This is a genomic window from Microbispora sp. H11081, assembly GCF_012999535.1.
Classification (GTDB): Bacteria; Actinomycetota; Actinomycetes; order Streptosporangiales; family Streptosporangiaceae; genus Microbispora.
Genome location: NZ_JABBWV010000003.1, coordinates 370066 through 482737, shown reverse-complemented (window position 1 = coordinate 482737; position 112672 = coordinate 370066). Strand labels below are relative to the sequence as shown.

At 72.0% G+C, this 112672-nt stretch carries 106 protein-coding genes and 1 pseudogene (2 of these 107 running past the window's edge); 58 read left to right on the top strand and 49 right to left on the bottom strand.

Going from position 1 to position 112672, the window contains the following annotated elements:
• Together HHX31_RS11820 and HHX31_RS11815 are read right to left on the bottom strand one after the other, a co-directional pair.
• Positions 1-6, bottom strand: the start of a protein-coding gene (locus HHX31_RS11820) for a MaoC family dehydratase (RefSeq protein ID WP_169948092.1). It extends 840 nt beyond the left edge of the window; only the first 6 of its 846 coding nucleotides appear in the window; it begins with the start codon at positions 4-6; its stop codon lies off the left edge, out of view.
• A 1-nt stretch (position 7) separates the two neighbouring features.
• Positions 8-931, bottom strand: a complete 924-nt coding sequence (locus tag HHX31_RS11815; protein ID WP_169948090.1) for an SDR family oxidoreductase — start codon at positions 929-931, stop codon at positions 8-10.
• 117 nt (positions 932-1048) lie between these two features.
• Here HHX31_RS11815 and HHX31_RS11810 point away from each other — a divergent pair, with 117 nt between their 5' ends.
• Positions 1049-2512: an MFS transporter gene (locus HHX31_RS11810; protein WP_311931741.1), complete on the top strand. Its 1464-nt coding sequence runs from the start codon at positions 1049-1051 to the stop codon at positions 2510-2512.
• Here HHX31_RS11810 and HHX31_RS11805 read toward each other — a convergent pair.
• Genes HHX31_RS11805 through HHX31_RS11795 form a run of 3 tightly spaced genes read right to left on the bottom strand, consistent with a single transcriptional unit; the run spans position 2505 to position 4631 of the window.
• Positions 2505-3500, bottom strand: a complete 996-nt coding sequence (locus HHX31_RS11805) for a pirin family protein (protein WP_311931740.1) — start codon at positions 3498-3500, stop codon at positions 2505-2507. The two genes, HHX31_RS11810 and HHX31_RS11805, sit on opposite strands and share 8 nt — an antisense overlap.
• Entirely contained in the window at positions 3497-3838 is a 342-nt protein-coding gene (locus tag HHX31_RS11800; RefSeq protein WP_169948086.1) for a GNAT family N-acetyltransferase, read from the bottom strand. Before HHX31_RS11800 ends, HHX31_RS11805 begins: the two co-directional genes overlap by 4 nt.
• A gap of 22 nt (positions 3839-3860) precedes the next feature.
• On the bottom strand, positions 3861-4631 hold the full coding sequence (locus HHX31_RS11795) for a pirin-like bicupin family protein (protein WP_169948084.1): 771 nt from the start codon (positions 4629-4631) through the stop codon (positions 3861-3863).
• Between the two features lie 95 nt (positions 4632-4726).
• Here HHX31_RS11795 and HHX31_RS11790 point away from each other — a divergent pair, with 95 nt between their 5' ends.
• On the top strand, positions 4727-5179 hold the full coding sequence (locus HHX31_RS11790; protein ID WP_169948082.1) for a MarR family winged helix-turn-helix transcriptional regulator: 453 nt from the start codon (positions 4727-4729) through the stop codon (positions 5177-5179).
• Positions 5180-5200: 21 nt separating this feature from the next.
• Here the strand turns inward: HHX31_RS11790 and HHX31_RS11785 are convergent, their stop codons facing one another.
• The 3 genes from HHX31_RS11785 to HHX31_RS11775 all read right to left on the bottom strand — a co-directional run bounded on the left by HHX31_RS11785 (position 5201) and on the right by HHX31_RS11775 (position 7833).
• On the bottom strand, positions 5201-5806 hold the full coding sequence (locus tag HHX31_RS11785; RefSeq protein WP_169948080.1) for a CBS domain-containing protein: 606 nt from the start codon (positions 5804-5806) through the stop codon (positions 5201-5203).
• Between the two features lie 11 nt (positions 5807-5817).
• Positions 5818-6942 carry a CapA family protein gene (locus tag HHX31_RS11780; RefSeq protein WP_169948078.1) on the bottom strand — a complete coding sequence of 375 codons (1125 nt, stop codon included), beginning with the start codon at positions 6940-6942 and terminating at the stop codon, positions 5818-5820.
• 78 nt (positions 6943-7020) lie between these two features.
• Positions 7021-7833 carry a methyltransferase domain-containing protein gene (locus tag HHX31_RS11775; protein WP_169948076.1) on the bottom strand — a complete coding sequence of 271 codons (813 nt, stop codon included), beginning with the start codon at positions 7831-7833 and terminating at the stop codon, positions 7021-7023.
• Between the two features lie 108 nt (positions 7834-7941).
• Here HHX31_RS11775 and HHX31_RS11770 point away from each other — a divergent pair, with 108 nt between their 5' ends.
• The 3 genes from HHX31_RS11770 to HHX31_RS11760 are packed head-to-tail and all read left to right on the top strand — an operon-like array spanning position 7942 to position 11178.
• Positions 7942-8895, top strand: coding sequence for a DNA polymerase domain-containing protein (locus HHX31_RS11770; protein WP_169948074.1), 954 nt, complete (start codon positions 7942-7944; stop codon positions 8893-8895).
• Positions 8896-8931: 36 nt separating this feature from the next.
• Entirely contained in the window at positions 8932-10548 is a 1617-nt protein-coding gene (locus HHX31_RS11765; protein ID WP_169948071.1) for an MFS transporter, read from the top strand.
• Positions 10549-10563: 15 nt separating this feature from the next.
• Positions 10564-11178 carry a TetR/AcrR family transcriptional regulator gene (locus tag HHX31_RS11760; protein WP_169948069.1) on the top strand — a complete coding sequence of 205 codons (615 nt, stop codon included), beginning with the start codon at positions 10564-10566 and terminating at the stop codon, positions 11176-11178.
• Positions 11179-11193: 15 nt separating this feature from the next.
• Here HHX31_RS11760 and HHX31_RS11755 read toward each other — a convergent pair whose 3' ends face one another.
• Positions 11194-12018 (bottom strand): SAM-dependent methyltransferase, encoded by an 825-nt coding sequence (locus tag HHX31_RS11755; RefSeq protein WP_169948067.1) that lies wholly within the window; start codon positions 12016-12018, stop codon positions 11194-11196.
• A gap of 114 nt (positions 12019-12132) precedes the next feature.
• On the opposite strand from HHX31_RS11755, the gene HHX31_RS11750 reads away from it, so the two are divergent.
• Together HHX31_RS11750 and HHX31_RS11745 are read left to right on the top strand one after the other, a co-directional pair.
• Complete coding sequence (locus HHX31_RS11750) at positions 12133-12510, top strand: VOC family protein (RefSeq protein WP_211589574.1); 378 nt, start codon at positions 12133-12135, stop codon at positions 12508-12510.
• A gap of 112 nt (positions 12511-12622) precedes the next feature.
• The gene (locus HHX31_RS11745) at positions 12623-13459 is read left to right on the top strand and encodes a hypothetical protein (RefSeq protein ID WP_169948065.1); all 837 of its coding nucleotides are present in this window, start codon (positions 12623-12625) and stop codon (positions 13457-13459) included.
• A gap of 8 nt (positions 13460-13467) precedes the next feature.
• On the opposite strand, the gene HHX31_RS11740 is transcribed toward HHX31_RS11745, so the two are convergent.
• The gene (locus tag HHX31_RS11740; RefSeq protein WP_169948063.1) at positions 13468-14331 is read right to left on the bottom strand and encodes an aldo/keto reductase; all 864 of its coding nucleotides are present in this window, start codon (positions 14329-14331) and stop codon (positions 13468-13470) included.
• A gap of 232 nt (positions 14332-14563) precedes the next feature.
• On the opposite strand from HHX31_RS11740, the gene HHX31_RS11735 reads away from it, so the two are divergent.
• Entirely contained in the window at positions 14564-14707 is a 144-nt protein-coding gene (locus tag HHX31_RS11735) for a hypothetical protein (RefSeq protein ID WP_169948061.1), read from the top strand.
• Between the two features lie 114 nt (positions 14708-14821).
• Here HHX31_RS11735 and HHX31_RS11730 read toward each other — a convergent pair whose 3' ends face one another.
• The 3 genes from HHX31_RS11730 to HHX31_RS11720 form a co-directional block, all read right to left on the bottom strand.
• Positions 14822-15616 carry an inositol monophosphatase family protein gene (locus HHX31_RS11730; protein ID WP_169948059.1) on the bottom strand — a complete coding sequence of 265 codons (795 nt, stop codon included), beginning with the start codon at positions 15614-15616 and terminating at the stop codon, positions 14822-14824.
• Between the two features lie 350 nt (positions 15617-15966).
• Positions 15967-16608, bottom strand: coding sequence for a protein-L-isoaspartate(D-aspartate) O-methyltransferase (locus HHX31_RS11725; protein WP_169948057.1), 642 nt, complete (start codon positions 16606-16608; stop codon positions 15967-15969).
• A 143-nt stretch (positions 16609-16751) separates the two neighbouring features.
• Positions 16752-17309, bottom strand: a complete 558-nt coding sequence (locus tag HHX31_RS11720; RefSeq protein WP_169948055.1) for a cysteine hydrolase family protein — start codon at positions 17307-17309, stop codon at positions 16752-16754.
• 124 nt (positions 17310-17433) lie between these two features.
• On the opposite strand from HHX31_RS11720, the gene HHX31_RS11715 reads away from it, so the two are divergent.
• Both HHX31_RS11715 and HHX31_RS11710 read left to right on the top strand, forming a co-directional pair.
• Positions 17434-17862: an Rrf2 family transcriptional regulator gene (locus HHX31_RS11715; protein WP_169948053.1), complete on the top strand. Its 429-nt coding sequence runs from the start codon at positions 17434-17436 to the stop codon at positions 17860-17862.
• A 74-nt stretch (positions 17863-17936) separates the two neighbouring features.
• Entirely contained in the window at positions 17937-19109 is a 1173-nt protein-coding gene (locus HHX31_RS11710; RefSeq protein ID WP_169948051.1) for a globin domain-containing protein, read from the top strand.
• A 57-nt stretch (positions 19110-19166) separates the two neighbouring features.
• On the opposite strand, the gene HHX31_RS11705 is transcribed toward HHX31_RS11710, so the two are convergent.
• On the bottom strand, positions 19167-19976 hold the full coding sequence (locus HHX31_RS11705; RefSeq protein WP_169948049.1) for an SAM-dependent methyltransferase: 810 nt from the start codon (positions 19974-19976) through the stop codon (positions 19167-19169).
• Between the two features lie 125 nt (positions 19977-20101).
• Entirely contained in the window at positions 20102-21574 is a 1473-nt protein-coding gene (locus HHX31_RS11700; protein WP_211589570.1) for a GH1 family beta-glucosidase, read from the bottom strand.
• Positions 21575-21975: 401 nt separating this feature from the next.
• Here HHX31_RS11700 and HHX31_RS11695 point away from each other — a divergent pair, with 401 nt between their 5' ends.
• Positions 21976-22989 (top strand): LacI family DNA-binding transcriptional regulator, encoded by a 1014-nt coding sequence (locus tag HHX31_RS11695; RefSeq protein WP_169948047.1) that lies wholly within the window; start codon positions 21976-21978, stop codon positions 22987-22989.
• A 20-nt stretch (positions 22990-23009) separates the two neighbouring features.
• Here the strand turns inward: HHX31_RS11695 and HHX31_RS11690 are convergent, their stop codons facing one another.
• On the bottom strand, positions 23010-23747 hold the full coding sequence (locus tag HHX31_RS11690; protein ID WP_249345870.1) for an aldo/keto reductase: 738 nt from the start codon (positions 23745-23747) through the stop codon (positions 23010-23012).
• On the opposite strand from HHX31_RS11690, the gene HHX31_RS11685 reads away from it, so the two are divergent.
• The 8 genes from HHX31_RS11685 (at position 23746) to HHX31_RS11650 (ending at position 30238) form a co-directional block, all read left to right on the top strand.
• Positions 23746-24663 (top strand): aldo/keto reductase, encoded by a 918-nt coding sequence (locus HHX31_RS11685; protein WP_169948043.1) that lies wholly within the window; start codon positions 23746-23748, stop codon positions 24661-24663. The genes HHX31_RS11690 and HHX31_RS11685 overlap by 2 nt on opposite strands.
• 90 nt (positions 24664-24753) lie before the next feature.
• Complete coding sequence (locus tag HHX31_RS11680) at positions 24754-25179, top strand: nuclear transport factor 2 family protein (RefSeq protein WP_169948041.1); 426 nt, start codon at positions 24754-24756, stop codon at positions 25177-25179.
• Positions 25180-25399: 220 nt separating this feature from the next.
• Positions 25400-26266: a GNAT family N-acetyltransferase gene (locus tag HHX31_RS11675; RefSeq protein WP_169948039.1), complete on the top strand. Its 867-nt coding sequence runs from the start codon at positions 25400-25402 to the stop codon at positions 26264-26266.
• An 88-nt stretch (positions 26267-26354) separates the two neighbouring features.
• On the top strand, positions 26355-27470 hold the full coding sequence (locus HHX31_RS11670) for a sensor histidine kinase (RefSeq protein WP_169948037.1): 1116 nt from the start codon (positions 26355-26357) through the stop codon (positions 27468-27470).
• 5 nt (positions 27471-27475) lie between these two features.
• On the top strand, positions 27476-28162 hold the full coding sequence (locus tag HHX31_RS11665; protein WP_169948035.1) for a response regulator transcription factor: 687 nt from the start codon (positions 27476-27478) through the stop codon (positions 28160-28162).
• 36 nt (positions 28163-28198) lie between these two features.
• Positions 28199-29491 carry a nitrilase-related carbon-nitrogen hydrolase gene (locus HHX31_RS11660; RefSeq protein WP_169948033.1) on the top strand — a complete coding sequence of 431 codons (1293 nt, stop codon included), beginning with the start codon at positions 28199-28201 and terminating at the stop codon, positions 29489-29491.
• Positions 29492-29862: 371 nt separating this feature from the next.
• Positions 29863-30012 (top strand): hypothetical protein, encoded by a 150-nt coding sequence (locus HHX31_RS11655; protein WP_169947340.1) that lies wholly within the window; start codon positions 29863-29865, stop codon positions 30010-30012.
• Positions 30005-30238, top strand: a complete 234-nt coding sequence (locus tag HHX31_RS11650; RefSeq protein WP_211589569.1) for a hypothetical protein — start codon at positions 30005-30007, stop codon at positions 30236-30238. Before HHX31_RS11655 ends, HHX31_RS11650 begins: the two co-directional genes overlap by 8 nt.
• A 428-nt stretch (positions 30239-30666) precedes the next feature.
• Here HHX31_RS11650 and HHX31_RS35930 read toward each other — a convergent pair whose 3' ends face one another.
• The 6 genes from HHX31_RS35930 to HHX31_RS11625 form a co-directional block, all read right to left on the bottom strand.
• A complete protein-coding gene (locus HHX31_RS35930) occupies positions 30667-30798 on the bottom strand; it encodes a tetratricopeptide repeat protein (RefSeq protein ID WP_211589568.1) in 132 nt (43 codons plus the stop codon).
• Entirely contained in the window at positions 30747-31958 is a 1212-nt protein-coding gene (locus HHX31_RS33590) for a hypothetical protein (protein ID WP_211589567.1), read from the bottom strand. Before HHX31_RS33590 ends, HHX31_RS35930 begins: the two co-directional genes overlap by 52 nt.
• 126 nt (positions 31959-32084) lie before the next feature.
• Positions 32085-33242: a lactate 2-monooxygenase gene (locus HHX31_RS11640; protein WP_169948029.1), complete on the bottom strand. Its 1158-nt coding sequence runs from the start codon at positions 33240-33242 to the stop codon at positions 32085-32087.
• 74 nt (positions 33243-33316) lie between these two features.
• On the bottom strand, positions 33317-34366 hold the full coding sequence (locus tag HHX31_RS11635) for an amidohydrolase family protein (RefSeq protein WP_169948027.1): 1050 nt from the start codon (positions 34364-34366) through the stop codon (positions 33317-33319).
• Positions 34367-34528: 162 nt separating this feature from the next.
• The gene (locus HHX31_RS11630; RefSeq protein ID WP_169948025.1) at positions 34529-35272 is read right to left on the bottom strand and encodes an SDR family NAD(P)-dependent oxidoreductase; all 744 of its coding nucleotides are present in this window, start codon (positions 35270-35272) and stop codon (positions 34529-34531) included.
• Positions 35269-36507, bottom strand: a complete 1239-nt coding sequence (locus HHX31_RS11625) for an acyl-CoA dehydrogenase family protein (protein ID WP_169948023.1) — start codon at positions 36505-36507, stop codon at positions 35269-35271. The genes HHX31_RS11630 and HHX31_RS11625 overlap by 4 nt, the downstream gene beginning before the upstream one ends.
• A 97-nt stretch (positions 36508-36604) precedes the next feature.
• On the opposite strand from HHX31_RS11625, the gene HHX31_RS11620 reads away from it, so the two are divergent.
• The 6 genes from HHX31_RS11620 to HHX31_RS11595 all read left to right on the top strand — a co-directional run bounded on the left by HHX31_RS11620 (position 36605) and on the right by HHX31_RS11595 (position 49234).
• The gene (locus HHX31_RS11620; protein WP_169948021.1) at positions 36605-37255 is read left to right on the top strand and encodes a helix-turn-helix domain-containing protein; all 651 of its coding nucleotides are present in this window, start codon (positions 36605-36607) and stop codon (positions 37253-37255) included.
• A 245-nt stretch (positions 37256-37500) separates the two neighbouring features.
• Positions 37501-41592, top strand: coding sequence for a Pls/PosA family non-ribosomal peptide synthetase (locus tag HHX31_RS11615; protein WP_169948019.1), 4092 nt, complete (start codon positions 37501-37503; stop codon positions 41590-41592).
• The gene (locus HHX31_RS11610) at positions 41589-42320 is read left to right on the top strand and encodes a BPL-N domain-containing protein (RefSeq protein ID WP_211589566.1); all 732 of its coding nucleotides are present in this window, start codon (positions 41589-41591) and stop codon (positions 42318-42320) included. The genes HHX31_RS11615 and HHX31_RS11610 overlap by 4 nt, the downstream gene beginning before the upstream one ends.
• Positions 42321-42412: 92 nt before the next feature.
• Positions 42413-43804, top strand: coding sequence for a M1 family metallopeptidase (locus HHX31_RS11605; RefSeq protein ID WP_249345869.1), 1392 nt, complete (start codon positions 42413-42415; stop codon positions 43802-43804).
• A gap of 62 nt (positions 43805-43866) precedes the next feature.
• A complete protein-coding gene (locus HHX31_RS11600; protein WP_311931739.1) occupies positions 43867-44289 on the top strand; it encodes a DUF6098 family protein in 423 nt (140 codons plus the stop codon).
• Between the two features lie 133 nt (positions 44290-44422).
• Positions 44423-49234, top strand: coding sequence for a HAMP domain-containing protein (locus tag HHX31_RS11595; protein ID WP_169948017.1), 4812 nt, complete (start codon positions 44423-44425; stop codon positions 49232-49234).
• A gap of 74 nt (positions 49235-49308) precedes the next feature.
• On the opposite strand, the gene HHX31_RS11590 is transcribed toward HHX31_RS11595, so the two are convergent.
• Complete coding sequence (locus HHX31_RS11590; RefSeq protein WP_169948015.1) at positions 49309-50610, bottom strand: FAD-dependent oxidoreductase; 1302 nt, start codon at positions 50608-50610, stop codon at positions 49309-49311.
• 461 nt (positions 50611-51071) lie between these two features.
• On the opposite strand from HHX31_RS11590, the gene HHX31_RS11585 reads away from it, so the two are divergent.
• Positions 51072-53375 carry a cellulose binding domain-containing protein gene (locus HHX31_RS11585; protein WP_169948013.1) on the top strand — a complete coding sequence of 768 codons (2304 nt, stop codon included), beginning with the start codon at positions 51072-51074 and terminating at the stop codon, positions 53373-53375.
• A gap of 87 nt (positions 53376-53462) precedes the next feature.
• Here HHX31_RS11585 and HHX31_RS11580 read toward each other — a convergent pair whose 3' ends face one another.
• Complete coding sequence (locus HHX31_RS11580) at positions 53463-53897, bottom strand: ester cyclase (RefSeq protein WP_169948011.1); 435 nt, start codon at positions 53895-53897, stop codon at positions 53463-53465.
• Between the two features lie 252 nt (positions 53898-54149).
• Here HHX31_RS11580 and HHX31_RS11575 point away from each other — a divergent pair, with 252 nt between their 5' ends.
• Positions 54150-55397 carry a site-2 protease family protein gene (locus HHX31_RS11575; protein WP_169948009.1) on the top strand — a complete coding sequence of 416 codons (1248 nt, stop codon included), beginning with the start codon at positions 54150-54152 and terminating at the stop codon, positions 55395-55397.
• A gap of 24 nt (positions 55398-55421) precedes the next feature.
• Here the strand turns inward: HHX31_RS11575 and HHX31_RS11570 are convergent, their stop codons facing one another.
• Entirely contained in the window at positions 55422-55586 is a 165-nt protein-coding gene (locus HHX31_RS11570) for a hypothetical protein (RefSeq protein WP_169948007.1), read from the bottom strand.
• 205 nt (positions 55587-55791) lie between these two features.
• Here HHX31_RS11570 and HHX31_RS11565 point away from each other — a divergent pair, with 205 nt between their 5' ends.
• Positions 55792-56400 (top strand): sigma-70 family RNA polymerase sigma factor, encoded by a 609-nt coding sequence (locus tag HHX31_RS11565; RefSeq protein WP_169948005.1) that lies wholly within the window; start codon positions 55792-55794, stop codon positions 56398-56400.
• 9 nt (positions 56401-56409) lie between these two features.
• Here the strand turns inward: HHX31_RS11565 and HHX31_RS11560 are convergent, their stop codons facing one another.
• Positions 56410-56778, bottom strand: a complete 369-nt coding sequence (locus HHX31_RS11560) for a hypothetical protein (protein WP_169948003.1) — start codon at positions 56776-56778, stop codon at positions 56410-56412.
• Between the two features lie 40 nt (positions 56779-56818).
• Positions 56819-57829: a DNA polymerase ligase N-terminal domain-containing protein gene (locus HHX31_RS11555; RefSeq protein WP_169948001.1), complete on the bottom strand. Its 1011-nt coding sequence runs from the start codon at positions 57827-57829 to the stop codon at positions 56819-56821.
• 122 nt (positions 57830-57951) lie between these two features.
• Between HHX31_RS11555 and HHX31_RS11550 the strand changes: the two genes are divergently transcribed.
• From HHX31_RS11550 to HHX31_RS11520, 7 genes are all read left to right on the top strand, one after another.
• Positions 57952-59718 carry a bifunctional UDP-sugar hydrolase/5'-nucleotidase gene (locus HHX31_RS11550; RefSeq protein ID WP_169947999.1) on the top strand — a complete coding sequence of 589 codons (1767 nt, stop codon included), beginning with the start codon at positions 57952-57954 and terminating at the stop codon, positions 59716-59718.
• Between the two features lie 140 nt (positions 59719-59858).
• Positions 59859-60602, top strand: coding sequence for a hypothetical protein (locus HHX31_RS11545; protein WP_211589565.1), 744 nt, complete (start codon positions 59859-59861; stop codon positions 60600-60602).
• A gap of 57 nt (positions 60603-60659) precedes the next feature.
• A complete protein-coding gene (locus HHX31_RS11540; RefSeq protein WP_169947995.1) occupies positions 60660-61154 on the top strand; it encodes an RNA polymerase sigma factor in 495 nt (164 codons plus the stop codon).
• Positions 61151-62155, top strand: coding sequence for a CU044_5270 family protein (locus tag HHX31_RS11535; protein WP_169947993.1), 1005 nt, complete (start codon positions 61151-61153; stop codon positions 62153-62155). Before HHX31_RS11540 ends, HHX31_RS11535 begins: the two co-directional genes overlap by 4 nt.
• 148 nt (positions 62156-62303) lie before the next feature.
• Positions 62304-63383, top strand: a complete 1080-nt coding sequence (locus HHX31_RS35605) for an endonuclease domain-containing protein (protein ID WP_169947991.1) — start codon at positions 62304-62306, stop codon at positions 63381-63383.
• Positions 63376-64113 (top strand): hypothetical protein, encoded by a 738-nt coding sequence (locus HHX31_RS11525; RefSeq protein WP_169947989.1) that lies wholly within the window; start codon positions 63376-63378, stop codon positions 64111-64113. Before HHX31_RS35605 ends, HHX31_RS11525 begins: the two co-directional genes overlap by 8 nt.
• Complete coding sequence (locus HHX31_RS11520) at positions 64110-67397, top strand: ATP-binding protein (RefSeq protein WP_169947987.1); 3288 nt, start codon at positions 64110-64112, stop codon at positions 67395-67397. Before HHX31_RS11525 ends, HHX31_RS11520 begins: the two co-directional genes overlap by 4 nt.
• Positions 67398-67449: 52 nt before the next feature.
• Here HHX31_RS11520 and HHX31_RS11515 read toward each other — a convergent pair whose 3' ends face one another.
• The 3 genes from HHX31_RS11515 to HHX31_RS11505 form a co-directional block, all read right to left on the bottom strand.
• The gene (locus HHX31_RS11515; RefSeq protein WP_169947985.1) at positions 67450-68271 is read right to left on the bottom strand and encodes an SAM-dependent methyltransferase; all 822 of its coding nucleotides are present in this window, start codon (positions 68269-68271) and stop codon (positions 67450-67452) included.
• An 80-nt stretch (positions 68272-68351) separates the two neighbouring features.
• Positions 68352-68933: a hypothetical protein gene (locus tag HHX31_RS11510; RefSeq protein ID WP_169947338.1), complete on the bottom strand. Its 582-nt coding sequence runs from the start codon at positions 68931-68933 to the stop codon at positions 68352-68354.
• Position 68934: 1 nt separating this feature from the next.
• The gene (locus HHX31_RS11505; RefSeq protein WP_169947984.1) at positions 68935-69702 is read right to left on the bottom strand and encodes a DUF4239 domain-containing protein; all 768 of its coding nucleotides are present in this window, start codon (positions 69700-69702) and stop codon (positions 68935-68937) included.
• Between the two features lie 148 nt (positions 69703-69850).
• On the opposite strand from HHX31_RS11505, the gene HHX31_RS11500 reads away from it, so the two are divergent.
• From HHX31_RS11500 to HHX31_RS11480, 5 genes are all read left to right on the top strand, one after another.
• The gene (locus HHX31_RS11500; protein ID WP_169947982.1) at positions 69851-70510 is read left to right on the top strand and encodes an NAD(P)H-binding protein; all 660 of its coding nucleotides are present in this window, start codon (positions 69851-69853) and stop codon (positions 70508-70510) included.
• Positions 70511-70724: 214 nt separating this feature from the next.
• On the top strand, positions 70725-73172 hold the full coding sequence (locus tag HHX31_RS11495; RefSeq protein ID WP_169947980.1) for a M14 family metallopeptidase: 2448 nt from the start codon (positions 70725-70727) through the stop codon (positions 73170-73172).
• A 369-nt stretch (positions 73173-73541) separates the two neighbouring features.
• Positions 73542-73886, top strand: a complete 345-nt coding sequence (locus tag HHX31_RS11490; RefSeq protein WP_169947978.1) for an SPW repeat protein — start codon at positions 73542-73544, stop codon at positions 73884-73886.
• A gap of 187 nt (positions 73887-74073) precedes the next feature.
• A complete protein-coding gene (locus HHX31_RS11485) occupies positions 74074-74421 on the top strand; it encodes a bifunctional 3-phenylpropionate/cinnamic acid dioxygenase ferredoxin subunit (RefSeq protein ID WP_169947976.1) in 348 nt (115 codons plus the stop codon).
• 11 nt (positions 74422-74432) lie between these two features.
• A complete protein-coding gene (locus tag HHX31_RS11480; protein WP_169947974.1) occupies positions 74433-75599 on the top strand; it encodes an NAD(P)/FAD-dependent oxidoreductase in 1167 nt (388 codons plus the stop codon).
• A gap of 24 nt (positions 75600-75623) precedes the next feature.
• Here HHX31_RS11480 and HHX31_RS11475 read toward each other — a convergent pair whose 3' ends face one another.
• A complete protein-coding gene (locus HHX31_RS11475; protein ID WP_169947972.1) occupies positions 75624-76466 on the bottom strand; it encodes an IclR family transcriptional regulator in 843 nt (280 codons plus the stop codon).
• Positions 76467-76495: 29 nt separating this feature from the next.
• On the opposite strand from HHX31_RS11475, the gene betA reads away from it, so the two are divergent.
• The 3 genes from betA to HHX31_RS11460 are packed head-to-tail and all read left to right on the top strand — an operon-like array spanning position 76496 to position 80378.
• The gene (gene betA, locus HHX31_RS11470) at positions 76496-78130 is read left to right on the top strand and encodes a choline dehydrogenase (protein WP_169947969.1); all 1635 of its coding nucleotides are present in this window, start codon (positions 76496-76498) and stop codon (positions 78128-78130) included.
• Between the two features lies 1 nt (position 78131).
• Positions 78132-79589: an aldehyde dehydrogenase family protein gene (locus tag HHX31_RS11465; protein ID WP_169947967.1), complete on the top strand. Its 1458-nt coding sequence runs from the start codon at positions 78132-78134 to the stop codon at positions 79587-79589.
• Positions 79590-79634: 45 nt separating this feature from the next.
• Entirely contained in the window at positions 79635-80378 is a 744-nt protein-coding gene (locus HHX31_RS11460) for a Mut7-C RNAse domain-containing protein (protein WP_169947965.1), read from the top strand.
• Here the strand turns inward: HHX31_RS11460 and HHX31_RS11455 are convergent.
• A pseudogene (locus tag HHX31_RS11455) lies at positions 80332-80640 on the bottom strand (response regulator transcription factor); the annotation flags it as partial. The gene HHX31_RS11460 and the pseudogene HHX31_RS11455 sit on opposite strands and share 47 nt — an antisense overlap.
• A 14-nt stretch (positions 80641-80654) precedes the next feature.
• Between HHX31_RS11455 and HHX31_RS11450 the strand changes: the two are divergent.
• The 5 genes from HHX31_RS11450 to HHX31_RS11430 all read left to right on the top strand — a co-directional run bounded on the left by HHX31_RS11450 (position 80655) and on the right by HHX31_RS11430 (position 84514).
• Complete coding sequence (locus HHX31_RS11450; RefSeq protein ID WP_211589564.1) at positions 80655-80894, top strand: hypothetical protein; 240 nt, start codon at positions 80655-80657, stop codon at positions 80892-80894.
• Positions 80895-80905: 11 nt separating this feature from the next.
• Positions 80906-81124 (top strand): YlcI/YnfO family protein, encoded by a 219-nt coding sequence (locus HHX31_RS11445; RefSeq protein WP_211589563.1) that lies wholly within the window; start codon positions 80906-80908, stop codon positions 81122-81124.
• A 280-nt stretch (positions 81125-81404) separates the two neighbouring features.
• Complete coding sequence (locus tag HHX31_RS11440) at positions 81405-82370, top strand: pirin family protein (protein WP_169947958.1); 966 nt, start codon at positions 81405-81407, stop codon at positions 82368-82370.
• A 40-nt stretch (positions 82371-82410) separates the two neighbouring features.
• A complete protein-coding gene (locus tag HHX31_RS11435) occupies positions 82411-83334 on the top strand; it encodes a MerR family transcriptional regulator (RefSeq protein WP_169947956.1) in 924 nt (307 codons plus the stop codon).
• A 64-nt stretch (positions 83335-83398) separates the two neighbouring features.
• On the top strand, positions 83399-84514 hold the full coding sequence (locus HHX31_RS11430) for a DUF6461 domain-containing protein (RefSeq protein ID WP_169947954.1): 1116 nt from the start codon (positions 83399-83401) through the stop codon (positions 84512-84514).
• Positions 84515-84530: 16 nt separating this feature from the next.
• Here HHX31_RS11430 and HHX31_RS11425 read toward each other — a convergent pair whose 3' ends face one another.
• From HHX31_RS11425 to HHX31_RS11380, 10 genes are all read right to left on the bottom strand, one after another.
• Entirely contained in the window at positions 84531-85136 is a 606-nt protein-coding gene (locus HHX31_RS11425) for a carboxymuconolactone decarboxylase family protein (protein WP_169947952.1), read from the bottom strand.
• Between the two features lie 121 nt (positions 85137-85257).
• Positions 85258-86220 carry a UDP-glucuronic acid decarboxylase family protein gene (locus HHX31_RS11420; protein ID WP_169947950.1) on the bottom strand — a complete coding sequence of 321 codons (963 nt, stop codon included), beginning with the start codon at positions 86218-86220 and terminating at the stop codon, positions 85258-85260.
• Positions 86217-87167: a glycosyltransferase family 9 protein gene (locus HHX31_RS11415; protein WP_169947948.1), complete on the bottom strand. Its 951-nt coding sequence runs from the start codon at positions 87165-87167 to the stop codon at positions 86217-86219. Before HHX31_RS11415 ends, HHX31_RS11420 begins: the two co-directional genes overlap by 4 nt.
• Positions 87158-87838, bottom strand: coding sequence for an SDR family oxidoreductase (locus HHX31_RS11410; RefSeq protein ID WP_169947946.1), 681 nt, complete (start codon positions 87836-87838; stop codon positions 87158-87160). Before HHX31_RS11410 ends, HHX31_RS11415 begins: the two co-directional genes overlap by 10 nt.
• 32 nt (positions 87839-87870) lie before the next feature.
• On the bottom strand, positions 87871-89253 hold the full coding sequence (locus HHX31_RS11405; RefSeq protein ID WP_169947944.1) for a PfkB family carbohydrate kinase: 1383 nt from the start codon (positions 89251-89253) through the stop codon (positions 87871-87873).
• Positions 89250-89801: an SIS domain-containing protein gene (locus HHX31_RS11400; protein ID WP_169947942.1), complete on the bottom strand. Its 552-nt coding sequence runs from the start codon at positions 89799-89801 to the stop codon at positions 89250-89252. The genes HHX31_RS11405 and HHX31_RS11400 overlap by 4 nt, the downstream gene beginning before the upstream one ends.
• A 3-nt stretch (positions 89802-89804) precedes the next feature.
• Complete coding sequence (locus HHX31_RS11395) at positions 89805-90998, bottom strand: glycosyltransferase (protein WP_169947940.1); 1194 nt, start codon at positions 90996-90998, stop codon at positions 89805-89807.
• Positions 90995-92047, bottom strand: a complete 1053-nt coding sequence (locus HHX31_RS11390; RefSeq protein WP_169947938.1) for a glycosyltransferase family 9 protein — start codon at positions 92045-92047, stop codon at positions 90995-90997. Before HHX31_RS11390 ends, HHX31_RS11395 begins: the two co-directional genes overlap by 4 nt.
• On the bottom strand, positions 92044-93060 hold the full coding sequence (locus HHX31_RS11385; RefSeq protein ID WP_249345868.1) for a glycosyltransferase family 2 protein: 1017 nt from the start codon (positions 93058-93060) through the stop codon (positions 92044-92046). The genes HHX31_RS11390 and HHX31_RS11385 overlap by 4 nt, the downstream gene beginning before the upstream one ends.
• A complete protein-coding gene (locus HHX31_RS11380) occupies positions 93057-94697 on the bottom strand; it encodes a carbamoyltransferase C-terminal domain-containing protein (protein WP_169947936.1) in 1641 nt (546 codons plus the stop codon). The genes HHX31_RS11385 and HHX31_RS11380 overlap by 4 nt, the downstream gene beginning before the upstream one ends.
• 186 nt (positions 94698-94883) lie before the next feature.
• Here HHX31_RS11380 and HHX31_RS11375 point away from each other — a divergent pair, with 186 nt between their 5' ends.
• The 4 genes from HHX31_RS11375 to HHX31_RS11360 all read left to right on the top strand — a co-directional run bounded on the left by HHX31_RS11375 (position 94884) and on the right by HHX31_RS11360 (position 97986).
• The gene (locus HHX31_RS11375; protein ID WP_311931738.1) at positions 94884-95444 is read left to right on the top strand and encodes an HAD-IIIA family hydrolase; all 561 of its coding nucleotides are present in this window, start codon (positions 94884-94886) and stop codon (positions 95442-95444) included.
• Between the two features lie 74 nt (positions 95445-95518).
• Positions 95519-96472: a glycosyltransferase gene (locus HHX31_RS11370; RefSeq protein ID WP_169947934.1), complete on the top strand. Its 954-nt coding sequence runs from the start codon at positions 95519-95521 to the stop codon at positions 96470-96472.
• A gap of 99 nt (positions 96473-96571) precedes the next feature.
• Positions 96572-97096 (top strand): DUF6789 family protein, encoded by a 525-nt coding sequence (locus tag HHX31_RS11365; RefSeq protein ID WP_169947932.1) that lies wholly within the window; start codon positions 96572-96574, stop codon positions 97094-97096.
• A 236-nt stretch (positions 97097-97332) separates the two neighbouring features.
• Complete coding sequence (locus tag HHX31_RS11360; RefSeq protein ID WP_169947930.1) at positions 97333-97986, top strand: DedA family protein; 654 nt, start codon at positions 97333-97335, stop codon at positions 97984-97986.
• On the opposite strand, the gene HHX31_RS11355 is transcribed toward HHX31_RS11360, so the two are convergent.
• Positions 97965-98612 carry a response regulator transcription factor gene (locus tag HHX31_RS11355; RefSeq protein ID WP_169947928.1) on the bottom strand — a complete coding sequence of 216 codons (648 nt, stop codon included), beginning with the start codon at positions 98610-98612 and terminating at the stop codon, positions 97965-97967. The genes HHX31_RS11360 and HHX31_RS11355 overlap by 22 nt on opposite strands.
• On the bottom strand, positions 98600-99838 hold the full coding sequence (locus tag HHX31_RS34240; RefSeq protein WP_311931737.1) for a histidine kinase: 1239 nt from the start codon (positions 99836-99838) through the stop codon (positions 98600-98602). The genes HHX31_RS11355 and HHX31_RS34240 overlap by 13 nt, the downstream gene beginning before the upstream one ends.
• A gap of 140 nt (positions 99839-99978) precedes the next feature.
• On the opposite strand from HHX31_RS34240, the gene HHX31_RS11345 reads away from it, so the two are divergent.
• The 3 genes from HHX31_RS11345 (at position 99979) to HHX31_RS11335 (ending at position 104654) form a co-directional block, all read left to right on the top strand.
• Positions 99979-100722: an ABC transporter ATP-binding protein gene (locus HHX31_RS11345; RefSeq protein ID WP_169947926.1), complete on the top strand. Its 744-nt coding sequence runs from the start codon at positions 99979-99981 to the stop codon at positions 100720-100722.
• A complete protein-coding gene (locus HHX31_RS11340; protein ID WP_169947924.1) occupies positions 100716-103094 on the top strand; it encodes an ABC transporter permease in 2379 nt (792 codons plus the stop codon). The genes HHX31_RS11345 and HHX31_RS11340 overlap by 7 nt, the downstream gene beginning before the upstream one ends.
• Before the next feature lie 237 nt (positions 103095-103331).
• Positions 103332-104654, top strand: coding sequence for a HAMP domain-containing sensor histidine kinase (locus HHX31_RS11335; protein WP_169947922.1), 1323 nt, complete (start codon positions 103332-103334; stop codon positions 104652-104654).
• A 262-nt stretch (positions 104655-104916) separates the two neighbouring features.
• On the opposite strand, the gene egtD is transcribed toward HHX31_RS11335, so the two are convergent.
• From egtD to HHX31_RS11310, 5 genes are all read right to left on the bottom strand, one after another.
• Positions 104917-105894, bottom strand: a complete 978-nt coding sequence (egtD, locus tag HHX31_RS11330) for an L-histidine N(alpha)-methyltransferase (protein ID WP_169947920.1) — start codon at positions 105892-105894, stop codon at positions 104917-104919.
• Positions 105895-105903: 9 nt separating this feature from the next.
• Positions 105904-106605 (bottom strand): ergothioneine biosynthesis protein EgtC, encoded by a 702-nt coding sequence (gene egtC, locus HHX31_RS11325; protein WP_169947918.1) that lies wholly within the window; start codon positions 106603-106605, stop codon positions 105904-105906.
• 4 nt (positions 106606-106609) lie between these two features.
• Positions 106610-107920, bottom strand: coding sequence for an ergothioneine biosynthesis protein EgtB (gene egtB / locus HHX31_RS11320; RefSeq protein WP_169947915.1), 1311 nt, complete (start codon positions 107918-107920; stop codon positions 106610-106612).
• Positions 107917-109095, bottom strand: coding sequence for an ergothioneine biosynthesis glutamate--cysteine ligase EgtA (gene egtA / locus HHX31_RS11315; RefSeq protein ID WP_249345866.1), 1179 nt, complete (start codon positions 109093-109095; stop codon positions 107917-107919). Before egtA ends, egtB begins: the two co-directional genes overlap by 4 nt.
• A 107-nt stretch (positions 109096-109202) precedes the next feature.
• Entirely contained in the window at positions 109203-109856 is a 654-nt protein-coding gene (locus HHX31_RS11310; protein WP_169947914.1) for a hypothetical protein, read from the bottom strand.
• A gap of 228 nt (positions 109857-110084) precedes the next feature.
• Here HHX31_RS11310 and HHX31_RS11305 point away from each other — a divergent pair, with 228 nt between their 5' ends.
• The 3 genes from HHX31_RS11305 to HHX31_RS11295 all read left to right on the top strand — a co-directional run.
• Positions 110085-110885 carry a thioesterase family protein gene (locus HHX31_RS11305; RefSeq protein ID WP_169947912.1) on the top strand — a complete coding sequence of 267 codons (801 nt, stop codon included), beginning with the start codon at positions 110085-110087 and terminating at the stop codon, positions 110883-110885.
• An 82-nt stretch (positions 110886-110967) separates the two neighbouring features.
• Positions 110968-112101: a sensor histidine kinase gene (locus HHX31_RS35070; protein ID WP_169947910.1), complete on the top strand. Its 1134-nt coding sequence runs from the start codon at positions 110968-110970 to the stop codon at positions 112099-112101.
• Positions 112098-112672, top strand: the 5' portion of a protein-coding gene (locus tag HHX31_RS11295) for a response regulator transcription factor (RefSeq protein ID WP_311931736.1). The gene runs 88 nt beyond the window's last position; 575 of the gene's 663 nt are visible here — the first part of the coding sequence; it begins with the start codon at positions 112098-112100; the stop codon falls past the right edge of the window. Before HHX31_RS35070 ends, HHX31_RS11295 begins: the two co-directional genes overlap by 4 nt.

The window sequence follows — 112672 nt, the reverse complement described above, 5'->3', positions numbered from 1 at the left end:
CGGCATGTCAGTCCTCCCCTGCCGGGATGCGCCCGCTGGTGAGGGCGTTCGGCGCGGCCTTGCCGACCAGGGCGGGGATCACCTCGCCCAGCTCGGCGGGGTCCCAGCGGGCGTCCTTGTCCACGCCCGGCCCGGCGTGCCAGCCCTCGGCCACGCTGATGTGCCCGCCGCGCACGTTGAAGACCCGGCCGGTGATCCCCCGCGACTGCGCGCTCGCCAGCCATACCACCACAGGTGCGATGTTGTCCGGCGCCGCCGCGTCGAAACCCCCCTCGGCCGGCCGCCTCCCGCCCGGGACGAGGTTCTCGGTCATCCGGGTGAGCGCGGCCGGGGCGACCGCGTTGACCGTCACGCCGTAACGCGCCAGTTCCTTGGCCGCGATGATCGTCAGTGACGCGATGCCCGCCTTGGCCGCGCCGTAGTTGCCCTGCCCGGCGTTGCCGTAGATGCCGGACGACGACGTGGTGTTGATCACCCGGGCGTCCACCGGCTCGCCCGCCTTGGCCCTGGACCTCCAGTAGGCGGCGGCGTGGCGGAGCGGGGCGAAGGTGCCGCGCAGGTGCACCCGGATGACCGCGTCCCACTCGTCCGCGGTCATGTTGACGAGCATCCGGTCGCGCAGGATGCCCGCGTTGTTGACCAGGGCGTGCAGGTCGCCGAAGGTCTCCACGGCCCTCATGATCATGCGGTGCGCGCCGTCGAAGTCGGAGACGTCCTCGCCGTCGACCACGGCCTCGCCGCCCATGGCCCTGATCTCCTCGACCACCTCGCCCGCGGCGCCGGTGGACGAGCCGGTGCCGTCGACCTCGGCGCCCAGGTCGTTGACGACCACCTTGGCGCCCTGGCGCGCGAACTCCAGCGCGTGCCCACGCCCGATGCCCCGCGCGGCGCCGGTGACGATCACGACGCGGCCTTCCATGATTCCGCCCATGCGCGGCTCCCTTGACTCGGCTTGACCCGATCTCATGTGAACGAGATTCTAGTAAGCGAATCTAGAATTGGGTAGGGAGGGGCCGGTCATGATCCAGCTCGCCGTACGATGACGGCCGTGCCGCGGGCCGTCGCCGCGGACCCCGGCGAACGTGAGCGGCTGCGCCGCGCCTGGCGGACGCTGTCGGTCGTGAGCATGGCCAGCGTCCTGACCGCGCTCGGCGGCAGCGCGCTCAACGTGGCGCTCCCCCAGGTCGTACGGCAGACGCACGCGAGTGCCGACGCCGCGAGCTGGATCCTGCTCGCCTTCCAGCTCACGACGACCGTGCTCATGGTGGTGTTCGGCCGGCTCGCCGACCTGTTCGGGCGGCGGGCGATGTACCTCGGCGGGCTGGCCACCTACACCGTCGCCAGCCTCCTTGCCGGGCTCGCGCCGAGCGCGTGGATCATCGTGGCGCTGCGCGTGGCGCAGGCGGCGGGCGGGGCCATGCTGCTGACCAACAGCGCCGCCCTGGTGACCGACGCCTTCCCCAAGTCGCGGCTCGGCGAGGGGATGGGCGTCTACACCGCGTCGTTCTCCATCGCCCAGCTCGCCGGCCCGTCGCTCGGCGGCCTGTTCACCGAGCACCTCGGCTGGCGCTGGGTGTTCTGGTACAACGTGCCGCTCGGATTGGCGTGCCTGGTCTGGGGGGCGATGGCCCTGCGTCCGGGGCCGCCGCAGGGCCGCGACCGGGGCCTCGACCTGCCCGGCAACGCGCTCGTGCTCGCCTGTCTCGGTGGCCTGCTGCTCGCGCTGTCGGAGGTGACCAGGCTCGGCTGGCGACACCCGATGGTGGTGTCGGGCCTCGTCGTGTTCGCGGTGACGCTCCCGCTGTTCGTCGCCCGGGAGTTGCGGGCCCGCCACCCGGTGGTGGACATCCGGATGTTCCGCGACCGCGCGTTCACCCTCGGGACGCTCGCGTCGTTCCTCAACTCGACCGCCAGGGTCGGGGTGGTGCTCCTCGTGTCGCTGTTCTACCAGGCCGTCCGCGGGGAGGACCCGGTGCGCGCGGCGCTGAAGGTGCTGCCGCTCTCGATCGCGGCGATGGCGGCCTCGGTCACGTCGGGTTTCCTGCTGCGCCGCCTCGGCCCGCGCACGGTGGCGGTCGCCGCGACCTCGCTCACGACGGCGGGACTGGCCGTCCTGCTGTGCCTGATCTCCCCCGGCGTCTCGTCCGTGGCGCTCATGGCCGCCCTCGTGCTGATCGGCGTCGGCTCCGGTATGTTCCTACCTTCCAACACCACCGCGATCCTCGACGGGGTGCCGTCGCACCGGCTGGGGATCGTCAACGCCATGCGCCTGATGCTGCAGAACACCGGGGTGGTGGTCGGCACCGCGCTCGTCCTGTCGATCATCACGGTGCCGCTCCCCGCCGACCTGCACGACGCCGTCTTCGCGGGCACGCTGTCCCACGTCTCGGCCACGGCGGTCGAGCGGCTCGTGACCGGCTACCGGTGGGCCCTCGCCTGCATGACCGCCGTCTCCGCGCTGGCCGTGCTGACCTGCTTCACCAGAAGGCGGGCAGGGTCGTCCGTCAGCTGAGCACCCTGCCGTGCCGGTCGCGGGCCTTCAGCCGCACGGTGGGCATCTCGGGGGCGGGCAGCGGAGCCTCCCCGCCGGGGACGACGCCGTAGCGGTCGCCCGGTACCCACTCATCCCGCGCCCAGTCGTCGCGCGCCCGCGCGATCTCCTCGTGCGAGCGGCCGACGAAGTTCCACCACATCACTAGGGGCTCCTCGAACGGCGTGCCGCCCAGCACGAACAGGCGGGCGGGGCCGGCCGCCCCGACAGGGACCTCCGTACGGCCCTGGCCGAGATAGAGCAGCGAGCCCGGGGCCAGCGGCACCCCGGCCACCTCGGCCGTGCCCGACATGGCGAGCACCGCCGTCTCGAAGGCCGGGTCCACCGGCAGCCTGTGCTCCCCCGGCCCCGCGAAGAGCACCTCGGCCCCGAGCAGGGGCGTGTGCACGAGGGCGGGCGAGCGCAGCGGCCCCACCTCGCCCACCACGACGGTCACCGTGACGTCGCCGTCGCGCAGCACGGGCAGCGCGGCGTGGTGCTCGAACCGCGCCTCGCCGTGCCGCGCGTCCTCCGGCAGCGCGACCCACAGTTGCAGCCCGTGCATGCCCGGCGGGCGTTCCGGCGGCGACTGCTCCGAGTGCGCGATGCCGTGGGCGGCGGTCATCAGGTTGAGCTGCCCGGGCACGATCGGCTGGACGTTGCCGAGGCTGTCGCGGTGCAGGATCTCCCCCTCGGCGAGCCACGTGACCGTCTGCAGGCCGGTGTGCGGGTGCGGCGGCACCTGCATCCCCGGCCGGCCGCTCACGTCGTCGGGCCCGAAGTGGTCGACGAAGCACCACGCGCCGACCATGCGGCGCGGGCGCTGCGGGAGCAGCCGCCGTACGGTCGTGTACCGGCCGAGCGGCACGTCGTGGCCGGGCAGGAGCACGCTCTCCGGCTCCGCCCCGGCCTCGCCCGTGCCGCCGTGCACCACGGTGCAGCCGTACAGCGCCGGCTCCCCCTGACTCACTTCGATCCCTCCCCGCCGCCACCGTCGAGGGAGAACCTGGCCCGCTGGTCTTCGGGCACCAGGTCGAGATACTCCGGGTGCCGGGCGATGTACCGCTGCACGAACGGGCAGATCGGCAGGACCGACAGCCCGGCGTCCCCGGCGGCGTCGAGCGCCGCCTTGACCAGCGTCGAGCCGAGGCCCCGGCCCTCGAAGGCCGGGTCGATCTCGGTGTGGGTGAAGGAGATCCTCGGCCCGTTGAGCCGGTAGTCGGCGAAACCGGCGAGCGCGCCGTCCAGGGTGATCTCGAAGCGGCTCGCCTCCGGCTTGTCGGCGACCTGCGGTTCTGACTGCTGCATCGGGGTCTTCCTTCCAGGATCGTCAGGCGGCGATCGTCGCGTGCATCTCCCACACGAGGATCTCGGCGGGCTCCGTCGCGGTGACCTTCTGCCCGCCGGTGGCGGTGAAGCGTACGGCGTCGCCGGTCTCCAGGGTGCCCGCACCCTCCAGGGTGACCCTCCCCCGGGGTACGAACAGGTGCAGGAACGGCGCCTCGGGCAGCTCCACGGTCTGGCCGGGCTGGAGACGGGCGGCGTACAGCGCGGCGTACCGGTTCTTGATCCGGATGGCCGCCTCGCCCGCGTGCTTGTCCATGCCGCTCGCGACCGGCACCAGGCCGCCGGCGAGCAGCTCGTTCTCGATCTCCAGCTGCTCGTAGCCGGGCGCGATGCCGGGCTCGTCCGGCACCACCCACATCTGGACGAAGTGCACGGGCTCGTCGTGCGTGCCGCCGCCGGTGAGCCGCCAGGAGTCGTTCTTCTCCGAGTGCAGGATGCCGGTGCCGGCGCTCATGCGCTGGGCCAGGCCCGGGTAGATGACGCCCGAGTGGCCCTCGGAGTCCTGGTGGACCAGCGAGCCCTGGAGCACCCAGGTGACGATCTCCATGTCGCGATGCGGGTGCGTCTCGAAGCCGGTGCCCGGGTGCACGACGTCGTCGTTGTTGACCAGCAGCAGCCCGTGGTGGGTGTTGCCGGGGTCGTAGTGGCCGCCGAACGAGAACGAGTGCTTGGAATCCAGCCACGAGATGCGGGTGGCGAAGCGCTCGCCCGCCCTGCGGACGTCGACCTGGGGGGCCAGCCTGGTCGTGGTCATGAGTTCCCTCTCCTTGTCGCCATGTAGATGATGCATCATCTACTGGTGCCCCCAACATACATGACGAGTCATTGATTCCGGATAGCCTGAGAGGCATGGACAGCCCACGGTGGCTCGACGCGGACGAGCAACGCGCCTGGCGGGCGTACCTGCGCATGCAGGGCCGCCTCACGGCCCGGCTCAACCGGCAGTTGCAGGCCGACTCCGGCCTTTCCCTGGCGGACTACGAGGTCCTCGTGCACCTCACCGACAGGCCGGAAGGACGGCTGCGGCCGTTCGAGCTGCAGCGCGACCTCCAGTGGGAACAGAGCCGGCTGTCCCACCACCTCACCCGGATGGAGCGCCGGGGGCTCGTCACGCGGGAGGAGTGCGAGGAGGACGGCAGGGGCGCGTTCGTCGTGATCTCCGAGGAGGGCCGCAGGGCCATCCGCGCCGCGGCCCCCGGACACGTGGAGACCGTGCGGCGCCTGTTCTTCGACGGACTCACCCGCCGGCAGGTCGCCGCCCTCGAACGACTGGCAGAGGACGTCCTCGACCGCCTCGGCTGAGGATCGCCGACGGACACCGCATCAGCTGACGAGCCCCTCGGGGAAGACGACGTCGGTGACACCGGGGACGGTCCTGGCGACGAGTTCGGCGATGCGGGCCGACCGTTCGTCTCCCCGGCCGTACAGCTCGACCACGCCGTCGCGCACGGCCGCGCCGAAGGACGACGTGTCGGCGCAGTCGCGCAGCGCCGCGAGCACGTCCTCGCGGATCCGCTCGTCGCCCTGGGCCAGCAGGCCCATCAGGTCGCGCCGGCTGACGATCCCCACGAGCTCCTCGTCGCGCAGGACCGGGACGCTCTTCACCCCCGTGGTGATCATCAGTTCGACCACGTCCATGGTGTCGGCCGCGTCCCCGACCGTGGCGACGCGCGGCGTCATGACCTCCTCGACGAGCGCGGGCGGCCTGCCGGTGGGCAGGGCCTCCGGGCGCAGGAACGCCCGGGGGTTGGTCCCGAACTCGCCGCGCAGCAGGTCCATCTCGCTCACGACGCCGACCATCCGCCCGGACGCGTCGACCACCGGCGCGGCCGTGATGTCCTTCTCGTACAGCAGGCGGACGGCCTGTTTGATCGTCTCGGTGCGCCGGACCGTCATCACCGGCGTCGTCATGATCTCGCGGACCAGCATGTGACCACCTCCTACGCCGCCGGCGCGAGGGCGAGCGTGCCGCCGGGCGCCGGTGCGACCCGCGCGCCGAACTCCCGGCAGATCCCGTCGAGCGTCGCCAGCAGCCACGCGCGGTCCTCGGGGCAGGCGTGCCGCAGCCTCATCCGCACGGCTCGCATCGGCGCCATCCGCAGTTCGATCAGCCGCCCTGTCGCGGCCTCTACCGTCGCGAAGTACAGCAGGCGCAGGTCGTCGCGGTACTCCTCGTACCCCGCGATGCCCTCGTAGTCGTCGACGAGGTCGCCGCAGCCGTAGAGGATCAGCCGCCCCCTGTGCACCTCGACCGGCCGGGGATGGTGGGAGGAGTGGCCGTGGACGAGGTCGACGCCGCCCTCCACCAGCGCGTGCGCGAACTCGGCCTGGTCCTCCTCAACCTCGTAACCCCAGTTCGATCCCCAGTGGACGGAGACGACCGCGATGTCCCCCGGCCGCTTGACCCGCCGTACGTGCCGGAGCGTACGCGCGGCGGCGTCGCGGGTGGGGCCGGGGAGACAGGCGACGCCGGGCCGGTCCGCGGCCGCCGCCCAGGTGGCGGGGACGCCGCTGGACGGCATCGCGACCGCGAAGACCAGGACCCGTCCGCCGCCGGGCAGGGCCACGACCGCGGGCCGCCACGCCTCGTCCTCATCCCGTCCGGCGCCCGCCTGGTCCAGCCCAGCCCCCGCGAGCGCGTCCAGCGTCTCCGTGAGCCCTGGTACGCCGAAGTCGAGCACGTGGTTGTTGGCCAGGACGCACACGTCGGGCCGGACCGCGGCCAGAGCGGGAAGATTCGCCGGGTTCATTCGGTAATGCACGGGCTTGCCCGGCGCGAATTCACGGCTGCGGGTGACACTCGTCTCCAGGTTCAGCACGCGTACGTCGGGGGCGGCCTCGTCCAGCACCTCCAGGGCGTCGCCCCAGGGCCAGGAGTATCCGGCCGGGCGCGGGATCGGGCCGTTGGCGGCCTCCGCCAGCTCGACGTACCGCCGGGCGTCCCGGACGCTCGACTCCTCCAGCGCGGGGTCTCCCGGGCACGGGAGGATCTGGTCGACGCCCCGGCCCAGCATGACGTCGCCGCACAGGAACAGCGTCACGGGGTCCCCCGCGGCCGACCGCATCTCACCCCTCCTCGGGCAGTGCACGGCAGCCAGTCACATCTCCATCCTCCCCCCTGTCCGCCGGAGGACACGGCCGGGTCAGGGCACGCGGCAGAGGATCTCACCGTGCGGGACGCTGAACCAGCCGTCCTCGCTCGCGGCCCACTCCCGCCAGCCGTCGGCGATCCGGCGCAGGTCGTCCCGCGTGGCGTGACCGCCCTCGACGGCACGGGCCGCGTAGGAGGACTCGACCGTGCGGTCGGCCCACAGGCCGCCCCACCAGGCCCGGTCCTCCGGGGTGGCGTAGCACCACGTGGTCGAGGACGAGGTGATCTCGGTGAAGCCCGCCTCCCTGGCCCAGGCGCGCAGCCGGCGCCCGGCGTCCGGCTCGCCGCCGTTGGCGCGGGCCACCCGGTGGTAGAGGTCCAGCCAGTCGTCCAGGGCCGGGACCTGCGGATACCACAGGAACCCGCCGTAGTCGCCGTCGCGGGCCGCGACGATCCCGCCCGGCTTGGTCACCCGCCGCATCTCGCGCAGCGCGCCGACGGGGTCGCCGAGGTGCTGCAGCACCTGGTGGGCGTGCACGACGCAGAAGGACGCGTCGGGGTGGCCCAGCGCGTGCACGTCGGCGGTCGCGAAGCTCACGTTGCCGAGGCCCCGCCGCTCCGCCTCGCGCCGCGCCTGCTCCAGGATGCCCGGGGCTCTGTCTATGCCGATCACCTCGCCCTCCGGGACCAGTTCCGCCAGGTCGGCCGTGATCGTGCCTGGACCGCAGCCGACGTCCAGGATCCGCATGTGGGGTCTCAGCTCGCCCAGCAGGTACGCCGCCGAGTTGGCGGCCGTACGCCAGCGGTGGGAACGCAGAACGGACTCGTGATGGCCGTGGGTGTAAACGGCCGTTTCGTTCGCCATGTCCACTACGGTTCCATATGTCTCGCTATTTGAGCAAATATGTCTCACATGTTGAGCGACGAATCAGGGGTGTTGATTCCGGCGGCCGGGCACGGGCATGGTGATCGGATGACCAGCGATGAGGCTCGCGACGGAGTCACGCTGACCAACCTCGACCAGCCGTTGTTCGACGGCGCGGGCGCGACCAAGCGCGACCTGGTCGACTACCTGGACGCGGTGCGCGACCGCGTCCTGCCGGTGCTGCGCGAGCGCCCGCTGTCCGTGGTGCGCGTGCGGCAGGGACAGGCGCCGTTCATGCAGAAGAACGTGCCCTCATACGCCCCCGACTGGGTGCGGACGGTCACGCTGTGGGCCGAGTCGTCACAGCGGCGGGTGTCGTACGCCCTGTGCGACGACCGGCGCACCCTGCTGTGGCTCGCCAACCAGCGCGCGGTGGAGTATCACCCCGCCCTCGTCCGCGCCGGGGAGTGGGACCGCCCCACGCATCTCGTGCTCGACATCGACCCGCCGTCGGCCGAGGCGTTCCCGCGTGCCGTCGCCACCGCGCGCCTGATCGGCCGGGCGCTGGCCGACGCCGGCCTCGCGGGGGCGGTGAAGACCAGCGGCGCCAAGGGCCTGCACGTGTTCGTGCCGCTGGAGGCGCACACCACGGAGGACGTGGCCGCCGCGACCCGCGCCCTCGGCGTACGCGCGGAGCGCCTCGACCCCGCACTCGCCACGACGGCGTTCATCCGGGAGGACAGGGGCGACCGGGTGTTCGTCGACTCGACCAGGTCCGGCGGCGCGACCGTGGTCGCCGCCTACAGCCCGCGCGTACGGCCCGGCGTCCCGGTGTCGTTCCCGGTCGCGTGGGACGACCTGGACCGGGTCGCGCCCGGCGACTTCACCGTGCGCACGGCGGCGGGCCTGCTGCGCGACGGCGATCCCTGGGCCGCGCTCATGCCGGAGCCCCAGCGGCTGCCCCGCGACCTGATCGAGGAGGGCCACACGATCCCGGTCGCCCGCGTCCAGGCCATGCACGAGGGCAAACGGCGTGCCCGCGCCCGCCGGGCCACTTCCTGAGAGCTTTGGCGACAAGGCGTTGCTATAGTTCGCGACATGTCGTCGCCAAACTCTCGCCAGAGCTGGCTCCCCCTCGTCGTACTCGCCACCGGCGTGTCGTTGGTCGTCGTCGACGCCACGATCGTGAACGTCGCGGTGCCCGCGATCATCGCCGACCTGGGCCTCGGCGCCACCGACGTGGAGTGGGTCAACTCGATCTACTCGCTGATGTTCGCCGCGCTGCTCATCCCGTTCGGCCGGGCCGGCGACCGGTACGGCAGGCGCCGCCTGTTCGCCCTGGGGATCGCGGTCTTCCTGGTGGCGAGCGTGCTGGCGGCGCTGTCGGTGAACGGGCCCATGCTCATCGGCGTCCGGGCCGTGCAGGGGGCAGGGGCCGCGATGGCGGTCCCGATGACCCTCGCGATCATCAACCGCGTCTACGTGGGCCGCATGCGGGTGATCGCCTTCGCCGTGTGGGGCTCCATTATCGGCGGCATGGCCGCGATCGGCCCTCTGGTCGGAGGCTGGCTGGTCACCGACCACGGCTGGCGGGCCGCGTTCTGGATCAACCTGCCCATCGGCGCGCTGCTCCTGCTCGGCTCGCTGCGGGTGCCGGAGTCGCGGGACGGCCACGCGGCGGGCGGCGACCTGGCCGGGCTCGTCCTCGCCGTGCTCGGCACGACCGGCGTCGTCTTCGCCCTGATCGAAGGGCAGAAGTACGGCTGGTGGGAGCCGCGGCGGACCGCCGCCCTGTTCGGCCTGCGGTTCGAGAGCCTCTCCCCCGTTCCCTTCGCCTTCGCCGTCGGCATCCTCGCGCTGGCCGCCCTGCTCGTGCGCGAACGGCGGCGGGAGCGCGCCGGCCGGCCCGTGCTCGTGAACCTCACGCTGTTCGAGCTGCCGAGCTTCCGCTACGGCGCGATGGCCGCGGTGATCGTGGCGCTCGGCGAGTTCGGCCTGATCCTCGTGCTGCCGCTCTTCCTGCAGTCCGCGCTCGGCTACACCGCCTTCCGGGCGGGGCTCGTCATCGCCGCGCTGGCCCTCGGCACCTTCCTCGCGGGCGGGATGGTCCCCCCGCTGTCGAAGAAGTGGTCCCCCCGGGCCATCGTCCGGATCGGCCTCGGCATGGAGGCCGTCGGCGCGGCGGCGATCGGTCTCTCCCTGTCTCCTGACATGGGCCCCTGGCGGCCGGTGCCGTGGCTGCTCCTCTACGGCGCGGGCATCGGCTTCGCCACGGCGCAGCTCACCGGCGTGCTCATGGCCGACGTGCCGGCCCGGCTGTCCGGTGGCGCGTCCGCGCTCCAGAGCACGGTCCGCCAGCTCGGCGCGGCGCTGGGAATCGCCGTCCTCGGCGGGGTGCTGGTGACCGGGCTGGGCTCCGCGGTCGAGCGGGGGCTCGCCGGCCAGCCGGAACAGGTGCGCACGAGCACGGCCCGGATGGTCGAGGAGAGCGCGGGCGCCGCCATCCCCGCGCTGCGCGACCCGGTGGTCCACGCGGCGGCGGTCGAGGCGGCATCCGAGGCCACCCGCAGGGTCACGTTCATCACGGCGCTGGCGCTGCTGGCCGGAGTCGGCATCACCCTCCTGCTCCCCCGCACGCCGGTCGCGCGGGACGAGTCACCGGAGCCGGTCGCGGCCGGCGGGCCGGATACTGGAGGTCGCGACCCGGACCTGTAGGAACCTGGAGGGGAGATGCCGAGGATCAGCGCGGCGACCGTCGCCGATCACCGCGCCAACCAGCACGCCGCCCTGCTGGAGGCGGCGCGGGAGATCCTGGCCGCCGACGGCGTGCACGCGCTCACCCCCGCGGCCGTCGGCGCCCGGATCGGCCTCGCCCGCTCCAGCGTCTACCGCTACTTCGCCTCCACCGCCGACATCCTGGCGCAGCTCGTGGAGGACGCGCTCCCCCGCTGGTCGGCCCGGCTGCGCGACGCCATCGCGTCCGCCGCCGCGCCGGACGGCTCGCTGCCCGCCAGGATTCGCGCGTACGGCAGGGCCGCGCTGGACTTCGTCGGCAGCGCCGACTACGCGCTGATCCCGGCGCTGCAGGCCATCGGGCTGCCGGGAGAGTGCCGGGCCCGCGTCGACGAGTTGCACGGCGAGCTCATGGCGCCGCTCGCCGACGCCCTGCGCGAAGCCGGGATGGACCACCCTTCGCTGCGGGCCGAGCTGGCCTGGGGCGTGCTGCGGGCGGGGAGCCGCCGTCTCGCGCCCGGCATCGCGGGCCACGACCCGGCGACCACGACGGCGGACACCGAAGAGATCATCGAGGTCACCCTCGACGTGCTCACCCGCGCCCTGCGCTGACCTCGGCGAGGTCGTTCAGAGCTTCCGGCCGACGGCTCCCAGGATGCCGGACCTGCCCGGCTGCACGGGCACGTCCCAGGGGACGTCGGGCCGCCACGCCTGGACCGGGACGAGGCCGGGCTCCAGCATCTCCAGACCGTCGAAGTAGGACGAGATCCGCGTCAGCGACCTTCCCGCGAGCCCGCCCGATGACGTGGCCGAGTAGACCCGCTCGCTCGCCTCGACGACCTCCTCCTCGACGTCGCCCTTGTAGATGTGCGACAGCACCAGGTGGCCGCCGGGCACCAGCCGTTCGCGTATGTCCGCCACGATGCGGTCTGCGGCGTCGTCGTCCGTCACGAAGTGCAGCACCGAGACAAGGAGGACGGCGAACGGCCGGGTGAAGTCGATGTGCGCCCGCACCACCGGCTCGTCGAAGACGGCGCCGGGATCGCGGAGATCACCGCTCAGGACCACCGTGTCCGGGTTGTCGGCCAGCAGCGCCCGCGCGTGGACCAGGACGACGGGGTCGTTGTCGACGTACACGACCCGCGATCCGGGGGCGTGCCGCTGCGCGACCTGGTGGACGTTCTCCTGCGTGGGCAGCCCCGCGCCGATGTCGATGAACTGGGTGACGCCCGACTGGGCTAGGTGCCGTACGGCCCTGCCGAGGAAGCCGCGGTTCTCCCTGGCGATCTCCCGCCCGTCGTTGCCCATCTGCCGGCCGATGACGAGCATCTTCTCCGCGGCCTCCCTGTCGGCCGGGAAGTTGTCCTTGCCGCCCAGGTAGTAGTCGTACATCCGGGCGACGCTGGGGACGGAGGGGTCGATGCCCGCCGGCGCGCGTCCGAAGTCGTCCATACGTCACTCCTCCTCGTGGGATCGCTCCCACGAATCGATCACGCCGGAGATCATCTCCTGAGATTCGCCCCCAGGCAACGGGGCAGCAGCACGGTGACCATCCCAGGAGGACAGATGACGCCACGCATGACCCTGTCGGCGGCCGTGCTCGACGCGCCGGACGCCCGCGAGCTCGCCGCCTTCTACCAGCGGCTTCTCGGCTGGGAGATCGACTCCGATGAGCCCGGATGGGTGACGATGCATCCGCCGGGCGGCGGGACCGGCCTGTCCTTCCAGACCGAGAAGGCGTACGTGCGGCCCGTGTGGCCCGCCGGGCGCGGAGAACAGCAGATGATGTTCCACCTGGACATCGAGGTGGACGACCTCGCCACGGCCGGCGCGCACGCGGTCGAGGCGGGCGCGACCCTCGCCGACCACCAGCCGCAGGACGACGTGCGGGTCTACCTCGACCCGGCCGGGCACCCGTTCTGCCTGTGGATCAGGACGGCCTGACCGGCACCCGGATGATCTGGCGGCGACGACCGCTGCCGAGTGAAAGCGGATTAATGCGGGCGACACTCCACGGACCGTGACCATGTAACAACGCGTGGTCAGACTTCCGGGCATGAGCGAACCGAGAAATGCCGCCGACGGGGGCGGGCACGCGTCTCCCGGCCCGCATATCCCGCACGGGGTCCGATCCTGGCGCCGGGAGATCGCGGAGCTTGCCGCGCTCTTCCTCGCCGTCGGCCTCGCCCACGTGATCACCACCCTGCTCGGCCACCGGGACCCCGGCCCCGTGGTCCTCGTCGGCCTCGGCCTCGCGCTGATCGTCGGCTCCGCCGCGCACAGGCGGCTGTCGGCCTCCGGAGTCGTACGGCCGCGCGCCCGCGTCAGGGCGGAGCAGCCCACCAGCCTGTGGCGGGTGCGGGCCAGGGTCGCCGAGCGCCCCGGCCGCCTCGCCGCGCTCGCCGGGGCGTTCGCCCGGCTGCGCTGCAACATCCTCGCCCTGCAGATCGCGCCCGCGGGCAGCGCGGCGATGACGCCGGGAGGCTGCGACGCGCTGGACGAGTTCATCGTCGAGGCCCCGGCCACACTCACGCCCCTCGACCTGTGGCGCGCGGTCGACCGGGCCGGCGGGGTGGACGCCGTCGTCGTGCCCGCCCAGGTCAGGGACCTCATCGACCCCGGCATTCAGGCGCTGCTGCTGGGTCAGCGCGTACGCGACAACCCGGGAGAACTGGTCGCGGCCATGAGCGAACTGCTGCGCACGGCCGAGGTCGGGTGGCAGGAGCCCGGCGAGCCGGTTTCCGGGGATGGCCCGGCCGTGATGACCATCCCCGTGAACGCCGACGCCGCGCTGGTGGCCAGGCGGCCCGATCTGCCGTTCACGCCGACCGAGGCGGCGCGGGCCGCCGCGCTGGCCGCGGCGGCCCGGCACCGTCACTGGGCGGACGAGTGAGGTGATCCTCAGCCCGCCGCGTCGAGCCTGGACAGCTCTACGGGCGACAGCTCCAGGTCCGCCGCCTTGACCGAGTCGAGGATCGTCTCCGGCCGCGACGAGCCCGGGATCGGGATCACCACCGGCGCCTTGGCCAGCATCCAGGCCAGGCACACCTGCTGCGGGCTCACGTTGTGGGCCCGCGCCACCTCCGCGAACGGCGCGAAGCGCGAGCCCAGCTCGCCCGCCTGGGAGATGCCGCCGAGCGGGCTCCAGGGCAGGAACGCGATGCCCATGTCCGCGCACAGCTCCAGCTCCGGCTCGCTGGAGCGGAAGGACGGGGAGAACTGGTTCTGCACGCTGACCAGACGGCCGCCGAGGATGTCGTTGGCCTGGCGGATCTGCTCGGGGTTCGCGTTGGAGATGCCGGCGTAGCGGATCTTGCCCGCGTCCAGCAGGTCGCGGATCGTGCCGACCGACTCCTCGTACGGCACCCGCGGGTCGGGCCGGTGGAACTGGTAGAGGCCGATCGCCTCGACGCCCAGCCGCTTGAGCGAGGCGTCGCAGGCCTGCCTGAGATGGTCGGGCGAGCCGTCGAGCGTCCACGAGCCGTCACCCGGGCGCAGGTGCCCGCCCTTGGTGGCGACCAGCACGTCCGAGGTATCCCCGCCGTAGCTCGCCAGAGCCTTGGCGATCAGCGTCTCGTTGTGGCCCACCTCGTCCGCGTACAGGTGGTAGGCGTCGGCCGTGTCGATCAGCGTCACCCCGGCGTCCAGGGCCGCGTGGATGGTCGCGATGGAGCGCTGCTCGTCCGGCCGCCCCTCGATGGACATCGGCATGCCCCCGAGACCGATCGCGCCGACCTGCACGTCACCGATGTGGCGAGTCCTCATGGAAGATCCCCCTTCTGGCACAGATCAGAGTTCTGTGTCCTATCCCCCGGCTTCGGCATTAAGCCGTGTGAGGGAGGTTACTCCTCCTTCAGATCCCGCCCGCTCCGCCCGTCCGTTACGAACCCGCGACGCGCACACCTTGCCCGAATCGGTCAAAACATTACATAGTTCTCTATACCTGGTGGCGCTCCCGAGCCACTCAAGGATCCCATCGAGGACAAAGGCGGCCCCCATGAGTGTGCACGTTCACGTCCGGCTCACCGACGGCTACGCGGTCACCGAGGACGGACAGCTGCTGGAGCACAGCAGCTGCCACTGCGGCGCCTCCTGGGAGAAGACCTACCGCGTGGACGAGGGCAAGCCCGAAGGCATCTGAACGACCCGGTCCCGGCACCCCACCGGGAGACCTTCGAGCCTCGGACCGGGGACGGCTTCATGGTCTTAGACCTCACGACCGCGGCCACTCCGGCGACGGCCGCGTAAGAACCTCTCACCTGCCGTCGCGGGCGATGATCTCCAGCAACGCGGAGTGCGTCTCCCCGTCGGCCGCCACGACGAGCCCGCCCGCACCGGTGTGCAGTGGCTCGCCGTGGATGCCGGTCACCACGCATCCGGCGGCCCGGCACAGCGCGATCCCGCTCGCGAAGTGCACGCTGTCGCGCAGATGCCCGTCGGTGACGTAGGCGGCCCGGCGACCGGCGGCGACCCACGTCACCGCGAGAGTCGTGGAGACGACCCGGGGGCGGAAACGCTCGGCGAAGCCCGGCTCGGCGAGGAGGCGGGCGGCGTGGAAGGCCGGCGCGTTCGGGAACGGCGGATCGAGGTTGACGTCCACCAGCCGCGATTCGGCCGACGGCGTGAGCCGTTCGTCCACACCTTCGCGACGAACGTACGCGCGGGCGCCGTCCGTCCAGAACACCTCGCCGGCGAACGGGTCGGCACAGGCCGCCGCCGTAATGGCGGATCCCACACGCAGGGCGACGTTCACCGCGACGAGCATGCCGCGCGCGGCGTAGTTCAACGTGCCGCACAGAGGATCGACCAGCCACATGCGCTCCGCGCCGGCCCGCCCGGTGCGTCCGCTCTCCTCCCCCGTCACGGCGTCGCCCGGACGCGCCGTGCGGATGACATCGATGATGGCCCTCTCCGCCTCGATGTCCGCGGCGGTGGCGAAGTCACCCGCGGACTTCGCGAAGCGCGTCAGCGACGTCCCCCACATGGCGCGCACGACGGCGGCTCCGGCTTGCGCCGCCGCCAGGGCCAACTCCTCGTCCGTGATCGACACGGGATCAGGACTACCACGACCCCGGCGGCGCGCGGGCAGCCCCGGGGTCGGCCCTCTCCCCAAGACGATCACTTCTCCGTAGAGCCGATCCAGAAGTTCCTCTGTTTCGGTGTCGGTGCCGCTCATGTCCCCCGCGTCGCCGGATGTCGCCCTCGCCCGCCGCCAGTCGCTCGCGGACCTGCTCAGGCGCTCCGCCCTGCCGGTCGAGGAAGGCCGAGGACAACCGAGGAAGATTCAGCCCTCGGGAAGCACTTCGACCATCTTTCCAGGAACTCCAGGCTCACTTCTCACCACCGCGATGAGCGTTTCCCCTGGCAACCAGTAGGTCGCGACAGCTCAGGGCCAAACGGTCAGGAGGGATAGCCGTAGCGGCCGTGGAGGCGGACGAAGCGGGCCAGCGTGAGGATCTGCCGGGGCTCCAGGCCGATGAGCGTGCGCTCGAAGAGCACGACCTCCTCCCGGCCGCCGGTGCCGATCGGCTGCACCAGACGGCCGCCGAGCCGCAACTGCTCGACCAGCGGCGCGGGGACCGTGGGAAAGGCCGCCGAGACGATGACGGCGTCATAGGGCGCGTGATCGGGCACTCCCTGACCGCCGTCGCCGACGAGCACCTTGGCGTTGCGGATGCCCTGGCGGGCGAGGTTGCGCCGCGCGTCGCGGACGAGGTCGGGCCACAGGTCGACACTGACCACGTCGGCGGCCATGCGGGCGAGCAGCGCGGTCTGGAAGCCGAGGCCGCTGCCGACCTCCAGCACGTGCTCGCGCCCGGTGAGTTCGAGCCCTTCGATCATCCTCGCCGACAGCGACGGCTGGGTGGTCACCTGCCCGTGCGCGATGGGGATCGGCACGTCCTCGTACGCGTGGGCGACGTGTGCCGCGGGGACGAACCCGGCCCTCGGGGTCGAGCGCACGGCCTGAAGCAGGCGCTCGTCACGGACGCCCGCCTCCCGGACGGCCCGGATGAGGTCTTCTGGACATGCGGCTGCGGTCACGTCCACCACGCTCACGTTCGACGGCGAGCGGCGCCGTCCCCGCCGGCGGCCCGCTCATCCCGGTGATGCCCCCTCAGCGGCGCGGGAATCCGAAGAGTCTCCCCGTCTCACGCCGGGGCCTTCTGGCTCGCGGGCGCGTGGGCTCAGCCGGCGGCGAAGGACACCTCCGCCGTGCTGACGGTGCCCGCGCGGCGGCCGGGGGCGGCCTGGTCCTGCCAGTAGAGGTTCGTGTGCGCGATCACCTGCTCGGGGGGCGGCGCGCCGTAGGCGGTGAGGTCCTCGGTGGTGTGCGCGTCGCCCACCAGTGTCACGTCGTATCCCCGGACGAAGGCCCCGTGAATGGTCGAGCGTATGCACATATCGGTCTGGGCGCCGGTGACGACGATCCGGCCCACTCCACGCTCGGCCAGCACCGCCTCCAGATCGGTGTCCTCGAACGAGTCGCCGTAGCTCTTGTGGACGAGCGGCTCCGCGTCGTGGCGGACCAACTCCGCGACGTACTGCCAGTCTTCGGTGCCGCGCTTGAGACCGGCGTCGGAGTGCTGCACCCAGATCACCGGCACGTCCTCCGCGCGCGCCTTTCCGATCAGGGTGTCGATGTTCGCGATCACGGTGTCGCGGTTGGGAGTGCCCGCCACCACGCCGTTCTGGACGTCGATGACCAGCAGCGCGGTGTTCGGACGATCAGCCAGGGTTGTCACGCGGATCTCCGTTCTCGTCATGGATCCTGTCATGGCTCACCCTAGATCTCGGCACCGACAAGTCCCTGCCTCCGATGCACCCCCAAATTGGAGGGGTAGATGCCGATTTGCTAGCGTTCGGGACGTGCGGTTGACGAAGTTCACGGACCTGGCGCTGCGCGTCACGATGCGCCTGGCGGTCCTGGAGCCCGGGGAGTCGCTCACCACCCGGCAGGTGGCCGAGGCGATGGCGATCCCCTACAACCACACGGCCAAGGCCATCGCCCGCCTGCGGCATCTCGGCGTCGTGGAGGCCCGCCGGGGTCGCGGGGGCGGCCTCGGGCTGACCGGGCTCGGCCGTACGGCGTCCATCGGCTGGCTGGTCCGCGAACTGGAGGGAGAGGAGGAGGTCGTCACCTGCGAGGGGGAGACCCCTTGCCCGCTGCGGGCCGCCTGCGGCCTTCGAGGCGCGCTGCGCTCCGCCCAGCAGGCCTTCTACGCCTCTCTCGATCCGATCACCGTGGAGCAGCTGGTCTCCTCGTCGTCGAGGCCGGTGCTGCTCGCTCTCACCTGACCCGCGTGAGCGGGACGACAGAGCCGAACCACGGCTTTTAATTCGCATCTCAGATACCGATTTGGAGGCACATCATGCTCTCCCCTGAGTCGGCCGGAACCGTCCGCGCCACCCTGCCCGTGATCGCCGGCGCGATCCAGGAGATCACCGCCCGTTTCTACGACACGATGTTCGCCGACAACCCCGAACTGCTGCGCGACCTGTTCAACCGGGGCAACCAGGCCAACGGCGAGCAGCGCGTCGCGCTGGCCGGGTCGATCGCGGCGTTCGCGACCGCGCTGGTGGAGCGCCCCGGCGAACCGCCCGCCACGATGCTGTCCAGGATCGCCAACAAGCACGCCTCCCTCGGCGTCACCGAGGACCAGTACGCCGTGGTGCACAAGTATCTGTTCGCCGCCATCGGCGAGGTGCTCGGCGGCGCGGTCACGCCCGAGGTCGCCCGTGCGTGGGACGAGGTCTACTGGCTCATGGCCGGGACGCTGATCGGCCTGGAGCGCGACCTCTATCGTGAGGCGCGCCGCGGCTGGACCAGGGCCACCGTGGTCGAGCGGCGCGACGAGACGCCGGACGTGGCCGCCTTCCTCCTGCGCCCGGACACGCCGATGTCCTTCCGGCCGGGCCAGTACGTCAGCGTACGGGTGACGCTGCCCGACGGGGCGCGGCAGATCCGGCAGTACAGCCTGTCGAACTCCCCCGAACGCGACCACTGGCGGATCACGGTCAAGCGGGTGCGCGGCGAGGGCGCACCCGAGGGCGAGGTCTCCGCCTGGCTGCACGAGCGTGTGCTGGCCGGTGACGTGCTCACGGTCTCCGCGCCCTTCGGCGACCTGACCCTGCCCGAGGGGGACGGCCCGCTGCTGCTCGCCTCGGCGGGGATCGGGCTCACCCCCATGCTGTCGATGCTCGGCCATCTCGCCGCCACCGGGTCGGACCGCCGTGTCGTCGTCGTGCACGCCGACCGCTCCCCTGACGCCCACGTCCACCGCGAGGAGCTCACGGAACTGGTCGCCGCGCTGCCCGGCGCCACCCTGCACCGGTGGTATGAGAACCCAGACCCCGGGCACACGGGGCACACCGGCCTGGCGGACCTGTCGGCGATCGAACTGCCGGAGGGCCTCGTGGCCTGCCTGTGCGGGCCGCTGCCGTTCATGCGGGCCGTACGCGCGCAACTGGCCGAGCGCGGAGTGCCCGCCTCGGGCATCCACTACGAGGTGTTCGGCCCCGACCTGTGGATCGCGGCCGCCTGACCTGGCAGGGACGGCCCGCCGCCCGTCAGCGGCGGGGCGTCCCGCGGCCGGCCCCGGTCAGCGCAGCAGGCCGACGCCGGCGTAGCCGTCCACGCCGGGAAGCCTCGGCAGCTTCGGCTCATCGGGCTCGGGCCGCCACTCCTCCGCCACGACGAGACCCGGCTCGACCAGGTCGAACCCGTCGAAGAACCGCAGCAGTTCCGCGTGGGTCCGCGGGGTGACCGCCCCAGCCGAGGTGTTCTTGTACAGCTCGCGCCCCTCGCGGATCTTCTCCTCGTCGAGGTCGCCGAACGACAGGTGGCTGATGGCCATCCCGCTTCCCGGGGCGAGCCGGTCGCGCAGGGTGCCGACGATGCGCTCGGCCTCCTTGGTCTCCGGGATGAAGTGCAGCACGGCCACCATGAGCAGGCCCACCGGCTTGCCGAAGTCGATGTGCTCGTTGACGCGGGGGTCGGCGAGGATGGCCTCGGGCTCGCGCAGGTCGCCGTCCACGACGATCGTCTGGGCGTTGTCGGCCAGCAGGGCCCGGCCGTGGGCGAGCACGATCGGGTCGTTGTCGACGTAGACGACGCGCGCGTCCGGGGCTTCGCGGAGCGCGACCTGGTGGACGTTCTCCTGGGTCGGCAGGCCGGCGCCGATGTCGAGGAACTGACGGATGCCCTCACGGGCCATGAGCGTCACCGCGCGCCGGAGGAAGCGCCGGTTGGTCTGCACGCCCTCTCGCGCGTTCGGGGTCAGCTCGATGAGCTTCTCGGCCGCCGCCCGGTCGACGGCGAAGTGGTCCTTGCCTCCGAGGAGGTAGTCGTAGATCCGGGCGACACTGGGGATCGTCACGTCGATCCCCGGCGGGCCCTGCTCCTTGGTCATCAGTCCTGCCCCTGATCCGCTTTTCGGTTGATCAAAAGGTAGCCGATTAATCAGGATTTAGCGCATTTAGCGGGGGATTGACCGGCATGTGGCACAGCATGCCGGTCAATCCGGGCCGCGACCCGTCAGTCTCCCGCCGGGCGCTCGCTCCGCGGCGTGCCCGCCACCAGGATGTCGACCGGGCCCGTGGTCGCCGGGCTGACGGTGACGGGTCCAGTGACGACCGGGTCGGCGATGAAGTCGCGCATCCAGTGGAAGCTGGCCTTCGGCGTGCGCGCCTGAGTCTCGTAGTCCACATGGACGATGCCGAACCTGGCGGAGTAGCCCCGGGCCCACTCGAAGTTGTCCATCAGCGACCAGCAGAAGTAGCCCCGCACGTCCGCGCCCGCCTCCATCGCGTCACGGGTCGCGGTGAGGTGGTCGCGCAGGTAGTCGATGCGGCCTTCGTCCTCCAGCACGCCGTCGTCGCCGTACCCGTTCTCCGTGATGTAGACCGGCGGCAGGTCCGGATAGCGGGACGTCAGCCCTACCAGGGTCTCGTACAGCCCTTCTGGCTCCACCACCCAGCCGAGCCCGCTGGTGCGCGCGTGCTCGGGACTCACGGTGCGCGCGCCGAGGTCGAACGCCGTCCGCAGGGCCGGGTCGGCCTCCTCGTACGGCGCGGCCTCCACGTGCAGGCGGTAGTAGTAGTTGACGCCGAGGTAGTCGACCGGCCTGCCGATGATCTCCAGGTCGCCGTCCCTGCGGAAGGCGAAGTCGGTGATCCGGCCGAACGTCTCGGCCATGTCGGCGGCGTAGGCCCCGCCGAAGAGCGGCTCGGTGAACTGCCGGTTGACCAGCAGGTCCATGCGCCGCGCGGCGTCGACGTCCTGCGGCGAGGAGGTCACCGGCACCGTGGGCGACATGTTGAGCGTCACCCCGATCCGCTGACCCGGCCTGGCCATCTCACGCAGGCGGGCGACGGCCAGGCCGTGCCCCAGCAGCAGGTGGTGGGCCGCGGCCAGCGCGCCCTCCCCCTCCTTGGCGCCGGGCGCGTGCCGGCCCTCGCCGTAGCCGACGATTGACGAGCAGTACGGCTCGTTGAGCGTGATCCAGTTCGACACCGACTCGCCGAGGGACTCGTACATCACCTCGGCGTAGTCGGCGAACCGCTCGGCCGTGTCGCGGACCCGCCAGCCCCCGCGGTCCTCAAGCGCCTGTGGCAGGTCCCAGTGGTAGAGAGTGACGTACGGCTCGATGCCGCCCTCGCGCAGGGCGTCCACGAGCCGGCGGTAGAAGTCCAGCCCGCGCCGGTTCACCGGTCCACGGCCGTCGGGCATCACCCGCGGCCAGGCAACGGAGAAACGGTAGGCCCCCGCCCCCAGGTCTTTCATGAGATCGACATCCTCTTGCCAGCGGTGATAGTGGTCGCAGGCGACATCACCCGACTCGCCCCGTGCCACCGCGCCGGGCACCCGGCAGAAGGTGTCCCAGATCGAAGGCCCCCGGCCGTCGTCGTCGACGGCCCCCTCAATCTGGTACGCCGCGGTGGCCGTGCCCCACACGAAGCCGGCGGGAAAAGTCCGCAGCATGGCGGGGCGTTCGTCGGTCGCCGTCATTCCCTGTTCACTCCAGGTTCCGTGCCCGCTGCGGTGAACGGCCCGGGCACGGCGGCAGGCCGTGTGGGCGATGGGACCGTTCCCCCGGCAGCCACGGGACCCGCCGAGCCGTACGGCGGGCACAAACGCGGGCAGACGGAGTTCCGCAGCGGACACCTGAACTCCCTCGCAGGAGGAAGGGAAGCGGCTGCGAGAAGCGACAACGACCGGGCCCGTGGCAACGAGACAGCACCAGCCGATGTCCGCCATCACACATAGAACGGGCCAGCGCTGTCAAGTCACGAAATCGTGACGAGGGGAAATTCTTCTTACTGGTTGACGAGCCGCCCTGTTGTTGCGTACTTTCAGGGAAACCGGTTGCATGAAACCGGTTACAGCGAGATGCGATAGCGTATTGGTCCGTGGCAACGATCAGAGAGCTGGCGCGCCTGTGCGGCGTGTCTCCCGCGACTGTCTCCCGCGTGTTCAACAACCCCAAGGTGGTGAACGCGAAGACGAGGGAACAGGTCCTGCGGACGGCGCGCCAGATCGGCTACCTGCCCAACGAGTCGGCCCGCACGCTGGCCACCAAGAAGTCCTTCATGGTGGGCCTCGTGTGGGACACCGACCACCGCCGCCCCGGCTGGCGGCACCCGTTCTTCCAAGAGATCCTCATCGGCCTCAAGACCGCGCTCAGCGGGCGCGGTTATCACCTGCTCATGCTGGCCACGAGCGAGGAGCCGACCGAGGACTCCTACGTGCGCGCCGTGCGCAGGCACAACCTGGACGGCGTGGTAGTGATCGACAGCGGCACCTGGGACCCGTCGCTGCGGCGGCTGGCCGAATCGGGCATCCCCTGCGTCAGCCTGGACCGTCCCGTGCAGGGTCCCCGCGCCACATATGTCACCTCGGACAACATCGGCGGCGCCCGCCTGGCCGTACGGCACCTGCACGAGCGGGGGCGCCGGGCCATCGCCACGATCACCGGCCCGGCGCACACGCGGCCGGGCGCGGAGCGCCTGCAGGGCTACCATGACGAACTGGCCGCGCTCGGGCTCCCGCGCCGGCCCGAGCTGGTGGTCGAGGGCGACTTCTATCTGTCGGGTGGCCACGCCGCGATGCGCCGCCTGCTGGAGGCCGACGACCGGCCCGACGCCGTGTTCGTCGCCGGTGACGAGATGGCCGTCGGCGCGCTCGTGGCGATCGGCGAGGCCGGCCTGAAGGTGCCGGAGGACATCGCCCTCGTCGGGTTCGACGACATCGAGGTGGCCGCGCTCGTCCCGCCGGGCCTGACGACCGTCGCCCAGGACAAGGACGGCTTCGGCACCGCCGCCGCGGAGGCGGTGGTCTCCATGATCAACGGTGCGGACGCGCCGCCGCCCCGGATCCTGCCTGCCACGCTCGTCGTGCGCGGTTCCAGCACGCCCCCGCTCTGACCCGCCTGATCCCCGACCGCTCACCGGCGGCGGCGAAGCCGGGCGTCCCGCAGCGCGGGCGGCGTGGTGGCGTAGTTGTCCTCGGGGTCGAGGTCCGTTCCCGGCGGCACGATGGCGTCGACGCGGTCCAGGATGTCGTCGGTCAGGTCCACGTCGGCGCCCGGCAGGAGACCGTCGAGCTGGCCGGCGGTGCGCGGCCCGATCAGCACGGACGTGACGGCCGGGTGCGCGCGGGCGAAGGCGACCGCGAGTTGCGGCAGCGTCATCCCGACCTCTCCGGCGAGGGCGGCGAGCTCCGTGAGCGCGGCGGCCTTGAGCCTGCCGGCCGGCGTCGTCGGGTCGTACTGCGACGGCCGCGCCGAGGCCCGGTGACCGGCCGGGAGGTCGGCCCGCCCGGAGAGCCAGCCGCCGTTGAGAGGGCTGAAGGTGAGGACGCCGAGCCCGTGGCGCTGGGCGGTCGGGAACACCGCGCCCTCCGGCTTGCGGGTGAAGACGGAGTACATCGACTGCTCGGTCAGGAACCGGTGCGTCCCCGTGCGCCGCGCCGTCCACTGGGCCTCCGTGATCAGCTCCGCGGGGAACATGGAGGAGCCGAACGCCCGGATCTTCCCGGCGCGGACGAGGTCGGTCAGGGCCGACAGCGTCTCGCCGACGTCCGTCTCGTGGTCGGGGCGGTGCATCTGGTAGAGGTCGATGTGATCGACGTCCAGGCGGCGCAGGCTGTCTTCGACCGCGCGGACGATCCACCTCGGCAGCATGGGAAACCGCGACCACGACGACGCGGTCCGCGTCATCCACCGCGCGCTCGACGCCGGCATCAACGTCATCGACACCGCCGACGTCTACTACCAGGGTGGATGTGAGGAGATCGTCGGGAAGGTGATCAAGGGCCGTCGCGACGACCTCGTCATCGCCACGAAGTTCGGGCTGCCGACAGGCGAGGACCCCAATCGGCGAGGCGGTTCCCGGCAGTACCTCGTCGTGTCGGTGGACCTCCCGGTGATCGGCCAGGCCCTGGAAGCCAGCCCGGACAAGCCGTTCGTCGTCTTCAGCATGTCTCTGCGTCCGGCGGACATCGCGCCGCTGCTGCTGGAGGCGCGCGCGGCCGGCAAGCCCCCGGCGTTCACCGGAATGGCGGTGAGCGACGCCTCACCGGAGTTGCTGGACCCCGTCGTACGTCTGCTGCGCATCGCGGACCGGCCGGACGACCTGCGCGTGCTCGGCCCCGGACTTCAGCGGGAGATCCTCTGGTGGCTCATCAACGGCGACCAGGGTGCGCTCGTACGGCAGATCGGCCTCGTCGACGGCAATCTCGCGCTCATCTCCCGGGGAATCCGCTGGATCCGCGAGCACTACCGGGAGCACCTCTCCGTCACGGATCTGGCGGAACTCTGCGGTATGAGCGCGTCGTCCTTTCACCGGCACTTCCGCGCCGCGACGTCGATGACGCCGGTGCGGTTCCAGAAGCAGATCCGTCTCCAGACGGCCCGCACCCTGCTCATGACCCGGTCGGGGAACGTGGCGGAGATCGGCTATTTCGTCGGTTACGAAAGCCCGTCGCAGTTCAGCAGGGAGTACCGCAAGGTGTTCGAGGCCTCTCCCGGCCGGGACGCCGCGCGACTGTCCGCCATGGCGCACGACGTCACGCGGGAGTTGGTGGACGAGCCGGCGTGATCCGGATCGTCGTCGGCGAGCACCCTCACGCACACGCGACTTCCGAACCGTATGGTGTACGGTAAGGCGTACGCGAGAAGGGTGGAGTGCATGTACGAGCCGAGCGACGAGGAACTGAAGAGCGTCGAGGACTGGTTCGCCCAGTACGACGCGCTCGCCGAACTCGGAGAGATCGAGAAAGTGGCCGACCTCGCGGTCTTCCCGATGAACCTGGTCACCGACGTGCCGGGCGGCTTCGCCGCGGTGCGGCAGTGGACGCGCGAGGAGTACGTCGAGGCGATGAAGGAGGCCATGGGCGGCGGAACGGCGGGGCTCGGGCTTGAGTCGGTTCGGACGCCGCGTTTCCTCAGCCCCAACCTCGTGTTCGTGGAGACCAGGGCGACGATGACGATCGAGGGCCGCAGGGAGAGCATGCACTACGGCGACCTGCTGGTGCGTACAGAGGAAGGGTGGGCGTTCCAGACGATGGCGCAGGGCGGCTGGGGCCACGGGTGGCCGCCCGCCAAGCGCGGCTGACCCCGGTGAAGCGTATTTGAGGCCGGACGGCCACCGCGGCATCGGTGGCACGAGTGCCACCGCAGGTGACCGTTCGGAGCAGCGGCCGGCATCGCTGAGACCTCCGGGCGGCGGTCGGGCCGCTCGGAGGTCTCGTTCTGTCCTGGGCGGCAAAGGAGCCCAACGCCGGCCGGCCGAAATCCAGGTGCGGACCGTCGGTGCGGGTGTGTGTGATCGGTGCGTGGCAATTGTGTTGGGTGAGCCGGGAGCCGGTGGGCTGGGCGAGGTTGTGGGAGTGCTGCGGGATTGGCAGTACGACGGGGCGCTGGTGCAACTGCATCCGGGGGATCTGGGCTGGTTCTGGCGGTTCGGTGCGGAGGCGACGGCCGCGGCGGTCCGGACGTGGAGCCGGGACGGACGGATTCTCGCCGTCGGGCTGCTCGACCATCCCAAGCTGTTGCGGCTGGCGGTCGCGCCAGACGCTCGGCGGGACGAGGAACTGGCGCAGCGACTGGTCGAGGACGTGACCGAGCCGGAGCGCGGCGTACTGACCGAGGGGAAGGCGCACGTCGACGCGTCGATGTGCGCGCTTGTCCAAGATCTGCTGTGCAAGGACGGCTGGAAGGCCGACGAGCCGTGGACGCCGCTGCGCCACGACCTCGCGGAGCCGGCGAAGGATCCGGGCGTGCGGATAGAGGTGATCGGTCCGGAGCGGGCGCACGTGCGGACCGCCGTACAGCGAGCAGCGTTCGACGGGTCCACGTTCACGGACGAGCGCTGGCACGCGATGGCGGCCGGGTTGCCGTACGCCGACGCCCGGTGCCTGGTCGCGTACGACGACCAGGGCGACGCGGTGGCGGCGGTGACGGTGTGGTCGGCCGGTCCGGGTAAGCCTGGGCTGCTCGAGCCGATGGGCGTGCACCGGGAACATCGCGGTCACGGTTACGGCACCGCGATCACCGTCGCCGCAGCGGCCGCTCTTCGGGAGCTGGGCTCGTCGAGTGCGATCGTCTGCACCCCGAGCTCCAATGCCGGCGCCGTCGCCACCTACGAGTCAGCCGGCTTCCAGCGACTTCCCGAGATCCGGGACCAGTACCGGGTCGCCTAGCGCCTCCCCAGCTCCCTGACTGATCACCGCGCCGGCATCACTCCGGAGAGTGAGGCCAAGTGGGCCGATGGGTCCTGATAATGGGCGGATGTTCGCAGCGGGCCGGATCGGCAGGGCGGTTGACGGGGCGCTCGCCGTGGGCGTGGTCCTGGCTACGGTCGGACCGCTACTGCTGCCCGATCCCAGACCGTGGTGGATCATCGGGCTGGGGCTGCTGGCGTCGGTGCCGGTGTGGTGGCGCAGGCGGGCGCCGATGGCGGTGGCGGTGGTGGTCGGGACGGCGATGACGGTGATGGTGACGTGGGAGAAGCCGTTTCTGCCCTTCGGGCCGCTGCTGGCCGTCTACACGATCGCCGACCTGAGTCCCACCTGGAAGAGGCTGGCGGCGATTCCGGGGATCGTGGCGGCTGTGGGTGTCTCGCTGGTGCTGCCCGGAGAGAACGACGAGACCTTCCGGCTGGTGGGGACAGCCTTTGTGGCCGCCTACGCGCTGGGCACCAGTGTCAGGGCAAGTCGCTCGCGAGCCGCCGAACTGGCCGAGCGGGCGCGGCGGCGGGAGCAGGAGCACATCGCGGCGGCGGCAGAGGAGCGCACCCGGATCGCGCGCGACATGCATGACATCGTCACCCATTCCGTCGGCCTGATGGTGGTGCAGGCCGAAGCCGGGCCGGTGGTGCTCCGCAGCGACCCGGACAAGGCCGAAGCGGTCTTTGACGCCATCGCCGGCACGGGAAGGGGTGCGCTGGCCGAGCTCAGGGGGGCGCTCGCCGCCCTGCGGACCCCGGGCGAAGGTGGCGGACCGGCGTTGGGCCATGCCGGCGAGCGCCTGCGCGAGTCGCTGTTTCAGCCGCGTCTGGCCAACCTGCCCGCGCTGATCGAGCGCAGCGGTCTCGATGTGGCGAGCATGACTGTCGGCACCCCGCGCCCGGTCACCGAAAGCGTCGAGGCCGCCGTCTACCGCATCGTTCAGGAGGCGCTCACCAACGTACGCAAGCACGCCGGGATGCGTGCCGTACGCCTCACTCTGACCTGGCGGGAGAGCCTGACGGTGGAGATCGCCGACGACGGGCGGGGGCCGGGTGAGGGCGGCGGGTACGGGTTGGCCGGGATGCGGGAACGGGCGGCGGCATGTGGCGGGACGCTCAGGGTCGGGGCCGGACCAAACGGGGGATTCGTGGTCAAAGCTGAATTCCCGCTTGAATAGCCTGCGTGTTACGGGTGCTCATCGCCGACGACCAGGACCTCTTCCGCGCGGGGTTCGGGCTGATCCTGGACGCGCAGCCGGACATCGAGGTGGTCGGCGAGGCCGCCGACGGCGAGGAGGCGATCGCCGAGGCCAGGCGGCTCCAGCCGGACGTGGTCCTGATGGACGTGCGCATGCCGGGCAAGAACGGCATCGAGGCGACCAGGGAGATCTGCGGCACCACCGCCGCCAAGGTGCTCGTGCTGACCATGTTCGATCTCGACGAGTACGTCTATGACGCGGTCCGGGCGGGGGCGAGCGGTTTCCTGCTGAAAGACATCCGGCGCGACGAACTCGCCCACGCCGTACGCACCGTCGCCTCAGGTGAGGCCCTGCTCGCCCCGGCGGCGACCAGGAGACTGCTCGAGGACCTGGTGCGCAGGCCCGCCCACGGCGTCGCCCCCCGGCTGGCGGCCAGGCTGGAGGCACTGACCGACCGCGAGCGTGAGACGCTGAAGCTGGTCGCGCGCGGCCTGTCGAACGCGGAGATCGCCGCCACGTTCGTGGTCACCGAGCACACGGTCAAGACGCACGTCAGCCGCATGCTCGCCAAGCTGGACCTGCGAGACCGAGTCCAGGCCGTGGTGCTCGCCTACGAGTCCGGGCTGGTGGTCGCCGGTGAGAGTGACAACGGAGATCGCACCCGCGACTGACGCGCCGGCCGGGTGAGAGGAAGCACGCTCGTCGGCGTGCAACGCATCCTCCTCACCCTCGCCTCAGCCGTCCTGATGCATTTCAGCACCGGTCTTCACCCCCTCTGGTGGCTCACCTGGCTCGCGCCGCTGCCCGTCCTGTTCCTTGCTCGCCGGGCGGGCAGAGGCGCGGCTTTCGCCGCCGGGACGCTCGTCTGGCTCGCCGGCCAGGCGCAGATGTGGCCATATTTCACCCGGACCCTGGAGATGCCGCCCGCGCTGGTCGCCGCCCTCATCGCCGGCCCCGCGCTCTGCTACGGCCTGGGCGTGCTGCTCTTCCGCACCCTGCTCGTACGCGGCAGGCCGCTCCTGGCGGCGGCAGCCGTACCGGCCGTCTGGGTCACCGCCGAGTGGGTCATGAACCTCGCCGGACCGCATGGCGCTTGGTGGAGCCTGGCGTACACGCAGGCCGACTTCCTGCCCGTGCTGCAGACCGCCTCCGTCACCGGGATCTGGGGCATCACCTTCCTCCTGCTGTTCGTGCCCGCCTCGATCGCGGTCCTGCGGCCACGCGCGGCGGTGGTCTCGGGCGCGCTGGTCGCGCTCACGCTCGGCCATGGTTTCGTACGACTCGCGACGCCCGCCGACACCGGAGGACGGAAGGTCGCGCTGCTCGCGACCGACGACTCCGAGGATCTTGTCCGCCGGTACGGCGAGGCCGTCGACGCAGCGGTGGCCCGCGGCGCGGAGATCGTGGTGCTGCCCGAGAAGGTTTTCACGACCGCCGACCTGCCGTTCGCCCGCCCGGGCGTGGAGGTGATCGCCGGGATCGCCATGGAGACCAACAGCGCGGTCGGCTACCCCTCTGGGGTGCGCTACGACAAGCACCACATGGTCCCCGGGGTGGAGCGCGAGTTCCGGCCCGGCACGAGCCTGGCCTTCGTGGACGGCAACCGGCTCGGCCTCATCATCTGCAAGGACCTCGACTTCCCCGGCCTGGTCAGGGCGTACGGCAAGGCCGGCGCCGCCGCCCTGCTCGCGCCCGCTTGGGACTTCGACGAGGACGCGTGGCTGCACAGCCGCATGGCGGTGGTGCGCGGTGTGGAGAACGGCCTGGCGGTGGCCCGTGCCGCACGCCAGGGATGGGTGACGGTCAGCGACAGCCGCGGCCGGATCGTGACCGAGCGCTACAGCGACAGAACGGGCATGACCACGGTCACGGCCACCCTGCCTCGACAGGGCTCGGCCACCCTCTACATCGCCCTGGGCGACTGGGCCGCGTGGGCCTCGGCCGGGCTCCTGCTGCTCGCGCTCGGTGCGCTGGCCCTACGAAGTCTTCCAACTCGGTGAACGAGAGCCCCCTCACCGGCGGGCCACAACTCGTTCTGAGGTCGCGCCCTGGACTCCATCTGCTCTCGTGTCGTTCGGGAAACACCGAACCTCCGCCTTGGGCGGAGGACGGGTACGTCGCCTCCACGCACTTGATCTCACCGCTCACCGTGTTCAGGCGAAAGCAATGCGCGACTATCTTGTGGCTCATAGCATCAACGCCATGAGCTGGGGTGCCATGGAGCTTGGATCGCACCCGGTCGCCGGATCGTGCTCCTGACCGTGTTCCGTAAGACGCGGGCACGCGATGATCGGGAGATCGAGCGGGCTCGGCGGGCCATGCGCCGCTGCATCGAGTTGGCGCACACCGTCGACGAGGAAGAAGAAGCGGTATGAGCGAGCAGGGAAACTGGCGGGAGCTCAGGGATCGCCGAATGGCCGAGCCGGGGGCGGCCGAGGCCTATGAAGCCACGCGGATCGCCTATGAGCTGGGCAAGACAGTCAGGGCGATGCGCGAGCGGCGAGAATATCGCGATGGCTGAGGTCTTCCCCTGGGTCCGCCATCTCACCACGAACGAACTGCGGAGGTTCACGTTCGAACTGGTCGAGGCTCTGTCCGACGCTGCGGACCCCGACTTGGACAGCACGGCCGAAGAAGTGATCGCGGGCTGGCGGGCGACGGCTCGGATCAAGGCGGACCCGGCGGAGTACGCGGACGCGCGTAAGCCTACGAGCGGAGACTTCGGGCCAGTCGAGGTCTCTGTGTGAGTCCCGAACGTGGGGATCGTGTCGCCGTTCCCCCTCCTGACGATGAGTGAGCGTTCGCCTCGTTACCAGTGACGCGGCAAGGGGGTGGGAGGAACTGTGCAGGCACGCCCTGGCGAACGCACGGCGCTGTCCTGAAGCTCTGCGCGCCAATCCACGCTCGCGAGCAGATCACGAGCGTCAGCACCGTCTCCGCGGCGACCGTGCAGTCCACCGCCACAACGGCAAGGATCTCGAACAGTGGGAGTTCGAGGTCACAAGTGGGGGCCGCGTCCGGTATGTCATCGACGACGGAATGCGCACCGTATGGTTGATCTACGCTTCGCCTCTCCATCTGAAAGACACCCGATCACAGCCGCAATCGCCGATGGGGTTACAGAGCGTCGCGTCTCTCGACTCGTAATGGCGTTTTACTTGCGGCGCGGCAGCTTTCACCGAGGTGGCTGGTCGGCCTCGGCCTCCTCCAACCGCCCACAAGCCCACAGCAGGCGCGCCAGGTTGCTCCGGCTGGTCAACGTGTCCGGATGCTCCTCACCCAGCACCCGACGGCGCACCTCCAGCACGGCCCGGTGCTCGGCCTCGGCCTCCTCCAACCGCCCACATACCGGGGGGAACCCCCCCATGCCTGGTCCAGCGATTCTGGTTGCAGGCGGTGGCCACCTTTGGCGTCGAGATAAGCGCTGTGCAGGTCTTCCAATAGTTTGCGGGGTGCGGGGCTGGTGTAGCCGGCGCGGCGGCAGTCGATCGCTGCGGACACCAGTGCGGCGCCGCGGGGGTTGGCGCCGATGTCCCAGGCGTTGTCCAGGGCCTGTTGCAGTTCGGGACCGGAGGCGAGGTACTCGGCGATACCGAAGTCATCGGCCTGCTGCACGGCTACGGCGATGCGCGGGTCCCAGGCGCGTGATCGGGCGCGGTCCAGCTCAGCCGGGCTGAACATGCGAGGCAGACGGATCTGGGTGGCCTGTTCCAGCGTCTCGCAGATCTCGCGTACGGCCGACCGGGCGGCTTGGTCCCTGTCGGTGGGCGGGCTGGTCAAGCGGGTCTGTTCGGCGCTGCGAAGAGTCGCCAAGATGATGCGGTGGCCTTTGCCGGCGGTCAGTCGGGCGATGTGCTCGCGGGTCAGCCCGGCGGTGCCCAGGTAGTGCTCCAGATCCGACAACCACAGTACGCAGCGGTCGGCGCGGGCGGCGTGCTCGATGGCGGCCGGCAACGCGGTGCGGTCGTGCGGGGCGATCAGAAGATGGTCGGGCACGGTGGCGCGCATGGCTTCAAAAGCGGTGCGGGACTTGCCCGCGGTGGAGTCGCCGACCACCAGTAGGAATCCCCCGCCGGCCAGTCGTTCGCGCACCTGGTCATCGATGTCACGCGGAACATACGCCGGCGGCTGATCATCGGTACCGGTGCTGAGCACGAGGGCCGGGTGAACGCCAAGCCGCACCGGGTCCTCGATCTGCGCCACTTTGGGCAGACGCCCGTTGGGCAAGACCAGGCACCCGTCTTGCAGCCTCAGCGCGGTGTCGTCCCGGCGGCCCACAAGCCTCTTGTACCGCTCCTGGATCAGCCCCGACAGGACGGTCACCATCGCGACTGCCGCGGCGGCCCCGCTGATCGCCCACGGGTCGGTCACCTTGAAGGCGGCAAGAGCTGCGGTCGCGGTACCCAGACCGGCTAGAGCGACCACGCCCATCAGGAGACGGCGTTCCTGCCACCGGCCACCGCTCACGGTCTAACCTTCCTGTCTTTGACCGTAGAGTCGCATACCGATTTATAGACAAACAGCCATGCAACCGCGTTGACCTCCAAGCGCCACTCGCGAGGCTCGCGACGCCCCGGCTCCCGGGGGGCCGGGTCAGATCCGCGTCAGCAGGGCGGGGGTGAGCGCGGCGACGCCGGCGCAGCCGGACAAGGCAAGGGTGAGATCGGCTTCCGCCAGCACGCAGCGGATCACGTGCTCCACCCCGGCCTGGCCGTCCAGCCCCAGTCCGTACGCGTACGGACGGCCGAGCAGCACGGTCCTGGCGCCGAGCGCGAGCGCCTTGACGACGTCGTCCCCGGTGCGGATGCCGCCGTCGAACAGCACGGTGAGCCGGTCGGCCACGGCGTCGGCGACGGCCGGCAGGGCGTCGGCCGCCCCGATCGAGCCGTTGACCTGGCGTCCCCCGTGGTTGGAGACGACGACGCCGTCCACTCCCGCGTCGGCGGCCAGGCGGGCGTCGTCGGGGTGCAGGACGCCCTTCAGCACGATCGGGCCGTCCCAGTGGTCGCGCAGCAGCGCGAGGTCGGGCCACGTCTTGCCCGGGTCGCCGAACATCGCCACGAAGCGCAGGACGGCGGCGTTCGGGTCCTCGTGCACCGGCCGGGCGAGCCCGGCCTGGAACGCCGGGTCGGTGAAGTAGTTGGCGGTGCCGACACCACGAAGGAACGGCAGGTACGCCTGGTCGAGGTCGCGGGGCCGCCAGGCCAGCATCGGGGTGTCGAGGGTGACGACGAGCACGGTGAACCCCGCCGCCCTGGCCCGGGCGAGGAAGCTGAGGGTGACCTCGCGGTCCTTGCCCCAGTAGAGCTGGAACCACCGCTCGGCGTCCCCCATGGCCGCCGCGACGTCCTCCATCGGCGTGCTGGAGGCCGACGACAGGACGAAGGGCACGCCGAGCGCCGCCGCCGCTCGGGCGGCGGCCCGTTCGGCCTCGGGGTGCATGATCGACAGCACGCCGATCGGCGCCAGTGCCAGCGGCGCGGGCAGCCTCCTGCCGAGCACGGTCACCGACAGGTCGCGTTCGCGCACGTCCCGGAGCATCCGCGGCACGATCCGCCAGTGGTCGAGCGCCTCGCGGTTGGCGCGCTCGGTACGCCCGCTGCCCGCGCTCCCCGCGACGTAGCCGTACGGGCCCGGGCCGAGCCGCCGTTCGGCCATCTCCTCCAGCCGGGTCAGGTCGGTCGGCAACCTGGGCACGGCCCCCGTCATGCCGTTGAGGTAGATCTCGTACTGGAAGTCCGCCCAGCTCATCGCGTTCGCCCTCGCTCCGCTTCCATCCGGCCGTCGCCCCGGCGGCTTCTGGCGAACACATTATCGGGAACCGATCAGCGGGCCCCGCTCCGCAGGTGGGGGCTTGCGGCGCGGGACGTGAGGCGTTCCCAGTTGCGGTGGGCGATGTCGGCCTTCTCCTCATCGTTGAAGGGAGCGTTCTCAAGGAAGGAACGGGCGACGCCGGCGCTGGTGTCCACGAAGGGGAAGCCACCGGGGCGGAACCCGAAGGTGAAGGGGTAGTCGGTGGAGTACAGCATCCGCTCCGTCCCCACGACTTCGGCTGTCCAGCGGAGATAGCGGGGGCTGACGGTGCCGCTGCCGGCGACCCAGAAGTTGTGCGTGAAGTAGTCGGCGAGAGGGCGAGCCAGACCGCCGGCATCGGCGAAGAATCCGGTGTGGTCGAGATAGAAGAGCACGACCTCTCCCCAATGGCCGGCGATCACCTGGAGATCGGGGTGCCGGTCGAAGACGCCGGAGAAGATCATCCGTAGGTACTGCACGCCCAGGTCGTAGTACCAGCCGATCGCCGGCCCCGCCAGCGCGGTCCCGATGGGACCGATGTTCGAGTAGTAGGCGTCCATCACCGCCTGCACAGGCATCTGCGGGTGGAAGTGGAGGGGTACCCGCAACCGCTCCGCGGCGGCGTACAGCTCGTCGTACTCGGGGTCGTCGGCGAGCTTGGATCCGGTGCGCCCGTAGAGCATGGCACCCGGAAAGCCCAGCTCGGTGACCGCCCGCTCCAACTCCGCGGCCGCGGCCGACGGCGACTGGGTCGGGATCGCCGCGAACGCCTGGAACCGGTCGGGGTTGCCAGCCACGATCTCCGCGAGCTGGTCGTTGGTGTCGCGGGCCACGGCGACCGCATCCGCGTCAGGCAGGTTCTGCGCACCCGGCGAAGAGATCGACAGCACGGCCACATCGATTCCCTGGTCGTCCATGTGCGCGAGCCTCGCCTCCGTGGTGTCGCGCAGCCGCCGGGCGACGGGGCTGTCGCCGAACCCCAGGTTCGGCAGCTCCGGCACCCCGGACCGCGACCACGCCTCCATGATCGCGGGCAAAACGACATGTTCTTCCACGGCGATGATCCGCAGTCGGTCGGACATGCGATGCTCCTCAACGTTCTGTTTCCACTGGAATCATCGACAGCGTACCACTGGTAATAACAGTGGAATCACACACGTGTTATCGCCGATATCCCTCACCGTGTCCACCGAGTGGGCGCAGTGCCGCCGGCCGGGTTCGGCTCCTGGCCGGGGGGACGGCGATCAGCGGGGGCCCGGGGCGCCCCGGAAGACGAAGGGCTCGCTGTCCCGGCCCGGCACGACGAACCAGCACTCGCCGGTGCCCTCGCTCGCGAGCAGCGAGAAGAACGCGTCGACGACCGTCTCGACGTCGAGGATCGGAAACCTCGTCTCGTCCAGCAGCGCCCTGACGTCGCCGTCCAGGATCGCGGTGTCCGCGAACGACGGGCACAGTCCCTGCACCCGGATGCCGAAGGACTCAAGCCGCGGGCCGAGCGAGCGGACGAGTCCGACGACCGCGTGCTTGTTGGCCGCGTAGAGGGGATCCTGCGGAATGCCCACGATCCCCGCCATGCTGGCGGTCGCCACGATGACCCCGCCGGCCCGCATGGCCTCCAGCGCGGCCTGTACGCCGAAGACGACCCCGTCGAGGTTGATCCCCATCACGCGCCGGTAGCGGCCGAGGTCGAAGTCGTCGCCGAGCCCGCAGGCCGAGGCGACGCCCGCGTTGAGGAAGGCGAGGTCGAGCCCGCCGTGCCGCTCGACCGCGAACTCGACCGCGACCTGGTTGTCCTCAAGGCTGGACACGTCGGCCCGGACGAACGAGGCGCCGATCTCCTCCGCGGTGCGCGCGCCGGCCTCGGCGTCGACGTCGGCCAGCACGACGTGGGCGCCGTACGCGGCGAGACGGCGGGCCACGCCCGCGCCGATGCCGCCCGCGCCCCCGGTGACGAGCGCGATCTTGCCGGGGATGTCCTCGGCGTTCACAGGGGAAGCCCTCCCGTCGCGGCCCTGGTCGAGCCGGTGGCGCGGTACGCCGCGATCGTCCGCTCGGCGATGCGCATCTGGTGGATCTCGTCGGCGCCGTCGGCGAACCTGGCCCACCGGGCGTGCTGGAACATGTGCGCCAGCGGGGTGTCGGTCGAGTAGCCGAGCGCCCCGTGGATCTGGATGGCGCGGTCGACGATCCGGTTCAGGCTGTTCGCCACGAAGTGCTTGGCCATGGAGACCTCGGTGCGGAAGTCCTCACCCTTGTCGATCTTCGAGGCGGCGTGCAGCACCATGAGCTTGCACTGGTACAGCTCCATGGCCGAGTCGGCGATCATCCACTGCACGCCCTGCTTGTCGGCGAGCGGCGACCCGTGGCTGTACCTGTCCAACGCCCTGCCCACCATCATGTCGAGGGCCGTCTCCGCCTGCGAGATCCACCGCATGCAGTGCGCCAGCCTGGCCGGGCCGAGGCGGTACTGCCCCAGCCGGTGGCCGTTGCCCCGCCCGCCGAGCACCGCGGAGTCGGGCACGCGCAGGTCGGTGATGACGATCTCGCTGTGGCCGGTCGAGCCGTGCATGGTCTCGATCTCGCGTACGTCGTTCCAGCCGTCGGCCGGCAGGTCCACCAGGAAGGCCGTGTTGGCGCCCCGCGCTCCCTCCGGCAGGTCGAACTCGGTCTTGGCGATCAGGATCGCGAAGCTCGCCCTGCGGGCGTTGGAGATGAACCACTTGTGCCCGTTGATCACCCATTCGTCGCCGTCCTTCACGGCGTTCGTACGGATGAGCGTGGGATCGGAGCCGGCCACCTCGGGCTCGGTCATCGCGAAGCACGACATCGTCACACCGTCGAGCAGCGGACGCAGGTAGCGCTCCTTCTGCTCGTCGGTGCCCCAGTGCAGCAGCGTGTGCATGTTGCCCTCGTCGGGCGCCGCGCAGTTGAGCACCCATGGGCCGAGCCTGGTCTTGGCCGCCTCGGCCTGCACCATGGCCAGTTCGACGTGGCCGAGGCCCATGCCACCCCACTCCGCGGGCATGTGCGGGAGCCAGAGCCCTTCCTGCCTGGCCCTGCGGCGCAGGTCGAAGATCGTGCGCAGGTACTCGTCCCTGGCGCGCGTCTTCTCCGCGGGCTCCTCGAACGGCCGCACCGCCGGGACCACGGTCTCCTGGATGAACGTCCGCACCCGCGCGCGGGTCTCCTCGTGCTCCGGGGCGAGCGTGAAGTCGACGGCCATGGTCCTCCCTGGGTCCGCTAAGGCGACTGCCGCACCAAATAATGCGATCGCCTGAATTACCGTATCTATCAGGCGTACGGGCGACAAGGGAGGATCGATGGCGGCGGAGAGCACGGTCCGGCGGCTGGTGGACGCCGCGGAGCGCCTGTTCGCCGAGCGCGGCATCGACGCGGTCTCGCTGCGCGAGATCAACGCCGTCGCCGGGCAGCGCAACTCCACCGCGCTGCAGTACCACTTCGGCGACCGCGCCGGGCTGCTGAAGGCGGTGCTCGCCAAGCACCGGCCGGAGATCGAGGCGCGGCGCCACCAGCTCCTCGACGAGTACGAGGCACGCGGCCCGCTGCCACCGGCTTGTGCGCGCCGCACGCTCGCCGCCGCGCTCGTCCGCCCGGCCGCCGCCAAACTGTCCGACCCGGACGGCGGCCGCGCCTACCTGCGTGTCATGGAGCAACTGGTCCACCGCATGCCGCCCCTCCTCCCCGACGACGGCGTGACCAGCGGCAGCAGCATCGGCCGCTGGCGGGAACTGGTCGCCCCGCTGCTCCCCCGGCCCGCCCTGCGCCTGCATCAGCGCTTCATGGCGATCCGCATGACGTACGTGGAGCTGGCCCGCCGGGCGGGCGCGGCGCAGGCCAGGGACGACCGCCTGTTCACCAGCCACCTGATCGACGTTGTCGCGGCCGTCCTCGCCAGCGAGGTCTCCGACGAGACCGCCCGGCTCATCGCCGAACGCGAGCAGCGCTCCTGAGATCGCCGCGCCCTTCGTCGCCATGTTTTTGCGTTGTCTGGGGAATTCGCTGCCGGACCGCGACGGCATCGGGGGCACACACTCCGTAGGACGACCGCCGCGCGGCGGTGTCATCGGGCGTCAGGGGACCCCGGGGGGCGCACATGAGCGCCCGTCCGCCCCGGGGGTCGCGCCGCACACTCATCGTGTCCTCGTGCGGATCGAGCAACCCGCCCGACTCATACGCGATCGGCCAAAGGGTGATCATGCCGAGTCACGCATCGCGAACAGCACGGGCCGAAAGCGGCTCACGGACCCCGCTCAGGCCTTCGGGCGGACGGCTGCACCACGTCTTCGAGGCACGGTGCGACCTGACGCCGGAGGCCACGGCCCTGGAATGCGGACGGCTGAGGCTGACGTACGCCGCGCTGGACGTCCGGGCGAACCGGCTGGCGCACCTGCTGCGCGCCCTGGGGATCGGACCCGGGTCCCGCGTCGCGATCCTGCTGCCGAGGTCGGTGCACACGTACGTGGCGCTGCTCGCGGTGGGCAAGGCGGGCGCGGCGTTCGTCCCGATCGACCCGCAGTCGCCCCCTGACCGGGTCGGCTACATCCTCGGCGACGCCGGCGTCGACCTCGTGCTCACCACGTCGGACCGGTCGCCCGCCGTCGTCGCGCTCGGGCGCCGCGTGCTCGACCTCGACGCCTCTCCCGGCCTCGCCGCCGCGCCGGTCACCCGCCCGCTCGGCGGCCCGGTCGGCGGCCCGGTCGGCGGCGCGGCGGACGACGACCCGGTCGCGTACGTCATGTACACCTCGGGGTCGAGCGGCAGGCCGAAGGGCGTCGAGGTGGCGCAGTCGAGCATCCGCAACTTCCTGGACGTCGTGCCCGGCCTGTACGGCGTGCGTCCGCACGACCGCGTCTACCAGGGGATGACGATCTCCTTCGACTTCTCCATCGAGGAGATCTGGCCGACGTGGTCGGCCGGCGCCGTCCTCGTCGCGGGCCCGGCCGACGTGCCGCAGCTCGGCCCCGAGCTGGCGGACTTCCTGGACCGGAGCGGAATCACGATGCTCTACTGCGTCCCGACGCTGCTCGCGACGATCCCGCGTGAGCTGCCGTCCGTGCGCACGTTGATCGTCGGGGGTGAGCCCTGCCCGCCCCGGCTGGTGGAGCGGTGGAGCAGGCCCGGCCGCCGGATACTCAACACGTACGGGCCCACCGAGGCGACCGTCACCGCGACCTGCGCCGAGTTACTGCCGGGCCGGCCGGTCACCATCGGCAGGCCGCTGCCGACCTACTCCGTGGTGCTGCTCGACGAGCGGCGCGACCCGGTGCCGGACGGCGAGGTCGGCGAGATCTGCATCGGCGGGCCCGGCGTCGCCCGCGGCTACGTCGGCCGTCCCGACCTGACCGCCGACCGCTTCGTCGAGCATCCGCTGGCCCCTGACGGCGGCAGGTTGTACCGCACCGGGGACCTCGGCCGGGTGACCGCGACCGGGGACATCGAGTTCCTCGGCCGCGCCGACTCCGAGGTGAAGATCCGGGGACACCGGGTGGACCTGGGCGAGATCGAGAACGTGCTGCTGGAGGACGCCGGTGTCGCCGAGGCCGTGGTCGCCCTGGTGCCCGCGCCCGGCACGGGCGCCTCCGGCGCCGAACTCGCCGCCTACGTCGTGCCCACCGCGCACAACGGCGACGGTCCCAGTGACGGTGACGGCGACGGCGACCGGGGCCTCACCGGGCGGCTCCACGGCCGGCTGCGCCGCAGGCTGCCCGCGTACATGCTGCCCTCGTTCCTGGACGTCGTGCCCGCGCTGCCGGCCATGCCGAGCGGCAAGGTGGACCGCGGCAGGCTGCCCCCGCCGACCGGCCGTCGCCTGGTGGGCGCCGGGCCGGTGACGCCCGCCGACGGCGAACTGGAGACGCGCCTGCGCGCGGTGTGGGCGGAGGCGTTCCGCGTCGCCCCCGAGTCGCTGTCGGTCGAGGCGGACTTCTTCACCGACCTCGGTGGTCACTCCCTGCTGGCGGCACGCGTGGTGTCGCTGCTGCGCGCCGACGAGATCGGTGCGGGCCTGGCGGTGCGCGACCTCTACGCCAACCCCACCGTGCGCGGCCTCGCCGCGCATCTGGACGCCCAGGCGGGCCTCGAAGAGCCGGCCGCCCCGCCTCGCCCGGCTCCCCTGCGGCACCGCGGCCGCCGCGTCGCACTGGCCGGGGCCGCGCAGAGCGTGGTCATCTACCTGCTGCTGTTAATGCTCACGCTGCCGATCTCCGTCACGTTGCACGCGTGGACCGGCGCCCGCCCCGCCCCCGGCGGGGTCGACGGGTGGCTGCTGCTGCCCGGCGCCGGCGCCGACCTGCTCTCCTCGCTGGCGCTGGCCGCGACGACCGCCTATCTCTGGGCGCACTGGCTGCTTCCGGTGCTGCTCGCGCGACCGCTGGCGGCGGGGATCCGGCCCGGCCGGTACCCGCTCTGGGGCGCCACCTACCTCCGGCTGTGGGCGCTGCGGCTGCTGCTGTCGCTCTCCCCGCTGCCACTGCTGAGCGGCTCCCCCCTCATGGGGGCGTACCTGCGGCTGCTCGGCGCGCGGGTCGGGCCGGGTGCCGCGGTCGCGACCGGCGACGTCAACCTCCCCGCGATGCTGCGGATCGGCGCGGGCGCCTCGGTCGGGTACCGCTCCTCCCTGCACGCGTGGCGTACGGCGGACGGCTGGGTGGTCGTCTCCCCCGTCGAGGTCGGCCCGCACGCGTTCGTCGGCAACGGCGTCGTGCTCGGGCCCGGCACGCGGGTCGGCGCTCATGCCGGGCTCGGCGACCAGTCGGCGCTGACGCACGGCGAGACGGTGCCGCCAGGAGCGCGGTGGGCGGGGTCGCCGCCGAGCTCGGTGGAGTCGCTGGGGCCCGTGGTCGAGGCGATGCTGCGCGCCCCCGCCGCCGCCGGGTGGCGGGCACGTCACACGACCGCGGCCGTACTGGTCCTCGCCTGCGTCGAGGCGGTCACGGTGGCCTCGATCGTGCCGAGCGTCCTGGTCGTCTGGGCGGCCGTCGCCGCCTGGGGCGTCGCGGCCGCCCCCGCCGCCGTCCTGGTGGCCGGCCCGCTGTACGTGGTCGTCGTCTGCGCCGTGGTGGCCGCGGGCAAGCGCCTCGTCCTGCGGAGGGCGCCGGTCGGCGTCCACCCGGCGCGCTCCTGGCTCGGCGTGCGCAAGTGGGCGGTGGACAAGCTCCTGGAGTTCAGCCTGCGGGCCACCAACTCGCTCTACGGCACGCTCTACACCGCCCCGTGGCTGCGGCTGCTCGGCGCGCGGGTCGGCCGCCGCGCCGAGGTGTCCACGGCGGCGCAACTCGATCCCGATCTCCTCACCCTGTGCGAGGAGAGCTTCGTCGCGGACATGGCGAGCGTGGGAGCCGCGGGCTTCGCCCACGGCCGGGTCGCCTTCCTGCCGACGGAGGTGGGCAGGCGCGCGTTCGTCGGCAACGCCGCCGTCATCCCCGCGGGGACGCGGATGGGCCCGGGGTCCCTGGTGGGCGTGAGCACGGTCCCGCCGGGTGACGGCGTGCCCGAGGGCACCTCGTGGCTGGGCTCTCCCCCGATGCACCTTCCCGTGCGGCAGGACAGCGGCTCGTTCTCCGAGGACCGGACGTTCCGTCCGCCCCGCCGGCTGGTGCTGCACCGCCTGGGCGTCGAGTTCTTCCGCGTCTGCCTGCCCGCGACGCTGTTCGGCTCCGGCTTCTATCTCCACCTGCTCGGCGTGCACGCGCTCTCCCGCGTCCTGCCCCTGCCCGCGGTCGTCGCCGCCGCGCCGCTCGTCGCCTGCGCGGCGGCGCTGGCGGTGATCGGCTGCTGCGTCGCCTTCAAGCGGCGGCTCGTCGGCGCCTACCGGCCGCGTGTGGAGCCGCTGTGGAGCCGGTTCGTCCGGCGTACGGAGTTCGTCACCGGGCTGTACGAGGCCGCCGCGGTTCCGGCCGGGATCGCCTACCTGACCGGGACCCCGTTCCTCCCGCCCGTGCTGCGCTGGTTCGGGGCCCGCGTCGGCAGGCGCACCTGCGTCGCGACCACCTTCCTGACCGAGTTCGACCTGGTCGAGATCGGGGACGACGTCGCGATCGACTCCGGGGTGTCGCTGCAGACCCACCTGTTCGAGGACCGGGTGATGAAGATGTCCGACGTGACCGTGCGGTCCGGCGCGAGCATCGGCGCCCGCGCCGTGGTGCTCTACGACTCGGTGGTGGGCGAGGACGTGTCGCTCGGCGCCCTGTCGCTGCTGATGAAGGGCGAGCGGCTCACGCCGGGGACGAGCTGGCGCGGGATCCCGGCCCAGGCCGCCCCGCCGGCCGGATGTGCGGGGAACACATGAGATTCATGGGCGTACGCGGGGCCCTGCGCCGCCTGTTCCGCTCCGGCGAGGTCCCCGCGCCACGGTCCGGACGGCCGATCGCGCTCGTCTACCGGGGCCCCGCCTCGATCCCGGGCTGCTCGGAGGCGGTCGCGGCGTTGCTGAAGGCCAGCCGCTGGGGCTTCGACGTCCGCTACACCGGCCCGCACGAGGAGATCCCGCTCTCGGCCGAGGCGCTGGCCGATGCGACCGTCTACGCCCAGCCGGGCGGCGGCGACCTGGCGCGCGGCTACCGGCGGCTCAGGCGATTTCGCGGCCCGCTCCGCGACTACGTCGCCCGCGGAGGCCGCTATCTCGGCTTCTGTCTCGGCGGCTATCTCGCCGGAGCCACCCCGGGGTTCGCCCTGCTGCCGGGCGACACCGACCAGTACATCGGCACGCCGGACGCGACCGTGCGGGGCGAGGAGGACACGCTCGTCGACGTGCGGTGGCGCGGCAGGGACAGGACGGTGTTCTTCCAGGACGGGCCCTGCTTCCTGCTCGACCCCGGCAACGCGGCGCACGTCCTCGCCACCTACCCCAACGGCGCCGTCGCCGCCCTCGTCACGCCGTACGGCGCGGGCCGGGTCGGCGTGGTCGGCCCGCATCCCGAGGCCACCGACGACTGGTTCACCGACGCCGGTCTGCCGGTGCGGCACGCCTGGGACCTCGGCCTCGATCTCGTGGACGCGGTGATGATCGGTGACTGATGTGACCGCTGTGACGGACGAGACAAATTATGACAAGAGGTACTAAAAGGAACGAATTACCGCTTTTACCCCAAAATCCTCATTATGGGAGGATGGTGCGTGAATTAGCCGCCCTTGCCGCGGGCCTCATGATGATCGCCTCTTCGGCCGCCCCCGCTCCCGCTCCCGCTCCCGCGGAGCCGGTCACCTTCGTGCCCGGGGCCGCCGGGGTCGGCGACCCCTACTATCCCCTCCAGGGGAACGGCGGCTACGACGTCGGACACTACGACCTGCGTATGCGGTTCGACCCCGACGACCACGAGGTGAACGCCACCACCACGATCACCGCGACCGCCGTGCAGAACCTGTCCCGGTTCAACCTCGACTTCTCCGGGCCGCCGATCAGCGCCGTTACGGTGGACGGCGCCCGGGCCGAGTACCGCCGCGACGGCCAGGAACTGGTCGTCACCCCGTCGAAGGGGCTGAGGTCGGGGAGCACGTTCACGGTCGTGGTCTCCTACGCAGGCACGCCGAAGGCGGTCTCGGACGCGACCGGCCGCCAGGGGTGGATCAGGACCAAGGACGGCGCGTTCGTGGCGTCCCAGCCGGACGGTGCGCGCAGCTGGTTCCCCTCCAACGACAGCCCGGCGGACAAGGCCACCTTCTCCTTCCAGGTGTCGGCGCCCGAGGACCTCACCGTGCTGGCCAACGGCGAGCGTACGGGGACGGACCACGCGGACAGCGACGGCTACCGGACGGTGCGGTGGGAGATGCGGCAGCCGATGGCGCCCTATCTCGCCACCGTCGCGATCGGCCGCTTCGTGGTCGACGAGGGCAAAGTGGACGGCGTGCCCAACGTGACCGCCTACGACCCCTCATTGAAGGACAAGTCGAAGAACCTGCACGACGTCACGGCGAAGGCGGTGGCGTGGGGAACCCGGCTCTTCGGTCCCTACCCGTTCTCCTCCACGGGCGGCATCGCCGACGGCGACGGCTCCGTGACCGCGCTGGAGACGCAGGGCCGGCCCGTCTACAGCGGCGGCCCGACCAACGACTCGGAGATCGTGCACGAACTGGCGCACCAGTGGTTCGGTGACAGCGTCGGCGTGCGGAGCTGGCGCGACATCTGGCTCAACGAGGGCTTCGCGACGTACGCGGAGTGGCTCTACCAGGAGCAGCACGGCGGGCCGGCCGCCCAGGAGATCTTCGACCGGCACTACCGGCAGACCGGCCACTTCTGGCACCTGAAGACCGGCGATCCCGGTCAGGCCCACATGTTCGACGAGCACGCGGTGTACCTGCGGGGCGCGATGACCGTCCACGCCCTGCGCGTGAAGATCGGGGACAAGGTGTTCTTCCCCCTGCTCAAGACCTGGGTGCGGGACCACAGCCACGGCACGGCGACCACGGCCGAATTCATCGCCCTCGCGGAGAAGATGAGCGGGCAGAACCTCCGCCCCTTCTTCGACGCGTGGCTTTACCAGGCCGCCAAGCCCCGGCTCTGACCCGGCTCCGGCCCGGCCGGTGGGGGTTTGCCCCTCCGGCCGTTGGGGAGGGAAGGACGACCGTGAGCGGTATACCCACCATCAAGAGCCTGGACGAGCTGACCGAGCTCGTCGAGCACCGGCCCGGCCTGTACCTGCGGTATTCCAAGGGACCCGAGGCCGACTCGGGCAAGCCGAGCGTCGACTACGAGAGCCGTCTCGAGCTGCCCGGGTTGTCGGCGACCGTGCTCGACGCCGAGCGCTGGTGGACGCTCCCGCTGCGGGACTGGCTGGCCCGCCAGATCTGCAAGTACACCCACCTGGCCGAGAAGGACGAGGAACGGCACGGGTGGGTGCTGACCGGCCGGGTGGTGGGCCGCGGTCCCGACCACGAGCCGCTCGTCGACCAGGTGGAGCCGGTCGCGTGGCTCGACGACGCGGTCGTCGGGCAGGCGCGTGAACACTACGAGCAGGTCTTCGACGCCGGCCGCGACTCCACCGGCTGAGTTCCCGGCCGCTCTCCGTCCGCGACCGCCGTCCCAACCGCCGTCCCAAGTGCCGTCCCAAGTGCCATGGCGTTCCGCGCGGAGCTTTATATGCTTTCTTTATCCTGGTCAAACGGTGATCGTAAGGGTGAACATGGTCGAGAGAGCAGGCGCCGCGAAGCGCGCGAGACCCGCGCGCGCCGCCGGCGGTGACCCGGAACTGGATCTGCGGCAGCTCCTGGCCGGCCTCACCGCCGTACGGGACGGCGACTTCGGCACCCGGCTCCCCGAGGACGGCGACGGCCTGCTGAAGGAGATCGCGACCGTCTTCAACGGGATGGTCGACCAGTTGTCGCTGTTCACCTCCGAGGTGACGCGCGTGGCGCGGGAGGTGGGCACGGAGGGCCAGCTCGGCGGCCAGGCAGAGGTGCCGGGGGTGTCCGGCACCTGGAAGGACCTCACCGACTCGGTGAACGCGATGGCGGGCAACCTCACCAGCCAGGTCCGCTCCATCGCCGAGGTCACCACCGCCGTCGCCAAGGGCGACCTCTCCCAGAAGATCACCGTCGACGCCCGAGGCGAGATCCTCGAACTCAAGAACACCGTCAACACCATGGTCGACCAGCTCTCCTCCTTCGCCGACGAGGTCACCCGCGTCGCCCGCGAAGTCGGCACCGAGGGACAGCTGGGCGGGCAGGCGCAGGTCCCCGGCGTCGCCGGAACCTGGCGCGACCTCACCGACTCCGTCAACTTCATGGCCGGCAACCTCACCAGCCAGGTCCGCTCCATCGCCGAGGTCACCACCGCCGTCGCCAAGGGCGACCTCTCCCAGAAGATCACCGTCGACGCCCGAGGCGAGATCCTCGAACTCAAGAACACCGTCAACACCATGGTCGACCAGCTCTCCTCCTTCGCCGACGAGGTCACCCGCGTCGCCCGCGAAGTCGGCACGGACGGACGGCTGGGCGGGCAGGCGCAGGTCCCCGGCGTCGCCGGAACCTGGCGCGACCTCACCGACTCCGTCAACTTCATGGCCGGCAACCTCACCAGCCAGGTCCGCTCCATCGCCCAGGTGACCACGGCCGTGGCCCGCGGCGACCTCTCCCAGAAGATCACCGTCGACGCCCGAGGCGAGATCCTCGAACTCAAGAACACCGTCAACACCATGGTCGACCAGCTCTCCTCCTTCGCCGACGAGGTCACCCGCGTCGCCCGCGAGGTCGGCACCGAGGGACAGCTCGGCGGCCAGGCGGACGTCAAGGGCGTGTCGGGCACGTGGCGCGACCTCACCGACTCCGTCAACTTCATGGCGGGCAACCTCACCAGCCAGGTCCGCAACATCTCCCAGGTCGCCACGGCCGTCGCGAAGGGCGACCTGTCGCAGAAGATCACCGTCGAGGCCAAGGGCGAGGTCGCCGCGCTCGCCCAGACCATCAACACCATGGTCGACACGCTCAGCGCGTTCGCCGACGAGGTCACCCGCGTCGCCCGCGAGGTCGGCACCGAGGGACGGCTGGGCGGCCAGGCCGACGTCAAGGGCGTCTCCGGCACCTGGAAGGCGCTGACCGAGTCGGTGAACGTCATGGCCGACAACCTCACCGACCAGGTGCGCAGCATCGCCGAGGTGACCACGGCGGTCGCCCGCGGCGACCTGTCGCAGAAGATCCGCGTCGACGCCCGGGGCGAGATCCTGGAGCTGAAGGAGACCATCAACACGATGGTCGACCAGCTCTCCTCGTTCGCCGACGAGGTCACCCGCGTCGCCCGCGAGGTCGGCACCGAGGGACAGCTCGGCGGCCAGGCGACCGTGCGCGGGGTGTCGGGCACGTGGAAGGACCTCACCGACTCCGTCAACTTCATGGCGGGCAACCTCACCAGCCAGGTCCGTTCGATCGCCCAGGTCGCCACGGCCGTCGCGAAGGGCGACCTGTCGCAGAAGATCACCGTCGAGGCCAAGGGCGAGGTCGCCGCGCTCGCCCAGACCATCAACACCATGGTCGACACGCTCAGCGCGTTCGCCGACGAGGTCACCCGCGTCGCCCGCGAGGTCGGCACCGAGGGACAGCTCGGCGGCCAGGCCCGGGTGCCCAACGTGGCGGGCACCTGGAAGGACCTCACCGACAACGTCAACTCGATGGCCGACAACCTGACCAACCAGGTGCGTTCGATCGCCCAGGTCACCACGGCCGTCGCGCGGGGCGACCTGACCAGGAAGATCGACGTCGTCGCCCGCGGCGAGATCCTGGAGCTGAAGACGACCATCAACACGATGGTCGACCAGCTCTCGTCGTTCGCGGCCGAGGTCACCCGCGTCGCCCGCGAGGTCAGCACCGAGGGACGGCTGGGCGGCCAGGCCGAGGTCGAGGGCGTGTCCGGCACCTGGAAGCGGCTGACCGAGAGCGTCAACGAGCTGGCCAGCAACCTCACCCGGCAGGTCCGCGCGATCGCCGAGGTGACCAGCGCGGTGACCTCCGGCGACCTGACGCGGTCCATCACCGTGGACGCCGAGGGCGAGCTGGCCGACCTCAAGGACAACGTCAACTCCATGGTGGAGTCGCTGCGCGAGTCGACCAGGGCCAACCAGGAGCAGGACTGGCTCAAGACCAACCTCGCCCGCATCTCCGGGCTCATGCAGGGCCACCGCGACCTGTCGGCGGTCGCCGAGCTGGTCATGAACGAGCTGGCGCCGCTGGTCAACGCCCAGCACGGCACATTCCTGCTGGCCGAGGAGACGCCGGCGGGCGCGGAGCTGCGGGTGGTCGGCTGCTACGGCCACCTCGAGACCTCGCGCCGGTACGCCTTCGGAGACTCGCTGGTCGGCCAGGCCGCGCAGGCCAGGCGGACGATACTGGTGGAGGACATCCCGGCGGGCTACCTCACGGTGGCGTCCAGCCTCGGCAGGACCGGGCCGGTCAACCTCATCGTGCTGCCGATCGTGGTCGAGGACCAGGTGCTCGGCGTGATCGAGCTGGCCAGCCTCGGGCGGTTCGCCAGCATCCACCGGGATTTCCTCGAGCAGCTCGTCGAGACGATCGGCGTCAACGTCAACACGATCGTGGCCAACGCCCGCACCGACGCGCTGCTCGCCGAGTCGCAGCGGCTCGCCACCGAGCTCCAGGTGCGGCAGGAGGAGCTGCAGCGCTCGAACGCCGAGCTGGAGGAGAAGGCGGAGCTGCTGGCCCAGCAGAACCGCGACATCGAGACCAAGAACAGCGAGATCGAGCAGGCCCGTCAGGAGCTGGAGGACCGGGCGCAGCAGCTGGCCCTGGCGTCGAAGTACAAGAGCGAGTTCCTCGCCAACATGAGCCACGAGCTGCGCACCCCGCTCAACTCGCTGCTCATCCTGGCGCAGCTCCTCGCCCAGAACCCCACCCGCAACCTGACGCCCAAGCAGGTGGAGTACGCCAACGTCATCCACTCGGCCGGCACCGACCTGCTCCAGCTCATCAACGACATCCTCGACCTGTCCAAGATCGAGGCCGGCAAGATGGACATCACGCCGGAGCCGGTCAGCCTGCGTCAGCTGCTCGACTACGTGGACGCCAACTTCCGCCCGCTCACCACGCAGAAGGGCCTGCGGTTCGAGGTGACGGTGGCCCCCGACGTGCCGGCCCAGCTGCTGACCGACGAGCAGCGGCTGCGGCAGGTGTTGCGCAACCTGCTGTCGAACGCGGTCAAGTTCACCGAGGCGGGCTCGGTGGAGCTGCGCATCGAACGGGCGGCCGGGGTGGCCCTGCCGGACGCCGGTGACCAGGAGATCCTGGCCCTCCACGTGGCGGACACCGGCATCGGCATCGCCGCGGAGAACCTCTCGCAGATCTTCGACGCCTTCCAGCAGGCCGACGGCACGACCAGCCGCAAGTACGGCGGCACCGGCCTCGGGCTGTCGATCAGCAGGGAGATCGCGACCCTGCTCGGCGGCGAGATCCGCGCGACCAGCACGCTGGGCGAGGGCAGCACGTTCACCCTCTATCTCCCGCTCGCCCACGTGAACGAGGCGGAGAGGCGGGCGGCGGAGCCGCCGCTGATCGCCTCGCACGCGGCGCCCGCCGCGATGCGGACCCCGGGCGGCAGGCACGACGGCAGTGCGCGGCGCCGCCTGCTGGTCGTCGAGGGCAGGGCCGGCGGCCTGCTGTCCATGCTGGCCCAGAGCGTCGCGGCCGACCTGCACGACACCCACGGCCCTGTCGACGTGTCGACGGCGAGCGACGCGCAGTCCGCGCTGTCGATGCTGCGGCAGGAGAGCGTCCACTGCGTGGTGCTCGACCTCGGCATGCCGCACGACGCCGCGGCCGACTTCCTCAAGGGGCTCGACTCCGATCCCGCGCTGCGCGCGCTCCCGGTCCTCGCGCACCACTCGCGCAAGCTGTCGCGTCCGCAGGAGGACCTGCTGCAGGTGCGCTCCCGCAACCAGCCGCTTGAGCGCCTGCCCAGCCTCGACGAACTGCGCGAGCGGATCACCCTGCACCTGTCCGCCGACGAGCCCGGCGACGTCCTGCCGCTCGTGCAGCCCGCCGGCGAGGGGAGCCCGGCGGAGGAGGGGGCGCAGGAGCTCCGGAAGGCCGACAGCCCGCTCGTCGGCCGCAAGGTGCTGGTCGTGGACGACGACGTGCGCAACGTCTTCGCGCTGACCACGATCCTCGAACTGCACGGAATGCAGGTGCTGTACGCCGAGGACGGGCGCAAGGGCATCGAGGTGCTGACGCGCAACGACGACGTCGACCTCGTGCTGATGGACATCATGATGCCGGAGATGGACGGCTACGCCGCCACCGCCGCCATCCGGTCCATGCCGCGCTTCGCCCAGCTTCCGATCATCGCGGTCACCGCCAAGGCCATGCACGGCGACCGGGAGAAGACCCTGACGTCCGGCGCGAGCGACTACGTCACCAAGCCGGTGGACGCCGAGGAGCTCATCGTCTGCATGCAGCGCTGGCTGGAGCTGCCCGGCGACGGCGACAGGTAGGCCCGGCGCTCAGGCGCGGCGCTCAGGACCTGCGTTCATGACCTGCGTTCATGACCTGCGTTCATGACCTGCGTTCATGACCTGCGGGCCGCCGCGGGCGCGGTGCGGCGACCCCTGGCCTGCGCGGTCCTGCGCAGGTCCGCCAGCACCGCCTGGGCGGCCCGCCGCCCGGAGACCAGCGCGCCCTGCTGGGAGCCGGTGTCCCGGTGGTCGCCGCACACGTAGCGCCGGGCGCCGAGTCCCAGCGCCTCCAGCCGCACCGGGCGGCGCAGCGGCATCGGGGGCGGCATCGCGGGCAGGGCCGCCTCGATCGCGTAGGTGGCGATGTGCTCCCACGACGAGGTGTCGCCGTAGATCTCGGTGAGCCTGGCCCGCACCCATGGCTCGTCCTGGTCGCCCAGGACGCCGAGGACCGAGGTGGCGATGAGGGCGCGGCCGTCGGCGGAGTACTCGGGCGCCGCGTCGGTGACCACGATCGTGTCGGCGATCACGCCCTGTGCGTCCACGATCAGGGTGGGCTCGCACAGGGGCGAGAACGGGGCGGCGTGGTAGAAGGTCGTCACCGGCCGCATCGCGGGCGCCGGCAGCCCGGGCACCAGCCGCGCGGCCGTGGGCGGGTCGACCGCCACCACCACGGCCGCCCCCGCGACCTCGCCTCCGCCGTCGAGGGCAACGCCCTCGGGGGTCAGCGCGCGCACCGGCGTCTCCAGCGAGATCGCGCCCTCGGGCAGGCGGTCGGCGAGCTGCGCGGGAATGCGCTGCATGCCGAGGGCGGGAACGCCGATCCTGCCGCGGGAGAACGACCGCCACAGGAGGTGGAAGATCCGGCTGGAGGTTTCCAGCTCGCGTTCCAGCACGACCCCCGCGAGGAGGGGACGGAACAGGTTCTCGACGATCTCGGGGGACGCGCCCCAGCGCCGCAGCTCGGCGAGGGTGGTGCGCTCTGCCCGGCCGCGCCGCCGTACGAGGGAGCCGGGCAGCAGCAGGTCGCGGGTGGTCAGCGCGACGAGGACCGCCTTGTCCACCGGGGTGCCGACCCGCGCGAGCAGGGCGCTGAGCGCGTGCCGGGGGTGCCGCCACGGCAGCTCGACACGCTCCCGCCGGCCGTCCCGGAAGATCATCGCTCCGTTGGTGAACCGCCGCAGGTCCAGCGCGCCGATGTCGAGGACCCGGGCGGCCTCGGGATAGCTGGTGTTGAAGATCTGGTACCCCCGGTCGAGCCGGAAGCCGTCCACCACGTCGGTGCGGATCCGGCCGCCCACGGCGTCGGACGCCTCCAGGACCCGGACCGCCACGCCCGCCTCGCGCAGGCGCCACGCGCAGGCCAGGCCGGCGAGCCCGGCGCCGACGACGATCACCTCGGCTGGCTGTGGCATCAGCGTTCCCCCTCCGCCGTACGGCTCCTTCAGAGATTTCGCGCCGGACCATGGCCGCGGATGCAGCGGCGCCCATACGAGGGGAAGAGATCAGCCCTGTGATCGTTCACAAATCTGGACGGCATGCGGAGATCTGAAAATTTCAGTGATCGGCTTCATGGCGCCCCGCGCAGGTGGAACACCCGCACCCGCGCTCACCAGCCGGGGATCCGCCTGCCGGCACGCATCCGATGATTGCGCTCACATCGCCGATCAGGAGCTGATTGACCACGTCGCCGGTTTCGCGTTGTGATGGCGCACCCCGGCACCTCCCGCATGACCCCGTGTGAACCGCCGCGGCCGGGCCGACCCCCGGAGGTCCCGCTTCCGACAAGCCCGATCACTCGTCCCCGCGCCCCGCCTCCCGGGCGCAGTCACGGCTCCGCCGTCGGTCCCCCATCGGCACCCCCCTTGGAGTTTGGATGACCACACGACGAAGATCCGCTCTGCTCGCCGGCGTGGCCTCGGCCGCCTCGCTCGCGGCGGCCGCGATCCTGCCCGTCCCGCCCGCCTCGGCGGCGGCCGGCTGCCGGGTCGACTACCAGGTGACCAACCAGTGGCAGGGCGGCTTCGGCACCGCCGTCACCATCACCAACCTCGGTGACGCGGTCAACGGATGGACCCTCACCTGGACGTACACGGCGGGTCAGACCATCACGCAGGCGTGGAACACCACGGTCACCCAGAACGGCGGGCAGGTCAGCGCGAAGGACGCCGGCTACAACGCGGTCATCCCCACGGGCGGCACGACGTCGTTCGGCTTCAACGCCTCGTGGAACGACTCGTCGAACCCCGCGCCCGCGAGCTTCGCGCTCAACGGCACCACCTGCACCGGCGCGGTCACGAGCAGCCCGAGCCCCTCTCCCAGCGCGTCCCCCAGCCCCTCTCCCAGCGCGTCGCCCAGTGTCTCGCCCAGTGCGAGCCCGTCTCCCAGCCCGTCCCCGAGCCCCTCTCCCAGCCCCACGATCATCCCGGCGGGCGCGCGGCAGATGGAGGACCTCGACCGGGGCGTGATCAGCGTGCGGTCGGGCAGCGGCAACCTGGTCTCCTGGCGGCTGCTCGGCACCGAGAACATCGGCACCGGGTTCAACGTCTACCGGGGTTCCACGAGGCTCAACTCCTCGCCGATCACCACCTCCACCAACTACTTCGACTCCGGGGCCGCCGCCGACGCGACGTACACCGTGCGGGCCGTGGTGAACGGCGCCGAGCAGGACGCGTCGGGGACGTCGCTGCGCCTGGCCAACGGTTACCTCGACGTGCCGATCCAGCCGCCGTCCGGCGGCACCACCCCCGACGGGGTCGGCTACACCTACAGCGCCAACGACGCGAGCGTGGGCGACCTCGACGGCGACGGGCAGTACGAGTTCGTGCTGAAGTGGGACCCGTCCAACGCCAAGGACAACTCCCAGTCGGGCTACACCGGCAACGTGTTCGTCGACGCGTACCGGCTCAACGGCACCCGCATGTGGCGGATAGACCTCGGGCGCAACATCCGCGCCGGAGCCCACTACACGCAGTTCCAGGTGTACGACTACGACGGCGACGGCAGGGCCGAGGTGGCCATGAAGACCGCCGACGGCACCAGGGACGGCGCGGGGAGTGTCATCGGCAGTTCCTCGGCCGACTACCGGAACTCCTCCGGCTACGTCCTGTCCGGCCCTGAGTATCTGACGATGTTCAACGGCCAGACCGGCGCGGCCATGTCGACCGTGAACTATGACCCGCCGCGCGGGACGGTCTCCTCCTGGGGCGACAACTACGGCAACCGGGTGGACCGCTTCCTCGCCGCCACGGCCTACCTCGACGGCGCCCGCCCGTCCCTGGTCATGTCCCGCGGCTACTACACCCGTACGGTCATCGCGGCGTGGGACTTCCGCAACGGCTCGCTGACCAAGCGGTGGACGTTCGACTCCAACTCCGCCGGCAGCCAGTACACCGGCCAGGGCAACCACAACCTGGCCGTCGCCGACGTGGACGCCGACGGCAGGGACGAGATCGTCTTCGGCGCGATGGCGATCAACGACAACGGCTCGGCGCTGTGGAACACCCGCAACGGCCACGGCGACGCCATGCACGTCGGCGACCTCGATCCGGCACGCTCGGGCCTGGAGGTGTTCAAGATCTCCGAGGACACCAGCAAGCCCGCGGCGTGGATGGCCGACGCGCGCACCGGCTCGATCATCTGGAGCAACGCCTCCTGCGGCTGCGACAACGGGCGCGGCGTCTCCGGCGACGTCTGGTCCGGCAGCCCGGGCGCCGAGTCGTGGTCGTCGGCCGTCAGCGGCATCTACAACACCAGGGGTCAGAACGTCGGGCGCAAGCCCGGCTCGGCGAACTTCCTCGTGTGGTGGGACGCCGACCCCGTACGCGAACTGCTCGACGGCACCCACATCGACAAGTACGGCACCGGCGGCGACACCCGGCTGCTGACGGCGAGCGGAGTGCACTCCAACAACGGCACCAAGTCCACCCCCTCGCTGTCGGCCGACCTGTTCGGCGACTGGCGCGAGGAGGTCGTCTGGCCGACGAGCGACAACACCGCCCTGCGGATCTACAGCACGACCGCGACGACAAACCGGCAGATCCACACGCTCATGCACGACCCGGTGTACCGCCTCGCGATCGCCTGGCAGAACACCGCCTACAACCAGCCACCCCACACCGGTTTCTTCCTCGGGGACGGCATGGCGACGCCCGCCAGGCCGAACATCTACCTGAGGTGATCCTGGCGGCGGCCGCGGGCGCACCTGGCGGGGCCCGCGGCCGCCGTCACGCCGGTCGAACCGGTCACTCCGGACCCGCCCGGTTCCTCAGCCGACGGGCTCCGCGAGGCGCAGACCGAGCTGGCTGTACACCTCCAGCTGGTCGAAGTACTCCCGATGCGTCTTGATCTTGCCGTCCTCGATGAAGGACGCGCAGGTGCCGCGGAAGGTCACCGGACGACCCGTCGCCGCCAGCTCCCGTCCGTCCGGCAGCAGGAGAGGCCCGAGGTGCGTGCCCGTGACCGTCCACTCCACCATCAAGGGAGTGTGGCACGTGACGGCTTCGTACCACGCCACCAGATGGAAGTCGGGGAAGCTCTTGAAGACCTGCTCGTACATCCACCCGATCTGCTCGTGTCCCTCCGCCACACCGAAGGGCGAGACGAGCACGGCGTCCGGAGCGAACGTCTCCAGCACGGCTTCCAGATCGTGCTCGTTGAGCGCGTCGGTCAGCTGCCGTTTCACCTGCCATGGATCGGACATGACGAACGTCCTTCGATGGTCGGTATTCCACGCAACACCAACGCTAGCCAGTGGCCGGTCAGGCTCCGCCCACGATTGCACCGCCGGAGCACCACGAGCGGGTGCCGGTTCCCACAGGGTCTCGCGGTCTCCGCACGAAGGCCGCGCGGCGTCCCGCTGACCGCGCGCCGAGCCCTCCAGACCCGCGTCAACCGCGTGACCTGCGCCTTTGTGGGTAGGTCAGTCACTACGGAGGGGCGAGGGGGTGGCGGCATGCGATCGTCGATCAGTCTCGGCCGTGTGGGCGGGGTCCCGGTCGGGCTCAACATCAGCGTCATCGTGATTGTCGCGATCCTGGTGGTCGGGCTCGCCTTCGGCCGGTTCCCCATCGCGTTTCCCGGCCTGCCGGTCGTGGCGTACGTGCTGGCCGCCCTGGTGTCGGCCGTGCTCTTCCTGGCCTCGCTGCTCGCGCACGAACTGGCCCACGCGTTCGTCGCCAGGCGGCATGGCGTCGAGGTGTCGGGGATCACCCTGTGGCTGCTCGGCGGGGTGGCCGAACTGCGCGGCGAGCCCCGCTCCCCCGGCGCCGACCTCAAGATCGCCGGGGTGGGGCCGCTGACCAGCGTCGTGTGCGCCGGTGTCTTCGCCTTCCTGGCCTGGGCGCTCTCCCTCGCCGGGGCCCCGCCCCTGGCCGGCGGGATGTTCGGCTACCTGGCCGCGGTGAACGTGCTGCTGGCCGTGTTCAACCTGGTGCCGGCCGCGCCGCTGGACGGCGGCCGGGTGCTGCGCGCCTTCCTGTGGGCCCGCTGGGGCGACCGCATGCGGGCCGCCGTCGCCGCCGCCCGGGCCGGCCGGGTCTTCGGGTACACGCTGATCGCGCTGGGCTTCCTCAACCTCGTCTCCGGGCTCAGCCTCCAGGGCTTCTGGCTCGCCCTGATCGGGCTGTTCCTGGTGAACGCGGCGACCGCGGAGGAGCAGCAGACGCAGATCGACGCCGCGCTCCACGGGCTCACGGTGGGCGAGGTCATGTCGCGCGATCCCGTCGTCGCCCACCCCGGCGAGACGGTGGCCGGTCTGATCGACCGGCTCGTGCTGCGCCACCACCTGTCCACCTATCCGCTGGTCGACGACGAGGGCCGGTTCACGGGGCTGGTCACGCTGGGCCGCATCCGGGGCGTGCCGCCGGACGGCCGGGCGGCCACCCGGTTGCGGGACATCGCGTGCCCGCTCTCGGACGTGCCCTCCGCGCACCCCGGCGACCAGCTCACCGAACTGCTCCAGCGGATGAGCGGCTGCGCGGACGGCCGGGCCGTGGTGCTCGGCGACGACGGCCGCCTCGTCGGCCTGGTGACCCCCACCGACATCAGCCGGACCATCCAGACGGTGGATCTGCGGGCGCGTGAGCCGTACCGGACGCCGCGCGGCGCCGACCTCGCCCCGCCGCCACCTGGAGGCCCCGCTCCCCGCGACCCCGCTCCCGGAGGCGCGGCTCCGACGGCCGGTCGGCGCGACGCGGCCTGAACGCCACGCCCGCACGCCTCCGGGTCAGTCGTCCGCGGGCTCCTCGACGTCGTCGGGCGAGTCCGCGCCGGGGGCGTGCCAGTCGCCGGATCCTCCTCCCGGCTCCGCGCTGGGCTCCGCGTCGGCCGACTGCGCCAGCGGCGGCAGCCGCTCGGGGATCAGGTCCCGCCCCTCGTTGTCGTTCGGCATGGCGTCCTCCTCGTGCCGCGCGCCTCCGTCACGGCCGTACCCCTCCGCCGGGCGGACATTCGGCCGGTCCGCGAGGAACGGCCGCAGTAGCCGAAAACAGACCCCCAAGCCGTGTCGAAAAGGTGACCACGGGTAGGCGGACCGTGCGACCGGATCAGACAAAGCGGTCGTAATAAGTAGAGGCAGGCTCACAAGGGGGTGGGGTATGACGATCGTCGACGACACGGCGGTCGACCGACGGCGACTGCGGTTCGAGCGGGACGCGCTGCCGTACATCGACCAGATATACGCCGGCGCGCTACGGCTCGCCCGCAACCCCGCCGACGCGGAAGACCTGGTGCAGGACGTGTTCATGCGGGCCTTCAGCAACTTCCACCAGTTCCGCGAGGGCACGAACCTGCGGGCATGGCTGTACCGCATCCTGACCAACACCTACATCAACACCTACCGCAGGCAGCAGCGGCAGCCGCATCGGGCCGCCACCGAGGACGTCGAGGACTGGCAACTCGCCGACGCGGCCTCGCACACCTCGTCGGGGCTCAAGTCCGCCGAGGTGGAGGCCCTGGAAGGGCTGCCGGACTCCCGGGTCAAGCAGGCGCTGCAGGAACTGCCCGAGGAGTTCCGGCTGGCTGTCTACCTCGCCGACGTGGAGGGCTTCGCCTACAAGGAGATCGCCCAGATCATGAACGTCCCCATCGGCACGGTGATGTCGCGGCTGCATCGGGGACGCAAGCAGCTACGGGTCAAGCTGCGCGACTACGCCGCCGAACTCGGTCTCACGCCGACGGGCGCCGCGGCGCGCGAGGGGGCCTGAAGACCGGGCTCAGGCGTCCTCGCGCTCGGGATTCTCCAGCCGGAAGAAGTTGCTCGGGCTGCCGTCCCTGCGGTGCTCCTGGTAGATGAAGTTGAGCTTGCGTTCCTCGAACGTCGTGAACCACTCGTCCCAGGAGATCTCCTCCAGGTCGCCGCCGCCGTAGCCCGGGAAGTCGAACCGGAGCACCCCGGGACGGCCCTCGTGCTCGGTGCCGGGGACGGTGGCCGGTTTGGCGCCGCGTTCCTCGGCCCACCGCTTGATGGCCTCGTGGTCGGTCGTGATCAGGCTGCGGCCCGGGCGCTCCTCGTGCTCGTCCGGGGCGCCGATCTCCTGCTCGTACTTGTGCTCGCCGGTGACCGGATGATGCTGCTCGGACATGTCGCCACCTCCCCGGTCCCCTTACCCCGCGCCACCCGCCTTATCCTGCGGCTCCGCCCCGCCCCGTGCCCGGCAGCAGCACCCAGGCGGCGGACTCCTCCCCCGGCGCGTACGCCGAGTCGAGGCGCCTGCCCACGACGCCGGGCAGGCCCTGCTCGGCCGCGGCCCGCCGTACGGCGTGCACCTCTCCCGGCCACGAGGGGGCCGTCTGCCAGCGGGGCCCGTTCACCGCGAGGCTCTCCAGGCCCGCGCGGCGGCGCTCGAACGGCTCGCCGAGCAGCGACCGCCCGTCGTCGTAGAGCAGGTCGTAGGCGACGTAGACGGGAGTGCCCGCGACCGTGACGATCTCGCCGTCGAGGACCACCGCCCTGCTGCCGAACGACTCGGCCATCGGGCGCAGCCAGCGGTGCTCCCCGGTGACGTCCGCGCCGCCGGCGTCCCGCAGGGTGAGCCTGCCGCCCGTCACGTACGCGAGCGCCCGCGCCCCTCCCCACCAGAACTCCCAGGCGTACGCCTCGGGATCGCGTGGCGCGCGGGCGCGCGTCACGGGGGTCATCGGCGCGAGCGAGCCGGGCGGCGGCTCCCACCGCCCGGCCGACGGGTCCATCCGGTGGATCATCCAGTCGCGGCCGCGGGTCCGGAACAGCACGTAGCGGCCCGACACCCGCGAGCCGCTCAGCACGATCTTGACCTCGCGGTCGCTCCACTTCTCCGTCGCGTAGTGACCGCGGTCCCAGATGGTCATCGTGCCGCCGCCGTACTCGCCTCTGGGGATCTCGCCCTCGAACTCGGCGTACTCGATGGGGTGGTCCTCCGTGTGCACGGCGAGGTGGTTGGTCGCCGGGTCGGGCGGAAGTCCCTTGGGGATCGCCCAGGAGACGAGCACCCCGCCCCGCTCCAGGCGCAGGTCCCAGTGCAGGGATCGGGCATGGTGCTCCTGGACGACGAACGTGTCGTCATCACCCCGCGGCAGCGGCCCCTCGGCGGGGACGGGCTCGCTCGTGCGCGACGCGTCGCGCTTGGCCCGGTAGGTCTCGAGTTTGTCCGCCATTCTCGTGCTCCTACCCAGCGGCGCGGCGGACCGTGAGCGACAACCGTGTCACCTTATGGCGACATGTCCGGTTAAGAACTTCGTGACCATGTGGTAATTCCCCCTGACTATCGTCGGTCGGCATGAGTTCAGCGATCAGGCTGACCGCGGGCGCCGGTGTCGTGGCCCTCGGTCTCCTACTGCCCGGCACGCCCGCCACAGCGGCCCCGAGCCACTCGGTCACGATCACCGTCATGGCCAGCTCCGACATCCACGGAAACGCGCTCAACTGGGACTACTACAAGAACGCCGAGTACGACGACAGCGCGCACAACGACGTGGGCCTGGCGAAGATCTCGACGATGGTCTCGCGGATCCGGGCCGACCGCGGCCCGGACCACACCCTGCTGTTCGACTCCGGTGACACCCTCCAGGGCACGCCGCTGGACTACTACTACGCCAAGATCGAGCCGATCACCTCCACCGGCGAGATCCACCCCATGGCGAAGGCCATGAACGCCATCGGGTACGACGCGGTGACGCTCGGCAACCACGAGTTCAACTACGGCCTGCCGCTGCTCGGCGCGTGGGTCAAGCAGATGAAGGCGCCTGTCCTCGGCGCGAACGCCGTCTCGGCCACGACCGGCCTGCCGGCCTACGAGCCGTACGTCATCAAGACCATGAAGGTGAAGGGCGAAAAGCCGATCAAGGTGGGCGTCCTCGGCCTCACCAACCCCGGCGTCGCCATCTGGGACAAGGCGAACGTCGACGGGAAGCTGAAGTTCCTCGACCTCGTCGAGACCGCCGAGAAGTGGGTGCCGGTCATCCGCGGCCTCGGCGCCGACGTGGTCATGGTCACCGCCCACGCCGGGGACAACGGGCTGTCGTCGTACGGCTCCGACCTGCCGGTGGAGAACGCCGCCGCCATGGTCGCCGAGCAGGTGCCGGGCATCGACGCCGTCCTGTTCGGCCACGCGCACAACGACGTGCCGCAGCGCTTCGTCACCAACAAGGTCACCGGGCAGCAGGTGCTGCTGACCGAGCCGGGCAGGTGGGGCCAGCGCCTCAGCGTCGTCGACTTCACGCTCGACAAGCAGCGCGGCAAGTGGGTGGTCACCGGCAAGTCGTCCACCACGCTCAACACCAACACGGTGGCCGAGGACCCGAAGATCGTCACGCTCATGAAGAAGCAGCACGACAAGACCGTCGGCTACGTCAACCAGGTCATCGCCCAGTCGAAGGAGCAGTTGTCGGCGGCCGAGTCGCCGTACAAGGACACCCCGATCCTCGACTACATCCAGAAGGTCCAGACCGACCTGGTGAGCAAGGCCGTCGCCGGCACCCCCGAGGCCTCGCTGCCGGTGCTGTCCATCGCCGCGCCGTTCAGCCGCACCGCCGTCTTCCCCGCCGGCCCGGTCAGCGTCCGCGACATGGCGGGACTGTACGTCTACGACAACACGCTGCTCGGCGTCACGATGACCGGCGCCCAGATCAAGGACTACCTGGAGTACTCGGCGAAGTACTTCACCCAGGTCGCCCCCGGCGCGCCGATCGACCTCGGCACGCTCACCAACGCCGGCGGCACGCCCGACTACAACTACGACCAGTTCTCGGGGGTGTCGTACGACATCGACATCTCCAAGCCGGTCGGGCAGCGCGTCGTCGGCCTGTCCTACCAGGGCACGCCGGTCGCCGCTGACCAGCGGTTCGTCGTGGCGATCAACAACTACCGCCAGTCGGGCGGCGGCGGCTTCCCGCACGTCACGACCGCCCCGGTGGTCTACAACGCCCAGGTGGAGATCCGCCAGGCGCTGATCGAGTACGCCGCCGCGAACGGCACGATCGACCCGGCGACGTTCGCCGAGCCGAACTGGAAGCTCGTCCGCGACGGCGTCCCCGTCTTCGACTGACGAGTGGGGGTGGCCCGCGTCCCGGGCCACCCCCTTCCGCTGAGCGAACGTACTCACCCGAACCGGGTGATCGCGCTCATGCCCGCACGCCGATCCGGAGGCGACACTGACGTGTCACAACGCCGATGGAAAGGATGACCGTGAGCAGAAGCGGGATCGTCTTACTCACGATCGTCACCACGATCGCGGGGATCGTCCTCGTCTACGTGGTGGACGTGCCATTGCCGGTGGTCGTCTCGCTGGGCTTCGGGGCGCTGTGCCTGCTCTGGCTGATCGTGCTCCTGACGGTGCCGTGGAACCTGTACTTCCAGGCCCACTCCCTGATCCACGAGATCCGCGTCAGCCGCGAGCGCGGCGTGGCCGTCTCGCCGGAACGCGAGACGGAGGCCCACCGCATCGCGGTGCGCATGCGCCGGGCCGCCGTCGCCGCCCACCTGGTGTCGGCGGCCCTGCTCGCGGCCGTCACCTACTTCTCCGGTGAGACCGTCGGCTACTACTTCGCCGTCTTCTACCTGCTCGGCACGTTCTTCCGGCCGGCCGGGGCCTGGTTCTCCCACCTGCGCAGCCGGATGACCACGATGCTGGAAGAGGTCCGTTATCCCCGCGAGGACGTCGTCACGCTGGCCGGGCGCGTCGAGGCACTGGAGGCGCGGGCCGAGGAGTCCGAGGCCCGGACCGCCGAACTGGCCGAGCGCCTCGACTCCCTCACAGCGGAGACGCGCGCCGGGTTCCACACGGCCACGGCCACGGGGGACGCCCTCGACCGCCGGCTCGACGCCATGGGCAGGACGTTCGAAGACTCCCTGAGCCGCCTCACCGACAACCAGGAGGTCCTGTCGGGCATCAAGGCGTTCCTCCGCCTGATCAGATCAGAGACGGCGTAGTCGCGAGATTTTCGCGCCGGTCCTGTAATCGGAGACCTCGAACCGGAACTACTGGGCATGGACGACCCCGAAGAACGCTTCACCGAGCTGTACGACCGGCATTACCGGAACGTGCTCGGCTACGCGCTGCTCCGCGCCGAACGGCAGTCGGCCGAGGACATCGCGAGCGAGACGTTCCTGATCGCCTGGCGACGGCTCGCCCAGGTGCCGGAGCACCCTCTGCCATGGCTCCTCGTCGTGGCCCGCAACCTGCTGCGCAAGCAGCGCCATCTGGAACTGCGGCCGCTGCGGCTCACCTTGTCGGCCCCGGAGGGGGACGTGGCCGACCAGGTCGGCGAGCGGCAGGCGGCGCTCGACGCCCTCGCCCGTCTGTCCGGCGCCGACGCGGAGGCCCTGATCCTCACGAGCTGGTACGGTCTCGGCCCGGCCGAGGCCGCGAAGGTCGTCGGATGCTCCGCACGGACGTTCGCCGTCCGTCTCCACCGTGCCCGCCGGCGTCTGGCGGACATGCTCAACTCCTCTCAGACGGTCCTTCAGGAGCAGCTGCGATGAACACCGACGAACTGGTCCGCGCCCTGCGGCCCGACGACCTGCTCGACGACGCCTACCACCGCCGCCGCGGGGCCGACCTCACGCGGATCCTCACCGACCCTCCCTCCCGCCGTCCCTCACCCGTACGGGCCCGGCTGCTGCTCGGGGGCGCGGCGGCCGCCGTGTCCGCCGCGCTGGCGGTCCCGGTCCTCGTGTCCGGTGCCACAGGGCCGATCGTGGCGGGCGGACCGGCCGGCAGCGGCGTCGCGTCCGCCCCGGCGGACCGGGTGGCTCCCGTCGTGACACTCGACGCGCGGTCGTTCCTCCTGGCGGGGGCCGACAACGCCGCCCGCGCGGACGTGAAGGCGGGCCGATACTGGTACAGCCGCGAGCGGTCCTACGAGCCGCAGCCGTCCGGCGAGGTGCTCGTCTCCTCCACCGAGACCTGGTACGACGGCGAGACCGGCCGGGGAAGGACCACGAGCGGCCTGGACGCGGAGGTCGTCGCGGGCGGGGCCACCGCCAAGGCCAAGCCGACGCCCCGCACCCGCGATTTCCGGATCAAGCTGCTGACCGGCGTCGGCGGCGAGAGCCTGTCCCAGGACGACCTCTGGCGGCTGCCCCGGCAGGCCGAGGACCTGCGCCGCTGGCTGGAAGCCCGTCGGCGGGGCGAGCCCTCCGTGGACTTCACGTTCTCGATGACGAGGCTGGTGCTGTCCGGCCCGACCACTCCGGCCACCCGGGCCGCCATGCTGCGCGTCCTCGCGGACCAGCCGGGCCTGCGGCTGGAACGTGGTGTGGCCGACCCGATCGGCCGCCCCGGCGCCGCGGTCGTGTCCGCCGACGGCGCCAACCGGCTGATCGTCGACGAGTCGGGCGCGCGCCTGCTGGCGGAGGAGTACACCGGCCCGGACCGGGAGGAAGAGCGCGTCGGGCGTGGCGTCCGCGTCGGCGCTCGCACTGGCGAGAAGACCGTGTACGAGTCGTCCGGCTGGGTCGAGAAGATCGGCGAACGGCCGTAACCGCTACGGGCCCGTGCCGTCCGCCCATGGGGCACGGGCCCTTGGCGGCGTAAACCGGAAATTTCCAAATTTGTGGACGCTCCGGTCAGTGCCCGATACCCTCTGCCGGGTCGAGATTGTCGGATCTTCAACGACAGGCGAGGACGGCGTGGCGCGCTCGTGGAGAGAGCTTCCCACGGGGCGGGTCGTACACCTGCACGGCGACCCGGACGCCGTCGCGCTGGCGGCCGACCCCCTGCCCGCCGACGCGCCCGCGCTGGTCACGTACGTCCCCCGTCCGGCCTGGACTCCGGCGGCCGTGGTCGCCGACGTGCTGAGCGAACTGGAGTCCGCCGCACTGGCGTTGTTTCCCGCCTGGCTGCCCGGGGCCGAGGGCATCACAGGGCCGGGCGGGGCGGCCGTCCCCGCCATCCGGGCGCTCGCCCTGCGCACGGCGTCGGGCACCCGGCACTTCGCGCCCTACCTCGCCCATCTCGCGGAGCGTGCCCTGCTCGGCGAAACCCCGGGCGGCTTCCCGCCCGAGATCCGCGCCGCCGGGCTGGCGCGGGTACTCCGCACCGGCTACGGGCGGGACGAGACGGCGATCCTCGTCCAGGTGGGCGGGGACCTCTCCCCGGCCGGGGAGGAGGTGCTGGTCGCCGCGCTCGAATGGCTCGCCCACCACGGCGGGTTCGGCGTCTGGCTCACCGGGCCGCCCCTGCGGGCGGTCGATCGCGTCGAGAGCCTGACAGCCCCCATCCCGGACGAGGTGGCGGCCCTCGTACGGGAACTGGCCGGCGCCCGCCACTATGGCTGCGGCGGGCCGGCGGCCGATCGGCCCCCGGTGCTCACCTTTCCGCCCCTCGCCTTTCCACCCCTCGCCGGTCTGCCGCACCCCGGCAGCACCGCCGAGAAACGCCTGGAGACCGCTCTGACGTCCTGCGCGTGGGCGGTCGGACGGGCCTGGAACCAGACGTTCCGGTCCGGTCCGCTCAGCGTTCCCATCCGGTTGGACCTGCTGTGGCGGGCCGAACGATGCGTCGTCGAGATCGACGGGCCCGAACACCTCCACCCGCTCCACCGCGCCACCGACCTGCGCCGCGACCAGCGCCTCCAGCGGGAGGGCTACGCCGTGCGCCGCTTCACCAACGACCAGGTCCTCGGCCACGTAGGCACCGTCCTGGCCGAGATCGAGAACTTCCTCCACACCCGCCGCAATGGAACGTTCGAAGGAACCCCCCGTGTCTGACAGACCCCTCTCCCAGCGCGAGACGGCCATTCTCCTGCTGCTCATGGCCGAGGCCCGTGAGTTCACCAACCCGGAGCTTCTGGAGCAGTACGGCTTCGAGATCAAGAAGCAGGAGCGAGAGCGCCTGCGGCAGTTCGGATTCATCGACGTCGGGAAGCGGAATCGGGCATTCACCCACAAGCTGACCAAAAACGGGTTACTTAAGGCGAACGCGCTTTTCGCTGAGGGCATCCCCATGTCCATCGTTCTCGCAGCACGGATGCTCGAGGCGGTCGTACGGGCGATGGCCTCCGGCCTCAACCGGCACATGCGGCGCAACGGCATCGGTCTCGCCGACATCTTCGGCCGGGAGCCCGGCCCCGTCCCCGCGACCGACGCGCCGGTTGAGGAACCGCCGGCTGCCGAGGTCGCGACGGAACCCAGCGTGATCGTGAACGCGCCTACCGCGAGCGTGCCGGCTCCCTCGTCCGACGACATCGAGACGTCGATCCGCAAGGCGTACGCACAACTGGCCGACAGGCCGAACGCCTGGGTGAGCCTGACCCGGCTGCGCCCGCGGCTGGGCGATGCCCCGAGGGACAAGGTCGACGCCACGCTCCGCCGGATGATCAGCATGCCCGACGTGCGTCTCGTGCCCGAGTCCAACCAGAAGATGCTCACCGACGAGGACAGAGGTGCCGCTGTCGTGATCGGGGACCAGGCCAAGCACCTCATCCTGATCGGAGCATGATGACGAGCGCCGAACTCGACGCCCTTCGGGCCCTACGGTTCAACTACACCCGGGTCGCCGACGACGTGTGGCGCCCGTTGCCGTTCCACGTCGAGGGGATTCACCGGGAGACCGCGCAGGTCATCCTCGACGGGCTGCTGGAGGCGGAGGAGAGCGTCGCCGCGAGTCCCATCGGCGTCGCGATACAGGGCCAGCGGGGAACGGGCAAGACGCATCTGCTCGGCTGGGTGCGCGAGAAGGTTCACGAAGAGGACGCGTACTTCTTCCTCGTCAGCCTGCTCGACGCCAAGGACTTCTGGGAGAGCGTGCTGCTCTCTATGCTCGACAGCCTCTCCCGGCCGATGGCCGGAGACGGCAGTCAGCTGAGGGAGCTCCTGTGGCGCCTCTGCGTGCTCGCCGAGGTGCCACGGGCGGCACGTGGCGCGATCATCGGCGACATCCCCCTGTCACGGGCTGACCTGGATGCCTTCGTCAACGCCCTGCGCCGCTACGACCCTCGCGTCGGCCGTGACGTGCAGGACATCGCACGCGCCCTCACCTTGCGGGCTTCTTGTGACCTCACGGCGCAGGACGTCGGTGACGCCTACCTCATCTCCGCGCCTCAGGGCGAGCCCGGCGAGCGCGCAAAATGGGGGTTCCGGACCGTCGAGAAGACTCCGCAGGAGATCGTCCACGACCTGTCCGGGCTCCTCGCACTCACCGGTCCCTCCATCATCGCCGTCGACCAGGTCGACACGCTGATCGCCCAGTCCGCGACCCTCACCGGGGCCGGATCGGCGGACGACCCGGAGCACCGCCGGGCGATAGAACGCATCGCGGGCGGTCTGATGACCCTTCGTGAGGTCACCCGCCGCACGCTGACGGTCCTGTCCTGTCTCCCCCTCACGTGGACGTTGATCGAAGAGGGCGCCACGGACACCGTTCAGGACCGCTTCAGGACGACTATGCCCCTGAGGGCGATTCCGGATGCGGAGACCGGCCGGGCGCTGGTCGAGAAGCGGTTCGGCGCGCAGTACGACGCGGCGGGGTTCACGCCGCCGTATCCGACGTGGCCGGTGAAGCCGGAGGCGTTCGAGGAGGCGACCCAGTACACGCCCCGCCAGTTGCTCATCCGGATCGACAGGCACGTGCGGTCGTGCCTGGCGAACGGGCAGGTCACGGAGCTGGACCGGCTGACCGGCTCCCAGCCCGAGAAGACCGTCGCCGTCAAGCGGCTCCCAGAACGGGAAGCCGACTTCGACACACTGGACAGGCGCTTCGCGGAGCTGCGGGAGCGGGCGGACGTGGCGGGCGCGCTGAATCCGATCACCGAGGACGCCGTGATGCCGGGCCTGCTGTCGGCCGGGCTGTCCGCCTGGATCACCGAGCAGGGCGACGACGGGCGCCTGTTCACCCAGGACCCGCCGCCGAGCACGAAGCCGCCCCTGCACGCCCGCCTGCGCAGGACGCTGGACGAGGCGACGGAGAACGAGGCCCACTGGTGCTTCCGGGCCATCTCGGCGTCCCATCACACCGCCGCGCTCACCCGGCTGAAGGCCGCCTCCACGGCGGCCGGGCTCGACGAGCGGATCTCCGCGCGCAAACTGTTCGTGCTCAGGAACCAGGGCTGGGCGAAGGGACCGGCGACCCAGGATGCCCTGGCGGCCTTCGAGCAGGCGGGCGGCCGTGTGCTTCAGGCCGAGGAGAACGACCTCCGGATCTTCGCCGCTCTCCGGAACCTTCTCGCCGACGATCCGCCCGATCTCCAGGCGTGGCTCGTCTCCCGGAGACCGACGAGCGAGGTGAAGCTGTTCGCCGAGGCGCTAAGCGACGTGGCCGTACCGCGGGTGTCCGATCCGGCCGCCGGGACGTCCTCGCGAGCGGCGCGGTCGCCGGGCCACCCCCCGCCCACCGCCAATCCCGAGCGGCGAGTGCTTCAGCGGACCCCCGTGCCGCGACCCACGCCGCTGCCGGAGGCGCCGGCCTCGAAGGTGGTGCCCGCGGAGGAACGGGCCACCGCGACTCCGGCCGTTCCCCACCCGCGCAGGCCGCTGTCGCCGGGCGAGGCCCAGGCGGCCGCGTACCTGACGATCGGCACGGCGACCTCGGACACCCGGCCCGTACGGATCCCGCTGGAGCTCCTGCGCAAGCACACGGCGATCTTCGCGGGCTCCGGCTCCGGCAAGACGGTGCTGATCCGCCGTCTCGTGGAGGAGTGCGCCCTGCAGGGGGTCTCGTCGATCGTCCTCGACGCGAACAACGACCTCGCGCGGCTCGGCGACCGGTGGCCGGAACCACCCGCCGAGTGGGGCGAGGGCGACGCGGCCAAGGCCGACGACTACCTGGCGGACACCGACGTGGTGATCTGGACGCCGCGCAAGGAGTCGGGACGCCCGCTGAGCTTCCAGCCGCTGCCCGACTTCGCGAGCATCGCCGACGACGCGGACGAGTTCGGCGAGGCCGTGGACGCGGCGGTCGCCGCACTGGTGCCCCGGGCGAAGCTGGAGACGAGGGCCGCCAAAGCGCACCTCAGCCGGGCGGTGCTCCGCGAGGCCGTCGCCCACTACGGACGGCGCGGCGGCGCGGGGCTGGGCGGCCTGATCGCGCTGCTCGACGACCTGCCGGACGGCGTGAGCAGTCTCGAGGGCGCGGCAAGGCTCGCGACCGAGATGGCCCAGCACCTCAGGGCGGAGACGATCAGCGATCCCCTGTTCGCGGGGACCGGGGCGCCCGTCGATCCCGGCGTCCTGCTGACCCCGCCGGAGGGGAAGCGGGCCCGGGTGTCGGTGATCAGCCTCACCGGCATGGCCTCCGACGCCCAGCGGCAGGGCTTCGTCAACCAGTTGCAGATGGCGTTGTTCTCCTGGATCAAGCGGAATCCCGCCGGAGACCGGCCGCTCGGCGGGCTGTTCGTGATGGACGAGGCCCAGACGTTCGCGCCGTCGGGGGCGGCGACCGTGTGCACCCAGAGCACGCTCGCCCTCGCCGCCCAGGCCCGCAAGTACGGCCTCGGGCTGGTGTTCGCCACCCAGGCGCCGAAGGGCCTGCACAACCGGATCACGGGCAACGCCGCCACCCAGTTCTTCGGCCTGCTCAACGCGCCGGCCCAGATCACGGCGGCGCGGGAGCTGGCCAGGGCCAAGGGCGGCGACGTCCTCGACGTGTCGCGGCTGAAGTCCGGCCAGTTCTACGCGGCGTTCGAAGGCGGGTCCTTCACCAAGGTCCGTACGCCGCTGTGCCTGAGCCACCACCCGAGCAGCCCGCTGACGAGCGAAGAGGTCGTGGCGCGGGCGAACCGGACCTGAACGGAGGACCGCGAAGCCGGCCCCGCCCTCGGGCGCGGCGCCGGCTCCCTCGTCAGGGTTTGCGGCCCACTCCCGCACAGCCCATGCGAGCGGTCTCCTCGTCGGCGAACAGCGAGGTCTCGTCGTCGCCGAACGGCCAGACGTTCTCCGGCCCGGTGCCGCTGGCCAGGCCCGGAGGAATCAGCTCGAAATCGCCGAAGAAGCGGGCGATCTCCGTACGCGATCGGGGGACGAACGGCACGTCGGCCTGGCGATAGAAGTCGGCGATCTTGTCCATCCGCTCCGGGGCGGCGTCGCCGCAGACGTGCGAGAGCGCGAGGTAGCTGCCCGGCGCGAGGGCCTCCCGGTAGGCGGCGACGAACCCCTGCGGGTCGTCCTCGTCCGGCACCAGGTGCACGAAGAACATCATCAGCACCGCGACCGGCCGGTCGAAGTCGATCAGTTCGCGCAGTAGTGGGTTGCCGAGGACCTCCGCGGGTCGGCGCGCGTCGGCCTGGATCATCGCCACCCGGTCGGGGTCGGCGAGCAGCGCCCGGCCGTGCGCGCAGACCACGGGATCGATGTCCACGTAGACCACGCGCGTGTCGGGCGCGAGCCGGTGGGCCACCTCGTGCACGTTGTCCTGCGCCGGAAGTCCCGACCCGAGGTCGACGAACTGCCTGATCCCCTGGTCCACCAGGTAACGCACGATCCGGCCGATCAGCCGGCGGTTCTGCCTGGTGCCCTCCCTGGTCTCGGGCAGCACGCTCAGCACCAGGTTCGCCAGGTCACGATCGGCTTGGAAGTTGTCCTTGCCGCCCAGGAAGTAGTCGTACATGCGGGCCGCGTTAGGGATGCTCGGATCGACTCCACGAGGCGCCTGCTCAGCCGTCATAGGGCTCACGTCCTTCACCGCGCGGGGTGTTTCATGATCTAGATTGCGAGCCCAATGTAACGCCTGATGCCCGTGCTCTCCTACCGGCGGAAGGCGGCGGCGCCGGCGGCGGCGATCGCCACGGACAGGACCACGACCACCACGAGCGTCCCCAGCGGGTTGCGGTGCCGCACCGGCGCGATAGCGCGCATGGCGGGCACGCGGTGGACCGGCGAGCTCGACGGCGTGGGGGTGGTCCGCGGCGACGGACGAGGGCGGGGGGACTGCGCCGGGGCGGGCGGCCGGGGGGCGGCCACCACCCGGGGCGGGGAGGGCTCCTCAGGCGCCCGCGGCGGTGGCGGTGGCGGTGGCGGTGGCGGTGGCGGCGGTGCCGGAGCGGGCGCCGGCGGCGGCGCGCATCCGGGCCGGCCGATGCCGATCTCGGCGTGCAGGCCGATGAGCACGTTCACGTCGACGCACACGCCGACCCGCAGGCCCGGTCCGCCCGGGTCGTCGGCCTTCAGGGATGCGTCCACGGCGGCCCGCACGGGAGCGGGAGCCGCGTCGGCCGGCGCCGGGGCGGCCGACGCGGCGACCGGCATGGCGACCGGCATGGCGCAGGTCAGCGCGGCGCAGGCGATCACGACGGCGAAGGCCGGGCGCGGGCCCGCGGTCCTGCCCATGTCAGCGGCCCTCGGGGATCCGCTGGAACTCGTGGATGGCGCTCACGAACGCGTCGGGCTTGACCGCCAGGCCCCCGCTGAACGGATGGGAGATGTTCCAGGCGAGGTAGACGCCGACGCCCAGCAGGACCGCCATCGCCGTCACCGGGATGAGCGTGACCCCACGTGGGCGGGCCCCGGCCAGGAAGGGGAAGACGACGACAAGGGCGCCGGTGAGGACCGTCAGCGCCATGACGCCGGGGGGCGGCTCGGTGCCCGCGTCGGCGGCGCGCTGCCTGCGGGCGGCGAACAGGTCCGCCATCCGCTCCAGCACGGTGTCCCTGGCGTCGCTCGCCTCGTCCGTCGTGACCGGCAACTCGGTCACGCGGGCGCGCAGCGCCTCCAGACGCGCCGTCCCCTCGGTGCCGAGGCGCCCCTCCGCCATCCCCGGCCACTCGTCCTCGACGACGTACCGCGCGTACTCCCGCAGGCCCTCCCGCACCTGGGCGGCGTCGGGGGCGGGTAACGGCGCGGCGGCCCAGTAGGCCTCCACGAGGGCCTGGGTCTCCGAGTAGGTGTTCTGCCGGGCCGAGTCGGCCGTCGTCCACGGCACGACGATCGCGATGGCGAACACGAGCAGGAACAGCGAGGAGAGCATCGACCCGGCGTGCCCGGCCGACGCGCCGCCGGGATCGCGGTCGTCGGTGCCCCGGCCCAGCGCCCGGAACAGCAGGGCCGCCAACACGACCAGTCCGACGGCCGCCGCGACCGCCAGTACGCCCATGAGCATGGCATCTCCACAGACACTTTGCTGATTACAAGTAGTGACATGACTATCACAACAAGTAATCATTGACCAGCCAAGGCGGGCGGGCCACGGCGCGGCCTGCCCCGGTCGTACGGGTGGCCCGTGGCAGGATCGGCGCGGGGGTGATCGCATGCGCGTGGTGATCGCGGGCGGGCACGGGAAGATCGCACTTCGGCTGGCCCGCCTGCTCGGCGGGCGGGGTGACGCGCCCGTGGGACTGATCCGCGACCCGGACCAGGTCGCGGACGTGGAGGCGGCCGGCGCCGAGGCGGTCGTGTGCGACCTGGAGCGGGCCACGCCCGCCGAGGTGGCCGAGACGCTGCTCGGCGCGGGCGCGGTGGTCTTCGCCGCCGGGGCGGGGCCCGGCAGCGGCGTGGCGCGCAAGTTCACCGTGGACAAGGGCGCCTCGGTGCTGCTCGCAGAGGCGGCGGAGCGAGCCGGTGTGTCCCGCTTCATCCAGATCTCCACCATGGGCGCGGGAGCACCGCCCGCCCCGGGACGCGACGAGGTCTGGGCGGCCTACATCGCGGCCAAGACGGCGGCGGAGGAGGATCTCCGCGCCCGGCCGCTCGACTGGACGATCCTGCGGCCCGGGCGGCTCACCGACGAGCCGGGGACCGGCCTGGTGACGCTCGCCGACCCGCCGCTGCCCCCGGGTGAGGTGCCGCGCGAGGACGTCGCCGCCGTGATCGCCACGCTGATCGACACGCCGCGGACACGCCACCGCGTCTTCGAACTCATCGGCGGAGGCGTGCCCGTCGCCGAGGCCGTACGACTCACGTTGTTGTGATGACGTGCGGAGACGGTCCGGAGACCGTTATCCCGTCCACAAAGCGCTTAATTCACGATCGAGCGCTTAGTCAGCTTGTTACGAAAAATCCCCGTTTTTGGGTCTTCGCGCGCCTTGACGCCGTTTGACAGGAGGCGAAGACTTCCATCGACCTCGCGTGATCCACTCCGGGCCGACCCCCTCCCCGGAGGACACGCACGATGGAGGAAACTCGATGAGTAGCTCTCCCCGGAGGGCGCGGCTCTACACCGCCGCGCTCTCACTCCCCCTGGTGTTCGCCCTGAACGCCCTCCCGGCGCTCGCGGACCCCGCTCCCAGCCCGGTGCCGCCCGACAGGGCGTCCACCACCGCGCAGAACGGCGTCGCGCTCATGCGGGTCGTCGTCGCCGACCAGTCGGGCGTGGACAGGCTCGCCGCCCTCGGCGTCGACCTGGCCGAATACACCAAGCCCGTCGACGGCGGCATCGAGGTGCACGCCGTGCTCAGCCCCGAGGAGGCGCGGAGCCTGCGCGACCAGGGCTTCGACGTCAGGGACGCCATCTCCGACCAGAGCGACCACGCCGCGAACCTCGCGGAACGGCGGCAGGCCCTCGCCACCGCCTCCGCCGACGCGGTGGCGACCGACACGCTGACCTCGTTGCGCGCGGAGTGGTTCACCAGCCTCGACGACCAGCGGTTCCTGTCGGTGGAGGTCAAGACGACCGCGACCGACGCCCAGACCGTGCTCACCGCCACCTGGGACAGCGGTCCCGGCACCGCCCCCGACTCCGGCGGCACGGCGACGATGTCCCGCTTCACCGACGCCGGGCAGTACATGTACCACCGGTTCAGCTCGCCGCTGCCGATCACGGCGACCCCCACCAAGGTCACCGTCACCAGCAACCGGGGCGGCTCGATCACCGTGCCGGTGACGAAGTGGCTGGGCGAGCCGCGCAAGGCGCCGGGCAAGCACTACGTGCAGGACTTCGTCGACCACTACATGGACCCCACCGAGCTCACCGACCGCATCGTGTCGCTGTCCGCGGAGTTCCCGAAGATCTCGGAGATCGTCGACCTCCCGTACAAGACGAACGGCTACCGCCGCCACGCGCAGGCGCAGTTCGGCACGGGCTCGGGCAGCGCGCTCGCGAGCACCTTCTACGTGACGTCCAAGGCGTACGGCAGCGAGGGCGGCAACGACGTCGGCGTCGCGCTGGTGAACCCCGGGACCGCCTCGGCCCCGCTCTCCGTCGCCGTCAACGGCAAGGACGTCGTGGTCGGCCTGGCCACGGACGCCTCCGGCGCGGTCACCAGCACGGCCTCCCAGGTCGTCGCCGCGCTGAACGGCGACTCCGCCGCCTCGGCGCTGCTGACCGCCGCCCTCTACCGGACCAGTACGGGCGCCGGCGTGGTGGCGGCCGCCCCCGCGACGAAGCTGACCGACGGCCTCAAGGCGCCGGCGAGCGTCTCGCGTCAGCCGTTCCAGATGAAGGCGCTGCGCATCGGAAAGGCCAGGAACGGCTCGAAGACCGGCGTCTTCCTCTACTGCCAGGAGCACGCCCGCGAGTGGGTCACCTCCATCACGTGTGTGGAGACCGCCGAGCGGCTGCTGCGCAACTACGCGCACGACGCGGACACCAAGAAGCTGGTCGACGACCTCGACATCTTCATCGTGCCGACCATCAACCCCGACGGCGGCCACTACTCGATGTACGACTACAACATGCAGCGCAGGAACATGGTCAACTACTGCGCGGCCGACGGGTCGGACCCCGGGCGGCGCAACTCCTGGGGCGTCGACCTCAACCGCAACTTCTCGGTGGGCAGCGTCTACGACGGATTCAACGGCGGCTCGACCGCCTGCACCAGCGACACCTTCGCCGGGCCGTCGGAGCTGTCCGAGCCGGAGACGCGCAACGAGGTGTGGCTCACGGAGAAGTTCCCGAACATCAAGTTCGCGATGAACACCCACTCGTACGGCGGCTACTTCATGTGGCCTCCGGGGGCGTACAAGACCGCCGGGCGCGAGACGCTGCCGCGTACGGACCTGGGCACGGAGGAGTACTTCTGGAACGCCTCCAACCACATCCTGTCCGCCGTACAGGGGTGGCGCGGCACGGCCATCTGGCCGGGACGCACCGGCCCGGTGGTCGACGTGCTCTACTCGGCGGCCGGTAACAGCGCCGACGAGTTCTGGTACAACAAGGGCATCATCGGCTGGGACTTCGAGGTCGGCGCCGACATCTACGATCAGGCGACGAAGCAGTACCGCGCCGTCGGCTTCCAGCCCCCGTTCGAGGAGGGCCACGAGGAGGCGATGGAGTTCTCCAACGGGCAGATCGGCATCCTCGAGGTCGCCCGCGCGTACGACAAGGACAAGCAGCGGCCCGGCTCGAAGCTCGTGGTGACCGACAAGTCCGCCGGTTCTGCGACGTTCACCTTCTCGGTGGACGAGCCGGCGAACGTCTACTACACCCTCGACGGCAGCCGTCCGACTCTGACCTCGCCCAAGCTGACCTCGGCGGGCATGCGTGAGGGCGCCGCGAAGATCACTGTCGACAAGACCACCGAGGTGCACTGGTTCGCCATGGACCTCGCGGGCAACATCGAGAAGAACTACAAGCCGGACGGCAACGGCAAGAACTACAACAAGCAAACCATCCAACTCCCCACCCGGCCGTGATCTTGTAGTTAGTCGCACAGAAGGCCGCCACCTGGGCTTTTCCCTGTCGTGATCATGCAGTGATCGGCGACGTGGAAGCCTGACCAGCGGAAACCCGATTCGTGATCTTGCACTTGGCGGTTCGCCCGCCGGTGCAAGATCACGAATTCCGTTTTCCCAGCTCGGAAGGGATATGCGGCCGACAACTGCAAGATCACGGAGGGTTCCGTACCAGCTCAGGGGCCCCGCGTGCGACAAACTACAAGATCACGCGGGTTGGGGGAGGGTGACGCTGGGTTAGGTAATCCTGACTGAGAGGAATGTTGACCGGGCGGTCAATCAGGCACACCGTCGGTTCATAGGTCACCTCTCCCCCGTACGGAGGCACGGATGGATCTCACGAGATCGCTCTCCGACATCGTCGCCCTCGTCGCCGGCCTGGTCGCGGTCCTCGCGCCGTTCTTCTGGGCCGACGCCCAGGCGGCCGCGCAGCCGCTGCTCATCCTCGGCGCACTGCTCGTCGTCTCCGCCCTCTGGTCCGTCCTGGGCGCCGGCGGCGCCGGCTCCTGGGTGACCGCCGCGTTCGGCGCCCTGCTGTTCGTCGCCCCCTGGGCGTTCGGCTTCGACGGCGACTCCGCCTCGGCGTGGACCGCCTGGATCACCGGCGCCGTCACCGTCATCGTCGGCCTGCTCGTCGTCCTGCAGGTGCGCGGCCGCACGACCGTCACCGCCTGACCCGCCTTCCCCGGCACCGCGTACGGCCCCGCCGCCCGTCGCCTCCCGCGACCGGCAGCGGGGCCGTACGTCGTCATGCGGGCCCTACACCTGGCCAGGCGCGCCACCCCTTGACTTTGGTACGATCTCCGCCCACGCTGTTGCGTATAGCGCTGCCTGTTCCACCTTACGAAACCGGGACCTCCGCATGATTCCTGCGTGCCCCCTCGCCGCCCTGCCCAGGGGCGAGGCCCTTCGAATCGAGACAGATCCCCCGATCGCCGTCTTCCACACCGAAGACGGTGAACTGTACGCGGTGGACGACACCTGCACACACCAGGACGCCTCGCTCGCGGACGGGTGGCTGGAAGGGTGCGAGGTGGAGTGCCCCCTGCACGCGTCGCGCTTCGACCTGCGCACGGGCCGGGTGGACGCTCCTCCCGCGAAGCTGCCGGTGCGCACCCACCAGGTGGTGGTCCAGGACGAGACCGTCTACGTCGTGCCGTCGGACCTGCCGCCCAACCTCCCGCCCGGCGTCCGCACCACGTCGGCCTAGGACGGGGCGCCGTGGACTCCGTCGCCGTCGTCGGCGCGTCGCTCGCCGGGCTGTCGGCGGCCCGCGCGCTGCGCGCCCAGGGTTTCGGCGGGCGCCTGACGATCGTCGGGGCCGAACCCCACCGACCCTACGACCGGCCCCCGCTGTCGAAGGAGTTCCTCGCGGGGCAGATGACGACGGCCGACCTCGCCCTGGAGGGCGAAGGCGAGGACCTCGACGCCGAGTGGCGTCTGGGCGTGGCCGCCACCGGGCTGGAACAGGGCCGGTCGCTGCGGATCGCGCTCGCCGACGGCTCCGCGGTCGAGGCCGGCGGCGTGGTGATCGCCACCGGCGCGGTCGCCCGCACCCTCGGGGACGGTCTCGCCGGGGTCCACACGCTGCGCACGATCGAGGACGCGGCGGCCCTGCGGGCCGATCTCGACGGCGCGCGGCGGCTCGTGGTGATCGGGGCGGGCTTCATCGGCGCCGAGGTCGCCTGCGTCGCCCGCGCCCTCGGGCTCGACGTGACGATCGTCGAGGCGGCGCCCGCGCCGTTCGCCCGCGCGCTCGGCCCCGAGATGGGCACCGCGCTCTCCGGGCTGCACGAGGACCACGGAGTGCGCCTGATCTGCGGCGCCGCCGTACGAGGCCTGACGGGCGAGGGCCGCGTCGACGGCGTGCTCCTCGAGGACGGACGCCGCCTGGACGCCGACGTGGTGCTCGCCGGCATCGGCGCGCGGCCGGTGGTCGACTGGCTCGACGGCAGCGGGGTGCTGGTCGGCGACGGCGTCGTCTGCGACACCGGCGGCGCGACGAGCGTGCCGGGAGTCGTCGCGGTCGGCGACTGCGCCGCCTGGTTCGACCCCGCCCTCGGCGCCCACCTGCGGGTGGAGCACTGGACCGGCGCGGCGCGGCGTCCCGCGACCGCCGTGCAGACGCTGCTGTCCGGCGGCGCCGCCGTGCCCGACACCCTCGCGCCGCCCTACCTGTGGTCGGACCAGTACGGCCTGCGCGTGCAGTTCGCCGGGCACACGCTGCCGGGAGACGAGGTGAGCGTGGAGGAGGGCGACCTCGCGTCCCGCCGGTTCCTGGCCGTCTACCGCAGGGAGGGCCGCACGGTGGCGGTGCTCGGCGTCGAACAGCCGCGCTCGTTCACCCGGTGGCGCCGCCGCCTGAACGAGCCCGCCGGCGCGCGATGAGCGCCCGCGCGTCCAGGGGCCCGGTCATCCCGCGTGGCCGAGACGGTGACTGATGTCGCCGGCGCCCGCCACCAGCACGGGCGCGATCTCGCGCATGCGCTCCTCGCTGAACCGGTAGGCCGGGCCGGATGCGCTGACCGCGGCCACCACCTCGCCCTCGTGGGAGCGGATGGGCGCGGCGATGGCGTTCAGCCCGATCTCGTACTCCTCCACGGTGACCGCGTAGCCCCGCCGCACCGCCTCGCCGAGCTGCAGGCGCAACTCGGCGGCGTCGGTCACCGTCGCGGGGGTGTAGCGTTCCAGCCCCGACGCGGTGAGGAGCCGCTCGCGCTGCCGCTCGTCGAGGTGGGCGAGCAGGATCTTGCCGCTCGACGTGGCGTGCAGGGGGGTCGGCTGGCCGACCCAGTTGTGCGCGGTAACGGCCGCGGGCCCGCGCACCTGGTCGAGGTTGATGGCGTAGTGGGACCGCGCGACGGCGATGTTGACGGTCTCGCCGATCTCCTCGGCGAGCCGCCGGCACACCGGCCGGCTCTGCTGGACGAGGTCGAGCCGCGCGGCCACCCCGGCGGCGAGCCTGACGACGCCGAAGCCGAGGCGATACTTGCCGCGGTCCTCCGCCTGCTCCGCCAGCCCGCGGGCCTCCAGCGCGCCCAGCAGCCGGAACGCGGTGGACTTGTGGACGCCGATCTGCGCGGCGACCTCGCTCACGCCGGCCTCGCCCCGCTGGGAGAGGATCTCCAGGATCGTCACGGCACGGTCCACCGACTGGACGCCGCCGCTCCCCTCGGACCGCGCGGTGGCCTCCTCGGTCTCCGCGGGCGCGGGGTCCGACCCATGACGTTGCGAATGCTGCACTCTATTGCGCATATCAATATCATCCTGCCCGGGAGGCGGACATGTATGACTTTGTCATCGTCGGCGGTGGATCAGCGGGGAGCGCGCTAGCGAACCGGCTGTCGGCCGACCCCTCCAACCGCGTCCTCGTGCTGGAGGCGGGCCGTCCCGACTACCTGTGGGACGTGTTCATCCACATGCCCGCCGCGCTGATGTTCCCCATCGGCAGCCGGTTCTACGACTGGAAGTACGAGTCCGAGCCCGAGCCGCACATGCACGGCAGGCGCATCTACCACGCCCGGGGGAAGGTGCTCGGCGGGTCGAGCAGCATCAACGGCATGATCTTCCAGCGCGGCAACCCGCTGGACTACGAGCGCTGGGGCGCCGATCCCGGCATGGAGACCTGGGACTTCGCGCACTGCCTGCCGTACTTCAAGCGCATGGAGAACTGCCTGGCGGCCGACGACGCCGACCCCATGCGCGGTCACGACGGGCCGCTGGTGCTGGAGCGGGGACCGGCCAGGAACCCCCTGTTCAAGGCGTTCTTCGAGGCGGTGCAGCAGGCGGGCTACCCGCTGACCGACGACGTGAACGGCTACCGCCAGGAGGGCTTCGCGCCGTTCGACCGCAACCTGCGCCGCGGACGCCGCCTGTCGGCCGCCAGGGCGTACCTCCACCCGGTGATGAACCGGCCGAACCTCACGGTGAAGACCGGGGCGTTCGTCACGAAGATCCTGTTCGAGGGCAAGCGCGCGGTCGGTGTCGAGTTCGACGGCAAGCGGGTGCGGGCCGGGGAGGTCGTCCTCTGCGGCGGCGCGATCAACTCCCCGCAGCTCCTGCAGCTGTCCGGCGTCGGCGAGGCCGACCACCTGAAGGCGCACGGCGTCGACGTGGTCCACGACCTGCCCGGCGTCGGCGAGAACCTCCAGGACCACCTGGAGGTCTACATCCAGTACGCCTGCAAGCAGCCGGTCTCGATGCAGCCCGCGATGAAGTGGCGCAACCGGCCGATGGTCGGCGCACAGTGGCTGTTCCTGCGCAAGGGCCCCGGCGCGACCAACCACTTCGAGGCCGGCGGCTTCGTCCGCGGCAACGAGGACGTCGACTACCCCAACCTGATGTTCCACTTCCTGCCCGTCGCCGTGCGGTACGACGGCTCCGCCCCGGCCGGCGGGCACGGCTACCAGGTGCACATCGGGCCGATGTACTCCGACGCACGCGGCTCGGTGAAGATCAAGAGCGCCGACCCCCGGGTGAAGCCCGCGCTGCGGTTCAACTACCTGTCCACCGAGCAGGACCGCCGCGAATGGGTCGAGGCCGTACGCGTGGCCCGCGGCATCCTCAACCAGCCGGCCCTGGACGCGTACAACGGCGGGGAGCTGTCCCCCGGCCTGGAGGTCGAGACCGACGAGCAGATCCTCGACTGGGTGGCCAGGGACGGCGAGACCGCGCTGCACCCCTCCTGCACGGCCAAGATGGGCGTGGACGAGATGTCCGTGGTCGACCCGCTGACCATGCGCGTGCACGGCCTTGAGGGCCTGCGCGTCGTGGACGCCTCGGTCATGCCGTACGTCACGAACGGCAACATCTACGCCCCGGTGATGATGGTCGCCGAGAAGGCGGCCGACCTGATCCTCGGGAACACGCCCCTGGCCCCCGAGCCGGTGGAGTTCTACCGGCACCGGAAGGACGCCTGACATGAAGGACCTGTACATCGGCGGGCAGTGGCGCGACGCCGCCGAGGGCGGCCGCCGGGAGATCCGCTGCCCGGCCGACGAGGAGCACGTGGCCACCGTCGCGGAGGCCACCCGCGCCGACACGGAGGCGGCGATCGCCGCGGCCCGCCGGGCCTTCGACGAGGGCCCGTGGCCGCGTACGCCGGAGCGCGAGCGCGGCGCGCTGCTGCTGCGGGTGGCCGGCCTGCTGGAGCGGGACAAGGCCGAGATCGCGCGGGCGGAGTCGCTCGACACCGGCAAGCGCCTGGTGGAGAGCGAGTACGACGTCGACGACGTGGTCGCGAGCTTCCGCTACTTCGGCGGCATCGCCGGGACCGACGCCGGGCGGGTGATCGACACCGGCCGCGCCGACGCGGTGAGCCGGGTGGTGTACGAGCCGGTCGGCGTCTGCGGGCTGATCACGCCGTGGAACTACCCGCTGCTGCAGACCTCCTGGAAGGTCGCCCCCGCGCTGGCGGCGGGGAACACCTTCGTGCTCAAGCCGAGCGAGCTGACCCCGTCGACGGCGATCCTGCTGATGCGGCTGCTGGAGGAGGCGGGGCTGCCGCCGGGCGTCGGCAACCTCGTGCTCGGGGCGGGCGCGGAGGCCGGGGCGCCGCTGGCCGAGCACCCCGACGTCGACCTGGTGTCGTTCACCGGCGGGCTGTCGACCGGGCGGTGGATCATGGCGACCGCCGCGCGCACGGTCAAGCGCGTCGCGCTGGAGCTGGGCGGCAAGAACCCCAACATCGTGTTCGCCGACGCCGACTTCGACACCGCCGTGGACTTCGCGCTGACGGCCGTCTTCCTGCACTCCGGACAGGTCTGCTCGGCCGGGGCCCGGCTGCTGGTGGAGGACTCCGTCCACGACGCGTTCGTGGACGAGGTCGTACGGCGGGCCGAGCGCATCAGGCTGGGCGGGCCGTTCGACCCGGAGGCCGAGACCGGGCCGCTCGTCTCGGCCGGGCACCTGGCCAAGGTCGAGGCGTACGTCGAGGCGGGCGTCGCGGAGGGTGCCAAGCTCCGCTGCGGCGGCCGGCGGGTGGAAGGGAAGGGCTACTTCTACCGGCCGACCGTGCTGGACGAGTGCCACCGCGGCATGCGGGTGGTCCGCGAGGAGTCGTTCGGCCCGGTGCTGACGGTGGAGCGGTTCTCCGGCGAGGACGAGGCCGTCGCGCTGGGCAACGACACCGACTACGGCCTCGCGGGGGCGGTCTGGACGACGGACGCGGGCAGGGCGCAGCGGGTGGCCGCCCGGCTGCGGCACGGCACCGTGTGGATCAACGACTACCACCCCTATGTGCCGCAGGCGGAGTGGGGCGGGTTCAAGCAGTCCGGCGTGGGCCGGGAGCTCGGCCCGACCGGCCTGAACGAGTACCGCGAGATCAAGCACATCTGGCAGAACACCGACCCCCGCCCCCAGCACTGGTTCCGCCCCTGAGACCAGTCGTCCCCGCCGAGCCGGCGCGGGGGCATGCTGGAGGGCATGCGGGTGTACGCGCGCTTCTCACCCGAGCTGTGGATCTTCCTCGCGCCGCGCGACCGGCGGCCCGAGGTGCTCCTGCCGTACGACGGGACGTCCTCGCTCGGCCACGTGATCGAGTCGGCCGGTGTTCCGCTGACGGAGGTCGGCGGCCTCCTGGCGGGAGGCCGCCCGGTCGGCCCCTCGTACCGGCCGGGGCCGGACGAGGTGGTGGAGGTGCCGCCGGTGCGCCGCCCTCAGCGGGTGGCGCGCCCGGCGTTCCTCCTGGACGTCCACCTGGGCACGCTCGCCCGGCGGCTGCGCCTCGTCGGCCTCGACACCGCCTATCACAACGACAGGGACGACGACGCGCTGATCGAGCAGGCCAACGCCGAGGGCCGGGTGCTGCTCACGCAGGACCGGGGCATCCTGCGCCGCCGGTCGCTGCGGCTCGGCGCGTACGTGCGCGGGGCAAGGCCGGACGACCAGATGCTCGACGTGCTCGACCGCTTCCGGCCGCCGCTGGCCCCGTGGACCCGGTGCCCGGCCTGCAACGGACGGCTCGCCCCGGTCGGCAAGGCCGAGGTGGAGGACGCGCTGGAACCCGGCACCCGGCGCAGCTACGACGAGTTCGCCCGCTGCCTCGCCTGCGGCCGGGTCTACTGGCACGGCGCGCACGGCGGCAGCCTGGCGGCCGTCGTCGAGCGCGCCCGCCGCGCGGTCAGTGCCGCGCGTCGTGCGCCAGCAGGGCGAGCTGGATCCGGTTGAGCAGGCCGAGCCTGGCGAGCGCGCTGGACACGTGCGCCTTGACCGCGCCCACCGACATGTACAGCCGCTGGGCTATCTCCGCGTTGGACAACCCGTCCGCGACGGCGTACGCCACCTCGCGCTCCCGGTCCGACAGCACCGAGAGCCGGTCGCGCGCCTGCTGGGCGCGGGTGGCTCCGCCCCCGGTCACGTGGGCGATCAGGCCGCGGGTCACCTCGGGAGACAGCACCGGCTCCCCCGCGGCGGCCCTGCGCACCGCCTCCTCCGCAGCCGGAGTTGCTGCTTTTCAGACATCCCCACCTGGGGATCGACGACATCAAGGACGTCTGGGCGAACGATCCGCTGTTCTATCCGGCCAAGCCACCCGCACACTGGTTGATGTGCGGTGAGGTGTCCGGCCGGGTGCTGATGGTGCCGCTGGCACCAGCCCGCAGCGGCGACCCGCGCCGTTGCCGTCCGATCGGCTGCTATGAGGCCGCTCCGGGCCTCGCGAACCAATACCGGAGGGATCGATGAGCGATACACCGATGACTTCTGACGAGGAGTACGAGTTCTACGCCCAGCCGGAGAACCAGGAACCACAGGGCCCAGCCCGGCGCCGTACTGCCCGGCTCTCAACGATCGTGCCGGTCCGCTTCCCACCCGAGTTGCTGGCCGAGGTACGCCGTCGCGCCGAGGCCGACGACCGGTCGCTGTCCTCATGGATCCGGCGCGCGGTCGAGCACGAGCTACGTGACTCCGCCTGACCAACGCGGATCCCGACCAAGGCCGGCGGCGCGGGCTTCGACGATGGCATGAGATCGGCCGGGCACCTGGACCACCGGCCGGCCATCGCCTCTTCGACCTCGACGCCATTCGTGGAGCAGCATCCGGCCGGCCGTGCCCGGGGAAGACGGCGCCCGGACGCGGCGGCGATGGGCCGGGCCGTTCCCGGGACGTGAGCCGACCCCGCCGTTCCGGGGGAATGCCCGGCGGTCCTCCGTGGTTGCAAGGCGACGCAAGTTGAACTTTCAATCAGGAGGGGCCATGCCCGCCGTCACCGCCGACACCCTGACACTGCCGCGCGTCGCCGTACCCGATCCGGCCCTCGCGGGACCGCGCCCCGTCCGGTCGGTGACGACCGCCCCCAGCGGCTTCGAGGGCGAGGGCTTCCCCGTACGCCGCGCCTTCGCCGGCGTGCCGCAGTCCCTGCTGGACCCGTTCATCCACATGGACCAGATGGGCGAGGTGGAGTACGCCCCGGGCGAGCCGAAGGGCACCCCGTGGCACCCGCACCGCGGCTTCGAGACCGTCACCTACATCATCGACGGCGTCTTCGAGCACCAGGACTCCAACGGAGGCGGCGGCACCATCACCAACGGCGACACCCAGTGGATGACCGCGGGCTCCGGGCTGCTCCACATCGAGAAGCCCCCGGAGCACCTGGTGGTCTCGGGCGGGCTGTTCCACGGCATCCAGCTGTGGGTCAACCTTCCCCGCGCGCACAAGTTCCACCTGCCGCGTTACCAGGACATCCGGGGGCGGGAGGCGGCGCTGCTCGCCTCCGCCGACGGCGGCGCGCTGCTGCGGGTGATCGCCGGTGAGCTCGACGGGCACGCGGGCCCGGGCGTCACGTTCACCCCGATCACGATGGTGCACGCGACGGTCAGCCCCGGCGCACGGCTGGACCTGCCGTGGAACCCGGGCTTCAACGCCCTCGCCTACGTGCTGGCCGGTCAGGGCACCGTGGGCGCCGAGCGGCGGCCCGTGCGCAAGGGACAGCTCGCCGTCTTCGGCCCCGGCGGGTCGCTGACCCTCGCGGCGGACACCGCCCAGCCTCAGGCCGAGCCCGATCTGGAGGTGCTGCTGCTCGGCGGACAGCCGATCCGCGAGCCGATCGCGCACTACGGCCCGTTCGTGATGAACACCCGCGCCGAGATCATCCAGGCCATGGAGGACTACCAGGCGGGACGCCTCGGCGTCATCCCCGCCGAGCGGGTCCCCCACACCTGAGGGTTGAGTCTCCCGTAGGAGGAGACGCGAAGGTGGGGGCATGGACGGCGGCACGCTCTACCCGATCGGGGAACTGGCCCGGCGGACCGGACTGACGGTCAAGGCCGTGCGGTTCTACTCCGACCGCGGGATCGTGCCGCCCACCGGCCGCAGCCCGGCCGGCTACCGCCTCTACGACACCGGCGCCGTCGCCCGCCTCGCCCTCGTACGCACGCTGCGCGACCTGGGGCTCGGCCTGCCCACGATCCGGAAGGTCGTGGACGGGGAGCTCTCCCTGGACCAGGTCGCGGCGGCGCACGCCGAGGCGCTGGCGGTGCAGATCCGGGTGCTGCGCCTGCGGCGCGCGGTGTCGACGGCGGTGGCACGGCGCGGCTCCACCCCCGAGGAGACGGATCTCATGCACAGACTGGCCAGGCTCACCGAGGACGAGCGGCGGCGACTGACCGGCGACTTCCTCGACTCCGTCTTCGGCGGGCTGGACGCGGGCCTGGCGGGAATCAGGCGCACGATGACCCCCGAGCTACCGGACGACCCGGAGGACGAGCAGATCGAGGCATGGATCGAGCTCGCCGAGATGGTCCGCGACCCGGAGTTCGGCCGGCTCACGCGGCGTATGGCGGAGCAGCACCTGGCCGACCGCGCCCACGTGGACGGCCCGCGCCCGGACGCCGTCGCGATCGTCCGCGACCAGGTCGCCCCCGCGCTGGCCGCGGGCGTCGGCAGCGCCTCACCGCGGGCCGATGCGATCATCGCTACCGTCACCGCGCGGTACGCCGCCCTCGTCGGCCGGCCGGACGACACCGCCCTCCGCAGCCGGCTGCTCACCGTGCTGGAGACCGCCGCCGACCCGCGCCGCCAGACTTACCTCCGGCTGCTCGCGGTGGTCAACGGCTGGCCGCCCCCGCACGACCCCACCCCCGCCCTCACCTGGTTCACCGACGCCCTGCGCACACGCACGTCGTGAGACGCGCCCCGGTTCCTCCTGCGAAGATCGCTCCGACATGTCCCCGTGCTCCGGAGTGCCCGCAATGACCGATGGCAGCTCAGTCCCCGCCGAGGTGTTCTCCCACTACCGGGAGCTGCTGCGGGCGGAGCCATGGCTGGAGACGGCCGCCTGCTGGACGGTCGTCGTCCCGCACGACCGCCGGCCGTTCTCCGTCGCCGACATCGGATCCAGGGTCAGTGGTGGAAGGCCGCACGACGTGCACGAGGCCGCCCCGCTGGATGCGCTCCCCTACTACGACGGGGTCCATCCGATGTCGGCGGCGCCCGCGGGCTCGGCCGTGCTGCTGTTCGAGAACAACGGCTTCCTGGGCAGCCTGCCCGAGGTCCTGCGCCGGCTCAGCCGTGACGGGCGGGCGTGCGGCGTCTACTGGAACGTGGAGGGGAACAACCGCCTCAGCTACGCGGCCGACGGACGGGTGCTGGTCTCCCTCGACGCGATGTTCAGCGAGGAATGGGACGACGACGACTTCGCGGTCCTGGAGCCGGAGTTGCGGGTCATGACCGAGTTGGTCGCCGAGAACGAGGACGACTGGCAGGCCGCCGCGATGACCGTGGTCGAGTTGGTGACGGGGGTGCGGCTCACCACGGAATGGCTGTCCGGGGAGCATCCCTACCTCACCTTCCAGTGGCCCGTGGCGACGGAGCCGCCCTCGCCCGAGGAACTCGCCGCACACCGGGACGACCCGGAGACGAAGCTGAGAGCCGCGGTGCGTGCGGCGCCGCAGGCGCGGCAGTTCGCCGCCCTCGCGCACCTGGCGGAGGTGCTCGCCGCCAGGTTCCGCCTGGGCGAGTTCCCCGTCGTACGGCATGTCCTGACCGACCTCGCGTCCGGGCGGCGTGGCGGGGAGCACCGGGCCGGGGAGCTGCGTGAGCGGCTCGTGGCGCCGCTGGCCCAGGAGTTCCACGACTGCGACGACGACAGCGAGGACGACATGGCGTTCGAGCAGGACCCGGCGTGGCAGCGGATGCAGGCGGGAGTCGCCCTGGAGATCGCGGCGCGGGGTCCGGTGGACCCCGCGCTCGAGTTCGAGATCCCGCACGTGTTCGACGCCTACCACCACGCCGGTCTGGCCCTGGGCTGCGACTGGCCCTCGGTGCGAAAGACCGTCAGGGAGATCCTGACCAGCACGGACGACTGAACACCGGCGCCGGTGGCTACGCCTCGTCCCCGGCGTCGTCGATCGGGCGGCCGAACGTGACCGCGTCGCGTACGGCCGCCGGCAAGGTGGAGCGGAGGGGCGCGTCGGGGCGCAGCCCGAGCGCGTCGTTGACGGTCGAGAACGCCATGCGAAGAGCCACGAACGCGGTGATCGTGAAGATCTGCGGATCGTCGAACCCCGCGTCGCGCAACTCCTGCACGTCCGCTGCGGTGGTGCCGTTGGGGTCGCGCGCCACCTTGCGGGCCCACGCGGCCAGCGCCCGTTCGCTCTCGCTCAGGCCGTCGTCGACGCCTGTCAGCACTCCGGCGGCGGTCTGCGCGTCGCTCATCTCGGCCAGCCTGTTTCCCCACATGAGCGAGCAGTAGGAGTCGCCGAACGCCGACGCGCACGCGGTGACGAGGACGGCACGCTGACGCGGGCTGAGGTGATTCCCCGCGTTCACCTGCCGCTGCAGGTCGAACAGCCCGGCCATCGTGGCCGGCTGATAGGCCCACAGGCGTGATGTGCTCATCACGTAGCCCAACTCGGCGACGTCCTCGTCGAAGATCTGCCGCGCCTCGTCGGTGTCATCCGGGACACTGAGAAAACCGATCCTGTCCATGGTCTCTTCTCCACCGCTCGCCGGGTTTTCCGCACCCCCAGCGTCGCCGCTCGCGGCCTCCGGCGCAGCCCTTCGATGAGACGGTGATGAGACGGGAATGAACCGAGCCCGGCGGCGGTGGTCAGGAGGCGGCGGAACAGGACAGGTTCAGCTCCTTCTCGAACCAGTCGATGGTGCGTCGCAGGCCCGTGACGGGGTCGACGCGCGGACGCCAGCCGAGCCGCTCCTCCGCGAGCGTGGTGTCGGGACGCCGCACCGCGGGGTCGTCGACGGGCCGTTCGACGAAACGGACCGGGGACGACGAGCCCGCCAGGTCGCGGATCGTCTCCGCCAGCGCCGCCATCGACATCTCCGCCGGGTTGCCGATGTTCACCGGCCCGGCGAAGTCGCTGTCGGCGAGCGCGAGCACGCCGTCGATCGTGTCGTCCACGTAGCAGATCGACCGCGTCTGGGTGCCGTCGCCGGTCACCGTGATCGGCTCGCCCAGCAGCGCCTGCCGGATGAACGTGGGGATCGCCCGGCCGTCGTAGGGCCGCATCCGCGGGCCGTACGTGTTGAAGATCCGCACGATCGCGGTGTCGGTCCCGCGCGAGTTGCGGTAGGCCGTGGTCAGCGACTCTGCGAAGCGTTTGGCCTCGTCGTAGACGCTGCGCGGGCCGACCGGGTTGACGTTGCCCCAGTACGTCTCCTTCTGCGGGTGCTCCAGCGGGTCGCCGTACACCTCGCTGGTGGAGGCGAGGACGAGCCGCGCGCCCTTCTCGGCGGCGAGTCCGAGGGCGTGCAGCGTGCCCATGCTGCCGACCTTCAGGGTCTCGATCGGATGACGCAGATAGTCGGCGGGCGACGCGGCCGAGGCGAAGTGGAGCACCAGGTCGACCTGACCCGGCACGTGGACGAACCCGGTGAGGTCGCACTCCACGAGCCGGAACGCCGGCCGTCCGATCAGGTGCTCCACGTTGCGCGGCGACCCGGTGAGGAAGTTGTCCAGGCAGACGACCGCCGCACCGCGTCCCAGCAACCGCTCGCACAGGTAGGAGCCGAGGAATCCGGCCCCTCCGGTGACCACGACACGGGACCCCTTCACCGCACCCCCACCCCTCGCACCCTCGCGACCGCGTCGAGCACCTCGGTCACTCCGATTTCGAGCAGTCCCTCCGACGGCCGGTCGCCGTGGGGGTCGCCCCTGCGCCCGGTCCACAGCGCGATGTGCGGGCCGCCCTGCGGCGGTCCCCACAGCGCGGGCGGCACCGGGCCGTACAGGATGACCGCGGGCGTGCCGACCGCGACGGCCAGGTGCGCCACGCCCGTGTCCCCACAGATGACCAGCGCGGCGTGCGCGGTCAGCGCGGCCAGCTCGGCCAGGTTCGTACGGCCGGCCAGCACGGACTCCTCCGGCAGGCCGGCGAGCTGGGCGACGTGCCGTGCGAGCGCGACCTCGGTGACGCCGCCGGTGACGACGACCCGGTGACCCCGCCGGGCCAGCTCGGCCGCGACGTGTGCGAAGCGGTCCGGCGGCCACTGCCGGGACGGGAACGCCGCACCCGGATGGATGACCACCTCGCCGCCCGCGGCGAGCGGGCTGTGCCCGGGGTCGGCGATAGCGAGGTCCAGGGGGTCGGCCGGGATGCCGTACCACTCGAGCAGCGAGCACCACCGCCGCCTCTCGTGCGTCTCCGGCTCCCACGCCGGCCCTTCGGAGCCGGGCACCAGGTGGTGGGTGTGCGTGAGCAGGCGGCCGGGCCGGGTGCGGCGCAGCGCCTGGATGCTCTCCGGGCCGCTGCCGTGCAGGTTGACCGCGACCTCGGGCGACTCGTACGGCACCGGGCCCGGGCCGGACACGTCGAGCACCTCGTCGACGCCGCCGATCAGCGGGAGGAGACCGCCGAGGTAGGCCGGGGTGGCCAGCACGAAGCGGTGCCCCGGATACGCCCGGCGCAGCGCCCGCAGCGCCGGCACCGAGGTCAGCAGGTCGCCGAGCCCGAGCCCGCGCAGGGCGAGCAGGACCGGTCTTCGCGGATCCTCTAGGGCCATGACGTCTCCGTGGAGGCGCACACGACCAGCTCTCTGACCTCGCAGCCCCGCGGCTGGCCGAGCGCGAACAGGATCGCCGAGGCGACGTCCTCCGGCTGGTTGAGGCGGGCGTCGGGGCCGGGCTTGTACTGGTCTGGCCGGTCGTCGAAGAAGTTCGTCCGCATGCCGCCGGGGATCAGCAGGGTCACCCCCACCTGCCCGGCCAGCTCGGCCGCCAGGGCCCGGGTGAAGCCGACGACGCCGAACTTGGACGCGCAGTAGGCCGTCGCGTGGCTGAGCGCGCGCACCCCGAGCGTGGAGGCGACGGTGACGACCTTGCCGCCGGACTCGCGCAGGTGCGGCAGGGCCGCCCTGACGACCGCCGCGGTCCCGAGCAGGTTGACCGCGATCACCCGTTCCCACTGGTCGGCGGGCACGTCCTCCAGCCGGCCGCAGGCGTCGATGCCCGCCGCCGTCACGACACCGTCGAGCCCGCCCGCCCGCTCCGCGAGCTCGCGCACGGCCCGCTCGGCCTGGTCCCTGTCGGCCAGGTCGGCGCGTACGTGGTCGAACCCGCCGTCCGGCTCGTTGACGTCGACGACCAGCGGCCGGCCGCCGGCCTTGGCGACCGCCGTCGCGGTGGCGCGGCCCAGCCCGGACGCACCCCCGGTGATCAGTACGTTTCCCACCATCGAGGTCAATCCCTTTCGATAAGCGGCCGATGTCACGAAGCGGCCTGAGCGGCGGCGATGAGGCCGGTGGTGGAGTAGCCGGGCACGGTCGGCAGGATGACGACCTCCCCGCCGCTCCTGCGCACGGCCTCGGCCTCGGGCATCGACCGCTCGTCGTAGTCGCCGCCCTTCACCCACACGTCCGGGCACAGACGCTCGATGACCCGCGAGGGCGTGTCCTCGTCGAAGACCGTCACAGCGTCCACGCAGCCGAGCGCGCGCAGCACCTCGACCCGGTCGAGTTCGCTCACCAACGGCCTGCCCGGGCCCTTGAGCCGCCGGATGGAGTCGTCGGAGTTCACGCAGACCACCAGTGCGTCGCCTAACGCCCTGGCCCGTCGCAGCAGGCTCACGTGCCCGGCGTGCAGCAGGTCGAAGCACCCGCCGGTCGCGATCAGGCGGCCCCCGGCGGCGCGTACGGCGGCGGCCACCTCGAAGGCGGACGCGCCGGGCGCGAACGGCGCCGGCGACTCGGCGGCCGGGCGCGGCAGCCGAAGCCCGGCGGCCCCGCCCTCCGCGACGAACCTGGTGGCCTCGCCGACCGCGCGGGCGACGGCGTCCTCGGTCGACGCGCCGTCCGCCAGGGCGAGCGCCGCCGCCGCGGCGAAGCGGTCGCCCGCGCCGCAGGCGTCCGTGCCCGGCGCCGTGTGCGGCACCGGGACCGGCCCGAACCTGCCGCCGCGGCGGGCCAGCATCGCGCCGCGCTCCCCCAGCGTGATCGCGACGGCCTCCGCGTCGAGATCGCGCACCAGCCTGCGGGCGGTGCGCTCAGGCGAGACGTACGGCTCCCCGCACATGCCGCGAGCCTCCGCCTCGCTGGGCGTGACCAGCGCGCATCCCGGCACGGGCAGCGACCCCCGGGGATGGGGGTCCCACACAAGGGGCACGTCGAGGCCGCGCAGCGGCTCACGCAGCAGGTCGGCCACGCCGCGCCCGTAGTCGGCGACCAGGACCGCGCTCGCCGAGGCGAGGGCGTCGGCCGCTCGGCCGAACGCGGAGGCATCGGCCGCCCGGCCCGGCCGCCCCATCGCCCGCCCGTCTCCGGTGTCGATCCTGACCAGCGTCTGCCCGCGGGCGCGGACCCGCGTCTTGCGCACGGTCGCGCCCCGCAGCGGCAGCCGCACGATCTCCACGGTGGGCGACAGCAGGCCCGTCAGGCACCGGCCGGAGTGGTCGTCGCCCACGGCGGTGACCAGCACCACCGGGGTGCCGTCGCGGGCGGCCAGCAGCGCCGCGAGACCCGCCCCGCCCGGCCGGTGGTGCTCCGCCTGTCCCTCCACGACCGGGACGGGAGCGTCCGGGCACAGCCGGTCGGCCGTCCCCTCGACGTCGACGTCGAGCAGGGAGTCTCCGACGATGACGAGTGGTCCGCTCACACGACCGCCTTCTCGATCACGTCACAGAGCATGTGGATCACCGTGAGATGCACCTCCTGGATGGTCGCGGTGTCGTCCGCGGGCACGGTCAGGGCCTCGTCGCACACCTCGGCCAGCGGGTTCGGGCCCGGGCCCGTCAGCGCCCAGGTCGTGAGGCCGCACTGGCGCCCCGCCTCGGCCGCCTCGGTCACGTTGCGGCTCGTCCCGCTGGTCGACAGGCACAGCAGCACGTCGCCTGGCCTGCCGTGCGCCCGCACCTGCCGCGCGTACAGCTCCGCCAGGCCGAAGTCGTTGCCGATGGCGGTCAGCGACGAGGTGTCCCCGTGCAGCGGGATCGCGGCGTACGGCCGGCGGTCGGCGCGGTAGCGCCCGACGAGCTCCGCCGTCAGGTGCTGCGCCTCGGCGGCGGAGCCGCCGTTCCCGCACGCGAGCAGCCGCCCGCCGCCGACGAGCACCGCTGCGAGCTTGTAACCCCAGGCGTGGATCTTCGGCGTCTCCGTGTCCACCGCCGTCAGCGCGGTGCTCAGCCGGGCCAGATGAGGATGCATCGCTCAGCCTTCCGCGGCGGCGAGCGCGCCCAGGCGCCCGCCGGCCAGGTTTCGGTAGACGGACTCGGTCTGCTCGGCGATCCCGGGCCAGCCGTAGCGGGCCCTGGCCCACCGGACCCCCGCGGCCGACAGCGCGGCCCGCAGGCCGGGCCTGGTCAGCAGGTCGGCGAGCGCGCGGGACAGCGCGCGCGGCCGCCGGGGCGGCACGAGCACACCGCGTTCCGCGACGGTGTCGAGATGGCCGCCGACCGCCGAGGCGATCACCGGCACCCCGCAGGCCATGGCCTCCACGGGCACGATGCCGAACGGCTCGTACCACGGCACGGTGACCAGCACGTCGGCCGAGCGCATGAGGCCCGGCACCTCCGCCCTGCGCACGCTGCCGATCAGCCGGACCCGGTCGCCCAGGCCGAGATCGCGGGCCAGCGTGCGCAGCCGCACGCTCTCCTCGTCGCCAGGGTCGCCGCCCGCGATGACGAGCTCGGCGCGCGGCACCTGCCGCAGGGCCCTGACGACGGTGTCCACCCCCTTGCGCGGCACCAGGCGGCCGATGCTCAGCACCCTCGGCCGGTCGCCGCGGGGGAACGCGGGACCGTCGGGCCGGAACAGGCCGAGGTCGACGCCGCACGGCACGACCGCGATCCGGTCGCGCGGCACGCCCATCGCGACGAGCTCGCGCACCTCGTCGGAGCAGGTGGCGACGACCGCGACCGCACGGCGGCCGATGTCGCGCTCGATCGCGATCCGGCTCGGCGGGCTGGTGTCGGCCTCGCCCTGCCAGCGCCGCTTCACCGTGCCGAGCGCGTGGTAGGTCTGCACGACCGGAATCCCGAGCGGCTCCGCCGCCGTCAGCGTGGCGAGGCCGCTCATCCAGAAGTGCGCGTGCGCCACGTCGGGCGGCTCGGTCTTCCACGCACGGGCCAGGTGGGCGCCGAACTCCGCCATGTACGGCAGCAGTTCGTCCTTGGGCAGCGGCTCCGCCGGGCCGGCCGGCACGTGCTCGACGGTGACGCCCGGGGCCATGGGCACGGCGCACGGCTGGCCGGGGCAGGTGCGCCGCGTGTGCACGACGACGTCGTTGCCCCGCTCGGCCAGAGCCAGGGCCAGCGCCGCGACGTGCACGTTCTGCCCGCCCGCGTCCACACCGCCGAGGGCCGCCAGCGGGCTGGCGTGCTCGGAGATGAGGGCGATCCTCATGGCACCCCCTCCTTCACCGCCGCGCCCAGCGTCACCCGCGCCGCGGCGAGGCCGCGTACGGCGTCCACGACCTGCTCGCCGCCGACCGCCGTCAGGCACGGATGGCCGGGCACGGGGCAGATCCGCGCCCTGCTCCCCCGGCACGGCGCGTCCTGGTCGCCGAGCACCACCGTGGGCACGCCGTACGGCGCCCACCTGGCGGCGGGCACGACCGGCGCGAACAGGCTGACCACGGGCGTGCCGACCGCGGCCGCGAGGTGGGCGGGCCCGGTGTTGGCGGCCACCACGGCGGACGCCCCGGCCAGCACGGCGGCGAGCTCCCCGAACGTGGTCGCCCCGCCGAGATCGAGGGCGGGGCCGGAGACCAGCGCGGTCAGCGCCCGCTCCCCCGGGCTGCCGGTGACGACGACCCGCTCCCCCGCGGCCAGCAGCGCCTCGACCGCCCCGGCCCACCGCTCGGCGGGCCAGGCCCTGGCCGGCGCGGTCGTGCCGGGGTGCACGACCACGTAGCCGGGCGGGCCGGTGAGGTGCTCCACGTCCGGCAGCGGCCCGCGTACGGCGAGCCGCCCGTCGTCGCCCGGCGGCAGGTCGAAGCCGGCCGCGCGGGCGAGACCGAGCATCCGCTCCGGCTCGGGCACGTCCACGCCCTCGTCCACCACGTGCCGCACGTCGAGCAGGGAGCCGGGGTAGTCCTCGCTGATCGCGGCGATCCGCGGCACCCCGGCCAGCCGCAACAGCAGGGCCGTCGGCAGCGCCGACTGGTGGAAGGACGTGAAGATCACGGCCACGTCCGGGCCGACGGCGCGGACCTGCTCCACCAGGCGGGCCGCGTGGTCGGAGGTCATCGGCGGCCGGTCCGGGTCGATCCACGGGGCGCGCCACTCCAGGACGCGGTCGACGCCGGGCAGCAGTCGCGCCGCGGCCTTGCCGTACGGACCGGCGAGCATGACGACCTCTCGCGCCCCCGCGGCGACGGCGCGCACGGCGGGCCCCGCGAGCAGGACGTCGCCCGCGTTGTCGGGCCGCACCACCAGGGCGGTCCCGATCACGGGCGCCGCCCCGTCCGGACCGCGATCTCGCCCCTGATCCGGTGGGCGCAGGCCATCGGTGGGATGACCACGCTGGTCACGGCCATGCGCAGGATCTCCTCCGGGGTGCGCGGGCCAGGGGCGACGCGCGCCCAGGCGAACTCGGCGGCGAGGCCGAGCCACCCGAGCCCCGCGACGGCGGCGAGCCGCCTCCCGCGGCCCCCGGTGACGGCCAGCGTGAGCGCGAGCAGGCCCATGCCGGTGGTGACGGCGTGCCGCCCGAGCCTGCCGGGGTGGCCGCCGATCGCCGCCCGCCAGTCGCGGCCGTGCGCCCAGCGCATGAGCGCGTCCGACGCGTTGCCGCGCTGGAAACGCACGCTGGACCAGAAGCCGTCGTCGCGCACCGGATGACGGGTCAGCCGCTCCCCCTTGACCAGCGAGAACCCGGCGCGCTCCATCCGCAGCGCGAGGTCGGCGTCCTCGCGGTACGCCCCGGGGAAACGCTCGTCGAACCCGCCGGTCGCCTCCAGGGCGGTCCTGCGGTACGCCATGTCGGCGGTGATCCAGTCCGCGCCGGCCAGGCCGGCGGTGTTGCGCTCGGCGTCGGTGGGGCGGCGGCCCTCGGGCAGCGGCGCCTCCAGCCGCCCCTGGCTGCCGCCGACGTTCCCGGGCAGGCGGGCGAGGTCCTCCGCCAGCGCGCGGGCCCAGCCGGGGCCGGGCACCACGTCGTCGTCGAGGAACACCACCCACGGCGTCGTCGCGGCCCGCCACCCGGCGTTGCGCGCGGCGGCGGGCCCCCGGCCGCCCGACCTGAGCACGCGTACGCGATCGGGGACCGGCAGCGGCTCCCGGCCGCTCCGCCCCGACCTGTCGTCCACCACGATCACCTCGGGTCCCGGCTCCACGGCGGCGACCGTGGCGGCCAGGCTCGGCCGGCCGATCGTGGGGATGACGACCGTCACGGCCGCTCCCGTCTCCCGGTGCGGCTCCCCGGTGGGAGCCGTGTTCTTCTCCCGGGTCATCTCAGCCGTCATCCGGCGAACACCGCCCCCCTGCGTACGACGTATGGACCGAGGACGAGCACGTCCACCGGGGCGGAGCCGAAGCACTCCAGCGCGTCGCGGGGGTCGTCGACCATGGGACGGCCGGCCGTGTTGAGGCTCGTGTTGACCACCACGGGCAGCCCGGTGCGGGCCTCGAACTCCTCGAGCAGCCGGGCCAGCAGCGGGTCTCGCCCGCGTTCGACGCTCTGGATCCTGGCCGTGCCGTCGACGTGCACGACCGCGGGGATCCGGTCGCGCCACTCCGGCCGCACGTCGTGGACGAACAGCATGTAGGGACTCGGCATCGGGCCCCTGCCGAAGATCGAGGAGGCGCGTTCCGCGAGCACCATCGGGGCGATCGGGCGGAACTGCTCGCGGCCCTTCACGTCGTTGAGCCGCTCGGTGTTGCGGGGGTTGCCGGGGTGGGCGAGCAGCGACCGGCGGCCGAGGGCGCGGGGGCCGTACTCGGCGCGTCCCTGGAACCAGGCGATCACGCGGTCGGCGGCGAGTTCGGCGGCGACGGTCGCGGCGAGGTCGGCGGGGCGCTCGTACGGCACCCGCGCCACGTCGAGCCACGCGCCCAGTTCCTCGTCGCTCCAGCCGCGGCCGAGGTCGGCGCCGGGCATCGGGGCGACGGGGTCGCCGCTCGCCTGCGCGAGATGCAGCGCTCCCCCGAGCGCGGTGCCCGAGTCGCCCGCCGCGGGCTGCACCCACACCTCCTCGAACGGGCCCTCCGCGAACAACCGGGTGTTGGCCACGCAGTTGAGCGCCACGCCTCCCGCCATCGTGAGATACCGGGCGCCGGTCCGCTCGTGCAGCCATTTAGCGAGGTCGAGCAGCACCTCCTCCAGGCGGATCTGGACGCTCGCGGCGAGGTCGGCGTGGTCGCGCGTCCACTTCTCGCCCTTGCCGAGCGCCTTGGCGTGGACGTTCCAGTCGATCGGCTCGACCCGGAAGCCCCCGTCGCCCGTCGGGTAGATCAGCTCGCGCATCTCGCGCAGGAAGCGCGGCTCGCCGTAGGAGGCGAGGGCCATCACCTTGTACTCGTCGCTCGACCTGAGGAAGCCGAGGTGCTCGGTGAGGTCCTCGTACATGAGCCCGAGGGAGTGCGGCAGCGCCTGGCTCGCGAGGATGGTCAGCTCGCCGTCCCGGTAGTGCCCGGCGAGGTGCGAGACGGCCTCGCCGCGGCCGTCGCAGACCAGCACCGCCGACTCGCGGTACGGCGCGGCCAGCCCGGCCGACGCGGCGTGCGCGATGTGGTGGGGGACGAACCGCACCTGGGCGGAGTCGAGACCCGGCAGCGCGGTGGCCAGGAAGTGCGGCGCGCGACGGGCGAAACCGGTGCGCAGGTCCTCCCAGCGCTCGTCCTGGCCCGGGCCCCCGGGCACCACGAGCGCGGGATCGTAGGAGTAGGCGACGCCGTCGAGGTCCTCCGGCCGCAGTCCGGCCTGTTCGAGGCACCACGCGGCGGCCAGTTCGGGCAGTTCCCAGGCGGAGAACGGGACGGGACGTTTGCCGTGCTTGCGACGGCTGAAGCGCTCCTCCTCCGCTGCGGCGATCACCTGACCATCCACGACCAGCGCGGCGGCCGGATCATGGAAGATCGCGTTTATCCCCAAGAACCGCATCGGTTTCCCTCCGTTGCGCAGTGGAGGTCTGGTTACCGAGAGAAGCGCTCCTAAACACTGCTTTATGGAGAACTCGACGTGAATGGGTGATGCACTCAATAATTGCTACTCTGTGTAACTAACACCCGGTGTTTGCCTCTTTGTCCCCGGGGTAGCCCGGCGGGCGATTCGCACTGGAGGTCGCCCGTGCACGATCCCGTCCGCAGGCCCGCCGCGGTGCTCTTCGACCGTGACGGAACGCTCATCATCGACGTCCCGTACAACTCCGATCCCGAGCGCGTCGAGCCCGTCCCGGGGGCCGGGGAGGCGCTCGCGCGGCTCCGCGCGGCGGGCATCGCGATCGGGGTCGTGACCAACCAGTCGGGAGTGGCCAAGGGCCTCATCGCCCCGGATGCCCTCCAGGCCGTGAACGACCGGGTGGACGCCCTGCTCGGCCCGTTCGACGTGTGGGAGGTCTGCCCGCACGACGACGGCCACCGCTGCGACTGCCGCAAACCCGCGCCCGGCCTCGTGCTGCGCGCGGCCCGGCGGCTCGGCGTTCCTCCCGAGGACTGCGTGGTGATCGGCGACATCGGCAGGGACATGGCGGCGGCCCGCGCCGCCGGCGCGAGAGGCATCCTCGTGCCGACCCCGGTGACGCTGCCCGAGGAGGTGGCGGCCGCCCCCGAGGTGGCGGCCGACCTCACCGCCGCCGTCGACCTGGTGCTCGGGGGAGTTCAGCTCACAGCTGAGGATGAGGGGGCATGACCGGGGCAGGTGGGTGAGGCGGCAGGAGGCGCGGTGTTGCGAGGTCTGCAGGACGAGGGACGGGGAGCGACGCGATGAAGATCATGGTCTGGCATGTCCACGGCTCGTGGACCACCTCCTTCGTGCACGGGGAGCACGAATATCTGGTGCCGCTGACCCCCGACCGAGGCCCCGACGGGCGCGGCCGGGCCGCCACCTATCCCTGGCCCGCCGGCGCCCGGGAGGTCCCGTACGACCGGTTCGCCGCCGAGGACGTCGACCTGGTCGTCTACCAGCGGCCGCACGAGATCGACCTGGCCCGCGAATGGCTGGGGCGCGAGGTGCCGGGCGTCTACGTCGAGCACAACACCCCGGCGGGGGACGTGCCCAGGACCCGCCACCCGCTGGCCGGCCGGGACGACATCCCGGTCGTCCACGTCACCCACTTCAACGACCTGTTCTGGGACTGCGGCAGCGCGCCGACCCACGTGATCGAGCACGGCGTGGTCGACCCCGGCCACCTGTACACGGGCGAACTGGCCCGCGCCGGCGTGGTCGTCAACGAGCCGATCAGGCGCTGGCGGGTCGCGGGCACCGACCTGCTGCCCACGTTCGCCGCCACGGCCCCGCTCGACGTGTTCGGCATGAAGGTGACGAACCTGCCGTCCAAGCTCGGCCTGGACCGGGAGATGGTCACCTTCGAGGACCTCCCCCAGGCCGCCATGCACGCCGAGCTGGCCAGACGGCGGGTCTACCTGCACCCCTACCGCTGGACCTCGCTCGGCCTGTCGCTCATCGAGGCCATGATGATCGGCATGCCGATCGTCGCGCTCGCCACCACCGAGGCTGTGGAGGCGGTGCCGCCGGAGGCCGGGATCGTCTCCACCAAGCTGCCCACCCTGCTGCGCGCCCTCGACCGGTTCGCCAACGAGCCCGAGCTCGCCGTACAGGCAGGCAAGGCGGCCCGCGCCGCCGCGCTGGCCCGCTACAACCTCGACCGCTTCCTCACAGACTGGGACAACCTGCTCACTACGATCGTCCCGAAATGACCGCTCATGGGCTGGCCGCGCCATACCTGCCTTGATTGTTTACCGAGAACGGGGCACCGCGAGGGCGGGTGATCCAGCGGGGGTGGGAAGAGGCTCCACATGATGCGCAACCTGGTGAACGGCGCCGTCGGCGGCGCGCTCGCGACGGCCGTGTACAGCGCGATGCTGATGGCGGCGGACAGGGCCGGCGTGCTGGAGGAGCCGCCGCCGCGGCGGTTCGCGCGGCTGACCTTTCCCGGGCGTGAGAAGCCCAGGAGGGGCGAGAACGTGCTCGGGACGATCGCGCACTTCGCGTTCGGCTCCTCCTGCGGCTCCGTGCTCGGCCTGCTGTCGGCCGGTCAGCGGGTGCCCGTGCCGATCGGCACGGCGTACGGGTTGCTGGTGTGGTACTTCGGCTGCCAGGGGATGGCGCCGAGCATCGGCGTGCACCCGCCCGTTCCGAAGGACCGCGTGGGACGCCAGGCCGCGCTGCTGGCGGGACACCTGCTCTGGGGCACCGCGCTCGCCCTCGCCCTCAACCGGCTGCGGACCACGGAGAAGGCGCTGACCGCCGAGCTCACGCCCCGCGTACGCGAGCAGGTCCGGCGCGTCATGCCCGCCCCCCAACCGGTCTCCGCACGCTGATCCCGCCCGCGCCTCCCGTCACCAGACCCTGACTTCCGGACAGTTCGGGCGACCAAAGTAGGGGGTGACGCCCGTCGTTCGTCCGATGTGCCGTGATCCGCGCGGCGCCTACCTTCATGGCGTCGGCCCTGATCCCCGTACGGGATCGTTCCGCGTCCGATCCGGGACATCCCGGATGTCCCCGATGCTCCCGGGCCGACACCGTGTACGGGTGTCCAACGATCGGAGTCCTGCTGATGTCGCACGCCGTCCTCGACCTGGTTCAGCAGGTGATGTCGTCGCCCTGGTTGTACGTGGCGCTGTTCGCCCTGGCACTGCTCGACGGGTTCTTCCCTGTCGTGCCGGCGGAGACCTCGGTGATCACCGCCGGGGTGTTCGCCGCGTCGGGCGAGACCAACCTGGCCCTGGTCATCGTGGTGGCGGCTCTCGGCGCGTGCGCGGGTGACCACGTCTCCTACCTGATCGGCTACCGGTCGGGGGGCAGGGTGCGGGAGAAGAAGCCGTTCGTCTGGGCGCGGAACGCGCTGGCCGAGCGGGGCGGCCTCGTCCTGGTCGTGGCCAGGTACATCCCCGGCGGGCGCACCGCGACCACGCTCACCATGGGCGCCGTACGGCATCCGCTGCGCTCGTTCACGCTCTTCGACGTGATCGCGGCGGCCTCGTGGGCGGTGTACTCAGGGCTGATCGGCTTCTTCGGCGGGATGGCGTTCGAGAACGACCCGATCAAGGGCCTGCTCCTCGGCCTCGGCATCGTGTTGTCGATCACCCTGGTCGTCGAGCTGGTGAGATGGATCAGGAAACGAGGCGCAGTCCAGCGACGTCTGCCTGATCCCGCCGTCACGGCTCGCGCCCAGGCGCCGGCCCCCGCTCACGCGGCGGCGCGCAGGTAGGCGAGGACGGCGAGCACCCGCCGGTGGTCGTCGGCGTCCGGAGGCAGGTCGAGCTTGGCGAGGATGCTCGCGATGTGCTTGGCGACTGCCGCGTCTGAGACGAACAGCGCCCGCGCGATCGCGGCGTTGGAGCGGCCCTCCGCGACCAGGGAGAGGACCTCGCGCTCGCGCGGCGTGAGCCGGGCCAGCGGGTCGCCTCGCCCCCGCAGCAGTTGCCGGACCACCTCCGGGTCGATCACCGTGCCGCCGCCCGCGACCGTCGTCACCGCGGCGGCGAACTGCGCGACGTCACCGATCCGGTCCTTCAGCAGGTAGCCGACGCCGCCGGCGCCCGCCTGGTCGAGCAACTCGGCGGCGTAGGTCTGCTCGACGTACTGGCTGAGCACGAGCACCGGCAGGTACGGCCGCGCCGCCCGCAACTCCAGCACGGCCCGCAGCCCCTCGTCACTGAAGCAGGGGGGCATGCGCACATCCGCGATCACGATGTCCGGCGCCTGCTCGGCGACGGCCGCGACCAGCGCGGGCGCGTCGCCCACCGCGGCGGCGACGTCGTGCCCGAAGCGTTCCAGCAGGCCGGCCAGTCCCTCCCGGAGCAGCACCGAGTCCTCGGCGATCACCACGCGCACGGGATCTCCGTCCTGACCTTCGTCGGGCCGCCCCGGGGGCTCTCGACGCCGAGCGTGCCCTCGACGGCCGCCACCCGGTCGGCGAGCCCGGTCAGACCGGTGCCGAGCCCGGGGTCCGCTCCCCCCTGCCCGTCGTCGGCGACCTCCAGCACGAGCATGCCCCGGCGCAGCCGTCCGCGCACCACACAGGATTTCGCGCCGCTGTGCTTGGCCACGTTCGCCAGCGTCTCGCAGACGACGTAGTAGGCCGCCGCCTCCACCCTGGCCGGCAGCCGCCGGTCCAGCGCGATGTCCACCCGCACGGGCACCGGCGACCTTCCGGCGACGTCGCGTACGGCGGCGGGCAGCCCGCGGTCGGCGAGCACCTGCGGATGGACCCCGCGGATCAGCTCGCGCAGCTCCTCGAGCGCCTGCCCGGCCAGCTCACGGGCCTCCTCGATCCGCAGGGCCGCGGGCGAGCCCGGCGGAAGGTCGAGCCCGGCGAGGCCGAGCTTCATCGACAGCGCCACCAGTCGCTGCTGCGCGCCGTCGTGCAGGTCGCGCTCGATGCGGCGGCGCTCGGCCTCATGGGCGTCCACCAGCCGCGCCCGGGACCGTGCGATCTCGCGTGTCTCGGCCTCCTGCGGGACGAGCATCGCCCGCGCCATCGCCGCCCTGGCGCCCGTCCAGGCGCTGATGACGTACGCGGCCACGGGCACCAGCAGCAGTCCGGCCGCCGTGCCGACGAAGGTCTCCCCCAGTGTGGCCTCGCCCTCGGGGCTGATCGGCTGTACGACCGGAGAAAGGATCAGCACGGCCGGCCCGGCGATCGCGACCACCGCCACCAGCAGGTCCACCCAGCCGAGCACGATCAGCGCCACCAGGGCGTGCCCCGCTTCCCGCCACCCCGGCCACCTGCCGCCCCGCGGCCCGCGCACCGGCTGCCGGTCCGCGAGCCGCAGCCGCCAGCGCTCGAACCAGGCCACGGGCACCAGCAGCGCGGAGGCCACCAGGGCGGCCGCCGGCACGGCGGTGATCGCGCCCGCGACGCCGCCCGCCGCGCGCGCCGACGACAGCACGGTGGCGAACGCGAACGCCGGCACGATCCCGGCCAGCAGGAACGCCAGGGAACGCCAGGGCCAGGCCGAGGTCAGGAAACGCCCAGGCGGCCCGGCGAGCGCGTCCAGCGCGGTCCGCGGCGCGAGGGCGGCGGGAGGGACGGCGGGGACGAGGATGGGGGCGGCCACGGCTCCGACGCTAACCGCTGGACGCGCCGGTGTCGGTAGTGCTGGGAATACCTTCGGTCCTCGCCCCAGCGCCAATGCCACGCGGGCCCGCCGCAGGTTGGCTGAACGGCATGACTCCAACCGACATGACGCCAACCGACATGACACGGACGACCGGGCAGGTGGTCATGCTCGACTCGATCCGCATGGTGTACGGCACCGGGCCGGGCGCGGTGACCGCTCTCGACGGCGTGAGCCTCGGCTTCGGCGAGGGGACGTTCACGGCCGTGATGGGGCCGTCGGGCTCCGGCAAGTCCACACTGCTGCACTGCGCCGCCGGGCTCGACCGGCCGGCGTCCGGGACCGTGCTGATCGAAGGCACCGACCTCGGCTCTCTGGACGAGAGGGCGCTCACCCTGCTGCGCCAGAGCCGGGTCGGCTTCGTCTTCCAGGACTACAACCTGGTCGACGCGCTCACCGCCGAGGAGAACGTGACTCTGCCCCTGCGCCTGGCCGGCCGCCGCGCCTCTCCCGCCTCGGTGCGCGACGCGCTGGCAGAGGTCGGCCTCGCGCACCGGGCCGGGCATCGGCCCGCCGAACTGTCCGGCGGCGAACGGCAGCGGGTGGCGATCGCCCGCACACTGATCACCCGTCCCGCCGTGCTCTTCGCCGACGAGCCGACCGGCGCGCTCGACAGTGCCGCGTCCCGCAGGGTCATGGAACTGCTGCGCGGGCTCGTGGACGCCCGCGGACAGACCGTTGTCATGGTCACCCACGACCCCGCCGCCGCGGCGTACGCGGACCGGGTCGTGCTGCTGGCGGACGGCCGGCTCGCCGGGGAGCTGAGCCGGTCGAGCGCCGCCGACATCGCCTCGCGCGTGGCCCTGCTTGAGGAGACATGTTGAGCCTCGCCCTGCTGCGCTCCCTGCTCCGTGGCCGGAGGACGGGACTCGTGGGCGGTTTCGTCGCGCTCTGCCTCGGCACCGTCATCCTCTCCGCCACAGCGCTGCTGCTGACCTCCGCGGGCCCGCGCGTGCCCGAGCGGTACGCCGCCGCGCCCCTGCTCGTACGCGGCCCCGGCACACCCGGCGAGGAGAACGGCTTCAGGGAGAACCGGCCCTGGTCCCCCGAGACCGCCGAGTCGCTGGTCCGCGCGCTGGCCTCCGTGCCCGGTGTCGCGGCGGCCGTACCCGATCGCGCCTTCCACGCCCAGGCCGTCGTCGGCGGCAGGCCCGCGGGCGCGCACGAGGCCCGGAGCTGGAGCGTCGCCGCGCTGGCGGCGCATCGGCTGGTGGCCGGCCGGGAGCCGGTCCGCGCCGGAGAGGTGGTGCTCGACCGCGCGCTCGGGCTCGTGCCGGGCTCGCCCGTCACGCTGCTGACGGCGCGCGGACCGGCGCCGTACACGGTCACCGGCCTCACCGACGGCCCCGGGCCGTACGTGTCGGACGGCGAGGCCGGGCGGCTCGGGGGAGGCGTCCGGGTCATCGGGCTGCTGACCAGGCCGGGAGCCCCTCCCGCCGCGCTGCGGGCCGCCGTGTCGCGTGCCGTACGCGAGGTCGTCGGCGAGGCAGGACAGGTGCTCGCGGGAGCGGGCCGGGCGGCGGCGGAATCCGCCGGCGACGCCCGCACCCGCTGGATCGGAATGCAGGTGCTGACCGCGATGGCGCTGCTCGGCGGCTTCGTGTCCGTGTTCCTGGTGGCGTCCACCTTCGCGTTCCGGGTGCACCAGCGGCGCCGTGAGTTCGCTCTGCTGCGGACGGCCGGCGCCACCCCGCGTCAGGTCGGGCTGATCGTGTACGGCGAGGCCCTCGCCGTCGGCGTGGTCGCGGCCACGGCCGGGACCCTGCTGGGGGCCGCCGTCGCGCCCGGGGTGGGCGAGGTGCTCGTATCGGCGGGCATCGAGCCCTCGTCGTTCGGCGTGCGGTTCACGCCGTGGCCGCTCGCGGGGGCGGTCGCGGCCGGGATCGCGGCGGCCCTGCTCGGCGCGTGGTCGGCGGCACGCCGGGCCGCCCGGGTCCGTCCCCTGGAGGCACTGCGCGAGCACGCCGCGGGCGGCGGGCCCATGACGCGGACCCGGTGGATCACCGGGGCCCTGGCCGTGACCGGCGGCCTGTCCATGGCGGTGGCGAGCGGTTCCGCCCGGGAGGACGCCCTGGTGAACGACGTCCTGCTCGCCGCGATGGCGCTGATAGCCGGGCTCACGCTGCTCGCGCCGGTCGTCCTGCCACCGCTCGTCCGCGCCTTGTCCTGGGCCCTCATGTGGCCGAAGGGCCGATCGGCGGTGGGCATGCTGGCCGCGCGCGGCGCGGCGACGGCCGTGCGGCGCACGGCCGCCACCGCGGCCCCGGTGCTGCTCACGGTCGGTTTCGCCGTGCTCGTCACCGGCATGGTGCGCACGACCGCCGCGGCGTACACCGTGGAGGGAGCCGCGGGCGGCGCGACCGCGGTGCTCGTGCCCGACGCCGCTCCGGGCCTCTCGGACGCGGCGCTGCGGGCGGCCTCGGCCACCACGGCCCCGCTTCCCACCACCGTGTACGGCGACAGCCCGCTCACCGCGCTGGGCGACTCCGGTGGTGAACTGGACGGCGACGCGATGTCGGTCGCCGGGTCGACCGCGCGGGACCACGGCTGGCGGACGGGGGACCGCGTGCCGATCACCTTCGAGGACGGCCGGACCGTGCGCCTGCGGATCGCGGCGATCCTGGCCGATGCTCCGGCGGAGGTGCTGGTCTCCAGGGACATGGTCCGCGCCCACGACCCGTCGGCGCTGACCCCCGAGGCGTACGTGTCCGGGCCGCCCGGACGTGCCTTCCCCGGCCTGGGGGCGAAGACGGTGAGCGTCGCCGACCGCGCGGCCGGCGAGCAGGCGGAGGAGGACCGGCTGGTCTGGCTGTTCACGCTCCTGCTGGTCGGGGTCTCGGCCGGTTACGCCGGCCTCGCCATCGTCAACACGCAGGTCATGGCGGCGTCGGCGCGGGTCCGCGATGTCGTGGTCCTGCGCCTGGCCGGCGCGACACGGCGGCAGGCGATCGCGGCGATCGCCGCCGAGGCGGCTCTCGTCACGGGGACGGGCGCCGTGCTCGGCTTCGCGGTGGCCCTTCCCGCACTGCTGGGAATGCGCGCCGGATTGGCGCAGATGGCCGGGGATTCCGTCCCTCTGCTCGTGCCCTGGCCGGCCGTGGCGGCGATCGTCGGCCTGTGTCTCGTCCTGGCGACCACATCCAGCGCTTTTTTCACAATCGCCACTTTGGCCAATGGATCCAAATCGCGGAGATAAAGAAATCAAGGCGCTCTACCAGGGCGGATGCATGATCAGGCAAAGATACCGCCAACCCTTCACCCCGAAATCGCAACGTTTGTGATCCAAAACGGCTTGGCGACGCCGATTCGGGATATCGCTTATTAACCTTTTTTTCCTGTGCATTGCAATACGGACGGCAAGGGAGGGCTCATGGCGGGTCGGCGCATGCCCAACGCTTTACGCCCAAGCTCGATCCAAGCGCGAACCGCCCTGATGAGCGCGATCATCTCCCTGGTCGTCCTGACCGTCATCGGAGCCGGTATCGACATCGCCATCCGGAACCGCATCCACAGCCACCTCTTCATGGACACCCAGCGGGTGGCCACCGACTGGATCGCCTCGATGGGCCCCAACGGCATCCCCGCGCCGCCGGCCACGCACAAGGATCTCGTGCAACTCGTCGACTCCGGCAACCGGGTGATCACCGCCAGCCGGGCAGGAAGCGGAAAAGCCCCTCTGACCTCCCCCTTTCCCGCCGGCCAGGACCGCCTGCAGTACCGGATCGAGTGCCAGGACAAGGGCAGGTGCGTGGTGCTCACCGCCGTACGGGTCCTGCCGGTGCAGTCCCGCCTGTTCTGGAACGGCGAGCCGCACGCCGTCTACGCGGGGAGGGCCGAGCCCGGCCTCCTGGCCACCCGGCGGCTGGAACTGTTCACCGCGATCGGAGTGCTGTTGATGACGGCGGGATGGACCTGGGCGAGCTGGCGCCTCGCGGGGCGCACGCTGCGTCCGGTCAGAGAGATTCGAGAGAAGGTAACAGAGATCACCGTGCGCGACCTCAGCCTGCGGGTCCCCCAGCCGTCCGGCCGTGACGAGATCGCCGAGCTCGCCCGCGCCTCCAACAACTTCCTCGAACGCCTCGACACGTCCGTGCGCCAGCAGCGGCACTTCGCCTCGATGGTCTCCCACGAGCTGCGGACCCCGCTCGCCGGGCTGCGCACCCAGCTGGAGGAGGCCCTGCTCTACCGCGAGGAGACCGACCCGTACGAGACCATCCGGACGGCAGTGCGTACGACCGAGCGATGCCAGGCGATCATCGACGAGATGCTCACCGTCGCCCGCGTCCGCACGGCCGCGTTGACAGAACCCGAGCGGGTCGACCTCGGGACGCTCGCGCAGGAGGAGGCCGCCGCCCGCACCGGCGGCGTGCCCGTGCGGACCGTGGTCAAGGGCGACGTGACCGTGCTCGGCAACCGGATCCAGCTGTGCGGCGTGCTGACCAACCTGCTGGTGAACGCCCAGCGGCACGCGTACAGCGAGGTGGAGGTCACGGTCGAGCGGTCCGGCGACGAGGCGGTCGTCACCGTGCTCGACGACGGCGACGGCATCGCACCGGAGGATCGCGAGCGGGTCTTCGAGCCGTTCGTCCGGCTGAAGGACGGGCGCCGTCGCGACCCGAAGGGGACGGGGCTGGGCCTCGCCCTCTGCCGCATAACGGCGGACGCCCACCACGGGACCCTGCGGGTAGAGGACTCCCCCCGCGGCGCCCGCTTCGTCCTACGTCTCCCCCTCCCCGCAACCCCCTCACCGCGGTGATCTTGTAGTTTGTCGCAGAGACCACCCCCGAGCAGGCCTTCTCCCCTTCGTGATCTTGCAGAGTCTGCTACGAATCCCGCCCCGACCAGGCAAGACGCCATTCGTGATCATGCACTCCGAGATGACTGCCGAATCCACGACCCGGGACTGCAAGATCACGGAAAGCGACCGCCCAGGTCAGACCCCGTACGCCCGGATTTAGTGCAAGATCACGGACGGTTACGGGCCAGGTCAACCGGCATCCCTGCGACAAACTACAAGATCACGGGGTGTTGGGTGGGGGGATGGCGGCGAGGGTGAGGGCGAAGTCGCCTGCGCTGTCGGTGTACCAGCGGCAGACGGCGAAACCGGCCCTCGACAGCTCGTCCAGCATTCCCTCCCTGCGGAACTTGGCGCTGATCTCCGTCCGCGTCTCCTCGCCCTCGGCGAAGGTCACCGTGAGCCCGAGCGCCCCGATCCCGACCTCCATCGGCCGGGTGGCCCGCAGCCGCATCTCGATCCACTCGTTGTCCTCGTCCCACAGCGCGACGTGCTCGAACGCCTCCGGCTCGAAGTCCGCGTCCAGCTCCCGGTTGAGCACGCGCAGCACGTTGCGGTTGAAGGCCGCCGTCACTCCCCCCGGGTCGTCGTACGCCCTGACCAGCCGGGCGGGGTCCTTCACCAGGTCGGCGCCGAGCAGCACGGTGTCGCCCGGCCGCAGCGTGGCGCGCAACTCCTTGAGGAACATCTCCCTGGCGGCGGGCGGCAGGTTGCCGATCGTGCCGCCGAGGAACGCCACCAGCCGCCTTCCCGTCCTGGGCAGCAGCGCCAGGTGCTGCTCGAAGTCGGCGCGCACCGGCCGCGTGTCCAGGCCCGGATACCGTACGGCGAGCCGCTCGGCCGCGGCGGCCAGCGTCACGGCGTCGACGTCGACCGGCGTGTAGGCCCGCAGCGTCCCTGCGTTGGCCAGCGCGTCGAGCAGGAGCACGGTCTTCTCGCTGGTGCCCGAGCCAAGCTCGACGAGCGTGTCGGCCCGGGTGAGACCGGCGACGTCGACGGCGCGGCGGCGCAGGATCTCCAGCTCGCGCCGGGTGGGGTAGTACTCCGCCAGCCGGGTGATCCGCGAGAACAGCTCGCTGCCCGCCGCGTCGTAGAACCACTTGGGCGGCAGCCACTTGGGTGACGAGGTGAGCCCGGCGCGTACGTCGCTCTCCAGAGCCTGGCGCAGGTAGCCGCCGCCGAGATGATCCGTGACGCTCATGGTCGCCTCTCAATCGATGGGTGTCACAGAAACTCCGTCGGGGGACGCGAGCAGCAGGCTCCTGTCGGGCACGGCCCGCCAGCCCGGCCGGTCGTCCAGCGGCTCGCTCGCGACGAGCACCCCCTCTCCCAGGTGCGTGAACAACGTGTCGCCCCACACGACGGCGGCCAGGTGGGAACCTCCCGTGACGAGCAGGTTGAGGCGGGCCTCCGAGTCCCGCTCGGCGGCCTGGCGGACGACGCCGGGCAGGACGTCGCCGAGCGCCAGGCCGTCCCGCAGCCGGGCGAACACGGCCGCGGCGAGCCACGCCGAGTCGCAGACGCTCTCCGCGTCGGCCGCGAGTGGCCGGACGGCCTCCCGCCGCACCCGGCCGTTGTGGCTGAGCAGCCAGGGCCCGTCGGCGAACGGCGCGGTGGCGCTCTCCTCGATCGGCATGCCGGCCGTGGCCGACCTGACCGCCGCGATGAGGCAGGACGACCGCGCCACCGCGGCGAGGCCCGGCATGTTGGCGTCCGCCCAGATGGGCACCGTACGGCGGTAGCGCACGGGCCGGGGGCCGTCGTACCAGCCGAAGCCGAACCCGTCCGCGTTCACGGTCCCGTGTTTCTGCATGCGGGGCGCGTACGACTGGCGCAGCAGCCCGTGCTCGGGGTCGCTGATCAGCGAGGTCAGGGACCGCGCCGGGCCCAGCCACGCCGCGTGACGGCACATCGCCTCAGTCCTCCGAGCGGGCGCAGCGGAACCCGGCGAAGATCTGCCGCCGGATCGGGTAGTCCCAGTTGCGGAACGTCGTGCGCACGGCGGACGGATGGGTGGCCCACGACCCGCCGCGCAGCACGCGGTAGGTCTCCCCGAAGAAGACCTTGCTGTACTCCTCGTACGGGAAGCAGCGATAGCCGGGATAGGGCTGGAACCAGGAGTCCGTCCATTCCCAGACGTCCCCGATGAGCTGTTCCACCCCGTACGGGCTCGCGCCGTCGGGGAACGCACCGACGGGCGCGGGCCGGGCGGCGCGGTGACCGAGGTTGGCCCAGCGCCCGAGGTGGCCGGGATCGGCCTCGCCCCAGGGGTATCCGCGCCCCCCACAGGCCTTCTCCCACTCGGCCTCGGTCGGCAGCCGCTTGCCCGCCCACCGGGCGTACGCGTCGGCCTCGTACCACGAGACGTGCTGCACCGGCTCGTCCGGCGGCACGGGCTCCTCCCTGCCGAAGCGGATTCGCCACCAGGTGTCGCCGTCCCTGGCCCAGAACAGCGGGGCCTCCACACCGGCCCGCTCGGCCCACTCCCAGCCCTGCGGCAGCCACCAGCGCGGGTCGCGGTAGCCGCCGGCCTCGACGAACTCCATGTACGCGCCGTTGCTGACGGGATGGCGGTCGATCCAGTAGCCCGGCAGGTAGATCCGGTGGGCGGGCCGCTCGTTGTCGTAAGCCCACGCCACGGTGTCGGTGCCCATGGTGAACACCCCGGCGGGGATGTGCACCTCCGGCTCACCGGCGGGCCGGCCGGGCGGCAGTTCCCCGTCGCGGACCAGTCCCGGCCGCCGCGACAGCTGCAGCGTGGCGAGCATCGTCTCGTCGTGCTGGTGCTCGTGCTGCAGCACCAGCCCGAATACGTAGCCGCCGGACCGCAGCGGAGCTGGGTCGGTCAGGTCCACCAGGTCGAGCACGTCGAGCACCCGCCCGCGTACGCCGGAGATGTACTTCCTGGCCTCGGCCGGGCCGAGCAGCGGCAGCGAGGGCCGGTCCTTGCGCGGATACTTGAACGCGTCGTAGAGGTGGTCGATCTCCGGGCGCAGCGGCTCGATGCCGCCCACCTCGCGCAGCACCCACAGCTCCTCGTAGTTCCCGACGTGCGCGAGGTCCCAGACCAGCGGCGACATCAGGGGCGAGTGCTGACGTACGAGCATCTCGTCGTCGGTGTCGGTGTAGGCGAGCGACCGCTCGCGTACGGCCTCCAGCTCGGCCGCGATCCGCTCCTTCAGGCCGGTCGGGCCCGCGTTACCCAGGACGGTGTCGAGATCGGTCACGCTGGCATCTCCTCCATCTGGTCGGCGGCCGGCGATCGGCCTGGTTCGATGTGCCGGGAGGCGAAGGCGCGGACCCGGGCGACCAGCGAGGGCTCGGCCCCGAGGCGGGGCAGGGCCTCGATGGCGGCGCGGAAGCAGACGGAGGCGGCCCGGCGCAGATCGGGGTCGGCGAGACCGAGGCGGGCGGCGTCCGCCCACCGGTGCGCGACCGGCCTGGCCGCTTCGAGCGCGACGGCGGCGGCCCGGTCGTCGGTGACGAGGGCGTGGACGACGGCCGCGCACACGGGCCACTCGGCGGCGCCCTGCGCGTCGATGTAGCGCACCTCCAGCCAGCCGCGGGGCCGTACGGGCGGGAAGAGCGTGGTGGCGTGGTAGGCGAGGTCGGTCTCGCCGGGAGGCCGCCCAGCGACGTGGGCGAAGTCGCGGAACGCCGAGCCGTCGAGCACCGGCAGGAAGCCGCCGTCCTGCCTGACCAGCATGAGACGGGCGTCGAGAAGGTAGCGCGCCCAGTCGCCGGCCGGATCACCGCCGCGCGCGACCGGCGTGGTCCTGCTCGGGTCGAGCCTGCTCCACACGGCCTGGCGGCCCGAGGCCCACCCGCCCGCGGGCGAGTTGGCGAAGGCCGCCACCAGCACGGGGCCGAGCACGTGGGCGCGTTCCCAGCGGGCCCTGGGGTCGTCCCCGAAGTCCAGGTTGATCTGGACGGACGCGGTCGAGCACATCATCGTGAGGCCGTGCGGGCGGCCGAGGAACGCGGCCATCGCGTCGTATCGCGGCTCTCGTAACTGGCGCTGGGACGGACGGAGCGTGTCGAGGCCCCGGCCGCCCAGCCGCAGCCCCGCGCGGGCGAGCGCGAGCCGTACGGCGGCGACGTCGGCGGTGAGCTTCGCGATCGCGGTAGGCAGGACGTCCGGCGGGGCGGACAGTTCGAGCTGCCCGCCCGGTTCGAACGTCACCCGGCTGCCGCCGGGGAGCGCGGGGAGCGCGGCCGCGATCCGGGCGACGGGGACGGGAAGCGCGGGATCCTCGGCGTCGAAGACCAGGAATTCCAGCTCGACGCCCAACCGGTCGGAGGTGACGCCGCGGAAGCAGTCCCGGGCGTACTTCCGGACGCCCATCCGGACGTCCCGCTGCGCGTCGGTCCTCTGCGCGTCGGTCCTCTGCACGTCGGTCATTCGCCCCCCATCGGGCCGATGGACTGCCGACTCGGTGGTGCCGAGTCAGCTTTCCCCGCAATCACCCCTTTCAACCTGAAACCCACTGAAACAGGACCTCACCCAGGTCACCTGGTGGTGGCCCACTCCTCGTCGCGCATCCGGATCATCGCGACGCCGACGACGCCGAAGACCACCAGCAGGATGACGGGCCCGCCGAGGCCCAGGACGAGGTTCCACGCGCGGGCGCCGACCACCCAGACGACGATGCCGACGAGCACGCCGGCCGGGAACCACCATCCGGCCCTGCCCGCCCTGGCGTACGCGACGGCCACGAGCACGAGGCCGAGGAACGACCCGATCATCCCCGGCATCTGCCAGGCGATGATCATCGCGGGCTGCGCCGCGTCCTGCAGGAGCTTCTCCGCCTGGTCCACCGGCAGCATCTGGAACGCCACGATGTCGAAGAAGTCGGAGATCATCAGTGCCGAGAAGTTGATGAGGCCGAGGACCGCGACCACGCCCGCGATGTTGGCGAGCACCACGCCCTTCCCGCGTACGAGATGGACGAGGCCGATCACGCCGGGGACCCACAGGACCCACGCGTAGTGGAGGAGCGTGGCGCTGACGCCCACGATGCCCGGGTTGTTCGCGTACACGAGCGGGTCTTCGACCCCGGGCTCGGACGGATCGGCGGCCATGCCGAGGAGCAGGCACAGCGGGGCGAGGATGAGGCTCGCGCCGGCCGCGACGCGGCGGAAGGAGTTCGCGTTGGTAAGCATGCGCAGGACCGTAAGGAGCCGCACCCCGCGCGGTCGTCAAAGCGCTCTTTGACCCCTCATCCCCCTCCAGGCGGATTTCCGCGCTCCGCGCGTCCCTCGCCGACCGGAGGCCGTTTACCCGCCCGGTCATCGACCCCGGCGGGGGGTGCGCAGGAAAATGACCGGGCATGTTTAAACGATCATTCCTGCTCGCGATGACCTTAAGCACCGCATGACCCGGAGGAGACGATGACCGCGCCGTCCATGTCCGAGTTCGACGCCGACTCGCGCACCGATCTCGTGGCCCCCGACCGATACACGGGCACCGTCACCGATCGCTGGCACGCGCTCGGCGGCGGCCCGAACGGCGGTTACCTGATGGCGATGTGCCTGCGTGCGCTGAAGCAGGAGATGCCGTTCCCCGATGTGCTCGTCGCCTCCGCCTTCTTCCTGCGCCCCGCGGTCGCCGGACCGGCGGAGTTGCGCACCGAGGTCGTCCGGACCGGGCGGCGGGTCGCCACGGGCCAGGTCGTGCTGTCGCAGGAGGGCAAGGAACGACTGCGGGCCACGGCCACCTTCGGCACCCTCGACCAGGCCGACGGGCGCACGCTCGTCACCGGCGAGCCGCCGGCCCTCCCTGACCCGGACGACTGCGTCGATCCGCTCGGCGGCACGTCGCTGGAGGGCGTCAGCATCACAGAACGCATGGAGTTCCGGTTCGCCGAGATGCCCGGCTGGTGGCAGGGGAGGCCCGCCGAGCAGGCCGCGATCGAGTTCTGGATGCGCTTCAGGGACGGCCGCCACGCCGACCTGGACGCCCTGCCCCTGCTGCTGGACGCCGCACCCCCGGCCGTGCTGGCCGTCGGCGAGTTCGCCTCCGCCACGCTCGAACTGACCGCGCACATACGGGCCCGGCCCGCCCCTGGCTGGCTCGCCTGCCGCGCCACCACGCGCCACCTGGTCAACGGCTACCACGAAGAGGACTTCGAGATCTGGGACGCCAAAGGCGTCCTCGTCGCCCAGGGGCGGCAACTCGCCATGCTCCCGTAGTCGGCCACCACCGGGCAGCGTGTCCCTTTTGTCACACAATGGGTCGTGAGTACCTGACCCGGTGGCGGCTACTGTCTCCGTCATGCTCCACCGCCGTCCCCCCACCCTCGTCGACTGGATCGTCGCGGTGGCCGTGGGCCTGTTCTCGATCGCCGAGGAGATCGGCGGGCGCTCGACGGGCCCGTCCCGCGAGCAGCTCCCCCTCTGGATCGCCGCCGGGGTCGTCACCGCCGTGGGCGTGCTGTTCCGGCGCCGCGCCCCCTTCGCGATCCTGTGCGTCTACTCCGCCGTCAACGTCCTGCTGTTCGCCCTCACCCCCCAGATGGCGGCGGCCTGGCAGTTCTACACCGAGCTCGTGCTGCTGTTCACCCTGCTGTCGGAGGTGCGGCCCGGCAGTGCGAAGGCCGTGGCCGGTCTGGCCGCGACCGGCGCGTACGTCGTCTCCATGCTGGCGGCCTCGTCCCCGCGGGCCGGATGGGGCGACGTCGCCGTGGCGGTCGTCATGTCCTCGATCGCGGCCGGCGCCGGCCTGGCCGTGCGCAGGCACCGCGCGCTCGCGGTGCAGGCGGCCGAGCGCGGCGAACTGCTGGCCCGCGAGGCGGTGTCGGAGGAGCGCGCCCGCATCGCCCGCGAACTGCACGACATCGTCGCCCACAGCGTCAGCCTCATGACCATGCAGACCGGCGGCGTACGGCTCATGCTGCGCGAGGACCAGGAACGCGAGCGGCAGGTGCTCGCGTCGATCGAGGAGACGGGCCGCGGCGCGGTGGACGAGTTGCGCCGGATGCTCGGCCTGCTGCGCGGGCCGCAGGCGGACACGGGCCCCCAGGCCGGCCTCGACCGGCTGGACGACCTGCTCGACCAGGTCAGGGCGGCAGGGTTGGAGGTGACCCTGGAGGTGCGGGGGGACCCGGTGCCGCTGCCGGCCGGGCTCGACCTGTCGGCCTACCGGATCGTGCAGGAGGCGCTGACCAACGCGCTCAAGCACGCCGGCCCGACCCGGGCGGCGGTCACCGTGGACTACCGCCCCGGGGAGCTGCGCCTGGAGGTCGTCGACCACGGCCCGCGCCAGGGCAGGGCGCGGGCGCGCGTCGGGCAGGAGGGCGGGCACGGGCTGATCGGCATGCGGGAGCGGGCCGCGCTGTTCCACGGCACGCTCACCGCGGGGCCGCTCGCCTCGGGCGGGTTCGGCGTACGGGCGGTGCTGCCCCTGTGAGCCGGATCGGCATTCTCATCGCCGACGACCAGGCGATGATCCGGGCCGGGCTGCGCCTGGTCATCGGCACCCAGCCGGACCTCGCCGTGCTGGGCGAGGCGTCCGACGGCGAACGCGCCGTGGAACTGGCCCGGAGCCTGCGGCCCGACGTCGTGCTGCTCGACATCGCGATGCCGCGCCTCGACGGCCTGGAGGCGGCCAGGCGGATCCTGTCCGCGCCAGAGCCGCCGCGTGTGATCATGCTGACGACCTATGACACCGACGAGAACCTCGACCACGCCCTGCGCGCCGGGGTCGGCGGCTTCCTGCTCAAGGTCTCGCCGCCCGAGCACCTGTTCGCGGCGATCCGCAGCGCCGCCCGCGGCGAGTTGCCGCTCGACCCCGCCGTCACGGGCAGGGTCGTGGACGCCTACCGCCGCGCGCGGCCCGCCGCGCCACCGCCGGAGACCGGGCTGACGCCGCGCGAGGAGCAGGTGCTGCGCCTGGTCGCGCGGGGGCTGTCGAACGGCGAGATCGCCGGAGCGCTGTCGATCGGCGAGGCGACGGTGAGCACGCACATGAACCGCCTGCT

Coding starts and splice junctions, on each gene's coding strand:
- HHX31_RS11775 (WP_169948076.1), bottom strand. CDS start 7,833: ATGGCGAACGAAACGGCCGTTTACACCCACGGCCATCACGAGTCCGTT.
- HHX31_RS11515 (WP_169947985.1), bottom strand. CDS start 68,271: ATGACGGCTGAGCAGGCGCCTCGTGGAGTCGATCCGAGCATCCCTAAC.
- HHX31_RS11430 (WP_169947954.1), top strand. CDS start 83,399: ATGACCGATGGCAGCTCAGTCCCCGCCGAGGTGTTCTCCCACTACCGG.
- HHX31_RS11500 (WP_169947982.1), top strand. CDS start 69,851: ATGCGCGTGGTGATCGCGGGCGGGCACGGGAAGATCGCACTTCGGCTG.
- HHX31_RS11365 (WP_169947932.1), top strand. CDS start 96,572: ATGATGCGCAACCTGGTGAACGGCGCCGTCGGCGGCGCGCTCGCGACG.
- HHX31_RS11565 (WP_169948005.1), top strand. CDS start 55,792: ATGACGATCGTCGACGACACGGCGGTCGACCGACGGCGACTGCGGTTC.
- HHX31_RS11395 (WP_169947940.1), bottom strand. CDS start 90,998: ATGAGGATCGCCCTCATCTCCGAGCACGCCAGCCCGCTGGCGGCCCTC.
- HHX31_RS11605 (WP_249345869.1), top strand. CDS start 42,413: ATGGTGCGTGAATTAGCCGCCCTTGCCGCGGGCCTCATGATGATCGCC.
- egtD (WP_169947920.1), bottom strand. CDS start 105,894: ATGAGCGTCACGGATCATCTCGGCGGCGGCTACCTGCGCCAGGCTCTG.
- HHX31_RS11760 (WP_169948069.1), top strand. CDS start 10,564: ATGCCGAGGATCAGCGCGGCGACCGTCGCCGATCACCGCGCCAACCAG.
- HHX31_RS11690 (WP_249345870.1), bottom strand. CDS start 23,747: ATGCTGCCGAGGTGGATCGTCCGCGCGGTCGAAGACAGCCTGCGCCGC.
- HHX31_RS11520 (WP_169947987.1), top strand. CDS start 64,110: ATGATGACGAGCGCCGAACTCGACGCCCTTCGGGCCCTACGGTTCAAC.
- HHX31_RS11750 (WP_211589574.1), top strand. CDS start 12,133: ATGACGCCACGCATGACCCTGTCGGCGGCCGTGCTCGACGCGCCGGAC.
- egtA (WP_249345866.1), bottom strand. CDS start 109,095: ATGACCGACGTGCAGAGGACCGACGCGCAGAGGACCGACGCGCAGCGG.
- HHX31_RS11745 (WP_169948065.1), top strand. CDS start 12,623: ATGAGCGAACCGAGAAATGCCGCCGACGGGGGCGGGCACGCGTCTCCC.
- HHX31_RS11475 (WP_169947972.1), bottom strand. CDS start 76,466: ATGCGCAATAGAGTGCAGCATTCGCAACGTCATGGGTCGGACCCCGCG.
- betA (WP_169947969.1), top strand. CDS start 76,496: ATGTATGACTTTGTCATCGTCGGCGGTGGATCAGCGGGGAGCGCGCTA.
- HHX31_RS11590 (WP_169948015.1), bottom strand. CDS start 50,610: ATGCCACAGCCAGCCGAGGTGATCGTCGTCGGCGCCGGGCTCGCCGGC.
- HHX31_RS11345 (WP_169947926.1), top strand. CDS start 99,979: ATGACACGGACGACCGGGCAGGTGGTCATGCTCGACTCGATCCGCATG.
- HHX31_RS11385 (WP_249345868.1), bottom strand. CDS start 93,060: ATGACGGCTGAGATGACCCGGGAGAAGAACACGGCTCCCACCGGGGAG.
- egtC (WP_169947918.1), bottom strand. CDS start 106,605: ATGTGCCGTCACGCGGCGTGGCTGGGCCCGGCGCGGTCCCTGACCTCG.
- HHX31_RS11620 (WP_169948021.1), top strand. CDS start 36,605: ATGGCGGCGGAGAGCACGGTCCGGCGGCTGGTGGACGCCGCGGAGCGC.
- HHX31_RS11380 (WP_169947936.1), bottom strand. CDS start 94,697: ATGCGGTTCTTGGGGATAAACGCGATCTTCCATGATCCGGCCGCCGCG.
- HHX31_RS11340 (WP_169947924.1), top strand. CDS start 100,716: ATGTTGAGCCTCGCCCTGCTGCGCTCCCTGCTCCGTGGCCGGAGGACG.
- HHX31_RS11705 (WP_169948049.1), bottom strand. CDS start 19,976: ATGACCAAGGAGCAGGGCCCGCCGGGGATCGACGTGACGATCCCCAGT.
- HHX31_RS11410 (WP_169947946.1), bottom strand. CDS start 87,838: ATGGTGGGAAACGTACTGATCACCGGGGGTGCGTCCGGGCTGGGCCGC.
- HHX31_RS11785 (WP_169948080.1), bottom strand. CDS start 5,806: ATGCTGGTCCGCGAGATCATGACGACGCCGGTGATGACGGTCCGGCGC.
- HHX31_RS11685 (WP_169948043.1), top strand. CDS start 23,746: ATGGGAAACCGCGACCACGACGACGCGGTCCGCGTCATCCACCGCGCG.
- HHX31_RS11595 (WP_169948017.1), top strand. CDS start 44,423: ATGGTCGAGAGAGCAGGCGCCGCGAAGCGCGCGAGACCCGCGCGCGCC.
- HHX31_RS11370 (WP_169947934.1), top strand. CDS start 95,519: ATGAAGATCATGGTCTGGCATGTCCACGGCTCGTGGACCACCTCCTTC.
- HHX31_RS11680 (WP_169948041.1), top strand. CDS start 24,754: ATGTACGAGCCGAGCGACGAGGAACTGAAGAGCGTCGAGGACTGGTTC.
- HHX31_RS11490 (WP_169947978.1), top strand. CDS start 73,542: ATGGATCTCACGAGATCGCTCTCCGACATCGTCGCCCTCGTCGCCGGC.
- HHX31_RS11580 (WP_169948011.1), bottom strand. CDS start 53,897: ATGTCCGATCCATGGCAGGTGAAACGGCAGCTGACCGACGCGCTCAAC.
- HHX31_RS11360 (WP_169947930.1), top strand. CDS start 97,333: ATGTCGCACGCCGTCCTCGACCTGGTTCAGCAGGTGATGTCGTCGCCC.
- HHX31_RS11740 (WP_169948063.1), bottom strand. CDS start 14,331: ATGAGGACTCGCCACATCGGTGACGTGCAGGTCGGCGCGATCGGTCTC.
- HHX31_RS11815 (WP_169948090.1), bottom strand. CDS start 931: ATGGGCGGAATCATGGAAGGCCGCGTCGTGATCGTCACCGGCGCCGCG.
- HHX31_RS11700 (WP_211589570.1), bottom strand. CDS start 21,574: ATGACGGCGACCGACGAACGCCCCGCCATGCTGCGGACTTTTCCCGCC.
- HHX31_RS11335 (WP_169947922.1), top strand. CDS start 103,332: ATGAGCGCGATCATCTCCCTGGTCGTCCTGACCGTCATCGGAGCCGGT.
- HHX31_RS11755 (WP_169948067.1), bottom strand. CDS start 12,018: ATGGACGACTTCGGACGCGCGCCGGCGGGCATCGACCCCTCCGTCCCC.
- HHX31_RS11795 (WP_169948084.1), bottom strand. CDS start 4,631: ATGACCACGACCAGGCTGGCCCCCCAGGTCGACGTCCGCAGGGCGGGC.
- HHX31_RS11305 (WP_169947912.1), top strand. CDS start 110,085: ATGACCGCGCCGTCCATGTCCGAGTTCGACGCCGACTCGCGCACCGAT.
- HHX31_RS11670 (WP_169948037.1), top strand. CDS start 26,355: ATGTTCGCAGCGGGCCGGATCGGCAGGGCGGTTGACGGGGCGCTCGCC.
- HHX31_RS11445 (WP_211589563.1), top strand. CDS start 80,906: ATGACTTCTGACGAGGAGTACGAGTTCTACGCCCAGCCGGAGAACCAG.
- HHX31_RS11655 (WP_169947340.1), top strand. CDS start 29,863: ATGAGCGAGCAGGGAAACTGGCGGGAGCTCAGGGATCGCCGAATGGCC.
- HHX31_RS11425 (WP_169947952.1), bottom strand. CDS start 85,136: ATGGACAGGATCGGTTTTCTCAGTGTCCCGGATGACACCGACGAGGCG.
- HHX31_RS11790 (WP_169948082.1), top strand. CDS start 4,727: ATGGACAGCCCACGGTGGCTCGACGCGGACGAGCAACGCGCCTGGCGG.
- HHX31_RS11615 (WP_169948019.1), top strand. CDS start 37,501: ATGCCGAGTCACGCATCGCGAACAGCACGGGCCGAAAGCGGCTCACGG.
- HHX31_RS11780 (WP_169948078.1), bottom strand. CDS start 6,942: ATGCGGTCGGCCGCGGGGGACCCCGTGACGCTGTTCCTGTGCGGCGAC.
- HHX31_RS11625 (WP_169948023.1), bottom strand. CDS start 36,507: ATGGCCGTCGACTTCACGCTCGCCCCGGAGCACGAGGAGACCCGCGCG.
- HHX31_RS11585 (WP_169948013.1), top strand. CDS start 51,072: ATGACCACACGACGAAGATCCGCTCTGCTCGCCGGCGTGGCCTCGGCC.
- HHX31_RS11415 (WP_169947948.1), bottom strand. CDS start 87,167: ATGGCCCTAGAGGATCCGCGAAGACCGGTCCTGCTCGCCCTGCGCGGG.
- HHX31_RS11640 (WP_169948029.1), bottom strand. CDS start 33,242: ATGAGCTGGGCGGACTTCCAGTACGAGATCTACCTCAACGGCATGACG.
- HHX31_RS11635 (WP_169948027.1), bottom strand. CDS start 34,366: ATGTCCGACCGACTGCGGATCATCGCCGTGGAAGAACATGTCGTTTTG.
- HHX31_RS11765 (WP_169948071.1), top strand. CDS start 8,932: ATGTCGTCGCCAAACTCTCGCCAGAGCTGGCTCCCCCTCGTCGTACTC.
- HHX31_RS11650 (WP_211589569.1), top strand. CDS start 30,005: ATGGCTGAGGTCTTCCCCTGGGTCCGCCATCTCACCACGAACGAACTG.
- HHX31_RS11505 (WP_169947984.1), bottom strand. CDS start 69,702: ATGCTCATGGGCGTACTGGCGGTCGCGGCGGCCGTCGGACTGGTCGTG.
- HHX31_RS11465 (WP_169947967.1), top strand. CDS start 78,132: ATGAAGGACCTGTACATCGGCGGGCAGTGGCGCGACGCCGCCGAGGGC.
- HHX31_RS11735 (WP_169948061.1), top strand. CDS start 14,564: ATGAGTGTGCACGTTCACGTCCGGCTCACCGACGGCTACGCGGTCACC.
- HHX31_RS11400 (WP_169947942.1), bottom strand. CDS start 89,801: ATGCATCCTCATCTGGCCCGGCTGAGCACCGCGCTGACGGCGGTGGAC.
- HHX31_RS11535 (WP_169947993.1), top strand. CDS start 61,151: ATGAACACCGACGAACTGGTCCGCGCCCTGCGGCCCGACGACCTGCTC.
- HHX31_RS11510 (WP_169947338.1), bottom strand. CDS start 68,933: ATGGGCAGGACCGCGGGCCCGCGCCCGGCCTTCGCCGTCGTGATCGCC.
- HHX31_RS35070 (WP_169947910.1), top strand. CDS start 110,968: ATGCTCCACCGCCGTCCCCCCACCCTCGTCGACTGGATCGTCGCGGTG.
- HHX31_RS11310 (WP_169947914.1), bottom strand. CDS start 109,856: ATGCTTACCAACGCGAACTCCTTCCGCCGCGTCGCGGCCGGCGCGAGC.
- HHX31_RS11800 (WP_169948086.1), bottom strand. CDS start 3,838: ATGCAGCAGTCAGAACCGCAGGTCGCCGACAAGCCGGAGGCGAGCCGC.
- HHX31_RS11495 (WP_169947980.1), top strand. CDS start 70,725: ATGAGTAGCTCTCCCCGGAGGGCGCGGCTCTACACCGCCGCGCTCTCA.
- HHX31_RS11440 (WP_169947958.1), top strand. CDS start 81,405: ATGCCCGCCGTCACCGCCGACACCCTGACACTGCCGCGCGTCGCCGTA.
- HHX31_RS11460 (WP_169947965.1), top strand. CDS start 79,635: ATGCGGGTGTACGCGCGCTTCTCACCCGAGCTGTGGATCTTCCTCGCG.
- HHX31_RS11555 (WP_169948001.1), bottom strand. CDS start 57,829: ATGGCGGACAAACTCGAGACCTACCGGGCCAAGCGCGACGCGTCGCGC.
- HHX31_RS11540 (WP_169947995.1), top strand. CDS start 60,660: ATGGACGACCCCGAAGAACGCTTCACCGAGCTGTACGACCGGCATTAC.
- HHX31_RS11435 (WP_169947956.1), top strand. CDS start 82,411: ATGGACGGCGGCACGCTCTACCCGATCGGGGAACTGGCCCGGCGGACC.
- HHX31_RS11575 (WP_169948009.1), top strand. CDS start 54,150: ATGCGATCGTCGATCAGTCTCGGCCGTGTGGGCGGGGTCCCGGTCGGG.
- HHX31_RS11710 (WP_169948051.1), top strand. CDS start 17,937: ATGCTCTCCCCTGAGTCGGCCGGAACCGTCCGCGCCACCCTGCCCGTG.
- HHX31_RS11770 (WP_169948074.1), top strand. CDS start 7,942: ATGACCAGCGATGAGGCTCGCGACGGAGTCACGCTGACCAACCTCGAC.
- HHX31_RS11485 (WP_169947976.1), top strand. CDS start 74,074: ATGATTCCTGCGTGCCCCCTCGCCGCCCTGCCCAGGGGCGAGGCCCTT.
- HHX31_RS11560 (WP_169948003.1), bottom strand. CDS start 56,778: ATGTCCGAGCAGCATCATCCGGTCACCGGCGAGCACAAGTACGAGCAG.
- HHX31_RS11550 (WP_169947999.1), top strand. CDS start 57,952: ATGAGTTCAGCGATCAGGCTGACCGCGGGCGCCGGTGTCGTGGCCCTC.
- HHX31_RS11570 (WP_169948007.1), bottom strand. CDS start 55,586: ATGCCGAACGACAACGAGGGGCGGGACCTGATCCCCGAGCGGCTGCCG.
- HHX31_RS11610 (WP_211589566.1), top strand. CDS start 41,589: ATGAGATTCATGGGCGTACGCGGGGCCCTGCGCCGCCTGTTCCGCTCC.